The organism is Pseudomonas asplenii (assembly GCF_900105475.1).
Taxonomy (GTDB): Bacteria; Pseudomonadota; Gammaproteobacteria; order Pseudomonadales; family Pseudomonadaceae; genus Aquipseudomonas; species Aquipseudomonas asplenii.
Genome location: NZ_LT629777.1, coordinates 3,671,746 through 3,786,089, shown reverse-complemented (window position 1 = coordinate 3,786,089; position 114,344 = coordinate 3,671,746). Strand labels below are relative to the sequence as shown.

At 61.8% G+C, this 114,344-nt stretch carries 102 protein-coding genes and 3 tRNA genes (2 of these 105 only partly in view); 47 read left to right on the top strand and 58 right to left on the bottom strand.

Going from position 1 to position 114,344, the window contains the following annotated elements:
* Positions 1–225, bottom strand: partial view of a diaminopimelate epimerase gene (locus tag BLU37_RS17405; protein ID WP_090206972.1) — the 5' portion only. 768 nt of this gene lie to the left of the window's left edge; 225 of the gene's 993 nt are visible here — the first part of the coding sequence; its start codon is at positions 223–225; its stop codon lies off the left edge, out of view.
* A gap of 166 nt (positions 226–391) precedes the next feature.
* Between BLU37_RS17405 and BLU37_RS17400 the strand changes: the two genes are divergently transcribed.
* Positions 392–1,039 (top strand): carboxymuconolactone decarboxylase family protein, encoded by a 648-nt coding sequence (locus BLU37_RS17400; protein WP_090206969.1) that lies wholly within the window; start codon positions 392–394, stop codon positions 1,037–1,039.
* 35 nt (positions 1,040–1,074) lie between these two features.
* On the opposite strand, the gene gudD is transcribed toward BLU37_RS17400, so the two are convergent.
* Together gudD and BLU37_RS17390 are read right to left on the bottom strand one after the other, a co-directional pair.
* Positions 1,075–2,427 (bottom strand): glucarate dehydratase, encoded by a 1,353-nt coding sequence (gene gudD, locus BLU37_RS17395; RefSeq protein WP_090206966.1) that lies wholly within the window; start codon positions 2,425–2,427, stop codon positions 1,075–1,077.
* Positions 2,428–2,472: 45 nt separating this feature from the next.
* The gene (locus tag BLU37_RS17390; protein WP_090206964.1) at positions 2,473–3,828 is read right to left on the bottom strand and encodes an MFS transporter; all 1,356 of its coding nucleotides are present in this window, start codon (positions 3,826–3,828) and stop codon (positions 2,473–2,475) included.
* A gap of 350 nt (positions 3,829–4,178) precedes the next feature.
* On the opposite strand from BLU37_RS17390, the gene BLU37_RS17385 reads away from it, so the two are divergent.
* A complete protein-coding gene (locus BLU37_RS17385) occupies positions 4,179–4,898 on the top strand; it encodes a FadR/GntR family transcriptional regulator (RefSeq protein WP_019361711.1) in 720 nt (239 codons plus the stop codon).
* 4 nt (positions 4,899–4,902) lie between these two features.
* Here the strand turns inward: BLU37_RS17385 and BLU37_RS17380 are convergent, their stop codons facing one another.
* Positions 4,903–5,349, bottom strand: a complete 447-nt coding sequence (locus BLU37_RS17380) for a winged helix-turn-helix transcriptional regulator (RefSeq protein ID WP_090206961.1) — start codon at positions 5,347–5,349, stop codon at positions 4,903–4,905.
* Between the two features lie 159 nt (positions 5,350–5,508).
* On the opposite strand from BLU37_RS17380, the gene BLU37_RS17375 reads away from it, so the two are divergent.
* Positions 5,509–6,663: an MFS transporter gene (locus BLU37_RS17375; protein WP_090210960.1), complete on the top strand. Its 1,155-nt coding sequence runs from the start codon at positions 5,509–5,511 to the stop codon at positions 6,661–6,663.
* A gap of 61 nt (positions 6,664–6,724) precedes the next feature.
* Here the strand turns inward: BLU37_RS17375 and BLU37_RS17370 are convergent, their stop codons facing one another.
* Together BLU37_RS17370 and BLU37_RS17365 are read right to left on the bottom strand one after the other, a co-directional pair.
* Positions 6,725–7,264: a cytochrome b gene (locus tag BLU37_RS17370; protein ID WP_090206958.1), complete on the bottom strand. Its 540-nt coding sequence runs from the start codon at positions 7,262–7,264 to the stop codon at positions 6,725–6,727.
* Complete coding sequence (locus BLU37_RS17365; RefSeq protein ID WP_090206955.1) at positions 7,261–8,340, bottom strand: catalase family peroxidase; 1,080 nt, start codon at positions 8,338–8,340, stop codon at positions 7,261–7,263. The genes BLU37_RS17370 and BLU37_RS17365 overlap by 4 nt, the downstream gene beginning before the upstream one ends.
* A 200-nt stretch (positions 8,341–8,540) precedes the next feature.
* On the opposite strand from BLU37_RS17365, the gene BLU37_RS17360 reads away from it, so the two are divergent.
* Together BLU37_RS17360 and BLU37_RS17355 are read left to right on the top strand one after the other, a co-directional pair.
* Positions 8,541–9,047 carry an RNA polymerase sigma factor gene (locus tag BLU37_RS17360; protein WP_090206952.1) on the top strand — a complete coding sequence of 169 codons (507 nt, stop codon included), beginning with the start codon at positions 8,541–8,543 and terminating at the stop codon, positions 9,045–9,047.
* The gene (locus BLU37_RS17355; protein ID WP_090206950.1) at positions 9,044–9,793 is read left to right on the top strand and encodes an anti-sigma factor family protein; all 750 of its coding nucleotides are present in this window, start codon (positions 9,044–9,046) and stop codon (positions 9,791–9,793) included. The genes BLU37_RS17360 and BLU37_RS17355 overlap by 4 nt, the downstream gene beginning before the upstream one ends.
* A gap of 9 nt (positions 9,794–9,802) precedes the next feature.
* Here BLU37_RS17355 and BLU37_RS17350 read toward each other — a convergent pair whose 3' ends face one another.
* Entirely contained in the window at positions 9,803–10,633 is an 831-nt protein-coding gene (locus tag BLU37_RS17350) for an IclR family transcriptional regulator (protein ID WP_010445870.1), read from the bottom strand.
* 244 nt (positions 10,634–10,877) lie between these two features.
* Here BLU37_RS17350 and BLU37_RS17345 point away from each other — a divergent pair, with 244 nt between their 5' ends.
* The 7 genes from BLU37_RS17345 to BLU37_RS17315 are packed head-to-tail and all read left to right on the top strand — an operon-like array spanning position 10,878 to position 17,421.
* Positions 10,878–11,906 carry an ABC transporter ATP-binding protein gene (locus tag BLU37_RS17345; protein WP_019361705.1) on the top strand — a complete coding sequence of 343 codons (1,029 nt, stop codon included), beginning with the start codon at positions 10,878–10,880 and terminating at the stop codon, positions 11,904–11,906.
* Entirely contained in the window at positions 11,903–12,778 is an 876-nt protein-coding gene (locus BLU37_RS17340; protein ID WP_090206947.1) for an ABC transporter permease, read from the top strand. The genes BLU37_RS17345 and BLU37_RS17340 overlap by 4 nt, the downstream gene beginning before the upstream one ends.
* Positions 12,779–13,573 carry an ABC transporter permease gene (locus tag BLU37_RS17335; protein ID WP_090206944.1) on the top strand — a complete coding sequence of 265 codons (795 nt, stop codon included), beginning with the start codon at positions 12,779–12,781 and terminating at the stop codon, positions 13,571–13,573. It abuts the gene before it with no gap.
* A 7-nt stretch (positions 13,574–13,580) separates the two neighbouring features.
* Positions 13,581–13,871: a (2Fe-2S)-binding protein gene (locus BLU37_RS17330; protein ID WP_010445863.1), complete on the top strand. Its 291-nt coding sequence runs from the start codon at positions 13,581–13,583 to the stop codon at positions 13,869–13,871.
* Positions 13,868–15,223, top strand: coding sequence for an NAD(P)/FAD-dependent oxidoreductase (locus BLU37_RS17325; protein WP_090206940.1), 1,356 nt, complete (start codon positions 13,868–13,870; stop codon positions 15,221–15,223). The genes BLU37_RS17330 and BLU37_RS17325 overlap by 4 nt, the downstream gene beginning before the upstream one ends.
* Positions 15,220–16,335, top strand: a complete 1,116-nt coding sequence (locus BLU37_RS17320) for an NAD(P)/FAD-dependent oxidoreductase (RefSeq protein WP_090206937.1) — start codon at positions 15,220–15,222, stop codon at positions 16,333–16,335. The genes BLU37_RS17325 and BLU37_RS17320 overlap by 4 nt, the downstream gene beginning before the upstream one ends.
* Positions 16,336–16,368: 33 nt before the next feature.
* Positions 16,369–17,421: an ABC transporter substrate-binding protein gene (locus BLU37_RS17315; RefSeq protein ID WP_090206935.1), complete on the top strand. Its 1,053-nt coding sequence runs from the start codon at positions 16,369–16,371 to the stop codon at positions 17,419–17,421.
* 3 nt (positions 17,422–17,424) lie between these two features.
* Here BLU37_RS17315 and BLU37_RS17310 read toward each other — a convergent pair whose 3' ends face one another.
* From BLU37_RS17310 to BLU37_RS17275, 8 genes are all read right to left on the bottom strand, one after another.
* Positions 17,425–18,390, bottom strand: a complete 966-nt coding sequence (locus BLU37_RS17310) for a Csu type fimbrial protein (RefSeq protein ID WP_232000517.1) — start codon at positions 18,388–18,390, stop codon at positions 17,425–17,427.
* Between the two features lie 22 nt (positions 18,391–18,412).
* The gene (locus BLU37_RS17305; RefSeq protein ID WP_090206928.1) at positions 18,413–20,722 is read right to left on the bottom strand and encodes a fimbria/pilus outer membrane usher protein; all 2,310 of its coding nucleotides are present in this window, start codon (positions 20,720–20,722) and stop codon (positions 18,413–18,415) included.
* 58 nt (positions 20,723–20,780) lie between these two features.
* Complete coding sequence (locus BLU37_RS17300) at positions 20,781–21,575, bottom strand: fimbrial biogenesis chaperone (RefSeq protein ID WP_090206925.1); 795 nt, start codon at positions 21,573–21,575, stop codon at positions 20,781–20,783.
* A gap of 39 nt (positions 21,576–21,614) precedes the next feature.
* On the bottom strand, positions 21,615–22,112 hold the full coding sequence (locus tag BLU37_RS17295; protein WP_090206923.1) for a Csu type fimbrial protein: 498 nt from the start codon (positions 22,110–22,112) through the stop codon (positions 21,615–21,617).
* Positions 22,113–22,117: 5 nt separating this feature from the next.
* Complete coding sequence (locus tag BLU37_RS17290; protein WP_090206920.1) at positions 22,118–22,654, bottom strand: Csu type fimbrial protein; 537 nt, start codon at positions 22,652–22,654, stop codon at positions 22,118–22,120.
* 19 nt (positions 22,655–22,673) lie between these two features.
* Complete coding sequence (locus BLU37_RS17285) at positions 22,674–23,198, bottom strand: Csu type fimbrial protein (protein WP_090206919.1); 525 nt, start codon at positions 23,196–23,198, stop codon at positions 22,674–22,676.
* A gap of 105 nt (positions 23,199–23,303) precedes the next feature.
* The gene (locus BLU37_RS17280; protein ID WP_090206916.1) at positions 23,304–23,828 is read right to left on the bottom strand and encodes a Csu type fimbrial protein; all 525 of its coding nucleotides are present in this window, start codon (positions 23,826–23,828) and stop codon (positions 23,304–23,306) included.
* Positions 23,829–24,072: 244 nt separating this feature from the next.
* A complete protein-coding gene (locus BLU37_RS17275) occupies positions 24,073–24,612 on the bottom strand; it encodes a Csu type fimbrial protein (protein ID WP_090206914.1) in 540 nt (179 codons plus the stop codon).
* A gap of 314 nt (positions 24,613–24,926) precedes the next feature.
* On the opposite strand from BLU37_RS17275, the gene zapE reads away from it, so the two are divergent.
* Positions 24,927–26,051 (top strand): cell division protein ZapE, encoded by a 1,125-nt coding sequence (zapE, locus tag BLU37_RS17270; protein ID WP_090206911.1) that lies wholly within the window; start codon positions 24,927–24,929, stop codon positions 26,049–26,051.
* 81 nt (positions 26,052–26,132) lie between these two features.
* Positions 26,133–27,440 (top strand): leucine-rich repeat-containing protein kinase family protein, encoded by a 1,308-nt coding sequence (locus BLU37_RS17265; RefSeq protein ID WP_090206908.1) that lies wholly within the window; start codon positions 26,133–26,135, stop codon positions 27,438–27,440.
* Between the two features lie 52 nt (positions 27,441–27,492).
* On the opposite strand, the gene BLU37_RS17260 is transcribed toward BLU37_RS17265, so the two are convergent.
* Positions 27,493–28,197: a YebC/PmpR family DNA-binding transcriptional regulator gene (locus BLU37_RS17260; RefSeq protein ID WP_019362149.1), complete on the bottom strand. Its 705-nt coding sequence runs from the start codon at positions 28,195–28,197 to the stop codon at positions 27,493–27,495.
* 216 nt (positions 28,198–28,413) lie between these two features.
* Here BLU37_RS17260 and BLU37_RS17255 point away from each other — a divergent pair, with 216 nt between their 5' ends.
* Positions 28,414–30,279, top strand: coding sequence for a type VI secretion system Vgr family protein (locus BLU37_RS17255; RefSeq protein ID WP_090206905.1), 1,866 nt, complete (start codon positions 28,414–28,416; stop codon positions 30,277–30,279).
* Positions 30,280–30,282: 3 nt separating this feature from the next.
* On the opposite strand, the gene BLU37_RS17250 is transcribed toward BLU37_RS17255, so the two are convergent.
* Positions 30,283–31,140, bottom strand: a complete 858-nt coding sequence (locus BLU37_RS17250; RefSeq protein WP_010445847.1) for a LysR substrate-binding domain-containing protein — start codon at positions 31,138–31,140, stop codon at positions 30,283–30,285.
* Between the two features lie 114 nt (positions 31,141–31,254).
* Here BLU37_RS17250 and BLU37_RS17245 point away from each other — a divergent pair, with 114 nt between their 5' ends.
* Positions 31,255–32,412, top strand: a complete 1,158-nt coding sequence (locus BLU37_RS17245; RefSeq protein WP_090206902.1) for a 2-aminoethylphosphonate--pyruvate transaminase — start codon at positions 31,255–31,257, stop codon at positions 32,410–32,412.
* Positions 32,413–32,422: 10 nt separating this feature from the next.
* Positions 32,423–33,250, top strand: a complete 828-nt coding sequence (gene phnX, locus BLU37_RS17240; RefSeq protein WP_090206899.1) for a phosphonoacetaldehyde hydrolase — start codon at positions 32,423–32,425, stop codon at positions 33,248–33,250.
* 57 nt (positions 33,251–33,307) lie between these two features.
* Here the strand turns inward: phnX and BLU37_RS17235 are convergent, their stop codons facing one another.
* A complete protein-coding gene (locus tag BLU37_RS17235) occupies positions 33,308–33,865 on the bottom strand; it encodes an NADPH-dependent FMN reductase (RefSeq protein WP_010445833.1) in 558 nt (185 codons plus the stop codon).
* A gap of 218 nt (positions 33,866–34,083) precedes the next feature.
* On the opposite strand from BLU37_RS17235, the gene BLU37_RS17230 reads away from it, so the two are divergent.
* Complete coding sequence (locus tag BLU37_RS17230; protein ID WP_090206896.1) at positions 34,084–34,323, top strand: hypothetical protein; 240 nt, start codon at positions 34,084–34,086, stop codon at positions 34,321–34,323.
* Between the two features lie 96 nt (positions 34,324–34,419).
* Positions 34,420–35,316, top strand: coding sequence for a LysR family transcriptional regulator (locus BLU37_RS17225; protein WP_010445831.1), 897 nt, complete (start codon positions 34,420–34,422; stop codon positions 35,314–35,316).
* Positions 35,317–35,319: 3 nt separating this feature from the next.
* Here BLU37_RS17225 and BLU37_RS17220 read toward each other — a convergent pair whose 3' ends face one another.
* The 5 genes from BLU37_RS17220 to BLU37_RS17200 all read right to left on the bottom strand — a co-directional run bounded on the left by BLU37_RS17220 (position 35,320) and on the right by BLU37_RS17200 (position 40,264).
* Positions 35,320–35,880 (bottom strand): GNAT family N-acetyltransferase, encoded by a 561-nt coding sequence (locus tag BLU37_RS17220; RefSeq protein ID WP_172833031.1) that lies wholly within the window; start codon positions 35,878–35,880, stop codon positions 35,320–35,322.
* A 31-nt stretch (positions 35,881–35,911) separates the two neighbouring features.
* Entirely contained in the window at positions 35,912–38,167 is a 2,256-nt protein-coding gene (locus BLU37_RS17215) for an Orn/Lys/Arg family decarboxylase (protein WP_090206890.1), read from the bottom strand.
* A 117-nt stretch (positions 38,168–38,284) separates the two neighbouring features.
* Positions 38,285–39,028 (bottom strand): DNA polymerase III subunit epsilon, encoded by a 744-nt coding sequence (dnaQ, locus tag BLU37_RS17210; RefSeq protein WP_010445826.1) that lies wholly within the window; start codon positions 39,026–39,028, stop codon positions 38,285–38,287.
* Positions 39,021–39,473 (bottom strand): ribonuclease HI, encoded by a 453-nt coding sequence (gene rnhA, locus BLU37_RS17205; RefSeq protein WP_090206887.1) that lies wholly within the window; start codon positions 39,471–39,473, stop codon positions 39,021–39,023. Before rnhA ends, dnaQ begins: the two co-directional genes overlap by 8 nt.
* A 32-nt stretch (positions 39,474–39,505) precedes the next feature.
* On the bottom strand, positions 39,506–40,264 hold the full coding sequence (locus BLU37_RS17200) for a methyltransferase domain-containing protein (protein WP_019362158.1): 759 nt from the start codon (positions 40,262–40,264) through the stop codon (positions 39,506–39,508).
* 74 nt (positions 40,265–40,338) lie between these two features.
* Here BLU37_RS17200 and gloB point away from each other — a divergent pair, with 74 nt between their 5' ends.
* From gloB to tnpC, 10 genes are all read left to right on the top strand, one after another.
* Positions 40,339–41,118 (top strand): hydroxyacylglutathione hydrolase, encoded by a 780-nt coding sequence (gene gloB / locus BLU37_RS17195; protein WP_090206884.1) that lies wholly within the window; start codon positions 40,339–40,341, stop codon positions 41,116–41,118.
* Positions 41,119–41,217: 99 nt separating this feature from the next.
* On the top strand, positions 41,218–42,621 hold the full coding sequence (locus BLU37_RS17190; protein ID WP_090206881.1) for a transglycosylase SLT domain-containing protein: 1,404 nt from the start codon (positions 41,218–41,220) through the stop codon (positions 42,619–42,621).
* Between the two features lie 252 nt (positions 42,622–42,873).
* On the top strand, positions 42,874–44,703 hold the full coding sequence (locus BLU37_RS17185; RefSeq protein ID WP_090206878.1) for an extracellular solute-binding protein: 1,830 nt from the start codon (positions 42,874–42,876) through the stop codon (positions 44,701–44,703).
* On the top strand, positions 44,700–46,544 hold the full coding sequence (locus tag BLU37_RS17180) for an extracellular solute-binding protein (protein ID WP_090206875.1): 1,845 nt from the start codon (positions 44,700–44,702) through the stop codon (positions 46,542–46,544). The genes BLU37_RS17185 and BLU37_RS17180 overlap by 4 nt, the downstream gene beginning before the upstream one ends.
* Position 46,545: 1 nt before the next feature.
* Positions 46,546–47,619 (top strand): microcin C ABC transporter permease YejB, encoded by a 1,074-nt coding sequence (locus tag BLU37_RS17175; protein ID WP_090206872.1) that lies wholly within the window; start codon positions 46,546–46,548, stop codon positions 47,617–47,619.
* Position 47,620: 1 nt separating this feature from the next.
* Entirely contained in the window at positions 47,621–48,640 is a 1,020-nt protein-coding gene (locus BLU37_RS17170) for an ABC transporter permease (RefSeq protein ID WP_010445810.1), read from the top strand.
* A 1-nt stretch (position 48,641) separates the two neighbouring features.
* The gene (locus tag BLU37_RS17165; RefSeq protein WP_090206868.1) at positions 48,642–50,252 is read left to right on the top strand and encodes an ABC transporter ATP-binding protein; all 1,611 of its coding nucleotides are present in this window, start codon (positions 48,642–48,644) and stop codon (positions 50,250–50,252) included.
* Positions 50,253–50,462: 210 nt separating this feature from the next.
* Complete coding sequence (tnpA, locus tag BLU37_RS17160) at positions 50,463–50,783, top strand: IS66-like element accessory protein TnpA (protein WP_090206865.1); 321 nt, start codon at positions 50,463–50,465, stop codon at positions 50,781–50,783.
* On the top strand, positions 50,780–51,115 hold the full coding sequence (gene tnpB / locus BLU37_RS29490; protein ID WP_019360435.1) for an IS66 family insertion sequence element accessory protein TnpB: 336 nt from the start codon (positions 50,780–50,782) through the stop codon (positions 51,113–51,115). The genes tnpA and tnpB overlap by 4 nt, the downstream gene beginning before the upstream one ends.
* A 63-nt stretch (positions 51,116–51,178) precedes the next feature.
* Entirely contained in the window at positions 51,179–52,714 is a 1,536-nt protein-coding gene (gene tnpC / locus BLU37_RS17150) for an IS66 family transposase (protein WP_029530957.1), read from the top strand.
* A 143-nt stretch (positions 52,715–52,857) separates the two neighbouring features.
* On the opposite strand, the gene BLU37_RS17145 is transcribed toward tnpC, so the two are convergent.
* From BLU37_RS17145 to BLU37_RS17105, 9 genes are all read right to left on the bottom strand, one after another.
* On the bottom strand, positions 52,858–54,717 hold the full coding sequence (locus BLU37_RS17145; RefSeq protein ID WP_090206862.1) for a SurA N-terminal domain-containing protein: 1,860 nt from the start codon (positions 54,715–54,717) through the stop codon (positions 52,858–52,860).
* A 242-nt stretch (positions 54,718–54,959) separates the two neighbouring features.
* Positions 54,960–55,232 carry an HU family DNA-binding protein gene (locus tag BLU37_RS17140; protein ID WP_003183171.1) on the bottom strand — a complete coding sequence of 91 codons (273 nt, stop codon included), beginning with the start codon at positions 55,230–55,232 and terminating at the stop codon, positions 54,960–54,962.
* Positions 55,233–55,381: 149 nt separating this feature from the next.
* Positions 55,382–57,778, bottom strand: coding sequence for an endopeptidase La (gene lon, locus BLU37_RS17135; protein WP_010445792.1), 2,397 nt, complete (start codon positions 57,776–57,778; stop codon positions 55,382–55,384).
* 149 nt (positions 57,779–57,927) lie between these two features.
* A complete protein-coding gene (gene clpX, locus BLU37_RS17130) occupies positions 57,928–59,211 on the bottom strand; it encodes an ATP-dependent Clp protease ATP-binding subunit ClpX (protein ID WP_010445790.1) in 1,284 nt (427 codons plus the stop codon).
* Positions 59,212–59,323: 112 nt separating this feature from the next.
* Positions 59,324–59,959 (bottom strand): ATP-dependent Clp endopeptidase proteolytic subunit ClpP, encoded by a 636-nt coding sequence (gene clpP, locus BLU37_RS17125; protein ID WP_010445788.1) that lies wholly within the window; start codon positions 59,957–59,959, stop codon positions 59,324–59,326.
* Positions 59,960–60,046: 87 nt separating this feature from the next.
* Complete coding sequence (gene tig / locus BLU37_RS17120; protein WP_090206859.1) at positions 60,047–61,357, bottom strand: trigger factor; 1,311 nt, start codon at positions 61,355–61,357, stop codon at positions 60,047–60,049.
* Positions 61,358–61,765: 408 nt separating this feature from the next.
* Positions 61,766–61,850, bottom strand: a tRNA-Leu gene (locus BLU37_RS17115).
* Positions 61,851–61,908: 58 nt separating this feature from the next.
* Positions 61,909–61,984: transfer RNA gene (locus tag BLU37_RS17110), tRNA-His, on the bottom strand.
* 32 nt (positions 61,985–62,016) lie between these two features.
* Positions 62,017–62,093, bottom strand: a tRNA-Arg gene (locus BLU37_RS17105).
* A gap of 289 nt (positions 62,094–62,382) precedes the next feature.
* Here BLU37_RS17105 and folD point away from each other — a divergent pair.
* Positions 62,383–63,237 carry a bifunctional methylenetetrahydrofolate dehydrogenase/methenyltetrahydrofolate cyclohydrolase FolD gene (folD, locus tag BLU37_RS17100; RefSeq protein WP_010445786.1) on the top strand — a complete coding sequence of 285 codons (855 nt, stop codon included), beginning with the start codon at positions 62,383–62,385 and terminating at the stop codon, positions 63,235–63,237.
* Positions 63,238–63,346: 109 nt separating this feature from the next.
* Here folD and cysS read toward each other — a convergent pair whose 3' ends face one another.
* Together cysS and BLU37_RS17090 are read right to left on the bottom strand one after the other, a co-directional pair.
* Positions 63,347–64,729, bottom strand: a complete 1,383-nt coding sequence (cysS, locus tag BLU37_RS17095) for a cysteine--tRNA ligase (protein ID WP_090206856.1) — start codon at positions 64,727–64,729, stop codon at positions 63,347–63,349.
* Between the two features lie 18 nt (positions 64,730–64,747).
* Positions 64,748–66,445, bottom strand: coding sequence for a glutamine--tRNA ligase/YqeY domain fusion protein (locus tag BLU37_RS17090; RefSeq protein WP_090206853.1), 1,698 nt, complete (start codon positions 66,443–66,445; stop codon positions 64,748–64,750).
* Between the two features lie 229 nt (positions 66,446–66,674).
* Here BLU37_RS17090 and BLU37_RS17085 point away from each other — a divergent pair, with 229 nt between their 5' ends.
* Positions 66,675–67,178 carry a peptidylprolyl isomerase gene (locus tag BLU37_RS17085; protein ID WP_010445783.1) on the top strand — a complete coding sequence of 168 codons (504 nt, stop codon included), beginning with the start codon at positions 66,675–66,677 and terminating at the stop codon, positions 67,176–67,178.
* Positions 67,175–67,924 (top strand): UDP-2,3-diacylglucosamine diphosphatase, encoded by a 750-nt coding sequence (gene lpxH / locus BLU37_RS17080; protein WP_090206850.1) that lies wholly within the window; start codon positions 67,175–67,177, stop codon positions 67,922–67,924. Before BLU37_RS17085 ends, lpxH begins: the two co-directional genes overlap by 4 nt.
* A 113-nt stretch (positions 67,925–68,037) precedes the next feature.
* Here lpxH and BLU37_RS17075 read toward each other — a convergent pair whose 3' ends face one another.
* The 4 genes from BLU37_RS17075 to BLU37_RS17060 form a co-directional block, all read right to left on the bottom strand.
* Entirely contained in the window at positions 68,038–69,567 is a 1,530-nt protein-coding gene (locus BLU37_RS17075; RefSeq protein ID WP_010445781.1) for a DHA2 family efflux MFS transporter permease subunit, read from the bottom strand.
* Between the two features lie 63 nt (positions 69,568–69,630).
* Positions 69,631–70,833, bottom strand: coding sequence for an efflux RND transporter periplasmic adaptor subunit (locus tag BLU37_RS17070; RefSeq protein WP_090206848.1), 1,203 nt, complete (start codon positions 70,831–70,833; stop codon positions 69,631–69,633).
* 15 nt (positions 70,834–70,848) lie between these two features.
* A complete protein-coding gene (locus tag BLU37_RS17065; protein WP_090206846.1) occupies positions 70,849–72,318 on the bottom strand; it encodes an efflux transporter outer membrane subunit in 1,470 nt (489 codons plus the stop codon).
* Positions 72,308–72,790, bottom strand: a complete 483-nt coding sequence (locus BLU37_RS17060) for a MarR family winged helix-turn-helix transcriptional regulator (RefSeq protein ID WP_090206842.1) — start codon at positions 72,788–72,790, stop codon at positions 72,308–72,310. Before BLU37_RS17060 ends, BLU37_RS17065 begins: the two co-directional genes overlap by 11 nt.
* A gap of 308 nt (positions 72,791–73,098) precedes the next feature.
* Here BLU37_RS17060 and BLU37_RS17055 point away from each other — a divergent pair, with 308 nt between their 5' ends.
* The gene (locus tag BLU37_RS17055) at positions 73,099–73,281 is read left to right on the top strand and encodes a type II toxin-antitoxin system HicA family toxin (RefSeq protein ID WP_090206839.1); all 183 of its coding nucleotides are present in this window, start codon (positions 73,099–73,101) and stop codon (positions 73,279–73,281) included.
* 23 nt (positions 73,282–73,304) lie between these two features.
* Positions 73,305–73,709, top strand: coding sequence for a type II toxin-antitoxin system HicB family antitoxin (locus tag BLU37_RS17050; protein WP_029379372.1), 405 nt, complete (start codon positions 73,305–73,307; stop codon positions 73,707–73,709).
* Here the strand turns inward: BLU37_RS17050 and miaE are convergent.
* Positions 73,706–74,311 (bottom strand): tRNA-(ms[2]io[6]A)-hydroxylase, encoded by a 606-nt coding sequence (miaE, locus tag BLU37_RS17045; protein ID WP_090206836.1) that lies wholly within the window; start codon positions 74,309–74,311, stop codon positions 73,706–73,708. The genes BLU37_RS17050 and miaE overlap by 4 nt on opposite strands.
* A gap of 216 nt (positions 74,312–74,527) precedes the next feature.
* Here miaE and BLU37_RS17040 point away from each other — a divergent pair, with 216 nt between their 5' ends.
* Positions 74,528–75,388 carry a universal stress protein gene (locus BLU37_RS17040; protein WP_090206833.1) on the top strand — a complete coding sequence of 287 codons (861 nt, stop codon included), beginning with the start codon at positions 74,528–74,530 and terminating at the stop codon, positions 75,386–75,388.
* A gap of 4 nt (positions 75,389–75,392) precedes the next feature.
* Here the strand turns inward: BLU37_RS17040 and BLU37_RS17035 are convergent, their stop codons facing one another.
* Positions 75,393–75,860, bottom strand: coding sequence for a DUF1289 domain-containing protein (locus tag BLU37_RS17035; RefSeq protein WP_090206831.1), 468 nt, complete (start codon positions 75,858–75,860; stop codon positions 75,393–75,395).
* A gap of 454 nt (positions 75,861–76,314) precedes the next feature.
* On the opposite strand from BLU37_RS17035, the gene acnB reads away from it, so the two are divergent.
* Entirely contained in the window at positions 76,315–78,915 is a 2,601-nt protein-coding gene (acnB, locus tag BLU37_RS17030) for a bifunctional aconitate hydratase 2/2-methylisocitrate dehydratase (protein WP_090206828.1), read from the top strand.
* Positions 78,916–78,979: 64 nt separating this feature from the next.
* Here acnB and queF read toward each other — a convergent pair whose 3' ends face one another.
* The gene (gene queF, locus BLU37_RS17025; protein ID WP_090206826.1) at positions 78,980–79,810 is read right to left on the bottom strand and encodes an NADPH-dependent 7-cyano-7-deazaguanine reductase QueF; all 831 of its coding nucleotides are present in this window, start codon (positions 79,808–79,810) and stop codon (positions 78,980–78,982) included.
* An 81-nt stretch (positions 79,811–79,891) separates the two neighbouring features.
* Positions 79,892–80,422, bottom strand: a complete 531-nt coding sequence (gene copI / locus BLU37_RS17020) for a copper-resistant cuproprotein CopI (protein ID WP_090206822.1) — start codon at positions 80,420–80,422, stop codon at positions 79,892–79,894.
* 155 nt (positions 80,423–80,577) lie between these two features.
* Here copI and BLU37_RS17015 point away from each other — a divergent pair, with 155 nt between their 5' ends.
* Both BLU37_RS17015 and BLU37_RS17010 read left to right on the top strand, forming a co-directional pair.
* Positions 80,578–81,258 carry a heavy metal response regulator transcription factor gene (locus BLU37_RS17015; protein ID WP_010445770.1) on the top strand — a complete coding sequence of 227 codons (681 nt, stop codon included), beginning with the start codon at positions 80,578–80,580 and terminating at the stop codon, positions 81,256–81,258.
* Entirely contained in the window at positions 81,258–82,619 is a 1,362-nt protein-coding gene (locus BLU37_RS17010; protein ID WP_090206820.1) for a heavy metal sensor histidine kinase, read from the top strand. Before BLU37_RS17015 ends, BLU37_RS17010 begins: the two co-directional genes overlap by 1 nt.
* 58 nt (positions 82,620–82,677) lie before the next feature.
* Here the strand turns inward: BLU37_RS17010 and BLU37_RS17005 are convergent, their stop codons facing one another.
* From BLU37_RS17005 to BLU37_RS16995, 3 genes are all read right to left on the bottom strand, one after another.
* Positions 82,678–83,922, bottom strand: coding sequence for a lipoprotein-releasing ABC transporter permease subunit (locus tag BLU37_RS17005; protein ID WP_090210959.1), 1,245 nt, complete (start codon positions 83,920–83,922; stop codon positions 82,678–82,680).
* A 67-nt stretch (positions 83,923–83,989) separates the two neighbouring features.
* Positions 83,990–84,673 carry a lipoprotein-releasing ABC transporter ATP-binding protein LolD gene (gene lolD, locus BLU37_RS17000; protein ID WP_172833030.1) on the bottom strand — a complete coding sequence of 228 codons (684 nt, stop codon included), beginning with the start codon at positions 84,671–84,673 and terminating at the stop codon, positions 83,990–83,992.
* A gap of 7 nt (positions 84,674–84,680) precedes the next feature.
* Positions 84,681–85,931, bottom strand: a complete 1,251-nt coding sequence (locus BLU37_RS16995) for a lipoprotein-releasing ABC transporter permease subunit (protein WP_090206818.1) — start codon at positions 85,929–85,931, stop codon at positions 84,681–84,683.
* A gap of 95 nt (positions 85,932–86,026) precedes the next feature.
* On the opposite strand from BLU37_RS16995, the gene BLU37_RS16990 reads away from it, so the two are divergent.
* Complete coding sequence (locus BLU37_RS16990) at positions 86,027–86,614, top strand: PilZ domain-containing protein (RefSeq protein ID WP_081354618.1); 588 nt, start codon at positions 86,027–86,029, stop codon at positions 86,612–86,614.
* Positions 86,615–86,668: 54 nt separating this feature from the next.
* Positions 86,669–87,391, top strand: coding sequence for a glycerophosphodiester phosphodiesterase (locus BLU37_RS16985; RefSeq protein ID WP_010445764.1), 723 nt, complete (start codon positions 86,669–86,671; stop codon positions 87,389–87,391).
* Positions 87,392–87,433: 42 nt separating this feature from the next.
* On the opposite strand, the gene sthA is transcribed toward BLU37_RS16985, so the two are convergent.
* Together sthA and BLU37_RS16975 are read right to left on the bottom strand one after the other, a co-directional pair.
* Positions 87,434–88,828: a Si-specific NAD(P)(+) transhydrogenase gene (gene sthA / locus BLU37_RS16980; protein ID WP_010445763.1), complete on the bottom strand. Its 1,395-nt coding sequence runs from the start codon at positions 88,826–88,828 to the stop codon at positions 87,434–87,436.
* Positions 88,829–89,009: 181 nt separating this feature from the next.
* Positions 89,010–90,032: an FAD:protein FMN transferase gene (locus BLU37_RS16975; RefSeq protein ID WP_090210958.1), complete on the bottom strand. Its 1,023-nt coding sequence runs from the start codon at positions 90,030–90,032 to the stop codon at positions 89,010–89,012.
* A 311-nt stretch (positions 90,033–90,343) separates the two neighbouring features.
* Between BLU37_RS16975 and tcuC the strand changes: the two genes are divergently transcribed.
* Positions 90,344–91,630, top strand: a complete 1,287-nt coding sequence (tcuC, locus tag BLU37_RS16970) for an MFS transporter (protein ID WP_090206815.1) — start codon at positions 90,344–90,346, stop codon at positions 91,628–91,630.
* 176 nt (positions 91,631–91,806) lie between these two features.
* On the opposite strand, the gene BLU37_RS16965 is transcribed toward tcuC, so the two are convergent.
* Positions 91,807–93,270 (bottom strand): glyceraldehyde-3-phosphate dehydrogenase, encoded by a 1,464-nt coding sequence (locus BLU37_RS16965; protein WP_090206812.1) that lies wholly within the window; start codon positions 93,268–93,270, stop codon positions 91,807–91,809.
* A 351-nt stretch (positions 93,271–93,621) separates the two neighbouring features.
* Here BLU37_RS16965 and mfd point away from each other — a divergent pair, with 351 nt between their 5' ends.
* The 3 genes from mfd to BLU37_RS16950 are packed head-to-tail and all read left to right on the top strand — an operon-like array spanning position 93,622 to position 100,360.
* A complete protein-coding gene (gene mfd / locus BLU37_RS16960) occupies positions 93,622–97,071 on the top strand; it encodes a transcription-repair coupling factor (RefSeq protein ID WP_090206808.1) in 3,450 nt (1,149 codons plus the stop codon).
* 12 nt (positions 97,072–97,083) lie between these two features.
* Complete coding sequence (locus BLU37_RS16955; protein ID WP_010449598.1) at positions 97,084–97,650, top strand: CsiV family protein; 567 nt, start codon at positions 97,084–97,086, stop codon at positions 97,648–97,650.
* A gap of 31 nt (positions 97,651–97,681) precedes the next feature.
* Positions 97,682–100,360, top strand: a complete 2,679-nt coding sequence (locus tag BLU37_RS16950; RefSeq protein WP_408003601.1) for a DEAD/DEAH box helicase — start codon at positions 97,682–97,684, stop codon at positions 100,358–100,360.
* Positions 100,361–100,417: 57 nt separating this feature from the next.
* Here the strand turns inward: BLU37_RS16950 and nagZ are convergent, their stop codons facing one another.
* The gene (gene nagZ / locus BLU37_RS16945; RefSeq protein WP_172833117.1) at positions 100,418–101,416 is read right to left on the bottom strand and encodes a beta-N-acetylhexosaminidase; all 999 of its coding nucleotides are present in this window, start codon (positions 101,414–101,416) and stop codon (positions 100,418–100,420) included.
* A gap of 181 nt (positions 101,417–101,597) precedes the next feature.
* Positions 101,598–102,305 carry a TetR/AcrR family transcriptional regulator gene (locus BLU37_RS16940; protein ID WP_010449603.1) on the bottom strand — a complete coding sequence of 236 codons (708 nt, stop codon included), beginning with the start codon at positions 102,303–102,305 and terminating at the stop codon, positions 101,598–101,600.
* A 252-nt stretch (positions 102,306–102,557) separates the two neighbouring features.
* On the opposite strand from BLU37_RS16940, the gene lexA reads away from it, so the two are divergent.
* Positions 102,558–103,166 carry a transcriptional repressor LexA gene (gene lexA / locus BLU37_RS16935; RefSeq protein WP_010449606.1) on the top strand — a complete coding sequence of 203 codons (609 nt, stop codon included), beginning with the start codon at positions 102,558–102,560 and terminating at the stop codon, positions 103,164–103,166.
* A gap of 10 nt (positions 103,167–103,176) precedes the next feature.
* Complete coding sequence (gene sulA, locus BLU37_RS16930; protein WP_090206801.1) at positions 103,177–103,641, top strand: SOS-induced cell division inhibitor SulA; 465 nt, start codon at positions 103,177–103,179, stop codon at positions 103,639–103,641.
* 134 nt (positions 103,642–103,775) lie between these two features.
* Here the strand turns inward: sulA and BLU37_RS16925 are convergent, their stop codons facing one another.
* The 7 genes from BLU37_RS16925 to BLU37_RS16890 form a co-directional block, all read right to left on the bottom strand.
* On the bottom strand, positions 103,776–104,009 hold the full coding sequence (locus BLU37_RS16925) for a hypothetical protein (RefSeq protein ID WP_029534231.1): 234 nt from the start codon (positions 104,007–104,009) through the stop codon (positions 103,776–103,778).
* A gap of 185 nt (positions 104,010–104,194) precedes the next feature.
* Positions 104,195–104,716: a DUF6586 family protein gene (locus tag BLU37_RS16920; protein ID WP_090206798.1), complete on the bottom strand. Its 522-nt coding sequence runs from the start codon at positions 104,714–104,716 to the stop codon at positions 104,195–104,197.
* 202 nt (positions 104,717–104,918) lie between these two features.
* Positions 104,919–107,540, bottom strand: a complete 2,622-nt coding sequence (gene topA / locus BLU37_RS16915) for a type I DNA topoisomerase (protein ID WP_090206795.1) — start codon at positions 107,538–107,540, stop codon at positions 104,919–104,921.
* Between the two features lie 115 nt (positions 107,541–107,655).
* Positions 107,656–107,892: a DUF1653 domain-containing protein gene (locus tag BLU37_RS16910; RefSeq protein WP_010449615.1), complete on the bottom strand. Its 237-nt coding sequence runs from the start codon at positions 107,890–107,892 to the stop codon at positions 107,656–107,658.
* An 86-nt stretch (positions 107,893–107,978) separates the two neighbouring features.
* The gene (fadA, locus tag BLU37_RS16905) at positions 107,979–109,154 is read right to left on the bottom strand and encodes an acetyl-CoA C-acyltransferase FadA (protein ID WP_010449617.1); all 1,176 of its coding nucleotides are present in this window, start codon (positions 109,152–109,154) and stop codon (positions 107,979–107,981) included.
* A 29-nt stretch (positions 109,155–109,183) separates the two neighbouring features.
* On the bottom strand, positions 109,184–111,331 hold the full coding sequence (gene fadB, locus BLU37_RS16900; RefSeq protein ID WP_010449619.1) for a fatty acid oxidation complex subunit alpha FadB: 2,148 nt from the start codon (positions 111,329–111,331) through the stop codon (positions 109,184–109,186).
* A 453-nt stretch (positions 111,332–111,784) separates the two neighbouring features.
* On the bottom strand, positions 111,785–112,222 hold the full coding sequence (locus BLU37_RS16890; protein WP_010449621.1) for a hypothetical protein: 438 nt from the start codon (positions 112,220–112,222) through the stop codon (positions 111,785–111,787).
* 106 nt (positions 112,223–112,328) lie between these two features.
* Between BLU37_RS16890 and BLU37_RS16885 the strand changes: the two genes are divergently transcribed.
* Positions 112,329–112,769, top strand: coding sequence for a universal stress protein (locus BLU37_RS16885; RefSeq protein ID WP_090206792.1), 441 nt, complete (start codon positions 112,329–112,331; stop codon positions 112,767–112,769).
* Between the two features lie 167 nt (positions 112,770–112,936).
* On the opposite strand, the gene BLU37_RS16880 is transcribed toward BLU37_RS16885, so the two are convergent.
* On the bottom strand, positions 112,937–114,344 hold the 3' portion of the coding sequence (locus BLU37_RS16880) for an ATP-binding cassette domain-containing protein (RefSeq protein WP_090206789.1). Its footprint extends 512 nt past the window's final position; 1,408 of the gene's 1,920 nt are visible here — the last part of the coding sequence; its start codon lies off the right edge, out of view; the stop codon is at positions 112,937–112,939.

Below are 114,344 nucleotides of genomic sequence, written 5' to 3'. Positions count from 1 at the left end.
CTGGAACGGCCCGACCAGCAACCCATCGGAGCGGTGGTGCTTGCCGCCTCGCCCCGGCTCCTCCCCGGCCCAACCGCAAAGTGCCTCGACCGCCGCGAGGGACCAGTCGCGACGGCGCAACGCCGCCTGTGCGGCATCCGCCGGCACCTCAAGCCCGAGGCCACGCAGTTCGTCCGGGCTCGCCACCGCATAGATATTCCCGCGCGCATCATAAAACGTCGCCATGGTCCCGCTCCGATCCGTTCTGGCAAAGCCACCACTCTAGCCTCGATTCCTGCGGGGAAAAACACCTGCGCGGTAGCATTTTCCAGCGGATTGACTAGGCTGCCAGCTGTCGATGTCCTGCTGTCGTCGACGAGCGAAGTTTTCCTCGATCGCCCATGGAGACAGCATGAACAACAACGACCCGATGGCCGAGCTCTACCGCGAAGGCCGCAAGCAATTCATCGAATTAGTCCCCGACGGCGGCGCCCGCCTCGATGCGCTGTTTCACACCACACCCGCTCTGGGTGAACTGGCCGTCGGCGTGGTCTACGGCCATCTGCACCAGCGCCCCGGCCTCGATCCCCGATTGCGGGAAGCCGCGACCTTCGCCGCCATCGTTGCCGCCGGCATGGTCGGCCCGCCCCTGAGTGTGCATTTCAAGACCGGCCTGGCCTCGGGCCTGGCGCCCGGCGAGTACACCGAGCTGCTGTTGCAGGCCTCGGCCTTCACCGGCTTTCCGCGCGCCGTGACCACCGCCGACCGGCTCAACCAGTTGTTCGCCGATGCCGGGATGACTTCGCCACCAGCACCGGCGCCGCGTGCCGTGGTACTGGATTTCTGCGAGGCGGTTCGGGCCAACCGAGACCACTTTCCGGTCTCGCCCCAGGTGAGTGTGCTGCTGCGCCCGCCCCATCACCTGCAGGCCACCACCACGGCGGCGAATCAGGTGCTGGTGGAGAGTTACCAGAAAGGTCATCCGCTGCCACGGGGTGTACTGCTGGTGCGCGTCGACGGCGAGCAGATCGTCGCCGTGACGCTGTACAGTCCCGCCTAGAGGCCTGCGGAGAAATCCGTACAGGCCTCTGGCAATCAGCGCACCAGGCAGGGCCGCTTGTTATCGAACGACCAGCCCGGAATCAGGAATTGCATCGCCACGCTGTCGTCCCGGGCGCCGAGGCCCATGTTGCGGTAGCACTCATGGGCGCGGGCCACTGCGTCCATGTCCAGCTCGATCCCCAGTCCCGGCTTCTGCGGCACCTGGATGAAACCGTCGACGATCTGCAACGGCTCGCGGGTCAGACCCTGGCCGTCCTGCCAGATCCAGTGGGTGTCGATGGCGGTGATCTCGCCCGGTGCCGCCGCCGCAACATGGGTGAACATCGCCAGAGAGATGTCGAAGTGGTTGTTCGAATGCGATCCCCAGGTCAGGCCCCATTCATGGCACATCTGCGCCACCCGGACCGAGCCCTGCATGGTCCAGAAATGCGGGTCGGCCAGGGGAATATCGACCGCCTGCAACTGGATCGCATGGCCCATTTCCCGCCAGTCGGTGGCGATCATGTTGGTCGCCGTCGGCAGTCCCGTGGCACGGCGGAATTCGGCCATGACCTCACGCCCCGAATAACCGTTTTCGGCACCGCAAGGGTCCTCGGCATAGGCCAATACCTGATGCTGGTCACGGCACAGGGCAATCGCTTGCTTGAGCGACCAGGCGCCATTCGGATCAAGGGTAATGCGCGCCTGGGGAAACCGCTCTGCCAGAGCGGTCACCGCTTCTATCTCGCGCGCACCGTCGAGCACGCCGCCCTTGAGCTTGAAGTCATTGAAGCCATAACGCGCCTGGGCAGCCTCGGCCAGACGGACAATCGCCTGCGGCGTCATCGCCTCTTCGTGACGCAGGCGGAACCAGGCATCCTCGGCTTCGGCCTCATTGCGGTAGGCCAGGTTGGTCCGCTGCCGGTCGCCGATGTAGAACAGGTAGCCGAGCACCTTGACCGCATCGCGCTGCTGGCCTTCACCGAGCAATGCAGCCACCGGCACCCCGAGGAACTGGCCGAGCAGATCGAGCAATGCCGCCTCCAGCGCGGTCACCGCATGGATGGTGATACGCAGGTCGAAGGTCTGTTGCCCACGGCCGCCGGCATCGCGATCGGCAAAGGTCTGGCGGACCTGGTTGAGCAGTTTCTGGTAGTTACCGATGGACTGGCCCAGCAGCAGGCCACGGGCGTCCTCCAGCGTCGCGCGAATCCGCTCGCCGCCCGGCACTTCACCGACGCCGGTGCGGCCACTGCTGTCGGTGATGATGACGATGTTGCGGGTGAAGAACGGACCGTGGGCGCCACTCAGATTGAGCAGCATGCTGTCATGGCCGGCCACCGGGATGACCTGAAAGCCGCTGATGACCGGGGTTTGGCCGGCAGTGCCGAGCGTCTGTGCATTCATGTTGAGTACCTGTCTGGCAAAACGGTCGCTTGGAAAAAATGTCGTTCAACGGGATGAGTTCAGTGCCGGGTCGACGCTCTCCGGCAGGCGTTGCCCGGGGGCGGGCTGGGTGCGGGCATAGAACACCAGAATGGCCGCGATGACCGAGGTCGCCGCCAGGCCATAGAGGCCGCCCTGGATCGAGCCGGTCTTTTGTTCCAGCAGACCGAAGGTGGCCGGGGCGACGAAGCCACCGAGGTTGCCGATGGAGTTGATCAGGGCGATCACCGCCGCCGCAATGCGCGCATCCAGATAAGCCTGGGGAATCGGCCAGAACAGCGATGAGGCGGACTTGAACCCGATGGCCGCGAAACACACCGCGACGAAGGCAAACACCGGCCCGCCGGTGGTGGACATGAACATCCCGACCGCTGCCACCAGCAGCGCCGTGGCGACCCACGCCTGTTGGTATTTCCATTTGCCCGAGGCTGCCGCGAAGGCGTACATGGCGATGATCGAGATCAGCCAGGGAATGGAATTGAAGAAACCCACCTGCACGTCGCTCAGATCCCCCATCTTCTTGATGATGCTCGGCAGCCAGAAGGTCGCGGCATAGATCGTCAGTTGGATGCAGAAATACAGCAGGCAGAACAGCAGGATCTGCCGGTCCTTGAGCAGGCTCCAGATCGACGGCTTGACCGGCATCGAGGCCTCGCGGGCACGCTGCTCGTCGTCGATCGCCTGCACCAGCACATCCTGTTCGGCACGGTTCAGCCATTGAGCGTCGCGCGGCGTGGAATCGAGCCAGAACCAGGTGAAGCCGCAGAGCACCACCGACGCCAATCCCTCGATGATGAACATCCACTGCCAGCCGTGCCAGTCCAGTCCCTCGATCTGCAACAGGGCGCCGGACAGCGGCCCGGAAATCAGCGAGGCCAGTGCCGAACCACTGAGGAAGATCGCGATGGCCTTGCCCCGCTCCACCCCCGGCAACCAGCGCGTGAAGTAATAGATCACCCCCGGGAAAAACCCGGCCTCGGCGATCCCGAGCAGAAAACGCAGGATGTAGAAATGGGTTTCGTTCTGGACGAAGGCCATGGCCGTGGCGACCAGCCCCCAGGTGAACATGATACGGGTCAGCCAGAGCCGCGCCCCGACCTTCTGCAAGAGGATGTTGGAAGGCACCTCGAACAGGGCATAACCGATGAAGAACAACCCGGCACCAAACCCATAGGCGGCGGCGCCGATGCCCAAGTCGTGCTCCAGGTGCGTGCGGACGAAGCCGATGTTGACCCGGTCGATGTAATTGACGATGAACATGATGACGAACAGCGGCAGGACATGGCGCTTGACCTTCGCCACGGCAACGGCCAGCAATGAAGCGTGTTCCGCTGATGCGGACGGATCGGGGGTGTGGTTCACGACGGTCTCCCACGGATTATTTTTGTGTGCGGGGTGCTGGTCAAATCTAGCCAGTCGACAGTCATCATACGAGTAGAAAAATCTACTAACAAGCGCTATGGCGTGGGGCAATGCTTGAAAAAATCAAAAAACCTTTCGAAATATAATTATAAGTATTTGTTTTTTAATTGAATTATATGATTTATAAAAATATATCCACTGCGTGATTTTTCTCTTCACGCGCCCAAAATCAGCTCGATCTCATTGAGATATCGACTGAAAAAACAAACTCGTCATACATGATTGACGCCCGCTTACACCCCTTATCAGACGAGTGTTAAGCTCCCCACTCATTTCCGCACGATACGATCATGAGCATTGACCGCGACCTCTCCACGCCGTTACGCCGCAAGCGCACGCCCAACCTGGCCACCGACCTGGTCAATCACCTGACCCAGCGGATTCGTCTGGGCGAATTGAAACCGGGCGAAAAACTGCCGTCGGAAAGCGCCATCATCCGCGAGCACAAAGTCAGTCGTACGGTGGTTCGCGAAGCGATTTCCAAGTTGCAGGCCGCCGGCTGGGTCGAAACCCATCACGGCGTCGGCAGCTTCGTGCTGGAGCGCCAGGAAGGTCAGGGGCTGCGCCTGAGCGCCGACACGGCGTTGAGCGTGCGGGGCATTCTCGAACTGCGCCTGGGCCTGGAAACCCAGGCCGTCGCCCTGGCGGCCCGGCGGCGCACCGATGAACACCTGCGACAGATGCGCGAGACCCTGGACGAATACCAGAGCCTATTGGCCAACAACGACAGTTGCGTCGCTGCCGACCAGCGCTTTCACCTGTTGATCGCCGAGGCCACCGGCAACCCGTATTTCGTCGAGATCCTGTTGCACCTGGGCAATTCGATGATCCCGCGTACCCAGGTACAAGCCGCCGAACGTGGCGACACCGATCTGGCACCGTTGGGGCAGTTGGCCAATCAGGAGCATGAAGCGATTCTCGCAGCGATTCGCCGCCAGGATGCCGATGCGGCACGCGCAGCGATGTGGACGCACCTGAGCAACAGCCAGGAACGTTTCGCCAGCGAGTGAACGGTCAGCCGGCCGGAATCCGCCGGCAGTCATCCGGCCCCAGCAAACGGCCATCCTCGGCGCGCAACTCCAACGGCCGGAGCGTCAACCCCTGCTCGCGGTCGACCAGCACCGAGTGCGGCTCCTGCGGCCCATAGAAATGCGCCTCGCCCCACTGGCGCAGGGCAATGATCAGGTTGAACAGGCCCCGGCCCTTCTCCGTCAGCACATATTCCTGGTACGCACTGCCATCCGATGCCGGCGCAACGACGAGGACGCCGTGCTCGACCAGATTCTTCAGGCGCGTCGCAAGGATGTTCCTGGCCAGGCCCAGGTTGCGCTGGAACTCGCCAAAGCGGCGAATACCATCGAACGCGTCACGAATGATCAGCAACGACCAACCATCACCGATGGCACCCACCGAGCGGGCCACCGGGCATTCGGCGGTTTCCAGGCTGGAACGTTTGACCATGGCGCGGCCCTCCGACAGAAAATGTAGTTGCAATGTAAAACCACCCCTTCTAGGGTACAAGTAGTTTTAAATTGCAACCAGATGATCAAGGAGTTCTCCATGCCGCTTGAAATCCCGGCCACGACTGCCAGACCGGAGATCAGCAGCCGGCTTTCCAGCATGACGGTCCTGCTGTTCGCCATCGCCTGCGGGCTGTCGGTGGGTAATGTGTATTACGCCCAGCCGCTGCTGGATGCCATGGCCGAGACCTTCGCCATGGACCACGCCACCGTGGGCATCGTGGTCAGCTTGAGCCAGGTCGGTTATGGCCTGGGCCTGCTGTTGCTGGTGCCGCTCGGCGACCTGCTCAACCGTCGGCGGCTGATCGTCGGCCAGATGCTGCTGTCGGTGCTGGCCCTGCTGCTCGCCGCCCTGGCCCCCAGCAGCCACTGGTTGCTGCTGGGCATGAGCCTGATCGGCCTGTTGGCGGTGGTGACCCAGACTTTGGTGGCCTACGCGGCGCAACTGGCGACTCCAGGCGAACGTGGCCAGGTCGTCGGCAGTGTCACCAGTGGCATCGTCGTCGGCCTGCTGCTGGCGCGCACCGTCGCCGGGGGCATGGCCGACCTGGCCGGCTGGCGTTCGGTCTACCTGCTGTCGGCGGCGCTGACGCTGCTCATGGCAATGGCGCTCTGGCAGGTATTGCCCCGCCATGAGACGCCCAAGCCACGGCAGGGCTATGGCACGCTGATCGCCTCACTGTTCGGGTTGTTCCGAGAGGAAAAAATCCTGCGCGACCGGGCGGTGCTGACGATGCTGATCTTTGCCGCCGGGACCGTACTGTGGACGCCGTTGGTATTGCCATTGAGCGCCCCGCCGCTGTCGCTTTCGCATACCGGGATCGGCCTGTTCGGCCTGGCTGGAGCCGCCAGCGCACTGGGTGCGGCACGCGCCGGCCATTGGGCGGACCGGGGCCGTGCGCAATGGGTCAGCGGCCTGGCGCTGACGATGATGCTGCTGTCCTGGTTGCCGATTGCCTTTATCCAATCCTCGCTGTGGGCCCTGCTGCTTGGGGTGATCATCCTCGACCTGGGCCTGCAGGCGGTGCACGTGACCAGCCAGGCGCTGATCTACAGCGTCCGGCCCCAGGCGCAGAGCCGCTTGGCGGCGGGCTACATGCTGTTCTATTCGGTGGGGAGTGCCAGTGGCGCCTTGGGTGCCACGGCGATGTATGCGTGGGCCGGGTGGACGGGGGTCTGCCTGCTGGGGGCGGGGATCAGCGCCACGGCCCTGGTGTACTGGGGGTGGTCGCTGAAAGTGGTGAAACCGCGTTGATTCAGGGAGGGCGCTTTCGCGGCGGTTCGCCGCGAAGAGGCCCGAATGACTGACACCAACCTCAGCCCTTGCCCCGCACCATGCTCTCCAGTACCCCATCGCGGCGAATCAAGCCATGGAACAAGGCTGCCGCCAGGTGCATCAGCACCGTCAGGAACAGCAGGTAGGCCAGGTAGCCATGGGCCTTGCGCAAGAAGGCAAAGGTCGCGGCATCGGCCGACAGCAAGGCCGGCAAGCGGATCGAGCTACCGAGCATCACCGGATCACCCGCAGCCGAAATCATCGCCCAACCCAGCAGCGGTAAAATCAGCATCAACGCGTACAGCAACACATGGGAGAGCTTCGCCGCCAGCACCTGCCAACCCGGCAGGTCGGTCGGCAAGGCTGGCTGGCGGGTGCTGAAGCGTACGCCCAGCCGAACGATCGCCAACGCCAGGATCGCGATCCCCAGCGGTTTGTGCAGGTTGATCAACCACTCATGTCGCGCCGACACCGACGCCACCATTCCGGCGCCGATGAACAGCATCGCCAGGATCATCAGCGCCATCAGCCAGTGCAGCAGGCGCGCCAGGGGAACGAAATGCTTCAATGGGGCGCTCATGGGCGGGACTCCTGTTGGGCGTGAGCGGTGGGCAATTGGCCAACCTCACTGGTGCGACGCAGGTAGGAACTGGCATACGCCGCCGAACGCGCCGCCAGCAACGGGTCGGCCGAAGCCTCGATGCCACTGGGCAGAACCAGTGGATCGTAGTTGATGTCACGGCAATCGCCGCTGTCCTGCGGTTGCGTGCTCTCCAGCACCAGGGTGCCGGCGTTGAGCACCTTGTGCTCGCCGGTCCAGGCCTTGCTCGCGTCGTCGATCGGATCGCCAGGATTGGCCAGGGTCATACGCAACTGCCATTTCAGCGGCCCGGCCGCCAGGCGCTGCACCAAGTCCTTTTCCAGGAAATCGGCACCGGCCGGCGCCACGGCCCCCGGTTCATCCTGGCTCACCGGGACGAAGCCCCAGCGTACCGCCTGGCGCTGGCCCGCAGCATTGACCAGGTAGAAGGCATTCAGTGCGTTGTAGCTTTCGGTGGCGTAGCTGGCCGATGGCTTGGCGGTCTTGACCCACTGCAGGAACGGGCCGGTTTCCGGATGCGCGGCAAAGAATGCGGCCATCGCCGCCGGGTTCGGCTTGCCGGTTGCCGGGTCCGGGGCGGCAGCCTTGAGCTGCTCGTAGAATGCTTGCGGCGTGCTCACCGGGAACACCGGCATGCTGTTCATCCCGGTTCGCCATTGCTGGCCGTTGGCGAGGATGAAACGCAGCCCCAGACTGCGGATCGGCACACTGCTGTCCGGTGCATAGGGATTGCCGCCCGGCAGGGCAAATCGCCCTTCCACCGGCACGCTGCCTTCCGAGAAAACCTTGGCGATGGAGTATGGACGAGCCTCATTGCTGCTCTCGAAATAACCGGCGACGCAGACACCCTTGGCATGGTTGCGCCTGAGCCCCGGATAATGGCCGCTGTTGTGCTCCAGCGTATCGACGATACGTCCGGGCGTCAGGCGCTGCGGATCGAGCCGGCCACTGACATAACCGAAAGCACCGGCCAGTGCCGCGACCACCACGGCGATAGCGGACAGGCGCAAGACCTTGCTGGTACCGCTCAGAGGCGGTGGGGTGTGATCTACCATGAAAAACTCCAGGGCCCTGGGCGGCCACACGGTTAGGGAGCCAGTAGGACGCAGGCCGTCATGGGTTATTCCCGACCACCGATGATTTTTTTCGATGAGTCATTTTTCGATGATTATTTTTCTGCTGACTGGAATAACCTTCAGCCACGGACGTCTTTCTGCACCCAGTGTAGTGACTGGCCAAGACCCTGCAGGCTGCCATGAACGATCTCGACGAACAGCTACGTGAACTGATTCCCCGCATGCGGCGCTTCGCCGTGTCGCTGACCCGCAACCCGAGCAGCGCCGACGACCTGGTCCAGGCCAGCCTGGAGCGGGCGTTGTCCAGTTGGGGCAAGAAACGTCCCGACGGCGACCTGCGCGCCTGGCTGTTCTCGATCATCTACCGGCAGTTCCTCGATGCCCACCGGCGCCAACGTCGGTACGCACGGATGCTGGAATTCTTCACCGGCCGCGACGACAGCGAACCATCGGTGGAACGCACGGTGGTAGCACAATCGACACTGGAATCTTTCGAGCGCCTGTCGGTAGAACAGCGGGCGCTGCTGCTCTGGGTCTCGGTGGAGGGTTTGAGCTACAAGGAGGTCGCCGAGATCCTCGACGTGCCCATCGGCACCGTCATGTCGCGCCTGTCTCGCGCCCGCCAGGCCCTGCGTCAACTCAGCGACGGCGAAATCACCAGCCCTTCCCTGCGGATACTGAAATGATCACCCTGCCTCCCAGCGAACGCGATCTGCATGCCTACGTCGACCATCGGCTCAGCGAGGCCGACCGGCAATTGATGGACACCTACCTCGCCAGCCACCCCGAAGTGGCCCGCCAGGTCCGCGACTGGCAACAGGACGCCCAGCACCTGCGCGCGGCCCTCGGCGGCGCGCTGCAAATGCCGGCCAATCCCGCGCTGGACCCGGCGGCCATCCGTAAGCGTCGAGGTGAACGGTCACGACGCTATCTGGCCAGCGCGGCGGTGCTGCTGATCGCGGTGAGTGTCGGCGGCGTGAGCGGCTGGCAGGCCCGCCAACTGACCCTGCCGACTCAACTACCCATGGCCGACGCAGTGCAGGCCTACCGCCTGTTCGCCAGCCAGGACATCCTGCCGGCGGACTTCAAGGTTGAGCAGAACGGCGACCTGCAGGGCTGGCTGGATCGTTATTTCACGCAAGCCAATCGCCTGCCGAACCTGGCCAACGCCGGCTTCAAGCCGGTCAGCGCACGCCTGCTGAGCACCGAGCAGGGCGCGGCGGCGATGGTCCTGTACGAAGACCCGCAAGGACGCAAGATCACCTACTACATCCGCCCGCCGGGACCGCAGAACCACCTGCTCAAGCGTGGCCACCGACGGGACGGTGAATTACAGGCCGAGTACTGGTCCGGCCCCGGCTACAACTACGCCATGGTCGCGCCAGCTGATACACCGGCGGCGCAGGTGCTGCAGCAGACCACGCCGTTCTAGCCGTAGCCGCTATTCGCCAAAGATCTGCGAAGGCCGCCGCAGCAGCGGATCGAACGGATTGATCCGTGGGCCGATTGCCGCAGCTTCGCGCTTGAGCAACTCCACCACCGTGGGCAAACGGTCCGGACCGAGGCGATCGGTGATGGTCGCCACGCTCAACGCCGCGACCGCTCGACCATCGCGGTCGAGGATCGGCACCGCCAACCCCGCCATGCCCTGCAACACCCCGGTGTTGCGCCCGGCATAACCGAGCTGACGCACGTTCTCGACTTCCGAGCGCAGGAACACCTCGTCGTACAGGTGAAAGTCCCGCAGCCGTGGCAGGTTGTAGCGAATCACCGTTTCCCGCTCGTCTTCCGGCAGGAACGCCAGGATCGCCAGACTCCCCTGCCCCACGCCCAAAGCCACGCGGCCACCGATATCACCGGTGAAAGTACGGATCGGGAACGGCCCCTCGCTGCGATCCAGGCAGATCGCATCAAAACCGCTGCGCGCCAGCAGGAACAGCGAATCGCCAAGCGAAGCCGACAGCCGCAACAACGCCGGGCGCACCAGCTCGCGCAGATTACCGCTGCGCCCGGCCCGGGCCGCCAGGGCGAAGAACTCCAGACTCAGGCGATAACGCTTGCTGCGCGCATCCTGTTCGACCATGCCCTCGTCCATCAGGCTGCGCAGCAGCCGATGGGTGGTCGGCTGGGACAGGCCGATGCGTTCGGCCAGTTGCGTGACCCGCTCGCCCGCCTCTGGCGAATCGCCCAGGCTGCGCAACACGGCAAACAGCCGGGAGACCGCACTGACACCGACTTCATTCGACTTTTCATTCCGCTCAGTGGAATTCATATTGATATTTCTCACTCAAGAATCTGCTGAATGAATGAAAGTGAAAATAGTCATTCTTTCAGTGAAATTCACTCTTTCGCACATCCTAGGCTTCGTCCTACTCTGCGTCCACAAGGGGCGATTCGAACAACATCGGTAGCCGACATCTGTCGAGCACCACGCACCCCGCAATGCCCTTTCGTCTCTGCCCATGACAAGAAACGTGTGCCTCACCGCGCACAACAACCCAAGGTGGAACGCAGTTATGGCCTTTCTACGACTTGAAGGCGTGTGCAAGCGCTATGGCACCCTCGAAGCGGTCGTCGCCACCAACCTGGCGGTGGACAAGGGCGAGTTCGTCTCGCTGCTCGGTCCCTCCGGTTGCGGCAAGACCACGACCTTGCAGATGGTCGCCGGCTTCGTCGAGGTCAGCGCCGGGCGGATCCTGCTCGACGACCGCGATATCACCCATGCCAAACCCAGCAGTCGCGGCCTGGGCGTGGTATTCCAGAGCTATGCACTGTTTCCCCACATGACCGTCCAGGACAACGTCGCCTTCGGTCTGCGCATGCGCAAGGTGCCGACCGCCGAGGTGCAACGGCGCGTGGCGACGGTGCTGCAACTGGTACGCCTGGAGCGGCATGCCGAGCGCTATCCCCGCGAGCTGTCTGGTGGTCAGCGTCAACGGGTGGCCCTGGCCCGTGCGCTGGTGATCGAGCCGCCGGTGCTGCTGCTCGATGAACCCCTGTCGAACCTCGACGCCAACCTGCGCGAGGAGATGCAGTTCGAGATTCGCCGGATCCAGCGCGAGGTCGGCATCACCACGCTGATGGTCACCCACGACCAGGCCGAAGCGCTGTCCATCAGCGACCGCGTGGTCGTGATGCAGGCCGGGCGCATCACCCAGGTCGACGAGCCCTACCGCCTCTACGAACACCCCCGTACCCGCTTCATCTCCGGCTTCGTCGGCAAGGCCAACCTGCTGCCGGGCGACCACGATGCCAGCGGCTGTCCGCAGGTCCGCCAGTCGCCGGGCGAAGGTGCGCTGACCCTGAGCCTGCGCCCGGAAAAGATCGACCTGCTGGCCGCCGGCTGCGGGCGCTTGCAGGGGCGCATCGTCACGCGCTTTTTCCTCGGCAGCCAGTGGCTGTACCGCATCGACACCACCCTCGGCGAACTCAGCGTAGTGCGTCGTAACGACGGCTCACCACCGCTGGAGGAAGGTAGCGCGGTTGGCCTGGACTGGCCCGCCGACTTGCTACGGGTGCTGGAGCCCGGCGAGGTGTCGGCATGAGCCTGCTGGCGCGGATGCGTCAGGGGCGACATGGCTACCTGCTGTCGGCACCTGCGCTGGCCCTGTATGTCAGCCTGCTGGTGCTGCCGCTGGGGCTGACTGCGGTGCTGTCGCTGAACGTCTTCGACTACCAGAGCGGCGTCCAGGACGGTGCCTACACCTTGCAGCACTACGGCGCGCTGTTCAGCGACCCTTACTTCTACGAGATCTTCCTGCGCACCTTCTGGATCAGCGGCCTGACCACCCTGCTCTGTGTACTGATCGGCGTGCCCGAGGCCTACATCCTCAGTCGCATGGGCCGCCCCTGGCGCTCGATCTTCCTGATCCTGATCCTCACTCCGCTGCTGATCTCGGTAGTGGTGCGGGCCTTCGGCTGGAGCTTGTTGCTGGGTGCCGACGGCCTGGTCAACCAGAGCCTGCAAGCCATCGGTCTGGCACCGATGAAGCTGCTCTATACACCGTTCGCGGTGGTGATCGCGCTGGTCCATGTGATGTTGCCGTTCATGATCATCCCGGTCTGGACCTCATTGCAGAAACTCGACCCGGCCGCCGAACAGGCCGCGCTGTCCCTCGGTGCCAGTCAGGCCAAGGTCATGCGCCTGGTGGTCCTGCCGCAGGTCATGCCCGGCGTGCTGTCCGGCACGCTGATCGTGTTCGGCCTGTCCGCCAGCTCCTTCGCCATACCCGGCCTGCTGGGCGGACGCCGACTGAAGATGGTCGCGACCCTGGTCTACGACCAGTACCTGTCGGAACTCAACTGGCCGATGGGCGCGGCGATCGCGGTGACGCTGCTGCTGCTCAACCTGCTGATCATGCTGTCGTGGAACCGGATGATCGAACGTCGCTACAAGAAATCCCTGGGGGCTGCGTAAATGTCCAGAAACGGCCCGTTGGCCCTGCTGTTCCATAGCCTGATCGTGGTGTTCATGCTCGCGCCGCTGGTGGTGGTCTGCCTGGTGGCGTTCACCCCGGAAAACACCCTGGGCCTGCCGACCAGCCACTTTTCCCTGCGCTGGTTCCAGGCGGTGTTCGAGCGCGCAGACTTCGTCCAGGCGTTCTACAACAGCCTGCTGCTGGCCTTCAGTGCCGCCAGCCTGGCGACCCTGATCGCGGTGCCGGCCGCACTGGCGATGACCCGCCATCAGTTCCCTGGGCGGGACTTTCTCAATGGCCTGTTTCTCTCACCGATCATCATTCCGCACCTGGTGCTCGGCGTGGCGCTGCTGCGGCTGTTCGCCCTGATGGGGGTCAATGGCAGCTTCGGCTGGCTGATCCTGGCCCACGTGCTGGTGATCACCCCCTACGTGCTGCGCCTGGTGCTGGCGGCCGCCATCGGCCTCGACCGCAGCGCCGAGCAGGCCGCCGAATCCCTCGGTGCCGGGCGCTTCACGCTGTTTCGCCAGATCACCCTGCCGATGATCCTGCCCGGCGTCGCCGGCGGCTGGCTGCTGGCGTTCATCAACAGTTTCGACGAAGTGACCCTGTCGATCTTCGTCACCTCCCCGGCGACCCAGACCCTGCCGGTGCGCATGTACGTGTACGCCACCGAATCCATCGATCCGATGATGGCGGCGGTGTCGGCGCTGGTGATTGCGCTCACGGCCCTGACGATGATTCTGCTCGACCGGGTCTACGGCCTCGATCGGGTCCTGGTAGGCAAACAATGAGGCCGCTATGGCGCTGCTGAAACGACTGGCCGAAGCGCAACGCCCGGCTCTGGACTTCACCCTCGACGGCCAGCCGGCCAGCGGCCTGCAGGGCGACACCCTGCTGACCGCCTTGCTCACCGCCGGCGAGCACCTGCGCCACAGCGATTTCAGCGGCGAACCGCGCGCGGGCTTCTGCCTGATGGGCGCCTGCCAGGACTGCTGGGTGCGGCTGGCCGACGGGCGCCGGGTGCGCGCCTGCTCGACGATGCTCGAAGCCGGTCAACAGGTGAGCCGTGAAGGGAGGCCGAAACCATGAAGCCGATACTGATCGTCGGTGCCGGGCCGGCCGGGATTCGCGCGGCCCAGACGTTGCTCGAACATGGCCTGCGGCCGATCCTGCTGGATGAATCGCTGCGTGGTGGTGGACAGATCTATCGGCGCCAGCCGGAGAACTTCCGCCGCTCGCACAGGCAGTTGTATGGTTTCGAGGCCGGCAAGGCCAGCGCGATCCACCAGACCCTCGATGAACTGCACAGCCAGCTCGACTATCGCCCCGAAACCCTGGTGTGGAACGCCGAACACGGCGCCCTCGATACGCTCCGACAGGGCCGCGCCGAGCACCTCGAATATTCGTCGGTGATCGTCGCCACCGGCGCCACCGACCGCGTGCTGCCGGTGCCCGGCTGGACCCTGCCGGGGGTCTACAGCCTCGGCGCGGCGCAGATCGCCCTGAAGTTCCAGGGTTGCGCCATCGGCGAGCGGGTCGTGTTCGCCGGCAGCGGCCCGTTGCTCTACCTGGTCGCCTATCAGTACGCCAAGGCCGGGGCAAAGGTTGTCGCGGTGCTCGACAGCTCATCCTTCACCGCGCAATGCAAGGCCTTGCCGGGACTGCTCAAGCAACCGCTGACCCTCGCCAAGGGCCTCTACTACCGGGGCTGGTTGAGTGCTCACGGCGTTGCCGTACACCAGGCCGCGCAGTTGGAGCGGATCGAGGGTGAACAACGGGTAGCCGCAGCGCACTGGAGCCAGGCTGGCCGAGCGCAATCGCTGGAGTGCGATGCCGTGGCATTCGCCCACGGCCTGCGCAGCGAAACCCAACTGGCCGACCTGCTCGGCTGCCAGTTCAGTTGGGACCCGTTGAACCGCAGTTGGCTACCGGACCAAGACCGTGCCGGGCGCAGCAGCGTCGCGGGCATTTACCTGGCCGGCGACGGTGCCGGCATCATGGGTGCCGATGCCGCAGAGATGGCTGGCGAACGCGCCGCCCTGGCACTGCTGGAGGACCAGGGCTACAGCGTCGACCCCGACCGTAACGTCGACCTGGAAAACCGCCTGGCGCGCATCGGCCAGTTCCGTCAGGGCCTGGAGAATGCCTTCCCCTTCCCCGCGCACTGGGCGCGAAACGCCACGGACGAACTGATGCTCTGCCGCTGTGAGGAAGTACGGGTCGGCGAGGTGCGTCAGGGGGTTCGCGAGGGGCATTGGGAGATCAATCGGGTCAAGGCCCATTGCCGGGTCGGCATGGGCCGTTGCCAGGGACGGATCTGCGGCGCCGCGGCGGCGGAGATCATTGCCTGCGAAAGTGGCCTGGCCCTTGAGGCCATCGGCCGCTTGCGTGCCCAGGCACCGATCAAACCGCTGCCGTTCGGGCTGGAGGTCACGCCATGATCGAAGTCGAGGTGGCAATCCTTGGCGGTGGCATCGTCGGCACCTCCGCAGCACTGGCCTTGAGCCGCCAAGGCCGCAGCGTGGTACTGCTGGAGCGGGATTTCTGTGGCAGCCACTCCAGCGGGGTTAACTATGGCGGGGTGCGGCGCCAGGGCCGGCCATTGTCGCAGTTGCCACTGTCCCAGCGGGCCCATGGTATCTGGAGCCGCCTGCCCGAATTGATCGGCATCGACGGCGAATACCAGCGCTCCGGGCATCTCAAGCTGGCCCGCAGCATCGAGGACCTGGCCGCGCTGCAAGTCTATGCCGATAGTAGCCAGGGGTTCGGGCTTGACCTGCAGATATTCGATCGCAAGCAACTGCATCAGCGGTTTCCATGGGTCGGGCGGATTGCCGAAGGCGCCTCGTTCTGCCCCGACGACGGTCACGCCAACCCGCGCCTGGTGTCGCCGGCCTTTGCCCGCGCCGCGCGCCAGCTCGGAGCCAACGTGCTGGAACAGAGCGAGGTGAGCCGGGTCGAGCACGATGGCCAACGCTTTATCCTGCAGACCGCCAATGGCCTGGAGATCCGCTCAGCCTGGCTACTCAATTGCGCGGGGGCCTGGGCCGGCAACCTCGCCGCGCAGTTTGGCGAGGCGGTGCCGATCCACTCCGGCCATCCGGCCATGCTGGTCACCGAACCCTTGCCGCTGGTGATGGACGCCAGTACCGGCGTCGAAGGCGGCGGCATCTATGCCCGCCAGGTCAGCCGCGGCAACTGCGTGCTGGGCGGCGGCCAGGGCTTTGCCCTCGACAGCGCCCGTGCGCGGCCGGGACAGAGCGCCGTGCTGGAGATTCTCCGCCAGGCCGTCGAGCTCTACCCGTTTCTCGAAGGCGCCCAGGCGATCCGTACCTGGAGCGGCACCGAAGGCTACCTGCCCGATCGCCAGCCGGTGATCGGCCCGAGTGCGACCCAACCCGGCCTGCTGCACGCCTTCGGCTTTGCCGGGGCGGGTTTCCAGATCGGTCCGGCGGTGGGCGAGGTGCTCGCCGAACTGGTCTGCCAGGGCCAGTCGCCGACGCCGATCGAAGCCTTTTCCATCCAACGTTTCCAAGCCACTCCCGCCGCCTGAGCGGGCCGTCAGAACCCAGAGGAAGATCGCGCCATGAACCATGCCCCACGCAATGCCCTGATCGGTTTGTCCTGCCTGCCTCTCGCTGCCCTGCTCCTGGCCACTCCGGCCCAGGCCGAGCCGACGCTGTACCTGGGCATGAACGGCGGGACCATGGAGCGGCTGTATGCCGACAAGGTGCTGCCACCCTTCGAAAAAGCCAACAAGGTCAAGGTGGTGATCGTCCCGGGCACCTCTGCCGACATCCTCGCCAAGGTCCAGGCGAGCAAGGACAACCCGCAACTGCACGTGATCTTCCTCGATGACGGAATCATGTACCGGGCGATCTCCATGGGCCTGTGCAGCAAGCTGCAGGACAACCCGACCCTGGCGCAGATCCCGGCCAGGGGCCGGATCAAGGACGAAGCGGTGGCGGTCAGCCTCGGGGTCACAGGGCTGGCCTACAACACCCGCCTGTTCAAGGAAAAGGGCTGGGCCGCGCCGACTTCGTGGCTGGACATGGCGGACAGCAAGTACAAGGACAAGCTGGTGTTCCAGTCGATGTCATCGTCGACGTTCGGCCTGCACGGCTTCCTGATGTTCAACCGGCTCAAGGGCGGCGACGAGACTAATGTCGACCCCGGCTTCAAGGCCTGGCCAGACAGCGTGGGACGCAACGTGCTGGAATACATCCCAAGCTCGGCCAAGCTCTCGGAGATGGTCCAGACCGACGAGGCGGCGCTGTTCCCGCTGACGCCGACCCAGGTCACCGCGCTCAAGCTCAAGGGCATCCCGGTGGAGTACGCGCAACCCAAGGAAGGCGCGGTGGTACTCAACGTCGCCGAATGTGCGATCGCCAATAACAACCAGCCGGAGCTGGCCCAGAAACTGGCCGAATTCCTGCTGACACCCGAGGCCCAGGCAGCGGCGCTGGAGGATGGCGACCAGATCCCGTCTAACCCCAACACCCCGACCACCGACCGCACCCGTGGCCAGGTAGAGGCGATGAAGAAATACCTGGAAACCGCCGTGGCCATCGACTGGGACCAGGTCAACCGGCTGCGTCCGGAGTGGAACGCCCGCTGGAACCGCAGCATCGAGCGCTAGGGTTCAGAACCCGACGTCAAGGATGACGTTATCCAGGTAGCTGCCGGCGGCCGGTGTAGCCTGGTCGGTATAGACCTTGGCGTTATAGTTGAACACCTGGCTGCCAACACCAAGGCCGTTGCCCGGATTGACCTCGGCATCGCTGCTCGAACGCCGGGCCGAGCCCACGCTGCCCCAGACCGTGGTCCCGGCACTCTTGAAGATGTCATAGGCAAGAAAGTTGCTCCCCGACACCATGCGCCGGCGCCCGCCACTGGCGTTCTGCCCGGCATCCAGGCCCACGGTATAAGGGCTGCCCTTGGTGCAGGAGACATTGATACTCTGGTTGACCGTGCTGAAAGCGCTGACCACCGGCGCGCCTCCGAAACTGATGCTCGGCGCCGTCACCGTGCAGTCGTTGTTGACGGTCATGCTCACCGTGAGGGTCACGGTGCCGGTATTGATGTCTCGCCCCAGGCAGGCACCCAGCGCACCGATACCGGAGCAGTAGTTCCAGTCCCAGAAGATGCTCAGGGTTTCGGTATAGACCCCCGCGGCGACGTTGTTGCCGGTGATCGTGCCGAAGTAGATCGGCACCGTCTTGGGCGTGACGCTGCCCAGCACCCCCAACAGGTCGAGAATGCTGTTGCGGGCAAAGTCGTATTGGGTACCCCGGTTCACCACATAGGCAGCGCCGGTGTTGTTGGTGGCGTAGACGTTGTAGGTGATGACGTCACCCGTGGGGCCGACCAGGCCGCTCGTGGTCGAAGTGACCGTGGCATAGACGTGATCGGTGAGCGACAGCAAGCTCAGCAGCGAACCGCTGCAGCGTAATCCGGCATTGGCGGTCGAGGTCGACTGCACCGCAGTCCGGGCCTGAATCGAACTGACCGAGCCGAACCCTGCCGCAGTCGTGGTGACCGTCGTACACAGGGCATGCGCCTGGACCGCCAGGCCGCTCGCCAATACTGCCAACAGCAGACTACGCATTCTCACCCGATACCCTCCCATGTCAGCGACAGACCAGCGGGCCGATCAGCGGCACCTGCTCGGCGGATTCCGGCAGGGCAAACTGCACCTGACAGAGACGGCCATCCGGCAGGCTCACCTTCAGCGAGTTCTGCTTCGCCAGGTTTTCCAGATACACCAATCCATCCCAGCCAACCACTGCCGTCGCACCGCTCTGCTCATGAATCACCTGTCCCCCCAGCGGCAACGGCTGGTGCTGGTCATCGACCAACTCGACGCTGGCGGCGGCGATACGCGTCAGCGGGAAATGCAGCAGGTAGCCGCTGCCGCGACGGACCGCAACCCGTTGTTCGACCTTGGGGCTGCGCACGTCGGCAGGCAGGTTCAACGGATCGATCTCGTACTTGCCGCTGTAGTAGCCACTGCTCCAGGGCACCAGCAATCGCCCGGAGCTGTCGGTCTCGCCCACCAACTGGTTTTCGTAGCGCACCGGGACCTTCGGATAACCCTCGGTGCTGACCACCACGAAGGCGTCGTTGATGCGATTGGCGGCAAACACCTGCCGGTCCATCCATACCAGCGAACCACTGGCATCGGCCCAACGGGTCTCGGCATCGCTGCTGCCATAGACGCCGGCTTGCAGTTGCACCGACTGCAGACGCCAAGTCAGATCGGCCTGGCGATAGTCCGGCCCCTGACCGTGGGCATAACCGAGGTTGTAGCCAAAACCACCCTGGGTCGGTACGGCACGACTGAAGTTGACCCGCTCGCGGGTCTGGCCGCTGGTACTGCGCTCGACGCTCATGCTCAGGCTGCCGCTGAGGTCGAAGGGAATCACCACTTGGGCCTGCACCGCCCATTGACTGTCGCCGATCTCACGGTTGGCCGACAGGTAGAAACTGCTGCCGCCCCAAAGCGCCCGGCTCCAGGTCAGGTTCAGCAGACGGGTACGGGAGTCGTCGGCGGCGCGGATGTCGAAATAGCCGGCACCCAGGCTGCCCCAATCGTCGAGACTGACACTCGCCGTGACCTGCTCGCTACGCTTGCTCAGGCTGACATAGGGGCTGTCGATCACCGACAGGTCGGCATACTGGTCATGTCGCTCCAGCCGCTGGTACGACACGCTGTAGCGCCGGCTGCTGTACTGGTAGCCCAGGCTCAATTGCTGGCCCTGGCGACCATCGAAACGGCTCTGGCTGATCGCACTGTTGAGCACGCCGAAATTGCCCAGGCGCAGATTGCCGCCGATACCGCCAAGGGTCAGATCGCTGGCAGCTTCGGCATGACTTTCCAGGGTAAAGCTGTCGCTGATGCCATAGCGCAGGCTGCCGGAAGTCACTCCCGGACCATAACCGAAATCCCGCCGCCCATAATCGCGACGCAGGGTCCCTGCGGCCACCGAGAAGTCCGTCAGACCCTTTTGCAGCAGGGTGCTGGTGACATAGAACGGCACGGTGGTGGAAACCTGCCGCCCGAGGGCGTCGGTGGTCACCACCACCGCCTCGCCCGCGCCGTTGATGAACGGAATGTTGGTCAGGGTATACGGCCCCGGCTGCACCTTGTCGCTGGACGATTTGAAACCGTTGATGAACAGATCCACCGAGGACGGCACCGCCGCTTCCCCGACGAACTGTGGCAATGGATAGGTCACCAGGTCCGGACGCACGCCGAAGTCGCGCGCAAACTGCACCCCGCCCAGGCGCACCGAACTGCTCCAGGGCAAAGCCCCGCTGACCACGTCGCCGGCCTCGTAGGTGAGCATTCGCTCATCGTCGGAGAAGCGCCAGGAGGTGTCGTAGCGCAGGTAACGGTTGCTCAGCCCATTGCCGGATTCGGCGCCGAAACTGCGTCGGTATTGTCCGGTGTTGGACAGCGTGCCCCAGGTGTCGAAGACCCGCAGCTCGTTCCAGGCGGCCAGGTAGGTGCCAGCATCGTCAGTGTCGTTGAGGTACAGGTCGTAGTTGAGCATCGCACCGAAACTGGTCAACGCCTGGCTGCGCGGATAGGCCTGGCGATTACCGAGGAACTGCGCCGGCAGCCAGTCCGGTGGCACGCTCAACAACAGGCGCTGGCCCTGGCTGTCGTAGTCGCTGTGCAAGCCTGGCACCTGGTCGAGCGCCACTTCGGCGTCCACCTGTGTCGGCAGTTTCATGCCGAGCGCCTGCAGATCAGCGGCGGACAGGAACAACCGTCCCGCCCGCTGCTCAACGATGATGACCTTGCCGGTATCCATCTGGTTGACCAGCAGCTCGAGATACAGCTGCGCATCGGGCATTGCCTCCAGACTGGTAGGCGGTGGTGGCAATTCACCGGCCTCGGTCGCCGAGGTCAGCACCAGCCAGCAATAGCCCATGGCACACCAGGGCAGACGGGGGGTGCGACGAGCCGACACTCAGCTCACTCCCTACCCGTCACCGTTCACCTCTGATGCTCTGGGCCTGCGGCGCACCGTTGACCCGCAGCAGCAGTTCCTGGCCGCTGGCCAGCGGCTCGGACACCGGCCAGCGCATGGTCGCGCCCGGCAGCACATAGCCCAGCAACCCTTCGGCCACCGGCCGGACCTGACCACCCTGCTTGACTGTCACATCGGTCAGGCGGGCATGCACGGCACCACGATTGCGGATCTCGATATAGGACCGCCCTCCTTCGGCCACCTTGCGCCAGCTCAATTCCGGCACTCCGGCACTCTTCGGATCACGGGGACGATTGGCGTCTTCCTTGCTCCATAGCCCCACACCATAGGCGAACAGCGGCACCGAGTAGCGCATCTGGAACTGGATCGCCGCCGACGTCTTGCTGTCATCCGCCGAACCGCCCGCTGGTTTCGCCGCCGGAATCTCGTCGATGATGATGCGATAGGCCTTCTCGGTCCCTGGCGGCAGTTGCCCGGTGCGGGTCAGCCGCACCAGTTGCTTCTGACCCGGCTCGATGCGCGCTACCGGTGGGCTGCCGACCACCTCGCGCTGGTTCTGATACTGGTCGTCGTATGCGTTCTGAACCCAGCCGAAGACACGGATCTGCAGATTCGCCGTTTCAGTGCCACGGTTTTCCAGCCACAGCGCACTGGCCTGTTGGTCGGCCTCCAGCACCGGATCGATCGGCCAGATCAGTACCGAACTCGCCGCCTGGGCCCCGCTCGCGCCCAACAGGAGCGTGGCCAGTAAACCGGAACGAACGACCTGCCGACACCGGGAGGGTGAATACATACGAAAGCTCCTTGTCCCATCCATTGAATAAAACGTCCCCTACCAGGTCAGCTGTACCTGCAGCACATCGCTGTAGATCCCCGCCGGCTGAATGCCTGGTAACACCACCCGGCCGTAGATCGGCAGACGGATATTGTTCGCATCGCTGTAGGCTACGTTGACGCTCTGGCCAATCCCCAATGCCTGGCTCAAACCGATATCGCTATAAAGCTGGTAGGCCAGTTGCGCGCTGCCACCGCCCAGCTTGAGGTTGCGCCCCCCGCTGTTGTTCTGCCCGCCATCGACGCTCATCGTCAGGGTCACCCCTGGCGTGCACTGCAATTGCACGCCGCTGGCCAACGAGGCCGACACCGGAGCGATCGTCGACGCCGCGTGACTGCCATAATTCAGGTTGCCATAGAGGGAGCCCCCGCCCACCACCAGGCAACCGGAGAGAATGCTGGCCGTGACCTGAAACGTCGTGCCGGGGGCTGCCGCCAGCGGCAAGCTGCTCGCCAGGGCCAGCAGCAGGGCCACGACGCTTCCCGGTCGCCTCATCGCGCTCAGAAACTCAGTTGCACGGAAATGGTGTCGGTGTAGGTGCCAGCCGGCAGCCCGGGCTTGCCTACCGCCTTGCCCCAGAGGTTGAGGGACTGCAACGCGCCGGTACTGGTCGCCATGTTGATGATGCCAGTGTTGGACAGCAGGTTGTTGAGCCCCGAATCGGTGTAGAGGTCATAGGCCACGAAGTTGCCCGCACCGTCGGAGAGCGCGCGGGTACCACCGCTGCTCGCTCCATCATGCAGACCGCCCTGGACCGTCACTATGGGTGTGGTCCCGGCCGAGCACAGCACCGCCACCGCCCCGCCGCCGGAAGCTTGCAACTGAATGCCGGCCTGGTTGAACAGACTGGTGGCGGTACCGAAGTTCAAGGTACCGAAGTTCAGGTTGGACGCACCAGCAGCGCCGTTGATCAGACAACTGCTGGTGAGGGTCAGGGTGGATGTGATCTGTCCGGTGACAGTGGTCGCGGCATGGGCGCCGACCACCAGGGTCAGGCCCAACACGGACAAAGCGAGACGCGAAGCAAGTTTCGGCATGATGCTCTCCTCCATTGAGTTACCAGTCCAACGTGACCGTCAGCGTGTCGCGGTAAACACCGGCCGGCAGTGCGTTGGTATTTGCCACCACGACACCAAACACCGGAATCGGATTCCGGATATCGGAACTGACAGCAAAATTGCGTTGTTCACCGACCCCGTAGCTGTCCTTGCCTTCGGCATCGACGGTGAGTCGGTAGGCGATGCTTCGGTTGCCGTTGCTCAGGCGTCGGGTACTGCCGTCGCCGTTGACGCCACCATCGATGGTCACGGTGAAACCGTTGACCGAGGCATTGCAGGTGACATGCACGGTCGAGCCGCTGTTCTGGATGTTGGCATTGATGGGACCGGTCCAGGTCGGGCCCTGGTTGCCGAAATGCAACTGCCCCAGGCTGCCGGACATGGCTGCGCCAGCGGAGCTGACTTCACAGGCTGGGGAGATGACCATCTGGACGTCGATGGTCCCGGTCATGACCGCTGCGGCTCTATCGGCCAGAAAAAGCAGTGAGCCAAAGGCCAACACTGCGCGGTTGCGGTGTTTCATATGCCAATCCTACTTCCATCAGGAGACAACCGATTGGCCGCCCGAACAGGGACGACATTCCTTTTCCTGCCCGGCTCCGCCCGGCAGACAACTGCATGAACTCACCTACCAGGTGACGGTCACCTTCAACACATCGCTGTAACGACTGACACGCGGTACCCAGTCCTGTGGCTCGATCCGCGCGTACAACGGTAATTCCACCGAACCACTGTCCGGCACAACACCGGTCATGGGCTCATTGACCGGCAGCGCGATACGCCGCGCGGCATCTCGGTAGAGTCGATAGGGAATCGGGGTTGTGCGCTCATCCCCTGCCAGATAACGCACCGCGCCCACGCCACCGTGCAGGCCGCCATCAATGCTCAACTGATAGGGCGTATCAGGGTTACATTCCAACCGTGGCAACCGGGCATTGACCAGAGAGGCACCCAACGGCCCCGACCGGTCGTCGAGACGCGCGGTATTGCCGAAGTCGAGCATGCCCAGTTGATCGATGCCCGCCTCCCGCGGCACACCGACCAACTGACAACCGCGCATGACATTGACCTGCACCTCCACCTGGAGCTGCGCGGCGGACACCTGAGCGCTGCATAAGACACTCAAGGCCGCCACAACCAGAGATCCCTTCACAACCTCGATCCTTCTTGGGGCATGGCTTGTTGCTACCAGCCTAGCAGCGGAGGAAAAAGCTGCAAATCAAGTAGGAAATGTTGCAGCATTTTGTAATGCTTTTCTTAGGAGATCTCGCTATATCCCCGTGTTTATTAACAGGAAAAGGCATTTCCGGGATCGGATCCAATCGACAAAAAGCGCGAATCAAACAACGAACTGGACGCTTTCGGCTCAACTCGGAAAGCGGACAGGCGCGCGGCGCTCACCAGTTCAGCGTGATGATGACTCGGTCACGGTAGGTGCCGGCGGGTAATGCCTGGTTATTGGCGAGAAGCGCGCCATGAATCGGGATCGGCGTCCAGGCGCCCGTGCCCACGGAGAAGGTACGCTGCTGGCCGATGGGATAATGATCGTTACCGGCTTCATCGACGGACAGGTGATAGGGGATGCGCTGACTGCCGTTACTCAGGTAACGGTTACTGCCATCGCCCTGGGTGCCACCGTCAATGGTGACGGTGAACTGTGTGGGATTGGTGGTCGGAGCACTGCAGGACACTGCCAGATTGCCGTTACCGTTGTCCAGACGGCTACCCAGCGGCGTGCTCCAGGTCGGCCCCAGGCTGCCGAAGTCCAGGCTTGCGGTGGTCCCGGCCGTTTTCCCCGGCGCGCTAGCCTGGGTCACTTCGCAGCCGGCCATTATCACCAGCCGCGCTTCGATCTGCCCACTGATCGCCGCCATGGCGTCATCGGCCAACAAAGCGAAGGCGCCCAGGCCCAACAGAAGTCGATGGATAAAGTGCATTCGGCCAATCCCGTAGATCGTTCGCACGGGCTCCGCTCAATGGCTCAATCCATTTGAGCGGCAGGGGCCTTGACGAAAAAGTTGAGAGGTGAAGAGACAACTCCAGAATAGAGGAGATGGCTATATGCCTGCATTCTTTTTCCGAACCTGTCGACGTATGGCGTGCGCCACTCGTATTACCCTCCCATTTGAGCTGGCTAGCCAATGCTCTATTGGTAGAATTGCTGCGGCCCCAGCCCCCTTCAGACTGAAGCGCTGACTGATGCACCAGGGGGCCCAAGGCCCGGACTTTTCACCCAAGGGGATTCTCTCCGTTGACCGCCACCCCTCCTCACCGCCCAGGCGGCAAATTCCGCTGGTCGACACTGCGCCGCCTGTTCGGCAAAGCGCCAGCCGACAAGACCGGTATCACCACGCCGGGCCACCCCGTGCAGGAGTATTTCCGGCACAAGGCCAACCATCAGGGCTACACCCTCAGCCATAGCCAGCAGCGGGTCATCGAGCGCATGGCGCAACAGGCCACCACCCTGCTGCACGGCTCGCCCACCCAACTGCGCAGCCTGTACCTGCACGGCGCCGTGGGTCGGGGCAAGAGCTGGTTGCTGGACGGCTTTTTCCAGGCCGTGCCGATGGCCGAGAAGCAGCGGTTGCACTTCCATGATTTCTTCGCCCGGCTGCACCAGGGCATGTTCAGTCATCGCGAGAACCCGGACGCCCTCGGCGCCACCCTGGATGAACTGCTCGCCGGCTGTCGGCTGCTGTGCTTCGATGAATTCCATGTGCATGACATCGGCGATGCGATGTTGATCACCCGGCTGTTCAAGGCGCTGTTCCAGCGACAGGTACTGCTGGTGGTGACCTCCAACTATCCGCCCGAGGGCCTGCTGCCCAATCCGCTCTATCACGCGCGGTTCAAACCGGTAATCGACCTGATCAATGCCCGAATGGAAATCATGGAGGTCGGCGGCCCCCACGACTACCGTAGCCTGGCGCCCAGCCATGCGCAGCAGCAGTTCACCCACGGGCAGTACATCTGGCCGGGCAGCGCCGAACAGCGCCAGGCCCTGCAGTTGCCGGAACGCGGTGCAGCGGCCAGCACGCTGATGGTGGGTACCCGATACCTCAAGGTGCGTCAGAACCATGATCGCTGCGTACGTTTCGAATTTGCCGATCTGTGCGACGAGCCCACCGCGGTGATGGACTACCTGGAACTGTGCCGACGTTTCGACACCTGGATCATCGACGAACTGCCCAATCTGGAAGACTGTCCGATCGCCAGCCAGCAGCGGTTCATCAACCTGATCGACGTCCTCTACGACCAGGACAAACACCTGCAACTGATCGGCGAACGGCCCCTGCGCGAGAGCCTCGGCGGCCATGCCATCGACCTGGCACGCACCCGTAGCCGCCTGGGACAGCTGGTCGAAGTCGGTCCCTGAGCGCATCGGCAAGCAAGGTCCCGTCGAGGCGGCTATGATGGCGGCCTTTCGATGATCGCGACCCGAACGGAATGCCCGCTCATGCACACCCTTGAACAACTGCGCAGCGGCCAATTGGCCGGTATCATGCGACTCGACCTGGCCTGCGGGCTGACCGAGGTTCCCCAGGAAATCTTCCAGTTGGCCGACTCCCTGGAAATCCTCAACCTGAGCGGCAACCGCCTCAGCCGCCTGCCGGACGATCTGCATCGGCTGCCGCACCTGCGCATCCTGTTCTGTTCCGACAACCTGTTCACCGAGTTGCCCGGCTGCCTGGGCCAATGCGCCCAACTGAGCATGGTCGCGTTCAAGGCCAACCAGATCGAACACGTGCCGGCGGCGGCGTTGCCACCGTTGCTGCGTTGGCTGATCCTGACCGACAACCGCATCGCCGAACTGCCCGACGAGTTGGGCCGGCGGCCCTTGCTGCAGAAACTCATGCTCGCCGGCAATCGCCTGCAACAGCTGCCGGCCACCCTCGCCGACTGCCACAACCTGGAACTGATCCGCATCGCCGCCAACCAGTTGGACGAGCTGCCGCAATGGCTGCTGACCCTGCCCAGCCTGGCCTGGATCGCCTATGCCGGCAATCCGCGACTCGATCACACCGGCGAGGTGCTGGCCGGCGATACCACGCCGAACATCGACTGGGCGCAATTGCAACTCGAACAGCGGCTGGGCGAAGGCGCCTCCGGGGTGATCAGCCAGGCCGTGTGGAACCGTCCTTCGGCGGCGGCCAAGGCGGTGGCGGTCAAGCTGTACAAGGGCAGCATGACCAGCGACGGCTCGCCGCTGAACGAGATGAACGCCTGTATCGCCGCCGGCCTGCACCCGAACCTGATCCGGGTCGAGGGTCGTATCAGCGGCCATCCCGATGATCAGGCCGGGTTGGTGATGGAACTGATCGACCCACGGTTCGCCAACCTCGCCGCCCTGCCCAGCCTCGACTCGTGCAGCCGCGACGTGTATCGCGACGAGACCCGCTTCAGCCCTGCACAGGCCCTGCGCATGGCGCGCGGCATTGCCTCGGTGGGCGCGCACCTGCACCGCCTGGGGCTGTGCCATGGCGACCTGTATGGACACAACATCCTCTACAACACCGAGGGCGATTGCCTGTTGGGGGATTTTGGCGCGGCGTCGTTCCATTCGCCGACGGATAGCCTGGAAACCCGTGCATTGCAACGGATCGAGGTGCGGGCATTCGGGATTCTGCTGGGGGAGTTGCTGGAGCGGATCGACGGGGATTTCGAGCCTGGAGTGTTGGAATCACTGCGGAGTCTGCAAGAGCGCTGCATTCAGCCGGATGTCTTGGCGCGGCCGGGTTTCGAAGAGATTTGCGCGCAGCTTTGAGTATTGTGGAGCCCTGTTCGCGGATGAGTCCGCGAACAGGTCGCTACAGGAATCAGCCCGCCAGGCCGACGAACATATCCTGCACGTCGTCATGGTTGTCCAGGCCTTCGAGGAAGGCTTCGACTTCCGCCATCTGCTCGTCGCTCAGGCCACTGACCGGGTTCTTCGACTGGTAGCCGAGCTTGGCCGACAGTACGGTGAAACCCTGCTCCGGCAAGGCTTTCTGCACGGCATCCAGGTCGGTGGTCTCGGTGATGAACAGGGTCGCGCCCTCTTCGGCCGGTTCGAAATCCTGTGCGCCGGCCTCGATGGCCGCCATTTCCGGATCGGCATCCGGGCTGTCCGGCGAAGCTTCGATCAGGCCGACGTGGTTGAAGTCCCAGGACACCGAACCGGAAGCGCCGAGTTGGCCCTTGCGGAAGGCCACGCGGATTTCCGCCACGGTGCGGTTGATGTTGTCGGTGACGCACTCGACAATCAGCGGTACCTGGTGGGGAGCAAAACCTTCATAGGTCACACGGTGGTACTGCACGGTTTCGCCCAATTGGCCGGAACCTTTCTTGATGGCGCGCTCCAGGGTATCGCGAGGCATCGAGGCCTTTTTCGCCTGCTCGACCACCAGACGCAGGTGTGCGTTGGTGGAGATGTCCGCACCATTGCGCGCAGCGATGGTGATTTCCTTGACCAGCTTGCCGAACAGCTTGCCCTTGGCGTTGGCTGCCGCCTCTTTGTGTTTAACCTTCCACTGTGCGCCCATTACTCACTCTCTCGATCAGTGGCGTCGTGACATCTATTGGCCGACGCTTTGCGCGCAGTTTATACGGCAAAAACTCGCTGATCGACCAAAACCTGATAATCGCTAAGACTCTGCGCAGAACATCGTAGGCGATTTCCCAAAAGCTGTTTTGCTGTGTCCAGATATCTCCAGCATTTCGTACCCTCTGCCCTAACGTCCCCGATAAAAAGAGATGAAATGACTCAGGACAAGGCACGACAGCTCTCATTGACCCTCGCTTCCCTCTCCGCGCCCCTGCACGTCATTCGCTTCAGTGGGCGCGAGGCCCTGAACCAGTCCTACCGCTTCGAAGTCGAGCTGCTGGGCGAAGATCCCGGACTGGACCTGCAGTCGCTGCTGGAACAGCCGGCGTTTCTCGGTTTCGGGCCAGCGACGGAAGGGGTTCATGGACTCATCCATGAAATCAGCAGCAGTTACCTCACACCGAACCTGTGTCACTACCAGGTGGTGCTGGGCCCCCGCCTGACACTGCTCGAACGCAGCGCCAGGCGTCGGGCGTTCTACGACCTGAGCGTCCCGGAAATCCTCGAACGACTGCTCGCCAGCCATGGTCTGGGCCCCGCCGACTACCGCTTCGAACTCGACCAGGGCACCTACCCGCCCCGCCCGCATTGTCAGCAGCATGAGCAGAATGATCTGCAATGGTTGAACCGGCTCTGCGAAGAAGAAGGCATCCACTATCACTTCGAGCACAGCCCCCGGCAGCACGTTCTGGTGTTCGCCGAAGACCCCCAGGCCTTCCCTGAACACCCGGGCCTGCTGCGCTATTGCGACACCCCGCGAAGCGGACAGCCGGCCATCGACCAACTGCACGAACGGCACGCCATGCCGAGCCACGTCGACCACCCGCCACCGACCCGCACGGGCTGCCCGCCCTGGCCGGTACAGGCTCGCAACGCCTCTGCCGAAAACGATGGCGCGGCCAATCAGGCCGGACTCTACGGGTTGCACTCAACGAGCATCGACCACCGGCAACGCCACGAACTGCAATGCAGCCGACGGGCACTGGAGCGCCTGCGCTGCGAAAGCCGGCAGATCCAGGGGCGCAGCAATCTCGGCGAACTGCACTGTGCCGACGTGCGCTTTCTGAGCGACCATCCGCGTCAGGCGCTCAATGACCAATGGTTGATCACCGAAGTCCAGCACTGGGGCGAACAACGCGCACAGGGCGAGCGGCTGGACGAGTTGCCCCATGACCGGCAACAGGACGCCAGCCTCGGGTCCCGGGGCTATTACAATCACTTCAAGGCGATTCCCTGGGCCACACCGTTTCGCCCGGCCTTGCGCCAGGCTCGGCCCAGGCAAACCGGCTATCAATTGGGTACGGTCCTCGGTCCTCCCGGACAATCGGCTCGGCCCGATGCCCAGGGGCGGCTGCCGATCCAACTGCAAGGGGCCCTGCACTCGGCAGACACAGCTCCCGGCTGCTGGATTCCACTGGGTGTGGCCGAGGGCAAGGCGCCCCAGGTCGGCAGCCAGGTGTTGATCGAGTGTGTCGACCACGACCCCGAACAGTTGGTGATCTGCGGCTTCCTCGACAACCGGAACGTCGACGTTCCGCCCACACTCCAGGCGCAAGTCGAGCAGCCAGCGGCGCTCCAGCCCGCCAGCGAGTGCGCGATGCCTGATGCAGAGGAAATCCCCGGGGAACTCTATCTATACGAACAACCGCAGAAGTCCACCCATTGTCTGGGCAACAGCGTCTGGTACATCGTGCGCATGCCCCGCCCGGGACTCAAGGAACTGGCCCGGCTGGGGCGCGACGACATCCTGCTCGAAGGTCGCAGCAACGCACGGGGCATGGCCGTGCTGAGTCCCTATCAACGACATCGCCTGGCGCTGGAACTCGCCGACACCCCCGAGCAGCTCTGGTTGCTCTACCCCGGCCAATGCCTGGCCGTGCATGAATACATCCGCCAGCGCTGGAGCCCCGCACAGCGCCGGGCCTTTCTCCAGGCGAGCCTCAATAACAGCGCCGACGGCTGCCCCGGCGAATTGAACAGCGTCTACGAATGGCTGATCAAACCTTCGGCCCCCCGCTGAAGGTCACGCCAGCAACCCTAGGAATGCCTGGATCAGGCGCAACTCGGCACGCCGCTCCAGACAACCGACCATATGCCGGTTGTGCAATCCGTTGCCGATCAGCGGTACGGCACGAACGCGTGGATCAGGGCTGACCTCCTCGGATGAAACGATGCCCAACCCCAGGTCGGCAGCCACCGCTTCGGTCACCGCTTCGCGACTGTCCAGTTCCAGCAATACCCGCGGATTGACCCCAGCCAGACCGCAGGCCTGATCGAACGTCCGGCGGGTGACCGACGACGGCTCGCGCAACACCATGATTCTCTGATCCAGGCGTTGCAGTGCGATGCCCTCGGGCTCGTCCTGCCAGGGATGACCCGCCGGCACCAGAACGCAGATCCGCGACTCGCTCAAGGCGTGCAGATGCAGGCCCTTGCGCGGCTCGACCTCGGTCAGCACGGCGACATCGGCATGCTCGGCCAGCAGCGCCGCGAGGGTTTCCTGAGCATTGCCGAGCCGCAGGTTGACCGTGACCCCAGGATAACGCTCGCGCAGCCGGGCGAGCATCGGCATGACCCGATGCGGCCCGTCCGCTGCGACCTCCAGGCGTCCGGTCAGTAACTGGCGGTTGGCCTCGAGCATGACCCGCGCCTCTTCGGCCAGCCCGAACATGGCCCGGGTGATCGCCGCCAGCCGGGTGCCCTGCTCCGTCAACTCCACCCGCCGCGCGGTACGGCGCAACAACGTGACCTGATAATGCTCCTCGAGGGCCTTGATATGCCCGGTCACCGCCGGCTGGCTGATGAACAGGCGAGCGGCAGCGCGGGTAAAACTGCCCTCGCGGGCCACGGCGTCGAATGCGCGGAGTTGGAACAGGTTCATTGGCTATCGGCCTCACTTATAGCTCGCATAACAACAAACAATTTGATTGATAACAAGGCAAACCGCAACTTATGCCCTGTATCCCGTCAATGATCAGCGCCACAGGAAATGCCCATGAGTACCGCCGCTCCCATCCTGCTCACCCCCGGTCCGCTCACCACCTCGGCCCGCACCCGCCAGGCGTTGCTGCAGGACTGGGGCTCATGGGACGAGCGTTTCAACCGACTCACCGCCAGCGTCTGCGAGCGCTTGCTGACCATCGTCAACGGCGCCGAGAGCCATCATTGCGTGCCCTTGCAAGGCAGCGGGACCTTTGCCGTAGAGGCGGCCATCGGCACGCTGGTGCCTCGCGACGGCAAGGTTCTGGTGCTGATCAATGGCGCCTATGGCAAGCGCCTGGCGGCCATCTGCGCGGTGCTCGGCCGAACTTTCTGCACCCTGGAAACCGCCGAGGATCAGCCGTGCGATGCGGCCGAAGTCGAACAGCGGCTGCTCGCCGATCCGGCGATCAGTCATGTCGCGCTGATCCATTGCGAAACCGGCACCGGCCTCCTCAACCCGCTGGAGCCGATCGCCGAGGTCGTCGCCCGCCACGGCAAACGCCTGATCATCGACGCCATGAGTTCCTTCGGCGCCCTGCCCATCGACGCGCGACGGGTGCCGTTCGAGGCACTGATCGCCGCTTCGGGCAAATGCCTGGAAGGCGTGCCGGGCATGGGTTTCGTATTAGCCCACAAAGCCAGCCTGGCAGCGGCCGCGGGCAATTCGCATTCACTGGCGATGGACTTGCATGACCAGCAGGCCTACCTGGCCCGGACCGGCCAGTGGCGCTTCACGCCACCGACCCATGTGGTCGCCGCCCTGCATGAAGCGCTGCTGCAATATCAGGAGCAAGGCGGCCAGCCGGCCCGTCATCGACGTTACACCGACAACTGCCAGGTGCTACTCGATGAGTTGGCCAGGCTCGGCCTGCGCAGCTTTCTGCCAGCGGCCATCCAGGCGCCGATCATCGTCACAGTACATGCGCCGCAAGACCCGCGCTACGACTTCAAGACGCTCTATGAGCGGGTCAAGGCCAAGGGTTTTATTCTCTATCCGGGCAAGTTGACCGAGGTCGACACCTTCCGTGTCGGCTGCATTGGCGACGTCAGCCGCCACGACCTGCAAGCCGCAGCCCGGGCAATCGGCGAGGCGCTGAATGAAATGGACGTAACGCCCCTGCAAATTCCGGGCGTTGCCACGCCCACCATGAACACCCACTTGCGTGCCTGAGGTAACTGCCATGAACTACACCCCACCGACCCGACTGCAAGCAGCCATCCTCGACTGGGCCGGCACCGTCGTCGACTTCGGCTCGTTCGCGCCGACCCAGATCTTCGTCGAGGCCTTCGCCGAGTTCGCCGTGCACGTCTCCATCGAAGAAGCGCGGGGGCCGATGGGCATGGGCAAGTGGGATCACATCCGCAGTCTGTGCAACCAGCCGCCGATCGCCGAACGTTATCGCCAGGTGTTCGGACGCACGCCCAGCGATGCGGATGTGACCGCAATCTACCAGCGCTTCATGCCGTTGCAGATCGAAAAGATCGCCGAACATTCGGCGCTGATTCCTGGCGCCCTCGACACCATCGCCGAACTGCGGCGCCTGGGCCTGAAGATCGGCTCGTGTTCCGGCTACCCGGCCCAGGTGATGACCAAGGTCGTCGAGTTGGCCGCCAGCAACGGCTACATCGCGGACCATGTGGTCGCCACCGACGAGGTGCCCAATGGCCGCCCGTGGCCGGCCCAGGCGCTGGCGAACGTGATCGCCCTGGGCATCGACGATGTCGCGGCGTGCGTGAAGGTCGACGATACGGTACCGGGGATTCTCGAAGGTCGCCGGGCCGGGATGTGGACGGTGGCCCTGGTCTGCTCCGGCAATGCCCTGGGACTCGATTATGCAACCTACCAGGCACTGGACAGCGCCCGCCTGACGAGCGAGCGCCAACGCATCCACGCCCTGTTCGAAGGCTCGCGCCCACATTACCTGATCGATACCCTCAACGAGTTGCCGCAGGTGATTGCGGCGATCAATCAGCGCCTGGCGAACGGGGAAATGCCACAGGGCTGTTGAGCGTTGTAACGGTGTAGGTCATGGCCATGACCTACACCGTCAGTTCCCGCAAAAACCTCAGGCCTTCTTGTGCTGCTCCACCCACTGCCCATAGGCGTTGATAAAGCCCTGCAGGAACGGTTTGCTCTGCTCCGACAGCTTGCCCGCCTCATCGAATGCACTGCCCGCCCCACCGAAATAGGCCTCCGGCTGCTGCATGCAGGGTACATTCAGAAACACCAGCGACTGACGCAAATGGTGGTTGGCACCAAAACCACCGATGGGGCTCGGCGAAACGCTGATCACCGCGCCCGGCTTGCCGCTCCAGGCACTCTTGCCGTAGGGCCGCGAACCGACATCGATGGCGTTTTTCAACGCGGCAGGGACCGAGCGGTTGTACTCCGGGGTCACGAACAACACTGCATCGGCCGCCGCGATCTGCTCGCGAAAAGTGCTGTAGGCCGCAGGGGGCGTGCCGTCGATATCCTCGTTATACAGCGGCAGGTCACCGATCTCGACAATCTTCAGCTTGAGGTTCGCCGGTGCCAGGTCAGCCAGGGCCAGCGCCACCTTGCGGTTGATCGACTCTTTTCTCAGGCTGCCTACCAGCACGGCGACGGTATGGAGATTACTCATGGACACTCCTGATACGTGGGACAAGGGATCTTTAGTTATAGATGATCATCCCAGGCTATTGTCAGATTTTTCCCCAAACAGCACAGGATATGGCCCCTTGCCAACGACATAAGCGGCAGGATCGCCTGACTATTTTTTTCCCGGGACAAAACTTCCCCAAGCCGGGCACGGTCTACAGACCCGCACATCGGTAGTTAATTTCCAGAGGTTCTAAACAGATGGCCGCAGTACTCGTCGGACAATTTCATGCCAGGGATGCGGAAGGTCGCGTCTATTCCGTGCATGAGTTTCAGGAATCCATGCCTTCAGCCGAAGGCCTGGCCAGCACGGAGCCTGTCACCACCTATAAACTGGCCATTGGCGATCGCGTCAATAAACTCGACAATAACGAGTTCATGCTGGTCCAGTCGGGGATCACCCTGACGCGCGAACCGGAAACCGCCCCGACCGATTCATGACGCAGCGCTGAACGCACGGCGACCTGCAGTCTTGCAGGCCAACTTGGGTTAGGATCAGTCCACTGACCTCCTCCGTGCGGGACATGGACTTCAAGCATGCGTCTACGCCATATCGAAGTAATCCAGGCCATCCTGCAGACCGGCAACCTCGGCGCCGCCGCCGAGTTGCTGCAACTGCCGGCGGCCACGCTCAGTGCCACCCTGCAGGATGCCGAGCAACAACTGGGCTTCCTGCTGTTCGCCACGGTACGCGGACGGATGCAGGCCACGCGCGAAACCCGCGAGTTGCAGCCACAGATCAGCCACCTGTATCGGGAACTTGAGCCGCTGCGGCGGCTGGCCAGTGAACTGCGCCAGCACCAGGCTCCTCCCCTGCGGGTGACCTGCACCCCGACACTCGCCCAGCACCTGCTGCCACAAGGCATCGCCGCCCTGCGCCGGCGCTTTCGGGAAACCCCGTGCACCCTCGCCAGCCAGCACACCCGCGAGATCGTCCGCAACCTGCTGTTGCACGAAATCGAACTGGGCCTGAGCCTGAACGACCCCGAGCATCCACAGATCGACTGCCAAGCCCTGGCCCAGGGCAAGCTGCAATTGCTCGCACCCCATGGCTGGTTGCAACCGAAACAGAAATATATCTCCCTGCAAGACCTGGCCGGGCAATCGATGATCGGCCTGGAACAACAGGACACCCTCAGCCTGCTGCTCGACAGCAAGCTGCAGGGCCTGCGCCCGCCACCGCAGGTGCAGACACGGGTCCAGACCTATCAGATGATGCGCAGCATGGTCGAGGCCGGTGAGGGCCTGGCGATCGTCGATCCGTTCACGGCCGTGGGCGCCAGGGCTGGCGGGCTGGATGTCTGCCCGCTGTCGCCGGCCGTCCCCATCACCCTGTACGCCCTGACCTTGAAGGAGCAACAACCGTCGGCGGCGCAGAAGGCCTTGCTGGAAATCATCGGCGAAAAGGCCGCGGCCATGCTGGCACCGACCTGACCCTCAGGCCGGCGGCGCGAACAACAGGTACCAGAACAACGCCACTTCCCGAGTATGTACGTCGATCCCGCGATAACGCAGATGATCCATGCCACCCAGTACATACCCGCAACGCTCGTACAGGCGACAGGCGCCCAGGTTGTTGTTCTGGGTTTCCAGCATGACCCCCGGCAGGTTCTTCTTCTCGCTCCAGAATCGCACCTCTTCCAGCAGGGCCCTGGCCACGCCGTGACGCCGCGCACGGGTATCCACCGCCAGTTCGTCGACATGGGCAAAACCGTTCCAGTTGGTACTGACCACCACATGACCGGCAGGCCGGCCATCGAGGTAGGCCATGAAGATCGCGCTGTCGGCCTTGCCGCGAAAGCTGGCGAACTCCTCGGGGTCGATACCATAACACTTGCGGTAGGGGCCCACCGAGGACAGCGACCACTGCTCGACCTTGCGGCCTATCTCGGCCCGGCCATAGGCCTTGACCTGAAAACTGAAATCGCTGCCCCAGATGTACTCGGAGAAGCCCTCGTCGGCCACCCGGACCGAGACTTCAGGGTCTTTCGGGTTCATGACTAAATGCATAGGGGGAACTGTCCCATCCTCATTCCTTGATGCAATCGACGGTATAGCATCGGCCATGACCGTTGTCTTCATGTTGCAGGCCGTGCACGTCGGCGACAAAACCGGGGAAACCGCTGTCGAAGGCGCGGGCGAAGGCCAGGTAGTCGATAATCGAGCGGGTCGTCTCGGTGAAACGCTCACCCGGCATGATCAGGGGAATCCCCGGCGGGTAAGGTACCAGCATGACCGCCGCGACCCGCCCCTGCAATGCATCGATCGGTACCGCTTCGACCTCACCGCGGACCAAAAGATCGTAGGCATCGGCAGGTTTCATGGCGACTTCCGGCAAGGCCGTATACATGCGTTTGAGATGTTTGGCCGTGGCATTGCTGTGATAACAGCCATGCAGTTGATCGCACAGGTCGCGCAACCCCATACCCTGGTAACGCTGCGGCCCCTGCCGGGCCACCGATGGCAGGCAACTGGCCAGGCTGGTGTTGGCGTCATAGTTGCGTTTGAAGTCCAGCAACTCCGTCAGCAGGGTGCTCCATTTGCCCTTGGTGATGCCCATCGAGAACAGCACCAGGAAGGAGTAGAGGCCGGTCTTCTCGACCACCAGGCCACGTTCCCAGAGAAACTTGCTGACCACCGCCGCCGGAATACCCCGCTCGCTCAGGGCGCCACCGGCGGTCAGGCCCGGCATCACCAGAGTGACCTTGATCGGATCGAGCAGCACATAGTCCTCGGCAACCTCACCGAAGCCATGCCAATCGGCTTGCGGTTCAAGCAACCAGTCAGCGGTCTCGACCCGGTCGATGCCCTCTACCCGTGGCGCCTGCCAGATGCTGAACCACCAGTCATCGGCGGCGATATGCTGCCGGAGATTGGCCAGGGCCCGGCGAAAGCTCAGCGCCTCATCGAACATTTCCTGGAGCAGCGAACGCCCCGCCGGCCCTTCCATCATCGCCGAGGCCACGTCCAGCGAGGCGATGATGCTGTACTGCGGCGAGGTCGAGATATGCATCATGAACGCTTCGTTGAAGCGATCGCGGTCCAGTTGGCGTGCCCCACCATCCTGCACATGGATCATCGAGGCCTGGCTGAAGGCCGCGAGCAGCTTGTGCGTCGAGTGCGTGGTGAACACCAGCGGACTGTCCGGAGTACGCGAGGTGCCCATGCCGTAGCGCCCGGCAAAGAACTCATGGAAGGCCGCATAGGCGTACCAGGCTTCGTCAAAGTGCAAGACCTCGACACTGTTGCCAAGGCCCTGCTTGATCAGTTCGGCGTTGTAGCACAGACCGTCGTAGGTCGAGTTGGTGACCACCGCCAGCTTCACCCTCGGCTCGCGGCCACGGGTCAGCGGGCTGGCGTCGATCTTTGCCTGGATCGACTCGCGACTGAACTCGCTCAGCGGAATCGGACCGATGATCCCCAGTTCGTTGCGCTCCGGGCACAGGTACAGCGGGATGGCACCGGTCATGATGATCGAGTGCAGCACCGACTTGTGGCAGTTGCGATCGACCAGCACCAGGTCATCGCGACCGACCATCGAGTGCCAGACGATCTTGTTCGCGGTTGACGTGCCATTGATCACGAAGAACGTGTGATCGGCGCCAAAATTGCGCGCCGCCCGAGCCTCGGCCTCGGCCAGCGGGCCGGTGTGATCGAGCAACGAACCGAGTTCCGGTACCGAGACAGACAGGTCGGAACGCAGGGTATTTTCGCCAAAAAACTGATGAAACGCCTGCCCCACCGGGCTCTTGCGGTAAGCCACGCCGCCGCCGTGCCCAGGCGTGTGCCAGGAGTAGTTGGAATCGGCGGTGTGCTGCACCAGCGCGCGGAAAAAGGGCGGCAGCAGGCCATCCAGGTAATTGCGCGCTGCCCGGGCGACCTGCCGGGACAGGAACGGTACCGTGTCCTCGAACAGGTAGAGGATGCCGCGCAGCTGATTGAGCTCGCTCATGGCGTCGGCCGGCGCATTTTCCAGAGTGACCTGCTCGCCCAGGGCAAAGATCGGCAGATCGGGAGCACGGACCCGCGCCAAGCGGATCAACTCGACCATGTTCTGCAGCAGGTGAGTGTTTTCCCCGGCGCCCTCGGCCGCGATCAGCAGGCAGGCCAGACCATGGTGGGTCGAGGCGACCAGGCGGCCTTCGGCATAGTCGACCGCACAGAAGACGCTGAAACCGTCCTGCTCGAGCTCCCGCGCGATTCCCCGTACCCGATCACCGGCAACCGTGTCGGCCTTGATGTCGCGGTGCACGATCAGGATCGGAAACTTCAAATCCTTGTACATGAGCCTGTCAGTCCTGAAGCGACGGGACACCGTCCGTCTGTTCCTTCAGGGTAGAAGCTGTTTGTCCTACATGTGAAGCTGAAACAAGAGAAAGGAGAACTCTTGTAACAAACAACCCTATTGCGCGGCGGCTTCGGCCAGTTGCGTCCACAGCGCAGGTCCACCGGCGGACTTGGCAATGATTTCCAGGCGCGCCTGATGCTCGGCCAGCTCGCTCTCGCTGGCCCGGATGATCCGGCCCGGCTTGCGATCGGCCGACAGCCGGCGGATTTCGCTGGCCTGCCCGGCCCCACCTTCACCGGCACCGTCGCTGGTATTGCCAGCGAGGGAGAGGCTGGTCTGGCCGCCGGTCATGGTCAGGTAGACGTCGGCCAGAATCTCCGAGTCGAGCAAGGCGCCGTGCAGTTCACGGCCGGAGTTGTCGACCCCATAACGCTTGCACAATGCGTCGAGGCTGTTGCGCTGCCCCGGGTGGCGTTCCCGGGCCATCAGCAGGGTATCGAGAATGCTGCAGTGCTGGCTGATATCGGCGCGGTCGTGCAGCCCCGCCAGGGCGAACTCGTTGTTGATGAAGCCAACGTCGAACGCCGCGTTGTGGATGATCAGTTGCGAGCCCTTGATGAACTCGAAAAACTCGTCGGCCACCTCGCCGAAGCGCGGCTTGCCGATCAGGAACTGGTCAGTGATACCGTGGACGCCGATCGCGCCCTCATCGCTTTCGCGATCCGGTTGCAGATAGACGTGGAAATGCCGCCCGGTGAGGCGCCGACCGATGATTTCGACGCAACCGATCTCGATGATCCGGTGGCCGTCGGTGACCGGCATACCGGTGGTTTCGGTATCGAGTACCACACTACGCATGCTTGATTCCTCGCACTTCATCCACACCACGGTTGGCCAACTGGTCGGCGCGTTCGTTACCGGGATGGCCGATGTGCCCGCGTACCCATTTCCATTTCACGGTGTGGCGGCTGACCTGTTCGTCGAGCAACTGCCAGAGGTCGGCATTTTTCACCGGTTCCTTGGCCGCCGTCTTCCAGCCGCGTTTTTTCCAGTTGACCATCCACTCGGTGATGCCTTTCATCACGTACTGGGAGTCGGTCACCAGCAGCACTTCACAGGGCCGCTTGAGTTCTTCCAGGCCACGAATCGCGCCCATCAGTTCCATACGGTTGTTGGTGGTGTTGGCCTCGCCACCCCAGAGTTCTTTCTCGACGCCCTTGCACACCAGCAACGCTCCCCAGCCGCCAGGACCGGGGTTGCCCTTGCAGGCGCCATCAGTGAAGAGTTCAACGCTATCGCTCATTACAACCTTTCCATCGAAAAAAAGTACCCGTTTCAGGGTTCGCTGGGGCGCCGGTTGACCTTGGCCAGCGGCAGCGGCACCAGTTTGCCGACCGGCTCGCGGCGTATCTGCTGGACCGGCCGCAAGCCAACCATGATCTTGCGTGCAACCAATAGATAGAAGCCGCCGCCCACCAGTTGCCAGTCACCGGCCAAGCGCTCCCAGCCCGCCAGCCGCGCTTGCCAGGCTGGCGAGGCCAGCGGTGGACGATAGCACCCGAAGCGGCGTTTCTCCAGCGCAAAGCCCAGCAGGTTGAGCCAGTCGGCCACCCGCGAGGGCGAAATGCAGCGGGCCTGGCGCAAGGCATCGCGGGCGAACACGTGCCGCAGGCCCCAGGAACTCCAGGGATTGATCCCGACGATCAACAGGTGCCCACCGGGCCGCACGCTGGCCGCGGCTTCGCGCAGCAGACCATGGGGCGACAGGCTGAAATCCAGGCCATGCTGCAACACCACGACATCGGCCGCGTGCTCGCTCAGCGGCCAGGCCCGTTCCTCGCAGACGATTTCGACGCCGGGCAATGGCGCGCCCAGTCGCACGTTGCGCCGCACCTGCTGCGCCTGCGGCGGGGTCTCGGCGCAAGGCCCGTAATGGACCAGATAGCCGCCGAAGTAACGCCCGAGTTCATCGTCGAGCATGCGCCGTTCTTCATCGAGCAACAGTTGCCCCAACGGGCCGGACAACCAGTCTCGGGCCGCGCTGATCAGTGCCAACCAGTCGGGATCGGCTTGAGCGAACGCTTTATCGGTCATTGCTTGCTCCAACTCGCCATGAGCCATACCAGCCTCTAAGATGCGCCAATGTTTTCCGCTTGGCGACTTCCAACATGATACAGATCGATGCACTGCCCGCGTTCACCGACAACTATATCTGGCTGCTGCGCGATAACGCCCGGCGTCGCTGCGCGGTGGTCGACCCGGGCGACGCGGTGCCGGTACTGGCCTGGCTGGAACGGCATCCGGGCTGGCAACTGGACGATATCCTGATCACCCACCACCATCACGACCACGTCGGTGGCGTCGAACGCCTGAAACAGGCGACTGGCGCCCGGGTACTCGGGCCCGCCGCGGAAAACATCCCGGCTCGGGACGTGGCGCTGCACGACAACGACCGGATCAGCATACTCGACCTGCCGTTCCAGGTATTCGCCGTGCCCGGCCATACCCTGGGACATATCGCCTTCTACCAGGCAAACGACACGACGCCGCTGCTGTTCTGTGGCGACACGCTGTTCGCCGGCGGCTGCGGCCGCCTGTTCGAAGGCACGCCTGAACAGATGCATGCCTCTCTCAGCCGACTGGCGGCGTTGCCCGCCCATACCGCCGTACACTGCACCCACGAATACACCCTGAGCAACCTGCGCTTTGCCCAGGCGGTCGAGCCGCACAATCCGGATATCGCCGCACGATTGGAAGAAGTTGGCCAGTGGCGCGCGCAGGGACGGATCAGCCTGCCCTCGAACCTGGCACTGGAACGGCGGACCAACCCGTTCCTGAGGGTCGACGAAACATCTGTTAAAGAAAAAGCGGACGAACGGAACGGCCGCGACAACGCGTCGCCAAGTGAGGTTTTTGCTGCCCTGCGGGCCTGGAAGGACACGTTCTGAAACCAGCGGGTGGGGTCACCGAAATGCTCAATGGTTGACCGCACCCTGAGCGCTTTCTAGAATCGCCCGACATTTTTGCCCGGAACTACCTTCCAGCCAATGCTGTCACCTAACCGAAAAACCATCAATTCAGGCACATTGACGCGATTGGCTCAGGCAGTCGCCGTGGCTGTGTCCGCCACTCTGGCGGGTTGCCAAGGCTTGCACCACCCCTCGGACAACGGCACCGAAACGGCGTCGAACCTCAACGTCCGGATCAAGCAAAAGCCGATCTGGGTCGGCGAAAAAACCAACCCGACGCCGCCACAGGATGTCTGGGAGCGCATGCGCCAGGGCTTCAAGCTGCAGGATGGCCTGGGCGTCAACCCACGCATCGAGCAGCAACGCCTGTGGTTCGCCAGCAACCCGTCGTTCCTCGAAAACGCCAGCGAGCGCGGCACACTTTATATTCATTACATCGTCGAACGTCTCGAAGAACGCAACATGCCGCTGGAACTGGCGCTGTTGCCGGTCATCGAGAGTGCCTACAACCCGATGGCCTACTCGCGTGCCGATGCGGTCGGTCTCTGGCAGTTCATTCCCTCCACCGGGCGCAACTTCAACCTGCGCCAGGACCGTTTCTATGATGGACGTCGCGATATCACTGCCTCGACCATCGCGGCGCTGAACTACCTGACCCGCCTGCACGACATGTTCAATGGCGACTGGCTGCTGGCCATGGCCGCCTACAACGCCGGCGAAGGTACGGTCAGCCGGGCGATCGAGCGTAACGAGAAGCTCGGCCTGCCCACCGACTACTGGAACCTGCCGCTGCCCCAGGAAACCCGTGACTACGTGCCCAAGCTGCTGGCCTTGTCGCAGGTGGTGATGTCGCCGGAAGCCTATGGCGTGAACCTCAACCCGATCGCCAACGAACCCTACTTCGCCAGTATCGAAGTCAACCAGCCGATGGACCTTTCGCGGGTGGCGGCCCTGGCCGAGATCGACGAAGACGAAATGATCCAGCTGAACCCGGCCTACAAGCAGAAAGCGACCCTCGACGGTCCGCAGCACCTGCTGGTACCGAGTTCCAAGGCACAGTTGCTGACCGCCAGCCTGTCGAACCTCAAGCCTGAAGAACTGGTGAGCCTACGGCCGAAAAAGCCGGTCTTCGAAAGCGTTGCCAGCAACGGTCCGGTCCGCCGTTACAAGGTCAGGAACGGCGACAGCCTGTCGTCGATCGCCAAGGCCAACAAGATCGACATCAAAGAACTGCAACGCTTGAACAAGCTGTCCGGGCATAAGTTGAAGGTCGGTCAGACCCTGGTCATGCAGGGGAATGTCCGTGCACCGATCAGCAAGAAGTCGGCTGCCCCCACGACCTACAAGGTGCAGAAAGGCGACTCCCTTTATATTGTTGCCAAGCGTTTCAATGTCGAAATGCAGCATCTCAAGCGCCTCAACCCGCGCACCGGCCAGGCACTCAAGCCAGGTCAGATCCTCACGGTTTCCCAGCCACATTGATCCTGCCTGCACCAGACACCTTCAGACTGTCGTGGATGCAGGATTTATCCGCGAATGGGCCCTTGACCATTCGCCGCCCGACGGGACGCCTTCGCGGATAAATCCGGCTCCTGCAGGGATTTATCAACAGTCCGGCATAGCGAATCGCCAGCAAGCAAACTCCCACAAAGACAGCGGCCTTTTTCCTGCTGATACAAGCTGTTAAGGTAAGATCCATAAAGCCCAAGCAGCCTGGATCGGATCCCTGAGTTGATGCGTCCCCTCCTCCCGTTCTTCATCAGCCTGGCCTTGAGCTTTCCCGCCAACGCGACGATCAGCGAAAGCCATGGTTATGCGCAGTTCGGCACGCTCAAGTACCCCGCCAACTTTACCCACTTCGACTGGGTAACCGCTGATGCGCCCAAGGGCGGCACCTTGCGGGTGATGGCTTTCGGCACCTTCGACACGCTCAACCCCTATACCTTCAAGGGCACCAGCCCGGTGTCGACGCCAAACTTCCTGCAATACGGCGTCAACGAGCTGAACGAAACCCTGATGGTCGGAACCGGCCAGTACGCGCCCTCCGGTGACGAACCGACCTCCAGCTACGGCTTGATCGCACAATCGCTGGAGTACAGCGAAGATCGCAGCTGGGTCGTGTTCAATCTGCGGCCCGAAGCGCGCTTTCACGATGGCACACCGATTACCGCCTATGACGTGGCGTTTTCCTATCGCCTGCTGCTCAAGGAGGGACATCCGCAGTACCGGACCAATCTGCAAGAGGTTTCCAGAGTCGACGTGCTCGGGCCACAGCGAATTCGCTTCGTCTTCAAGCGCTCGGGCAACCCGTTGCTGATCCTGCGCCTCGGCGAGCTGCCGGTCTTGTCGCAACACTACTGGCAAGGTCGGGATTTCAAGGCCACGACCTTCGAGCCGCCATTGGGCAGCGGCCCGTATCGCATCACTCAGGTCCAGCCCGGCCGGCAACTGGTGTTCGAGCGGGTCAAGAACTGGTGGGGCGAAAACCTGCCGGTCAATCGCGGCAAGTACAACTTCGACCGGGTCGAGGTCGAGTTCTACCGCGACAGCGATGTCGCCTTCGAGGCTTTCAAGGCGGGCGAATTCGATATCTATATAGAACACCAGGCGAAGAACTGGGGCAATGGCTACAACTTTCCCGCCGTCCTGCGTGGCGATGTGATCAAGGCACAGATCGCCCACCAGATCCCGACGCAGACCCAGGGCCTGTTCATGAACACCCGTCGCAGTACCTTTGCCCAGGACAAGGTGCGCGAAGCCCTGGGCCTGATGTTCGATTTCGAGTGGACCAATCGCACGCTGTTCAACGATGCCTACCGGCGCACCCTGAGCTACTACCCCAACAGCGAATTCTCCGCCAGCGGGTTGCCGGTCGGACAGGAATGGCTGCTGCTCTCGCCATACCGCGACCAGTTGCCAGCCGCCCTGTTCACCCAACCCTACAGCCTGCCACGCACCGAAGGCCGCGGCATTCCCCGCGAAACCCTGCGCCGGGCCCTCGGCCTGCTCGCCGAGGCGGGCTGGAAACTGGACGGCCAGCGCCTGCTGAACAGCGCCGGTCAGCCGTTGCGCTTCGAAATCCTGCTGGTCAATCCGAACCTCGAACGGATCCTCCAGCCCTATGTCGAAAACCTCGCCAGCATCGGCGTGGACGCCCACTTGAGAACGGTGGATCGCGCCCAGTACAAACAGCGTCTCGACCAGTTCGACTTCGACATGATCCTGATGACCCTCGACCAGACGCTCAGCCCCGGTCTGGAACAATGGCAGTACTTTCACTCCAGCCAGGCCACGGTCAAGGGCAGCAAGAATTACGCCGGTGTCGCCAACCCGATCGTCGACCGCCTGCTCGAAGCACTGCTGAACGCCCAATCGCGGGACGAGCAACTGGCCGCCGGCCGCGCCCTTGACCGGGTGCTGCTATGGCAGCACTACATGATCCCCAACTGGTACCTCAACTATCACCGCCTGGCCTACCGCAACCGGTTCGCCTTCGTCACCACGCCGCCATACACCCTGGGCCTGAGCGCCTGGTGGATGAAAGCTTCGGAGAAAGCCCAATGATGCCTTTGCGTGCCCTGCTGCTGTGCGCCGGTGGCCTGCTGTCGAGCGCGATAGCCGGTTTCGCCCTCGCCGCCCCGCAACATGCCCTGACCCTCTATGACGAGCCGCCGAAATACCCCGCCGACTTCAAGCACGTCGACTTCGTCAATCCCGATGCGCCCAAGGGCGGTACGTTTCGCCAGTCGGCCTCCGGTGGTTTCGACAGCCTCAACCCGTTCATCAGCAAAGGCGTCCCGGCCGACGACATCGGCCTGATCTACGACACTCTGGCCCGCCAGGGCATGGACGAGCCCTTTACCGAGTACGGCTTGGTCGCCGCCAAGATCGAAAAAGCCCCGGACAACAGCTGGGTGCGCTTCTACCTGCGCCCGGAGGCGCGCTTCCACGATGGCCATCCGATGCGCGCCGAAGACGTGGTGTTCAGTTTCCAGACCCTGATCAAGGACGGCGCCCCGCTCTACCGCGCCTACTACGCCGATGTCGCCGAGGTGGTCGCCGAAGATCCGCTACGGGTGCTGTTCAAGTTCAAGCACACCAACAACCGTGAACTGCCGCTGATCCTCGGCCAACTGCCGGTGCTGCCCAAACACTGGTGGGCCAACCGCGACTTCACCAAGGGCAATCTGGAATTCCCCCTCGGCAGCGGGCCTTACAAGCTGGCCGAGGTCAAGGCCGGCCGCTCGGTGCGCTATGAGCGGGTAAAGGATTACTGGGCCAAGGACCTGCCGATCAACCGCGGGTTCTACAACTTCGACGTGATGACCACCGATTATTACCGCGACAACAGCGTCGCCCTCGAAGCGCTCAAGGCCGGACAGTTCGACTACTGGTTGGAAATGAGCGCGAAAAACTGGGCCAATGCCTACAACACCCCGGCCGTGGCCGAGGGGCGGTTGATCAAGGAACAGATCCCCAACGGCAACCCGACCGGCATGCAGGGCTTTGTCTACAACCTGCGCAAACCGATGTTCCAGGACATTCGCGTACGTGAGGCGTTGAGCCTGCTGTTCGATTTCGAATGGAGCAACAAACAGCTGTTCAACGGTGCCTACACCCGCACCCGCAGCTATTTCGAGAATTCCGAGATGGCCGCTACCGGCCTGCCGGACAAGGCGCAACTGGCGATTCTCGAACCGCTGCGCGGCAAGATTCCCGAGCACGTGTTCGACCAGGCCTACCAGCCACCGGTCTGCGATGGCAGCGGCATGATCCGCAACCAGCAACGCCGCGCCTACCAACTGCTGCTCGAAGCCGGCTGGCATATCGTCGACGACAAGATGGTCGACACCGAAGGCAAGCCGGTGCGCATTGAATTCCTGCTGGCCCAGACCGAATTCGAGCGAGTGCTGCTGCCATTCAAACGCAACCTGAGCGACTTGGGGATCGACCTGGTGATCCGTCGCGTCGACGTCTCCCAGTACGTCAACCGCCTACGCTCGCGGGACTTCGACATGGTCGTAGGCAGCTTCCCGCAATCGAGTTCGCCGGGTAACGAACAACGCGAATTCTGGATGTCCGCCAGCGCCGACAAGCCCGGCAGTCGCAACACCATGGGGCTCAAGGACCCGGCCGTCGACATTCTGGTGGAACAACTGATCAACGCCGACTCCCGGCAAAGCCTGGTCGATCACGCACGGGCGCTGGACCGCGTGCTGCAGTGGGGTTTCTACGTGATCCCGAACTGGCATATCAAGACTTGGCGCATCGCCTACTGGGATAAGGTCGCCCACCCGAAAATCTCGCCGACCTACGATGTCGGCACCTCCACCTGGTGGATCAAGCCGGACGCGAAGCCGGTGGTTTCGCCGCAAAACACCCACGGCACAGGCGCGGAGCAATAAGATGCTGGCTTACATTCTGCGGCGACTGCTGCTGATCATTCCGACCCTGTTCGGCATCCTGCTGATCAACTTCGTCATCATCCAGGCGGCCCCGGGTGGTCCGGTGGAGCAGATGATCGCCAAGCTCGAAGGCTTCGAAGGGGCCACCAGCCGGATCGCCGGCGGCGGCTCGGAAGTCTCGGTAGCCGGTTCCAGCTACCGTGGTGCCCAGGGCCTGGACCCGGCACTGATCAAGGAAATCGAGCACATGTACGGCTTCGACAAGTCGGCGCCGGAACGCTTGTGGATCATGGTCAAGAACTACGCGAGCCTGGATTTCGGCAACAGCTTCTTTCGCGACGCCAAGGTCATCGACCTGATCAAGGAGAAGATGCCGGTGTCGATCTCCCTCGGCTTGTGGAGCACATTGATCATGTACCTGGTGTCGATCCCGCTGGGGATTGCCAAGGCGACCCGGCATGGCAGTCATTTCGATGTCTGGACCAGTTCGGCAATCATCGTCGGTTATGCGATTCCGGCGTTCCTGTTCGCCATCCTATTGATCGTGGTCTTCGCCGGCGGCAGCTACCTGGACTGGTTCCCGTTGCGCGGTCTGACCTCGAACAACTTTGACCAACTGAGCCTGCTCGGCAAGGTCCGCGACTACTTCTGGCACCTGGCCCTGCCCGTGACCGCCCTGGTGATCGGCAACTTCGCGACCATGACACTGCTGACCAAGAACAGCTTCCTCGATGAAATCAACAAGCAGTACGTGGTCACCGCCAAGGCCAAGGGCCTGACCCAACGCCGCGTGCTCTACGGCCATGTGTTTCGCAACGCGATGTTGCTGGTGATTGCCGGATTTCCCTCGGCCTTCATCGGTATCTTTTTCACCGGATCGCTGCTGGTGGAAGTGATCTTTTCCCTCGACGGTCTTGGCCTGATGAGTTTCGAAGCAGCCATCAACCGCGACTACCCGGTGGTATTCGGCACGCTGTTCATCTTCACCCTGCTGGGCCTGGTGGTGAAATTGATCGGCGACCTGACGTATACCCTGGTCGACCCACGTATCGACTTCGAACATCGGGAGCATTGAGATGCAGCTTTCCCCCCTCAATCGCCGGCGCTTCGAGCGTTTCAAGGCCAACAAGCGCGGCTGGTGGTCCCTGTGGCTGTTCCTCGGGCTGTTCATCATCAGTCTCGGTGCCGAACTGATCGCCAACGACAAGCCGCTGGTGGTGCACTACGACGGCGGCTGGTATTTCCCTGCCCTCAAACGCTATCCGGAAACCACCTTCGGCGGCGAATTCCCACTGGAGGCCAACTACAAAAGCCCCTACATCCGCGAACTGCTGAAGGCCAAGGACGCCTGGGTACTGTGGGCACCGATTCCCTTCAGCTACCAGAGCATCAACTACGACCTCAAGGTCCCGGCACCCGCCCCGCCCTCGGCAGACAACCTGCTGGGGACCGACGATCAGGGCCGTGACGTGCTCGCACGGGTGATCTATGGCTTTCGCATCTCGGTGCTGTTCGCCCTGACCCTGACCGTACTGAGTTCAATTATCGGGGTAGTCGCCGGCGCCCTGCAGGGTTTCTACGGCGGTTGGGTCGACCTGGCCGGCCAGCGCTTCCTGGAAATCTGGTCCGGCCTGCCGGTGCTCTACCTGCTGATCATCCTCGCCAGCTTCGTCCAACCGAACTTCTGGTGGTTGCTGGGGATCATGCTGCTGTTTTCCTGGATGAGCCTGGTGGATGTGGTACGTGCCGAGTTCCTCCGTGGCCGCAACCTGGAATACGTGCGCGCAGCACGGGCGCTGGGCATGCAGAATGGCGCGATCATGTTCCGGCACATCCTGCCCAATGCCATGGTTTCGACCATGACTTTCATGCCGTTCATTCTCACTGGCGCGATCGGCACCCTCACCGCCCTGGATTTCCTCGGTTTCGGCCTGCCGCCAGGCGCACCGTCGCTCGGCGAACTGGTCGCTCAGGGCAAATCCAACCTGCAGGCACCATGGCTGGGGATCAGTGCCTTCGCCGTGCTGGCGATCATGCTCAGCCTGCTGGTGTTCATCGGCGAGTCCGCCCGCGATGCCTTCGATCCGAGGAAATGACATGAATCAGGACAATCTGATCGAAATACGCGACCTTGCCGTGGAGTTCGTCGTCGGCGAACACCGCCAGCGGGTGGTCGAGAGCGTCAGCTTCGATATCCGGCGCGGCGAGACCCTGGCCCTGGTCGGTGAAAGCGGCTCAGGCAAGTCGGTAACCGCCCATTCGATCCTGCGCCTGCTGCCCTACCCGCTGGCGCACCACCCCAGCGGCAGTATTCAGTACGCCGGGCAGGATCTGCTGACCCTGAAGGAAAAGACCCTGCGGCACATTCGCGGCAACCGCATCGCGATGATCTTCCAGGAGCCGATGACCTCCTTGAACCCGCTGCACTCGATCGAGAAGCAGATCAACGAGATCCTCGCCATCCACAAGGGCCTGACCGGCAAGGTCGCCACCCGGCGCACTCTGGAGCTGTTGGAGCTGGTGGGCATACCCGAGCCGCACAAACGCCTCAAGGCGCTGCCCCATGAGCTCTCCGGCGGCCAGCGGCAGCGGGTGATGATCGCCATGGCCCTGGCCAACGAGCCGGAACTGCTGATCGCCGACGAACCGACCACGGCACTCGATGTGACCGTGCAACTGAAAATCCTCGATCTGCTCAAGGAACTGCAGGCACGCCTGGGCATGGCCCTGCTGCTGATCAGCCATGACCTCAACCTGGTGCGGCGCATCGCCAACCGGGTCTGTGTGATGCAACAGGGGCGCATCGTCGAACAGGCCGACTGCGAACAGTTGTTCTGCCAACCTCAGCATCCCTACACCTGCGAACTGCTGAGTGCCGAACCCCGCGGCGAGCCGGCGACCAACCCGGCTGGCGCACCGCTGCTGGAAGTCGAGGACCTGAAGGTCTGGTTTCCGATCAGGAAGGGCCTGCTGCGCCGCACCGTGGACCACGTCAAGGCGGTGGACGGCATCAACTTCAGCCTGCCTCAGGGCCAGACCCTGGGTATCGTCGGCGAGAGCGGCTCGGGCAAATCGACCCTGGGCCTGGCGATCCTGCGGCTGATCGGCAGCCAGGGTGAGATCCGTTTCGAAGGCCAGTCCCTGAACTGCCTGTCACAGCAGCAGGTACGCCCCCTGCGCCGGGAAATGCAGGTGGTGTTTCAGGACCCGTTCGGCAGCCTCAGCCCGCGCATGTGTGTCAGCGAAATCGTTGGCGAGGGTCTGCGTATCCACAAGATCGGCACGCCTGCGGAACAGGAGCAGGCGATCATTGCCGCGCTGAAGGAAGTTGGCCTCGATCCACAGACCCGACACCGTTATCCCCACGAGTTCTCCGGTGGACAACGGCAGCGAATCGCCATCGCTCGGGCCCTTGTGCTCAAACCGGCGCTGATCCTGCTCGACGAGCCGACCTCGGCCCTAGACCGCACCGTACAACGCCAGGTGGTTGAGCTGCTGCGCTCGCTGCAGATCAAGTACAACCTGACCTATCTGTTCATCAGCCATGACCTGGCAGTGGTCAAGGCGCTGAGCCACCAGTTGATGGTGGTCAAGCACGGCCAGGTGGTCGAGCAAGGGGACGCACGGCAGATCTTCGAGGCGCCGCAGCATCCCTATACGCGGCAGTTGCTGAAAGCTGCGTTCCTGACACCCGAGAAGGCCTTGTAGGCCCTCTTCGCGGGCAAGTCGGACGCCCCGCTCCTACAGATTTTGCCGTTTATCAATATCGCAAACGGCACCCGCCTTGTAGGAGCAGGCGGTGCAGCGTGCGACTTGCCGTAAGCGTACGGCGAACTCACCTTCCGAACTCCAGCATTAAGGGCGATGGTGTCCGCGTATTTTTAAGCGGACGCAATCACCCTTATCGCCAGGATTTTCATGCGCCAACGAAGCTCTTATCCGAAACCGTTCAAAGCCCAGGTCGTTCAGGAATGCCTGCAACCTGGGGCAACCGTGTCGAGTGTTGCCATCAGCCACGGCATCAATGCCAATGTCATCCGCAAATGGATGCCGCTCTATCGAGACCAGCCTGCAGCGACTTCACTACCGGCATTCGTTCCGCTAAAAGCCGCACCTAAACGGCCAGCCGAAGCGTCAGTGATCATCGAGTTGCCCATGGCCGGCCAAGTGATCACAGTGAAATGGCCAACCTCAGATCCCGAGGGCTGCGCGCAATTTATACAGGCTGTGGCCCAATGATCCGCATCAATGCGATCTGGCTGGCCACCGAGCCGATGGATATGCGCGCCGGTACCGAAACCGCATTAGCCCGGGTGATAGCGGTGTTCGGTGCGGCGAAGCCGCACTGCGCTTATCTGTTCGCCAATCGCCGGGCTAACCGGATGAAGGTGCTGGTGCATGATGGTGTGGGCGTCTGGCTTGCCGCGCGGCGCCTGAATCAAGGCAAGTTTCACTGGCCCGGCATTCGCCACGGCTGCGAGGTCGAACTCGACAGCGAACAACTCCAGGCGTTGGTACTGGGTTTGCCGTGGCAGCGAGTCGGCGCGGGTGGCGTGATCAGCATGCTGTAATCGCCGGCCATTTGACCGGTCTGCTTATCGTCGTTTCGGGCCTGCTCTGGCACAATCGGTGGCATGACTTTCTCGCCCAACCTCGACCAGATGACCCCGGAACAGCTTCGTGCCTTGGCGGCACAGGCGTTGCAGTTGCAGTCCCAAGTCGAGGCGATGAGCAGAAAGATCCAGAACGATGAAACCATCATCGAGCAGCTCACTTACGAAATTGCCCTGCTCAAACGCCACAAGTTTGCCAAGCGCAGCGAGCAAATCAGTCCGGCGCAAGGCAGCTTGCTGGATGACCTGCTCGATACAGACCTTGAAGCTATCGAGGCAGAGCTGAAACAGCTCCTCCCAGCTTCGTCACAGGCCGAGCCACGGCAATCCCCCAAACGTGCGCCATTGCCACCGCAGTTTCCACGCACGGTGATTCGTCACGAACCGGAAAACACTCAGTGCGCTTGTGGCTGCCAACTTCAACGCATCGGCGAAGACGTTAGCGAGAAGCTGGATTACACGCCAGGCGTGTTTACCGTCGAGCAGCATGTACGTGGTAAATGGGCCTGCCGTCAGTGCGAAACACTGATCCAAGCGCCGGTGCCAGCGCAGGTTATCGACAAAGGTATCCCGACCGCAGGCTTGCTGGCCCACGTAATGGTGGCCAAGTTTGCCGATCACTTGCCGCTGTACCGGCAGGAGAAAATTTTTGGCCGCGCCGGGCTGGCAATCGCTCGCTCGACCTTGGCCCAGTGGGTCGGACAAACCGGTGTGCGGCTCCAGCCGCTTGTCGATGCACTGCGTGAAGCCGTGCTGAACCAAGGTGTGATTCACGCTGATGAAACACCGGTGCAAATGCTTGCGCCGGGTGAGAAGAAAACCCACCGAGCCTATGTCTGGGCCTACAGCACGACGCCGTTTTCGGCGCTCAAAGCTGTGGTTTACGATTTCAGCCCAAGCCGTGCAGGCGAACATGCGCGCAACTTCCTGGGCGACTGGAACGGCAAGTTGGTCTGCGATGACTTCGCTGGCTACAAAGCAGGTTTTGAGCAAGGCATCACTGAAATCGGCTGCATGGCCCACGCCCGTCGCAAGTTTTTCGACCTGCATGTTGCGAACAAAAGTCAGTTGGCCGAACAAGCGCTGCACTCGATCAGCGGCTTGTACGAAGTCGAGCGCCAAGCGCGGGACATGAGTGATGAAGATCGTTGGCGAATACGTCAGGAAATGGCGGTACCGATCTTCAAAAAACTGCATGACTGGATGTTGGCCCAGCGCGACTTGGTGCCCAACGGATCAGCCACGGCCAAAGCCCTCGACTACAGCCTGAAACGCTGGGTAGCGCTGACGCGCTACCTGGACGATGGAGCTGTGCCGATCGATAACAATCAGGTCGAGAACCAGATACGGCCATGGGCACTCGGGCGCTCGAACTGGCTGTTTGCCGGGTCGCTGCGCAGTGGTAAACGGGCGGCTGCAATCATGAGCCTGATCCAGTCGGCACGCATGAATGGGCATGATCCGTATGCCTATCTCAAAGATGTGCTGGCGCGGCTGCCGACACAGCGGGCCAGTGAGATCGGGCAGTTGCTGCCGCATCAGTGGGTGCCTGCCTAACTTACGCAAGGTGAGTTGGGCGGACGCTTACGACTTGCCCGCGAAGAGGCCGATCGTTTCACCACAAAGCCTGGACCGACAGAAACAAAAAGGCCGCTCGATTGAGCGGCCTTCCTGTTTACAGCAGAGCGGTATCAGCGGCTTCAGAAGCGCTTGATCTGCGCTTCGCTTTCCAGTTGCTTGCGGTACGCGGCGAAGTCCTGCTGACCGATACGCGAAGCGAGGAAGCGACGGTAGGACGCCTTCTCCTGATCGGTCGGCGCAGCGCCTTCGTTGACGCCATTGAGGCTGATGATGACGAGGTTGCCATCGGCCAGCGTCACGGTATCAAAGGTCGGCTTGCCCTTGGCAACAGGCTTGGGCATGCGGAACAGTGCCTGCAGCACCGCCGGATCAACACCTTCCTGACCACGGGTAACGGCTTCCTGCACCTTCCAGGACTGACCCGCTGGCAACGCCTTGCCTTCACGCAGACTGGCGATCAGTTCGTCAGCCTTGACCTTGGCGGCCGCCGTGGCGTGCTCCTTGGTCAATTGCTTGCGAATGCTCGCATCCACGCTCTCCAGCGGCAGTTGCTCCGGCTTGTGGTGCTCCTTGGCACGCAAGACGACGACAGTGTCCGGGTCCAGGTCGATGGCGCTGCTGTTGGCACCTTCATTCAGCACTTCCGGGCTGAACGCGGCCGTCACCACGGCGCGATTGGCCGCAATGCCTTCACCACCTTCACGACCGAATGGCGCACTGGTCTGCACCTTCAGGTTCAGATCCTGAGCTGGCTGGGCCAGATCGGAAGCCTCGAACGAGGAGTCTTCGAGCTGCTTGGTCGCCTCGACGAAACGCTGCTCGACCTGCTGGGCCTTCAGCTCGCGAGTCAACTTGTCCTTGAGGCTGGCGAAGGTCGGCACTTCAGGTGATTCGACGCCCAGCAACTTGATCAGGTGGTAGCCGAACTCGCTGCGCACCGGGCCCGATACCTGACCCTTGTTCAAGGCATACAGCGCTTTTTCGAAGGCTGGATCGTAGACGTCAGGACCGGCGAAACCGAGGTCACCACCGTTGTTGGCCGAACCCGGGTCCTGCGAAAACTGCTTGGCCAGGGCCGCGAAGTCCTCACCCTTGGCCAGACGCTGCTGGATCTCTTCGATCTTCGCCTTCGCCTGGGCATCGGTGACCTTGTCGTTCACTTCGATCAGGATGTGCGCCGCGCGACGTTGCTCAGCCAGGTTCGAGGTTTCTTTCTTGTACAGCGCCTGCAGATCTTCATCCTTGACGCTGACCTGGTCGAAGAAAGAGGACTTCTTCAACTCCAGATAGTCGATGACGACCTGGTCCGGGGTCATGAACTCCTGGGCATGCTTGTCGTAGTAGGCCTTGACTTCGTCATCGGTCAGCTTGACGGCAGCCGGGTCACTCTTGACGATCAACGAAGAGAAATCGCGGGTCTGCTTCTCCAGGCGGGCAAAGGCCAGCACCTGGGTATCGGTCACGAAACCACTGCCTGCCAGACCGGCGCGCACTTGGCCGATGAGCATTTCCTGAGCCAGCATCTGGCGGAACTGCATACGGCTGTAGCCCAGTTGACGAATCACCTGGTCGAAACGATCGGAATTGAACTTGCCATCCACCTGAAATTCAGGCGTCAGCAGGATAACCTGGTCCAGGGCCGCGTCGGAGAAGGCGAATTTCGACTTTTCGGCGCCCTGCAGCAGCAGTTTGCGATCGATCAGCCCCTTGAGGGCCGATTCGCGAAGCATTTTTTCATCCAGCAGCGCTGGATCGAAATCCTTGCCCAGTTGCTGCATCAGTTGGCGACGTTGCATGTCGACCGCCTGACTCAGCTCGTTCTGGGTGATTTCTTCACCGTTGACCTTGGCCGCATCCTGACTGGTGGAGGTGGCCCGGAAAATGGCATCAAAGCCGGTCAGTGCCATCAATAGAACGATGGCCCCGATGATGGTCTTGGCAATCCAGCCTTGTGAATTGTCCCTGATATTTTGCAGCATGCGTCCCCCAGAAACGGTTGAACTTCAAGAATGGACAACCGTGGAGCGTGGGTAGAGTCCGGATAGAAGAAAGGCGCATCCGAGGATGCGCCTTCTCGTAACTGGCGGAGCGGACGAGGATCGATCATTCAACCCCCGGGGTGACAGGTCAGCAGCCCTTGCAGGCCCGGCTGACCGCTTTACCGCTCCGCTACCAGGTCAGGAGCAAGCCCGACCTGACTAGACAAAGGCGTTGAAGAAACTCAGTTGACCGCTTCTTTCAGTGCTTTGCCAGCCTTGAAACCTGGCTTTTTGGCAGCAGGAATTTCCAGCGTCTTACCGGTCTGTGGGTTGCGACCAGTGCGAGCAGGACGATCAGTCACGGAGAAAGTACCGAAGCCAACCAGTACAACGGAGTCGCCAGCCTTCAGAGCGCCAGTGACGGATTCGATTACTGCGTCCAGCGCACGGCCAGCAGCAGCTTTCGGGATATCAGCAGATGCAGCGATAGCATCAATCAGTTCCGACTTGTTCACTCTAAGTCCCCTTATATCTATTGAGTATATTTCTAAGTTTTGGGTGAAAGCTAAAACAGGTGCTGAGTGGCCTACAGGCACTTATAAGAGCCGCTTTATAACAAGGGCTCTAAAAAGCTGTCAAGGAAGCCCCCCAGGCAAGATCTCTACTAATGGGTACTGATTCTTTCCTTGGAATCCGCATCGCGTTTCTCGTCCTTCGCGACGATCTCCGGAACCACATCTGGCAAGGGCTCCGGGGCGTATTGCAGCGCAATTTGCAGGACTTCGTCAATCCATTTAACCGGTTTAATCTGAAGATCCTGCTTAATATTGTCAGGAATTTCCTTCAGATCACGCACATTCTCTTCTGGAATGATCACGGTCTTGATCCCGCCACGATGAGCGGCCAACAATTTTTCCTTCAGGCCGCCAATCGCCAACACCTGGCCCCGCAGGGTAATCTCACCCGTCATGGCGACATCTGCGCGTACAGGAATACCGGTCAGCGCCGACACCAGAGCGGTACACATTCCTACACCAGCACTAGGGCCGTCCTTCGGCGTAGCGCCCTCCGGCATGTGGATATGAGTATCGCGTTTCTCGTGGAAATCCAGCGGAATGCCCAGGCTCTTGGCCCGGCTGCGCACCACGGTCTGGGCAGCCGTGATCGACTCGACCATCACATCGCCCAGGGAACCGGTCTTGATCAGTTGCCCCTTGCCCGGTACCACGGCGGCTTCGATGGTCAGCAGTTCACCACCGACCTGGGTCCAGGCCAGACCCGTCACCTGCCCTACCTGATCCTGCTGCTCGGCCAGGCCGTAGCGGAATTTACGCACACCCAGGAAGTGCTCCAGCAGATCGGAAGTGATCTTCACCGAGAAGCGTTTTTCCACTGCATGCTCTTTCACCGCCTTGCGGCAAACCTTGGCAATCTGCCGCTCCAGGCCACGCACACCGGCTTCGCGGGTGTAGTAACGGATGATGTCGCGGATCGCCTCGTCCTCGAACTCCAGCTCGCCCTTCTTCAGGCCGTTGGCCTCGATCTGCTTGGGCGACAGGTACTTGGTCGCGATGTTGATCTTCTCGTCCTCGGTGTAACCCGGCAGGCGGATCACTTCCATCCGGTCCAGCAGCGCTGGCGGGATGTTCATCGAGTTGGAGGTGCACAGGAACATCACGTCGGACAGGTCGTAGTCGACTTCCAGGTAATGGTCGTTGAAGTTGTGGTTCTGCTCGGGGTCCAGGACCTCCAGCAACGCCGAGGCCGGGTCGCCACGCATGTCGCTGCCCATCTTGTCGATTTCATCGAGCAGGAACAGCGGGTTGCGCACACCCACCTTTGTCATTTTTTGTATCAATCTTCCTGGCATCGAACCGATGTAGGTCCGGCGATGACCACGGATTTCCGCTTCATCACGCACACCACCGAGGGCCATGCGCACGAATTTGCGATTGGTCGCGTTGGCAATCGACTCCGCCAGGGAAGTTTTGCCGACCCCCGGAGGACCGACCAGGCACAGCACAGGGCCACGGATCTTCTTCACGCGTTTCTGTACGGCGAGATACTCGAGAATCCGTTCCTTGACCTCATCCAGACCATAGTGGTCGGCATCGAGGATGTCTTCGGCGCGCTTGAGATCCAGGCGAACCTTGCTCTGGGCCTTCCACGGTACCTGCACCAGCCAGTCGAGGTAGGAACGCACCACAGTGGCCTCGGCGGACATCGGCGACATCTGCTTGAGCTTGTTCAGCTCGGCCTGGGCCTTGGTCAGGGCATCCTTGGGCAGGCCGGCGTCATCGATGCGTTTTTTCAACTCTTCGATTTCGTTATGGCCTTCGTCGCCATCGCCCAGCTCTTTCTGAATGGCCTTCATCTGCTCATTCAGGTAGTACTCGCGCTGGCTGCGCTCCATTTGTTTCTTGACGCGACCACGGATGCGCTTTTCAACCTGCAGCAGGTCGATTTCGGCATCCAGCAGCGCCAGCACGTGCTCGACACGGGCAGGCAGCTCGATGATTTCGAGAATGTCCTGTTTCTGCTCGATTTTCAGGGCCATGTGCGCGGCCATGGTGTCGACCAGGCGGCTCGGCTCATCAATGCTGTTGAGCGAGGACAGGACTTCGGCGGGAACCTTCTTGCCCAGCTGTACGTATTGCTCGAACTGCGACAACAGACTGCGCACGAACACTTCGGATTCGCGATCCGGCGCCTCGGTTTCCTCGATCAGCGTCACTTGCGCGCGGCAATGGCCATCGACTTCGCTAAAATGCTCGACCGTACCGCGTTGCTCACCTTCCACCAGCACCTTGACGGTGCCATCAGGCAGCTTGAGCAGTTGCAGGACGGTCGCTACGGTACCGACCCGATACAGGGCATCTTCGCCCGGATCATCATCGGCAGGATTACGCTGAGCCAGCAGCAGGATCTGCTTGTCGCCCGTCATCGCGGCCTCGAGGGCTTCGATAGACTTCTCGCGCCCCACGAACAGCGGGATAACCATGTGCGGATACACCACGACATCACGCAATGGCAGGAGAGGCAATTCGATGGTCGTCTTCATGATTTCGCCTCTACGGCGGCCCTGAGGCCGGGAACAGATAGAAAGTAAGCTTAGGATCAAGATGGGGGTTGCTTGGGAAAAAAACAAGCGCCCTGTCAGGAAAAGCAAAAGGGGCCAGAAGGCCCCTTTTAGGTCACATGCTCCGACGCTTACGCGTCAGGTGCGGCCTTGGCGGTCGGCTCACTGTTCTCATAGATGTACAGCGGCTGGGACTTGCCTTCTATGACGCTTTCGTCGATCACCACTTTACTCACGTCCGATTGCGACGGGATTTCGTACATGGTGTCGAGCAGGATGCCTTCCAGGATCGAACGCAGACCACGGGCACCGGTCTTACGCTCCAGGGCACGCTTGGCCACGGATTTCAGCGCATCGGCACGGAACTCGAGGTCAACGCCTTCCATTTCGAACAACTTGGCATACTGCTTGGTCAAGGCGTTCTTCGGCTCGGTGAGGATCTGCATCAATGCAGCCTCATCCAGCTCGTCCAGAGTCGCCAGAACCGGCAAACGACCGACGAACTCGGGGATCAGACCGAACTTGACCAGATCGTCAGGTTCGACTTCACGCAGGGATTCGCCAACCTTCTTACCCTCTTCCTTGCTGCGGACCTCGGCCGTGAAACCGATACCACCCTTGGTCGAACGGTTCTGGATGACCTTCTCCAGGCCGGAGAACGCACCACCACAGATGAACAGGATGTTACGGGTGTCGACCTGCAGGAACTCCTGCTGCGGGTGCTTGCGGCCGCCTTGTGGCGGAACGGAAGCGACCGTACCTTCGATCAACTTCAGCAAGGCCTGCTGCACGCCCTCGCCGGAAACGTCGCGGGTAATCGAAGGGTTGTCGGACTTGCGGGAAATCTTGTCGATTTCGTCGATGTAGACAATGCCCATCTGGGCCTTCTCCACATCGTAATCGCACTTCTGCAGCAACTTCTGAATGATGTTTTCCACGTCCTCGCCCACATAACCAGCCTCGGTGAGGGTGGTTGCGTCAGCGATGGTGAACGGTACATTCAGCAGGCGCGCCAATGTCTCGGCCAGCAGGGTCTTGCCCGAGCCGGTCGGGCCGATCAGCAGGATGTTGCTCTTGCCGAGTTCGACGTCGTCGCTTTTCTTGTCGCGCTGGTTCAAGCGCTTGTAGTGGTTGTATACCGCTACGGCCAGAACCTTCTTGGCACGCTCCTGACCAATGACGTACTGATCAAGGATGCCGCTGATTTCTTTAGGCGAAGGCAGTTTATGCGCGCTGCTCTCGGCCTGTGCTTCCTGCACCTCCTCACGGATGATGTCATTGCACAGGTCGACGCACTCGTCGCAGATAAAGACCGAGGGGCCGGCAATCAATTTGCGTACTTCATGCTGGCTTTTGCCACAGAAGGAGCAATAAAGCAGCTTGCCGTTGTCCTCGCCGTTGCGGGTGTCAGTCATTCGTTCGATCCAAATCCGATAGGCTTGCAACACAAGATGAAGGCTATTGCAGGCTTTTTCAAGCCCGCAGGTGATCGGACCGGCCGACCACCCCTATTTTGTGCGGCTTATTTCACGCAGGGCGCTTTTCGATCACTTCGTCGATCAGGCCATACTCACGTGCAGCGGTTGCGCTCATGAAGTTGTCGCGATTGGTATCGCGCTCGATTTCTTCAAGGGTACGCCCGCTGTGCTTGGCCATCAGCGTGTTGAGGCGCTCGCGAATGAACAGGATTTCCTTGGCATGGATTTCGATATCCGAAGCCTGGCCCTGGAAACCGCCCAGAGGCTGGTGAATCATCACGCGCGAGTTCGGCAGGCAGAAACGCTTGCCTTCGGCACCGGCGGTCAGCAGGAACGCACCCATGCTGCAGGCTTGGCCGATACAGGTGGTCGAAACGTTCGGCTTGATGAACTGCATGGTGTCGTAGATCGACATACCCGCCGTTACCGAACCGCCCGGGGAGTTGATGTAGAGATGGATGTCCTTGTCCGGATTTTCCGCTTCAAGGAACAGCAACTGCGCACAGATCAGGTTGGCCATGTAGTCCTCTACCGGGCCCACCAGAAAGATCACTCGCTCCTTGAGAAGACGCGAGTAGATGTCATAGGCGCGCTCGCCACGAGCGGACTGCTCGACAACCATCGGGACCAGGCCGCCAGCGGCCTGGATATCAGAGTTCTGCTGAATATAAGAATTACGGAACATGCTCTGCACCCAAATAGTCATGTCTTGAATACGCATAAGCCAGCGCGAGGCTGGCTTATGGTGTGTATTTTCCAACGAGTCAGAAAATCATTCGGCCTGTGGAGCTTCCGCAGGCTTGACTGCTTCTTCGTAGGAGACCGATTTATCGGTCACTTTCGCCTTCTGCAGAACAGTATCCACAACTTGTTCTTCGAGCACAACCGAACGAACTTCGTTCAGTTGCTGTTCGTTCTTGTAGTACCAGGACACAACTTGCTCTGGCTCCTGGTAGGCCGAGGCCATTTCCTGGATCAGTTCGCGAACGCGGTCTTCGTCAGGCTTGAGGTCAAATTGCTTGACCACTTCAGCGACGATCAGGCCCAGCACGACGCGGCGCTTGGCTTGTTCTTCGAACAGTTCAGCCGGCAGTTGGTCAGGCTTGATGTTGCCGCCGAACTGCTGAACAGCCTGCACGCGCAGACGGTTCACTTCGTTCTCCAGCAGCGCTTTCGGCACTTCGATCGGGTTGGCAGCCAGCAGGCCGTCCATTACCTGGTTCTTGACCTTGGACTTGATCGCCTGACGCAGTTCGCGCTCCATGTTCTTGCGAACTTCGGTGCGGAAGCCGTCCAGGCCGCTTTCCTTGATACCGAACTGGGCGAAGAAGGCTTCGTTCAGCTCAGGCAGGGTCGGCGCGGAAACGGTGTTCACGGTCACGGTGAACTCGGCGGCTTTGCCAGCCAGGTCGAGGTTCTGGTAATCCTCTGGGAAGGTCAGGTTCAGAACACGTTCTTCACCGGCCTTTGCACCCACCAGACCCTCTTCGAAGCCCGGGATCATGCGGTTGGAACCCAGAACCAGTTGGGTGCCCTTGGCGGAGCCGCCAGCGAATACTTCGCCGTCGACCTTGCCCACGAAATCGATGTTCAACTGGTCTTCGTTCTGGGCAGCACGCTCGGCCACTTCGAAACGGGTGTTCTGCTTGCGCAGGATTTCCAGCATGTTGTCCAGATCGGCATCAGCCACATCGGCGCTCAGGCGCTCGACGGCGATGGAATCGAAACCGGCAACGGTGAACTCGGGGAACACTTCGAAGGTAGCGATGTATTCCAGGTCCTTGCCTTTCTCCAGCACTTTCGGCTCGACCGAAGGCTGACCGGCAGGGTTCAGCTTCTGCTCGACCACTGCTTCATAGAAGGAAGCCTGGATCACGTCACCTACCGCTTCCTGACGGGCATCAGCTTCGTAACGCTGACGGATCACGCTCATTGGCACCTTGCCAGGACGGAAGCCTGCAATCTTGGCCTTTTGGGCAGTCTGCTGCAGACGCTTGTTGACCTGGGTCTCGATGCGCTCAGCTGGCACGGTGATGCTCATGCGGCGCTCAAGAGCCGATGTATTTTCAACAGAAACTTGCATGGATATTCCTCGTTGCACAGACGTTAGCCGGCCGTTTCCGACCTCAGAAGCAAGGGCATGCATTCTAGTGGGTCATACTCAAGAAGTCACCCCGCTGAAAACGAGCAGGAAACAGCCGGTAATTATTCGTCGGAACAGGCTGTTGGCGTCCTTTTCCGACAACACGCAATCACTTGTGCCAGAGCCCTCGCCGCCCTCTTTCAAGACAGAAGAGGCCACCGACCGGAACCCCGGCAATCGGCCCGCCAAACAGACCGAACGCAGAACCGGCAGCATCCAGCAACAACAAGACCGCAACCAGGCACAGGCACCTGGAGAGACCGCATCGCAGAATCCGCCGGAACCTTAAACAAAAAAGGCGCAGCCCTTATTCAGGTGCTGCGCCGTCTTTTGTATGTGAAGCCAATATGGTGCGGACGAAGAGACTCGAACTCTTACGCCTCGCGGCGCTGGAACCTAAATCCAGTGTGTCTACCAATTCCACCACGTCCGCGGGTAAAACCGTTAAAGCAAAGACGCCAGATTATTAATCTGGCGTCTTTATTCGAATATGGGGTGGACGATGGGGATCGAACCCACGACAACAGGAGTCACAATCCTGTGCTCTACCAACTGAGCTACGCCCACCATATTGCGCTACTTGTGCCAAAGCTGCCTAATGGCGCACCCGGCAGGACTCGAACCTGCGACCATCCGCTTAGAAGGCGGATGCTCTATCCAGCTGAGCTACGGGCGCCTTATTAATTTGTACTCTACTATGACTACAAACTAAGAGCTTCAATCTTGCTGAGCTAGACTCTAACATCCGCCTATTCAGCTCGACCTTCTCAACCAGTGCTAGGCTGTGCCCGACAAGTGCGACGAATGTTATAGACGAGCCGGAAAGTCGTCAACTCTTTTTTGAAAAAAATTTAGAAATATAAAGGAGTTAGGGGAATATCCAGACCAAGCGCCTTTGCCCTCGCGCCTTGGCGTGCGAGAATGTGCGCTCTTTTTCCACCCCTTTCGATGGTTAATCACGCGTCATGACAGCACAACTAATCGACGGCAAGGCGATCGCCGCTCGTCTGCGCCAGCAGATCGCTCAACGTGTCGCCGAGCGTCGCCAGCAGGGTCTGCGTACGCCAGGCCTCGCGGTGATCCTGGTCGGCAGCGATCCTGCCTCCCAGGTTTATGTCTCGCACAAACGCAAGGACTGCGAAGAGGTCGGCTTCATTTCGCAAGCCTATGACCTGCCTAGCGAAACCACGCAACAGGCGCTGACCGACTTGATCGACCGCCTGAATGACGACCCGAGCATCGACGGCATTCTGCTTCAGTTGCCCCTGCCCGAGCACCTCGATGCCTCCAAACTGCTGGAACGCATTCGTCCGGACAAGGATGTGGACGGTTTCCATCCTTATAACGTCGGACGCCTGGCCCAGCGTATACCGCTGCTGCGCCCCTGCACCCCGAAAGGCATCATGACCCTGCTGGAAAGCACCGGTGCCGACCTGTACGGCATGAATGCGGTGATCGTCGGCGCGTCCAATATCGTTGGCCGGCCCATGGCGATGGAACTGCTGCTGGCGGGCTGCACCGTGACCGTGACCCACCGCTTCACCAAGGACCTGGCCGGCCATGTCGGTCGTGCCGACCTGCTGGTGGTAGCCGCCGGCAAGCCGGGCCTGGTCAAGGGCGAGTGGGTCAAGGAAGGTGCCATCGTCATCGACGTCGGCATCAACCGTCAGGAAGACGGCAAGCTGGTGGGCGATGTGGTCTACGAGACCGCCCTGCCCCGCGCCGGCTGGATCACGCCGGTCCCGGGCGGCGTCGGCCCGATGACCCGCGCCTGCCTGCTGGAAAACACCTTGTATGCGGCTGAGTCGCTGCACGCCTGATCGGTGACAGCAGTAAAAAACAAAGGCACCTTCGGGTGCCTTTGTTGTTTCTCGCACCCCATAAACAAAAACCCGCACAAGGCGGGTTTCTGTTTATTCAGCACACGGCTCAGTCAGCCAGACGCCAGGTGGTACCGCCCTTGCCGTCTTCCAGCACCACGCCCATGGCGGTGATCTGGTCGCGGATACGGTCGGATTCGGCCCAGTCCTTGTTGGCTCGCGCCGCCAGGCGCGCCTGGATCAACGCCTCGACCTGCGCCGCATCGACACGCCCTGCGGCACCCGCCTGCAGGAACTCGTCGGCCTCCAACTGCAACACGCCGAGCACATCAGCCAACTGCTTGAGACGTGCCGCCAGCCCTGCCGCCGCTTCGACATCGATGTCGCGCAGACGGTTGATCTCGCGCACCATCTCGAACAGCACCGCGCAGGCTTCGGGCGTGCCGAAGTCGTCGTTCATTGCCTGGGTGAAACGCTCGACGAACGCCTCGCCACCAGCCGCCGGCACGTTCGGCAGACCTTTCAACGCATGGTAGAAACGCTCCAGGGCGCCCTTGGCGTCCTTGAGGTTGTCTTCCGAATAGTTGATCGCGCTGCGGTAGTGGCTCGACACCAACAGGTAACGCACGACTTCCGGATGGTACTTGTCGAGCACGTCGCGAATGGTGAAGAAGTTGTTCAAGGACTTGGACATCTTCTCGCCATTGATGCGGATCATGCCGCAGTGCATCCAGGCATTGGCGTAGGTCTTGCCGGTGGCCGCCTCGCTCTGGGCGATCTCGTTCTCGTGGTGCGGGAACTCCAGATCGCTGCCACCACCATGAATGTCGAACGTCTCGCCCAGGCAGCAGGTCGACATCACCGAGCATTCGATATGCCAACCCGGACGGCCGGCGCCCCACGGCGACTCCCAACTCGGCTCACCCGGCTTGGCGGCTTTCCACAGGACGAAGTCCAGCGGATCCTGCTTGGACTCGTCGACCTCGATCCGCGCACCGATACGCAGGTCTTCGATCTTTTTGCGCGACAGCTTGCCGTAACCCATGAACTTGCCAACGCGGTAGTACACGTCGCCATTGCCCGGTGCGTAGGCGTAACCCTTGTCGATCAGGGTCTGGATCATCGCGTGCATGCCAGCGATATGGTCGGTGGCACGCGGCTCCATGTCCGGCTTCTGGATGTTCAGCCGTGCTTCATCCTCGTGCATCGCGGCGATCATGCGTTCGGTCAACGCCTCGAACGACTCGCCGTTCTCGTTGGCCCGATTGATGATCTTGTCGTCGATGTCGGTGATGTTGCGCACATAGGTCAGGTCATAACCACTGAAACGCAGCCAGCGGGTCACCAGGTCGAAGGCAACCATGCTGCGGCCGTGGCCCAGGTGGCAGAAGTCGTACACGGTCATCCCGCAGACGTACATGCGCACCTTGTTGCCATCCAGCGGCTTGAAGACTTCTTTGCTCTTGGTGAGCGTGTTGTAGATCGTAAGCACGTTAATTCCTTGACTGAATCACTGACCCCAGGAGTCGCGCAGGGTCACGGTACGGTTGAATACCGGGGCGCCTGGTTTCGAGTCCTTGATATCCGCGCAGAAGTAGCCTTCGCGCTCGAACTGGAAACGGTCTTCCGGCTGTGCGTTGCCCAACGAAGGTTCGGCACGACAACCGGTGAGGACCTGCAGGGAGTCAGGGTTGATGTTGTCCAGGAAACTGGCGCCGTCTTCGGCCTTCTCCGGGTTCGGCGAGCGGAACAGACGATCGTACAGGCGCACTTCGCACTCGACGCTGGCCGCCGCCGGCACCCAGTGGATCACGCCCTTGACCTTGCGACCCTCGGGGTTCTTGCCCAGGGTGTCCGGGTCGTAGGAGCAACGCAGTTCGACGATATTGCCCTCGGCGTCCTTGATCGCTTCGTCGGCACGGATCACGTAGCTGCCGCGCAGGCGTACTTCGCCGGCCGGCTCAAGGCGCTTGTAGCCCTTGGGCGGCTCTTCCATGAAGTCGTCACGATCGATGTAGATCTCGCGGGCGAACGGCAAGTGGCGAACCCCCATGTCTTCCTTCGGATGGCAAGGCAGCTCGAGGTTCTCGACCTGACCTTCCGGGTAGTTGGTAATCACCACCTTCAACGGACGCAGCACGCACATGGCGCGCGGCGCACTCTGATCGAGGTCGTCACGGATGCTGAATTCGAGCATGCCGAAGTCCACCACGCCGTCGGAACGGTTGGTGCCGACCATCTCGCAGAAGTTGCGGATGGATTTGGGCGTATAGCCGCGACGACGGAAGCCCGACAGGGTCGACATGCGCGGATCGTCCCAACCGTTGACGTGCTTCTCATCCACCAGTTGCTTGAGCTTGCGCTTGCTGGTGATGGTGTAGTTCAGGTTCAGCCGCGAGAATTCGTACTGGCGCGGCTTGCACGGCACCGACAGATTGTCCAGGAACCACTCGTACAGCGGGCGATGGCTTTCGAACTCCAACGTGCAGATGGAGTGGGTGATGCCTTCGATGGCATCCGACTGGCCGTGAGTGAAGTCGTAGATCGGGTAGATGCACCACTTGTCACCGGTCTGGTGATGGTGAGCATGGCGAATACGATAGAGGATCGGGTCGCGCAGGTTCATGTTCGGCGAAGCCATGTCGATCTTGGCCCGCAGCACGCGCTCGCCATCCTTGAACTCGCCGGCTTTCATGCGGGCGAACCAGTCGAGGTTTTCCTCGACCGAACGATCGCGGAACGGGCTGTTCTTGCCAGGCTCGGTCAGGCTGCCACGGTATTCCTTGGCCTGCTCGGGAGTCAGGTCATCGACATAGGCCTTGCCGGCCTTGATCAGCTCGACGGCCCAGTCGTGCAACTGGTCGAAATACTGCGAGGCGTAGCGCACTTCGCCGGCCCACTGGAAGCCCAGCCACTTGACGTCGCTTTCGATCGCGTCGATGTATTCCTGATCTTCCTTGGCCGGGTTGGTGTCATCGAAACGCAGGTGCGTGACGCCACCGAACTCCTGGGCCAGGCCGAAGTTCACACAGATCGACTTGGCATGGCCGATGTGCAGATAACCGTTGGGCTCAGGCGGAAAACGCGTGACGATCTGGGTGTGCTTGCCCGAATCCAGGTCGGCCTGAATGATCGGGCGCAGGAAGTTGACCGGGACAGCGGGGCCGGTCTTGGCGTTCGAAGTAGGGTCGACAGTGGGCTTGCTCATAAGATCCTTGGACGTAACAAGTGCGGGGCCCGGATAGGCCGTGTCAATCAAAACCCCTATCATAGCCGAACCCGTCAAGCCCCTGACAGGGCCATCTTTTAATACCGGCGGTATAAAAACCCTCGAAATGCCCGGCAAGCACGTTAAACTCCCCGCCCAGGTTGTGACGCGGCCCTTCGACGGGCCCGGCCACCGTTCCACGAATTCCCTGAATAGAGCGATAGCTACCATGACTCAAGTCAAACTGACCACCAACCACGGCGAGATCGTCCTCGAACTGAACGCCGAGAAAGCTCCGCTGACCGTTGCCAACTTCGTTGAGTACGTCAAGGCTGGCCACTACGAGAACACCGTATTCCACCGCGTCATCGGCAACTTCATGATCCAGGGCGGCGGTTTCGAGCCTGGCATGAAGGAAAAGAAAGACAAGCGCCCAAGCATCCAGAACGAAGCTGACAACGGCCTGCCGAACGAGAAATACAGCATCGCCATGGCCCGCACCATGGAGCCGCATTCGGCTTCCGCGCAGTTTTTCATCAACGTCACCGACAACAGCTTCCTCAACCACAGCGCCAAGACCGTGCAAGGCTGGGGTTACGCGGTATTCGGCAAAGTGATCGCCGGTACCGAAGTGGTCGACAGCATCAAGGGCGTTGCGACCACCATGAAAGCAGGCCATCAGGACGTACCGGCAGAAGACGTGATCATCGAGAAAGCCGAGATCATTGAGTGATACTGCTGATTTCAGACTTGCATCTGGAAGAGGAGCGCCCGGACATCACCCGGGCGTTTCTGGATTTCCTCGCTGGACGCGCCCGTTCGGCACAAGCGTTGTACATCCTTGGCGACTTCTTCGAAGCCTGGATCGGCGACGATGCCATGACCCCCTTCCAACGTTCGATCTGCGCGGCACTGCGCGAGGTCAGCGATGGCGGCACCCCGATTTTCCTGATGCACGGCAATCGCGATTTCCTGCTCGGCAACGCCTTCTGCAAGGCGGCCGGAGCCACCTTGTTGAAAGATCCAAGCGTGGTGCAGATCAATGGCGAGCCCGTGCTGTTGATGCATGGCGACAGTCTGTGCACCCGCGACGAGGCCTACATGCGCCTACGGCGCTATCTGCGCAACCCCATCACGCTATTCATTCTGCGGCATCTGCCACTGAGCACCCGGCACAAACTGGCGCGCAAGCTGCGCAGTGAAAGTCGGGCCCAGACCCGCATGAAAGCCAACGACATCGTTGACGTGACCCCCGAGGAAATCCCGCGGATCATGCAGCAATATGGCGTACACACCCTGATCCACGGCCACACCCACAGGCCGGCGATTCACAAGCTGCAACTGGGCACCCAGGCGGCGAAACGCATCGTGCTGGGCGATTGGGATCACCAGGGTTGGGCCTTGCAGGTGGATGAGCAGGGATTCCAGTTGGCCCATTTCGACTTCCCACCACCGCCGGCACTCCCTCTGCTGGATTGACTGAGCCGCTAAAAGCTTCGCGGGCAAGCCCTGCTCCTACAGGACGGCACCGTTATTGAATACGATGCCACCTTGCAGAAGCAGGGCTTGCCCGCGAATAGACCTGACGGGACTTAATGCCCGGCAGCCTCCGGCCCGGCCTTGGCAGCGAACGGTGGCTTGGCCAGCCACACCAACAGCATCAAGGCCATGAACATCCAACCCAGCAAGGTGAAATAGTCCACCGTCGACAGCATGTACGCCTGACTGCTGAGGATCTGGTCCAATTGACTGTAGGCCTGGCTCCCTGCGCCCCCGAGATTGTTCAACGCCTCACGCGTCGCCGGATCGAACGGGGTAATGCTTTCACTCAGGTAAGCATGATGCTGATCCGCCCGGCGAATCCAGATCCAGGTGGTCAGCGACGCGGCAAAACTACCGCCGAGCGTACGCAGGAAGGTCGCGAGGCCAGCACCGTCGGCAATCTGCTGCGGCGGCAGGTCGGACATCAGGATACTCAAGGTCGGCATGAAGAACAGCGCCACGCCGATCCCCATGAACAGTTGCACCAGCGCCACATGTTCGAAGTCCACCTCATTGGTGAACCCGGCGCGCATGAAGCAGCTCAGGCCAATCGCCAGGAATGCCAGCCCGGCCAGCAGACGCAGATCGACCCGGTTGGCGTATTTCCCGACGAAGGGTGACATCAGCACCGGCAGAATACCGATCGGCGCCACAGCCAACCCCGCCCAGGTCGCGGTGTAGCCCATCTGGGTCTGCAGCCACTGCGGCAGGATCAGGTTGATCCCGAAGAACCCGGAATAACCGAGCACCAGCACGAGGGTGCCGATGCGGAAGTTGCGATAGGCGAACAGGCGCAGGTTGACCACTGGATGCTCGTCGGTCATTTCCCAGATCACGAACGCCGCCAGCGCGACCACCGAGATCACCGCACCGATAATGATGAAGTTCGATTCGAACCAGTCCAGGTCATTGCCCTTGTCGAGGATCACCTGCAGCGCGCCGACACCGATAATCAGGGTCAGCAGACCGACATAATCCATCGGCTGGCGGCTGATCTCCACCGGCCGCGCCTTGAGCTGCTGACGGACCACCATGGCGGCAAAGATGCCGATCGGCACGTTGATGAAGAAGATCCACGGCCAACTGTAGCTGTCGGTGATCCAGCCACCGAGGATCGGTCCGGCAATCGGCGCGACCACCGTGACCATCGCCAGCAACGCCAGGGCCATGCCTCGTCGCGCCGGCGGATAGACCGCGATCAGCAGCGTCTGGGTCATCGGGTACAGCGGTCCGGCCACCAGCCCCTGAATCACCCGGAAGCCCACCAGCTCGGGCATCGAAGTGGAAATCCCACAGAGAAACGAGGCCAGCACGAACAACAGGGTGGCCCAGATGAACAGTTTCACCTCACCGAAGCGCCGGCTCAGCCAGCCAGTCAGCGGCAGAGCGATGGCGTTGCTCACGGCAAACGAGGTGATGACCCAGGTGCCCTGCTCCGAACTCACGCCCAGGTTGCCGGAAATGGTCGGCAATGCCACGTTGGCGATGGTGGTGTCGAGCACCTGCATGAAGGTCGCCAGCGACAGGCCGATGGTACTGAGCAACAGGCTGGGCGGGGAAAATGATGCGTTCGAACTCATCGCGAATCCTTGGGTACGAGGCAGGCGCTGCGACCGCCAGGGTCGCAGCCGGGGATTGGCGACTCAGCGCTGTGCGGTCTTGGTCGGCATAGCGCTGTTTTCATGGATCAGGCGACTGATTACCGCATCGGCGGCGGCCAGTTGCTGCTGATAGACATTGGTGGTGAACGAAGCTTTCTGCGGCGGTTGCTGAGCCAGTACCGGGCCGCTCTGGTCATGCAGATCGACCTCGACCTGGGTCGACAAACCGACCCGCAGCGGATGCCTGACCAGCTCTTCGGCATTGATGTGGATGCGTACCGGCACCCGCTGGACAATCTTGATCCAGTTGCCGGTGGCGTTCTGCGCCGGCAACAGGGCAAAGGCGCTGCCGGTACCGGCGCCCAGGCTGTCGATGGTGCCGCTGTACTTCACGTCGCTGCCATACAGATCAGCCTCGATATCCACCGCCTGACCGATACGCATCTGGCGCAATTGGGTTTCCTTGAAGTTGGCATCGATCCACAGTTGATCCAGCGGAATCACCGCCATCAACGCCGCGCCCGGCTGCACGCGCTGGCCGAGCTGCACGGTGCGCTTGGCGACATAACCGGTCACTGGCGCCACCAGCGTACTCCGGGCGTGCGCCAGATAGGCCTGACGCAGTTGCGCAGCGGCGGCCTTCACATCGGGATGGTTGGAGACCACGGTGTCGTCGACCAATGCGTTGCTGCTGTTGAGTTGCTGCTGGGCGTTGCTCAAGGCGCTCTGGGCCGAGGTCAGGTCGTCACGGGCATGGGACAGCTCCTCCTGGGAGATGGCCCCGCTGGCGGCGAGATTCTTGCGGCGGGTGAAGTTTTCCTGGGCCTTCTGCACGGCCGTCTTCTGCGCGACGACCTGAGCCTTCATGCCATCGACATTGCTGTACAGACCCCGCACCTGGCGCACGGTCTTGGCCAGATTGGCCTCGGCGCTCTGCAGGCCGACCTGGGCGTCGCTCGGATCGAAGTTCACCAGCACCTGACCCTCATGGACCAGGTCGCCGTCATCGGCGCCAATACTGACCACCGTGCCGGTCACCTGCGGCGTGATCTCCACCACGTTGCCATTGACATAGGCGTCGTCGGTGCTTTCGCTCCAGCGGCCGTACAGTTCATGCCAACCCCAGACCGCCAGGCCGCTGAGCACGACCACCAGGGCGAGCACGAGCAACATGACCTTGCGTTTACGGGAGTTGGTCGCGCCAGAATTGTTTTCAACTGCATTTTCTTGGGCAGGGGTAGCCATGACAAGTACCTTGAATTAATGAGTCTGTGCGGCCGGGCTCGACGCACCGAGGGCAATGTTCTCGGCGTGGAATCCGCCGCCGAGGGCCTGCATCAGCTGAATGGAAAGGTCGATCTGCTGGGCATTCAATTGCGCCAGTTGGCGCTGGGCCTGCAGCAGGGTCTGCTCGATAGTCAGCACATCCACGTAGTTGCCGATGCCAGCGCCATAACGCTGAACCACGGTGTCGTAAGACTGCTGGGCGATATCGGCGGCATGCTGCTGGACGGCGATCTGCCGGGCGATCTCGCGTGACTGCTGGATCGTGTCGCTGACATCCCCCAGCGCCTTGACCAGGCTCTGGTTGTACTGCGCCACCGCCAGGTCGTAGTCGGCGTCCTTGGCATCGAGCCCGGCGCGCAGACGACCGCCATCAAAGATCGGCAGCGAAAGGCTCGGCCCGACGTTGAAGAAACGGCTGGCCGAGCCGAATAGCGCATCACCCAACACAGCCTCGGTCCCGGCTGCAGCGCTCAGGTTGAGGTTCGGATAGAAGCGCGTCTTGCCGGCAGCGATGTCCTTGCCCGCGGCCTCGACCCGCCAGCGCGCAGCCACCAGATCGGGACGCCGCCCCAGCAGTTCCGCAGGCAAGCTCGAAGGCAGCGCAATCACTGCAGGCTGGAGAATGTGCGGCCGGGCCAGCTCATTGCCACGGTCCGGGCCTTTGCCCAGCAGCACCGCCAAGGCGACCTTGGCACTCTGCAGTTGCTTGCGCGCATCAATCACCTGCGCCTCGGAGCTGGCAGCCAGACTTTCGGTCTGCTGATACTGGTAATGGCTGTCGATCCCGGCACTCAGCCGGCGCTGACCCAGTTCGAGCATCTGCCGGGTGCGCTTGAGGTCATCGTTGGCCAGGTCATGGATGATATAGGCCTCACCCAGGTTGCTGTAGGCCCTCGCCACATCGCCGGCCAGGGTCAGGCGCGCGGCCTGCTGGTCGACCTCGGCGGCTCGCGCCTGGCCGAGTGCGGCTTCCCAGGCGTCACGCTGACCGCCCCAGAGGTCGAAGGTGTAATTGAAATTCATGCCCAGCGTGCGCACGGTGCCGTAAGCGTCGCCCTGCCCTCTCGGGTCCTGGTCCCGTGACAGGCGGGAGCGGGTCACCCCGGCGCTGGCATCGAGGGTCGGCATCCGCTCAGCATCGGCGGCATAGGCTGCGGCGCTGGCCTGATGGGTCCGAGCACTGGCGACCTGCATGTCCGGGCTGTCATGCAGGGCCTCCTGGATCAGCCCGTCAAGCTGTGGATCACCGAGACTTTTCCACCAGTCGCTTGAAGGCCAGGCCGCCGCTGACAGCGTGATGCCCTTGAGCGACTGCTCGGCCTTGAGATTCTTTGCATCTAGGCTAACGCCAGAAGTCGTCAGGCCCTCATAACTGGCACAGCCCGCCAGGGCCATCGCCAGAAACACCAGACTGAAACCGCTGCGCAAGGTCTTACCGTTCATTTTGTTCACCCAGCCGCTGCAGGGTGATCGAGTCACCGGCTGCCAGCAAAATCTTCTTGAGAATGTTCTCCAGGGTCTGCAACTCGTCCCGGGTGATCGCGCCGGTCAATTCGTTCATGGCCTCGGCACCGATCTCCGGCAGCCGATCCGTCAGCGCCTGGCCCTGCGTTGTCAGCACCAGGCGCACCTGGCGCCGATCACCCTCGGAGCGCTGACGAACGAGCAATTCCTTCTGCTCCAGGCGGTCGAGCATTCGCGTCATGGAACCGCTGTCGATCGACAGGTAGCGGCACAACTCGGCCGGCGAGTCGACGGCCAGTTGGGCCATGATGATCAACACCTTGAACTGCGCCGCAGTGATGCCGTACGGCACCATGTGGGTGTCGATGATCCGGTCCTTGAGCAGCGCCGTACGCCCCAGGAGCAGGCCGAGATGGCAACTGAGAAAGTCTTTGGGCAGAAAATGTTTCATAGAATCACCAAAAAGCTGCCTAGGCAGATAGTTGGCTGAATATTACTGCCTAGGCAGCCAATGTCAAAGAAAATTGTTAGCAAGCTTTTCAATAAATCGATGGAAGGAACGGGCAAATAGCCCATAGCAATAAAAAGCAACGGGATTAGATGAAAACGAGCTGAACGACGACCCCGCCGCCTCATCTCGACTGAGCGCAAGACGAGCGGCAGCATCCTCACAAAGATAACTCTAGACACACCTTTAAAATCGCTGTCTGATAGAGCGACAGCTAGGCTTCCTTGACAGACCTGATCAAGGAGTCAAGGGTGAAAAGCAGGGATTTGATCGCCGAACTGGAGGCCGCGGGCTGGATGCTGCAACGAATAAGAGGCAGTCATCATGTTTTCGTACACGAGAAAAGCCCTCACTCGATTCCCGTACCGCATCCCAAAAAGGATCTGCCACTCGGGACCATCAGAAGCATAAAGAAACGGGCGGGCCTGCTATGAACCTGCTCGCACAGGAGAACATCATGCAATATCCCATCGCCATCGAATGGGGTGATGAAAGCACCGCAATCGGCATACAGGTTCCAGACATTCCGGGTGCCGTGACCGCCGGCGACACCTTTGAGGAAGCCTACAACGCTGCCATCGAGGTCGCCCATATCATGCTCGAAGAAATCGCATCCAACGGTGAGCCGGTACCGATGCCGTCATCATCCTTTGCCCACAGAAAGAACCCCGATTTCGCCGAAATGGGCTGGGGCATGCTGGAAATCGATATCTCGCCCTACCTGGGCAAGACCGAGAAGGTCAATGTCACCCTTCCCGGCTTCGTGATCCAGCGCATCGACCGTTATGTGCGAGACCACCGGATCAAGAGTCGCTCGTCCTTCCTGGCCGATGCGGCACTGGAAAAGCTGGTCCGCGCTTAAGCGGCAGGGACACCGCTGTGGAAACGGAACTCGACGTCCGGTGACTCGATCAGTTCCTGCTCGACCGCCCGGACCTTCTCGATAACCCGGGCGATGTCCCCGGCTTCACCATACTGGTAGGCCAATTTCAGATAACCCTGGAAATGCCGGGCTTCGCTCTTGAGCAGGCCGAAATAGAACTTGCCCAGATCCTCATCCAAATGCGGCACCAGCGCCTCGAAACGCTCGCAACTGCGGGCTTCGATAAAGGCCCCGACCACCAGCGTATCCACCAGCTTCACCGGCTCGTGGTTACGCACGACCTTGCGCAGGCCCGACGCGTAGCGACCGGCAGAGAGCTGCCGCAAGTCGATCCGGCGACGCTTCATCAAGCGCATCACCTGCTCATGGTGCACCAGTTCTTCGCGCGCCAACCGCGACATCATGTTGATCAGGTCGACATGGGAGTGGTATTTGGCGATCAGGCTCAGGGCCGTGCTCGCCGCCTTGAACTCGCAGTTCTTGTGATCGATCAGCAGGGTTTCCTGGTCGGCCAACGCTGCCTGCACCCAGGCATCCGGTGTCCGGCAGCCGAGAAAATCATGAATTTCCGGCAGGTTCACAGAAACGCTCCCGACAGTGCGCAGCGAATGGGGTCGAACAACGAAAGAATCGGCAACATGGGGCTCACAGGGGATCAGGCAACTCAAGGTCGCCGATTATACGGGTCCCGGGGCGGACCACCAGCCATCTGCCTTGATATGCATCAAGTCCGTGGCGAGCGCTGTGCAACTATAGTTAGGTCATGCCACCTTCGAACCTCTGGGAGCACGCTGACCATGCAAGCCATCCGCAGCATTCTGGTGATACTCGACCCCGATCACGCCCACAGCCTGGCACTCAACCGCGCCAAACTGATCGCCAAGGTCACGGATGCCCACCTGCATCTGCTGATGTGCGATCCCCGGCATGATCACAGCGCCCTGCTTTCACTGCTCAAGAGCCAACTGCATGACGATGGCTACAGCGCCACTGCGGAGCAGGCCTGGGACAAGACCCCGCACGACACCATCATCGGCGTGCAACAGGCAGAAGGCTGCGGCCTGGTGATCAAGCAGCATCGACCCGACAGTGCGCTGAAAAAGGCGCTGCTGACACCTTCGGACTGGAAGCTGTTGCGCTTCTGCCCCTGCGCGGTACTGATGGTCAAGACCGAAACGCCCTGGACCGACGGCGTGATTCTCGCGGCGGTAGACGTCGGCAATTCGGACGAAGGGCATCGGCATCTGCACGCCAATATCATCGACCATGGCTATGACATCGCCAGTTTGGCCAAGGGCCACCTGCACGTGATCAGCGCCCACCCCTCGCCCATGCTCTCGGCCGCCGACCCGATCTACCAACTGCGGGAAACCATCGAGGGGCGTTATCGCGAACAGTGCCGGGCATTCCAGGCGGAATTCGATGTCGATGACGAGCGCCTGCATATCGCTGAAGGCCCGGCGGATGTGCTGATCCCGCACATGGCCCACAAGCTGGGCGCGGTGGTCACCGTGATCGGCACGGTGGCCCGTACCGGGATCGCGGGGGCGCTGATCGGCAATACCGCCGAAGTGGTCCTGGATTCACTGGAGAGCGACGTACTGGTACTCAAGACCCAGGAGATCACCGATCACCTGGAGGAACTGGCCAGAGGCTGAGGGCTTAACCCAACGCTTCCTTGAGAAAGCCCGGGGCGATGTAGCGCTCGTAGTGCGCCTCGGACAAGAGGAAAAATTCCCGATCGATGGCATCGCGCAGTTCCGGTAGTGCCCAGTCGCGAAACTCCGGCAACAACACCATCCCATAGGCCTCCAGCTGGTTGATCACCCGCGCGCCACGCGCAATCAACTGATAGGCCCAGCAATATTCCGACTGGTGGGGCACGAAGCGGATCTTGCGGCTTTCCAGTTGCTGGCGCAGCTTCTGCGGGTCGAACACTTCCAGCTTGGCCACCATCACCTGCACCAGCAACTGCTCCAGGCGCAACCACACCGCACGCTTCTGCGCTTCGTCGTAGCCGTTCCAGTGGATCACTTCATGGTGGAAGCGCTTGCAGCCGCGACACACCAGGTCACCGTAAACAGTGGAGCAGAGGCCGACGCAAGGGGTCTTGATAGTCTGATTGGGCATGGGCTGGGGAAACGCGCAGAAGCAAAACAGGTCCGCATGTTAGCCCTTTGTCTAACAAGGGTCACCCCCGAACCTGTAGGGCTTAACTTACCTTTCTTCGGAATATGCCGTAGAATCAGTCTGCCTTTTTAGGCGCCAATGTCCGTTGGAAGCTGTTTTCAAAGCGTCACGAGCACAGTTTAGGGTGGAGTCAGTCGCAAGACGCTTCATCCGCCGGGTGTCTATCACCCGCACCCTGAAGAACGACGTTGGCACGGGAATTTCCGCCCGGAAGTTCTCGCGCCGACCCTCATCTGCTCCGTTCCGAAGGCGTAAAACTTTGAAAACAGCTTCTGTTGGAAATCGCGGAAACTCTGGCTAAGCGGCCCAAAAAGCCCCACAGCGCATGAGCACCGTGCATTTCTGGATGAGCGTCCCGGACACCCATTTGGGACCACTGATGAGGGTAATAACTGTGCTTGAAGCCTACCGCAAACATATCGAAGAGCGCGCAGCCCTGGGTATCGTGCCCCAGCCGCTTAACGCCGAACAAACCGCAGGCCTGGTCGAGCTGCTGAAAAATCCCCCGGCTGGCGAAGAAGCTTTCCTCGTTGACTTGATCACCAACCGTGTTCCGCCTGGAGTGGACGAAGCTGCCTACGTGAAGGCCGGCTTTCTCTCCGCAGTCGCCAAGGGCGAAGCCCAGTCGCCACTGATCGACCGCAAGCACGCGACCGAGCTGCTCGGCACCATGCAGGGCGGCTACAACATCGAGACCCTGGTTGCCCTGCTCGATGACGCCGCACTGGCGCCGGTTGCCGCCGAGCAACTCAAGCACACCCTGCTGATGTTCGACGCCTTCCACGACGTGGCTGAAAAAGCCAAGGCCGGTAACGCACACGCCAAGGCCGTCCTGGAATCCTGGGCCGCTGGTGAATGGTTCACCGCCCGTCCAGCCATCGCCGAAAAATACACCCTGACCGTGTTCAAGGTACCTGGCGAAACCAACACCGACGACCTGTCCCCTGCCCCGGACGCCTGGTCGCGCCCTGACATCCCGCTGCACGCCCTGGCCATGCTGAAAATGGCCCGTGACGGTATCGAGCCAGAACAGCAAGGTGCCATCGGTCCGCTCAAGCAGATCGAAGCCGTCAAGGCCAAGGGCTTCCCGGTTGCCTACGTCGGTGACGTGGTCGGCACCGGTTCCTCGCGTAAATCCGCCACCAACTCGGTGCTGTGGTTCTTCGGCGACGACATCCCCTACGTGCCGAACAAGCGCGCTGGCGGTTTCTGCTTCGGCACCAAGATCGCCCCGATCTTCTACAACACCATGGAAGACGCCGGCGCTCTGCCGATCGAATTCGATTGCAACAACCTGGCCATGGGCGACGTCATCGACGTCTACCCGTTCAAGGGCGAAGTACGCCGCCACGACAGCAACGAACTGGTCACCACCTTCGAACTGAAAACCGAAGTGCTGCTGGACGAAGTCCGCGCCGGCGGCCGTATTCCGCTGATCGTCGGCCGTGGCCTGACCAGCAAGGCGCGTACCGAGCTGGGTCTGGCGCCATCGGACCTGTTCAAGACCCCGGAAGCTCCGGCTGCCAGCACCAAGGGCTTCACCCTGGCGCAGAAGATGGTCGGCAAGGCTTGCGGCGTCGAGGGCGTCCGTCCTGGCACCTACTGCGAACCGAAGATGACCACCGTCGGCTCCCAGGACACCACCGGTCCAATGACCCGTGACGAACTGAAAGACCTGGCGTGCCTGGGCTTCTCCGCCGACCTGGTGATGCAGTCCTTCTGCCACACCGCGGCCTATCCGAAGCCGATCGACGTCAAGACCCACCACACCCTGCCCGACTTCATCATGACCCGTGGCGGCGTGTCCCTGCGTCCAGGCGACGGCATCATCCACAGCTGGCTGAACCGCATGCTGCTGCCTGACACCGTCGGCACCGGTGGCGACTCCCACACCCGCTTCCCGATCGGTATCTCCTTCCCGGCCGGTTCCGGTCTGGTTGCCTTCGCTGCGGCCACCGGCGTCATGCCGCTGGACATGCCTGAGTCGGTACTGGTTCGCTTCAAGGGCAAGCTGCAGCCTGGCATCACCCTGCGCGACCTGGTTCACGCCATCCCTTACTACGCGATCCAGCAGGGTCTGCTGACTGTCGAGAAGAAAGGCAAGAAGAACATCTTCTCCGGCCGTATCCTGGAGATCGAAGGCCTGAACGAGCTGACCGTCGAACAAGCTTTCGAACTGTCCGACGCCTCGGCCGAGCGTTCCGCTGCCGGTTGCACCATCAAGCTGCCGGAAGAAGCGATCGCCGAATACCTGAAGTCGAACATCACCCTGCTGCGCTGGATGATCGGCGAAGGCTACGGCGACGCCCGCACCATGGAGCGTCGCGCTCAAGCGATGGAAGCCTGGCTGGCCAAGCCGGACCTGCTGGAAGCGGACAAGGACGCCGAGTACGCCGCGATCATCGAAATCGACCTGGCCGACGTCAAGGAGCCTGTGCTCTGCGCGCCGAACGACCCGGACGACGCCCGTCTGCTGTCCACCGTTGCCGGTGACAAGATCGACGAAGTGTTCATCGGTTCGTGCATGACCAACATCGGTCACTTCCGCGCTGCCGGCAAGCTGCTGGACAAGGTCAAAGGGGGTATCCCTACCCGTCTGTGGCTGGCTCCGCCAACCAAGATGGACGCCCACCAACTGACCGAGGAAGGCTACTACGGCATCTACGGCAAGGCCGGTGCACGCATGGAAATGCCAGGCTGCTCGCTGTGCATGGGTAACCAGGCACGTGTGCAGACCGGTTCGACCGTGGTGTCCACTTCGACCCGTAACTTCCCGAACCGTCTGGGTGACTCCACCAACGTCTACCTGGCTTCGGCCGAGCTGGCGGCGGTCTCGTCGATTCTCGGCAAGCTGCCGACTGTCGAGGAGTACATGGAGTACGCGAAGAACATCGACAGCATGGCTGCCGACATCTATCGCTACCTGAGCTTCGACCAGATCGCCGAGTTCCGCGACGCCGCGGCCAACGCGAAGATCCCGGTCGTTCAAGCCTAAGCGATAACGCAATAGAAAAAGCCCCGACTAGTCGGGGCTTTTTCATTTCTGGGCGGGGGCTTGCCTACTGGCGAACCAGTCGCTGGTTCTGGAACGCCACCGACTCGGTACTGCGGTACGGGTTGATATCCAGCCCGCCACGGCGCACATAACGCGCATACACCGTCAATTTCTCCGGCTTTAGCAACCGCTGCAGGTCGAGAAATATCCGCTCCACACACTGCTCATGGAAGTCCGAGTGCTGGCGAAAGCTCACCAGATACGCCAACAGGCTGGCATGATCCAGAGCCGCGCCACGGTACTCGACCACCACGCTGCCCCAATCCGGCTGACTGGTCACCGGGCAGTTGGACTTGAGCAGATGGCTGTGCACGCTCTCCTCAACCACTCGCGACGAATCGCAGCGCAACAACTCGGGCCGCGGATGGGCATAGTCGCTGACACTGATATCCAGCTCATCGATGCACACGCCAGGCAAGGCCACCACGCCCTCGGCCTGCACCTCGCTCAGGGGGCGGATACGCACGCCCACCGGCTTGCCCGCCGCCGCCGACAGATCGGCGCGCAACACCGCCTCCAGACTCGGGATATCGGCGAACGGCGTCTGGTTCAGCGAGTTGAGGTAAAGCTTGAACGACTTGGACTCGATGATATTCGGCGAGTCGGCTGGAATGCTGAACTCACCAATGGCCACCACCGGCTTGCCGGACGGCAGCAGCCAGGACAGCTCGAAGCAGTTCCAGAAATCCACGCCCTGGTAGGGCAAGGTATCGGCGCTCAGCCCCAGCTCGGCCCATTTCGCGGCGCGCGGAATCGGGAACAGCAAGGAGGGCGTGTAAGTGGCGATGTATTCACTGGACTTGCCCAGCGGCGAATGTTCGGCTGCGGGATGCATAACGAAAACCTGAAAGAATGAACCCGCCAAGTCTATCGGGTTTACGCCCGGCTTTCAGCGTGCAGAAGCCAGCGACCTGCCTCAAGGGTCAATTTTCAGCTGACCGACCATGCCCGCCTGATAGTGACCGGGAATATTGCAGGCAAACTCGAGCGTGCCGGCCTTGCCGAAGGTCCAGGTCAGCTCGGCGGTCTTGCCCGGCTCCACCAGCACGCTGTTGGGATCGTCGTGCTTCATCATACCGTGATCCATGCCGCCACCCGCCATATTGGAATGATCCATCGCCGGCATCTGCATACCGGTCGGCGTCAACATGCCGCTTTGCTGCATCTTGAGCATTTCCTGCTGGTGCTCGGCATGCGTCGAGGCCTCGCCCAGATTGAACTCATGCAGCAACTGACCCTTGTTGACCAGCACGAAACGCACCGTCTCGCCGGCCTTGACCTCCAGCGCCTTGGCATCGAAGGCGATATCGGTCATGGTCACTTCGATCGTGCGGGTCGCCTTCGAGGCCGGAGCCGGCTGGCCGAAGTCATAATGCCCGGCTGGCGAGGCCCAGGCCACGGAACTCAACAGCAGACCGGCCAGCGCCAAGCCATTACGTGCAAACATGGTCACACTCCAACGGAATAGGATTCACTCTGTGCCAGACTGTAAAGCCGCGCCGCTGCCGCCAGGCTGACGGACAGATTACAACTTTGTCAGCTTGGGCCGGAACAGCCGGGCTGGCGGTATAACGTTACCGTTCCATTTGCCACGAGCCCTCCATGAAACTGCTGATCGTCGAAGACCAAGCGAAAACCGGCCAATACCTGCGCCAGGGCCTCAACGAGGCCGGCTTCAACTGCGAACTGGTGGCGGACGGCAGCAGCGGTCAGCATCTGGCGTTGACCGGCGATTACGACCTGCTGATTCTCGACGTCATGCTGCCCGGTCGCAACGGCTGGCAGATTCTCCAGGCGGTGCGTGCTGCCGGCCTGGAGATCCCGGTCCTGTTTCTCACCGCCCGCGACTCGGTCGAGGACCGGGTCCATGGCCTGGAGCTGGGCGCCGACGATTATCTGGTCAAACCCTTCGCCTTCTCCGAACTGCTGGCACGGGTCCGCAGCCTGTTGCGGCGCGGCGGCGGTACGGCCCAGGATACCAGCCTGCAGGTCGCCGACCTGCGCCTGGACCTGATTCGCCGCCGGGTCGAACGGGCCGGTCAACGCATCGACCTGACCGCCAAGGAATTCGCCCTGCTGGAAATGCTGCTGCGACGCCAGGGTGAAGTGTTGCCCAAATCGCTGATCGCCTCCCAGGTCTGGGACATGAATTTCGACAGCGACACCAACGTCATCGAAGTCGCCATCCGCCGCCTGCGGCTTAAGATCGACGATGCCCACCCGGACAAGCTGATCCATACGGTACGCGGCATGGGCTACGTCCTGGAGGAGCGGGCGTCGTGATGCGCCGCCTGTCCCTGGCCGGTCGCCTGGCCCTGCTGTTCGCCGCCTGCACCGCCACCGTCTCACTGGTGGCCGGCGTGCTGTTCAACCGTGCCAGCGAATCGCACTTCGTCGAACTTGACCAGCAGTTGCTCGATGGCCGCCTGGCCGAGTTGCGTAGCATCCTGGGCCAGGTGAACAGCCTCGCCGACTTCCAGACATTGCGCGAGCGTCTGCAGAACGAAATCAACCTGCGTCCCGACCTGGCCCTGAAAATCCAGGGCGCCGACGGCCAGCCGTGGTTCGACAGCGCCAATACTCTGCCAGGGAAACTGCCCACCCAAGCCGGACTGATCAGCCTGCAAAATGGCGCAACCGCCTACCGGCTCTTCAATGCACCGCTGAACCCCGGCCAGGCTGGATCTCCCGAACTGACCCTGATCCTCGACATCACCCACCACCAGCATTTCCTGCAGCGCATGCAGCAATTGATCTGGCTGACGGTCGGCCTCTCGGCGCTGGCCACCGCGCTGCTCGGTGCCTGGGCCGCTCGCAACGGCCTGCGCCCGCTCAGGCGCATGAGCGAAGTCGCGGGCAGCATCTCCGCCCACTCCCTGACGCCACGCCTCGACACCGCGCAAATGCCGACAGAGCTGGCCGAACTGGGCCAAGCCTTCAATGCCATGCTTGCACGCCTGGAAGACTCGTTTCAGCGGCTCTCAGCATTTTCCGCCGATATCGCCCATGAACTGCGTACACCGCTGTCGAACCTGCTGACCCACACCCAGGTCACCCTGACCCGCCCTCGTCCGCTCGAAGACTATCGCGAGGCGCTGCACAGCAATCTCGAAGAACTGCAATGGATGGCGCAACTGGTCAATGACATGCTGTACCTGGCCAAGGCCGACCATGGCCTGCTCAGCCCCAGGTTCGAAGCGTTGGAACTGGCCGACGAGGCCGATGTGCTGCTGGAGTTCTTTGCCCCGCTGGCGGAAGACAATCAGGTGCGCTTGACCCGTAGCGGCACAGCCAGCCTGCGCGGCGACCGGAGCATGCTGCGCCGGGCGTTGTCCAATCTGCTGGACAATGCGCTGCGCTTTACCCCGGCCGGGGGCGAGATTCTGGTGATCCTGGAGACGCTGGAGTCAGGGTTGCGCGTCAGCGTGCAGAACAGTGGCGAGGGGATTGCCGCCCAGTTGTTGCCGCGATTGTTCGATCGCTTCTATCGGGCGGATCCGGCACGCCACGAAGGGAGCAGCGAGCATGCCGGACTGGGACTGGCGATTACCCAGTCGATCGTACGGGCCCATGGCGGGCGGATTCATTGTGAATCGGAGGAAGGCTGGACGCGGTTCGTGATCGAGTTGCCGCGGCAGGTTTGAGGGCCTCTTCGCGGCGGCTTGTCGGGCCGCCGAACCGCCGCGAAAGCGGTACCCCGAATCACGAATAGCGCAGGGCCTGCGCCGGCTCGGTCTTCGCCGCACGATACGCCGGATAAAGCGTCGCCAGGAAGCTCATGATGAACCCGGCCGAACAGATCAGCAGCACATCGCCGCCCTGCAACTGCGAAGGCAGGTTGCTGACGAAGTACACGTCGGAACTGAAGATGTGCTGTCCGCTGACCCGCTCGATCCAGCCCACCAGCTCACTGACATTCAGCGCCGCAATCACCCCGAGTACGCCACCGATCAGGGTTCCGACAATACCGATCACCGTGCCCTGGACCATGAAAATTGCCATGATCTGCCGTGGCGTGGCGCCGATGGTGCGCAGGATCGCGATGTCAGCGCCCTTGTCGTTCACCACCATGATCAACGTGGCAATGATGTTGAACGCCGCCACCGCGACGATCATCAACAGCAACAGGCCGATCATGGTCTTTTCCATCTTCATGGCACTGAACAGGCTGCCTTGGGTATGGGTCCAGTCATCGGCCTTGTACCCGGCACCCAGCTCACCCGCGATGGCAGCGGATACCTGCGGCGCTGTATACAGGTCCTTGACCGCCAGGCGGACGCTCTGCACCTGATTCGGCTGCCAATGCTGGATCTGCGCCGCGTCGGCCATGTGGATCAACGCCATGGAACCATCCAGCTCGGCGCCGACCTTGAAGACACCGACCACGTTCAAGCGCTGCATGCGCGGGGTGATGCCGCCCGGATCGCTACTCACTTCCGGGACGATCAGGGTCAGCTTGTCGCCGACGTTCAGGCGGAAACGCCGCGCGGTGATGTCACCGATCACCACGCCGAACTCACCCGGTTTCAGGTCTTCCAGCTTGCCCTGGACGATATGCTGGGCAACGATCGACACCTTGCCTTCCTGGGCCGGATCGACACCGCTGATCTGGATCGGTTGCATCGACCCCTTGTATGACAGCATGCCGTCCATTTCAGTGAAAGGCACCGCCGCGGTGACCTCCGGGTTTTTCATCGCTGCGGCGGCCACCGGCTGCCAGTCATCGATGGGCTTGACCCCGACGATGGTCGCGTGAGGCACCATGCCGAGGATGCGCGATTGCATTTCCCGCTGGAAACCGTTCATCACCGACAACACCACAATCATCGCCAGCACGCCCAGGGCGAGACCGATCATCGAGGTCATCGAGATAAAGGAGACAAAACGGTTGCGGCGTTTGGCGCGGGTGTAACGCGCGCCGATGAAAATCGATAACGGTCTGAACATTCGCAGGCCACCGTAGAAAATATTCGAACCGACACCCGCGTGTTCCACGGGTGCCGGCCAGGGCGAATCAGATAGCGACCAGCTTGCCGTCTGTCAGGTGCAGTACACGGTCCATCTGGCGCGCCAGGTTCATGTCATGGGTCACCACCAGGAAGGCGGTCTGCATCGACGTGCTCAGTTCCAGCATCAGGTCCTGGATGCCCTGGGCAGTATGGTGGTCGAGGTTGCCAGTCGGCTCGTCGAGCATCACCAGGCCTGGCCTGTTCACCAAGGCCCGGGCGATCGCCACACGCTGGCGCTCACCGCCGGACAACTCCGCCGGCTTGTGCTCCAGACGATGCCCCAACCCGACCCGTTCCAGCAGCGCCGTGGCGCGCTGACGCGCCTCGGGAATCGCCGTGCGGCCGATCAGCAGCGGCATGCAGACGTTCTCCAGCGCGGTGAATTCCGGCAACAGGTGATGGAACTGGTAAACGAAACCGAGGGCGCGGTTACGCAGCAGACCACGGGCCTTTTCGCCCAGCGCCGACAACTCCTCACCGGCCAGCCAGACACTGCCCTTGGACGGCGTATCGAGCCCGCCCAGCAGGTTGAGCAAGGTACTCTTGCCCGAACCGGAACTGCCGACGATCGCCACCCGCTCGCCCGCGTGCAGCTCAAGCTGCAGGCCGGACAGCACCACCACCGACTCCGGGCCTTCCTCGTAGGACTTGCCCAGGTTGCGGCAACTCAGCACTGCTTTATCACTCATGCCCAACTCACTCATAACGTAGCGCCTCCGCAGGCTGGGTGCGCGCCGCACGCCAGGCTGGATACAGGGTGGCGAGGAAACTCAGGACCAACGCCGCACCGCAGACCATCAGCACATCCTCGGCCATCAACTGGGACGGCAGGTAGTCGATGAAATACACGTCGGCATTGAGGAACTTGTGGCCGATCAGGCCTTCGAGGGCGGAGATCGCGGCACTGACATTCAGTGCGGCGAAGATCCCCACGGCCGCGCCGATCAGCGTACCCACCACGCCGATCACGCTGCCCTGAACCATGAAGATCGCCATGATCTGCCCAGGCGTGGCGCCCAGGGTACGCAGGATCGCGATATCGCCCTTCTTGTCGTTCACCACCATCACCAGCGTCGAGATGATGTTGAACGCGGCAACGGCGACGATCAGCAGCAACAGCAGACCGATCATGGCTTTTTCCATCTTGATCGCCTGGTACAGATTGCCGTGGGTGCGGGTCCAGTCCCGGGCATAGTAATGGCTATCGCCCAACTGCTGGGCAATCTCCCAGGCAGTGCGTGGCGCCTGGAACAAATCGTCGAACTTCAGCCGCAGACCCTGGACCTGGTCCGGTTTCCAGCGGTGCAGGCGGGCCAGGTCATCAATATTGGTCAGGCCCAGGTAACCGTCCAGCTCACCGGCACCGACATGAAAGATACCGACCACGGTGAAACGCTTCATGCGCGGGAACATACCTGCCGGCGTCACCGATACCTCTGGAGCAACGAAGGTCAGCTTGTCGCCAAGGCCGACACCGAGCTTGGTCGCGGCCTTGTCGCCGATGACGATGCCGAAGCTGCCGGGCGCCAGCGCATCGAGCTGGCCCTGCTGCATGAAGCGATCGATGATCGAGACCTTGCGCTCCTGCTCCGGATCAATGCCATTGAGCAGTACCTTCTGCACCTGACCGTTGTTGGTCAACAGCCCCTGCATCTGAGTGAAGGGAGCAACGGCGGCCACCTGCGGGTTCTGCCGGACCTTGTCCGCCAGAGCCTGCCAGTCGCTGATCGGCTCGCCCGATTCGATGGTTGCATGGGGCACCATGCCCAACACCCGGTCGCGCATCTCACGATCGAAACCGTTCATGACCGAGAGCACCACGATCATCACCACCACGCCCAGGGCGAGGCCGATGATCGACGTCAGGGAAATGAAGGAGACAAAATGGTTGCGACGCTTTGCGCGGGTGTAACGCGTACCGATAAATACGAAGAGTGGTCTGAACATGTCGGGGGCTGGTTTGGAGGAAAAGAGGACGTCCATGTGGCGAGGTAAGGTCAGCAGCTTTACACTCAGACCATTGCCTCTGCCTTGGGTTCGCCATGTCGACATTAGATGAAGAAGATCGCCGCGAATACTACCGTATCGAGGACACGATCGCACTGGAAATCCGCCCCCTGTCTGCCGCCGATGCCGCAGGCAAGGATGTGTTGCAGGATGCTTCCCCACTCTTCAACCTGTTGAGCGAACTGCACCTGAGCGAATTCGAATCGCAGCACCTGCTGCGCCAGGTCAGCGAGCGCGACCGCGCCCTCTCCGCCTATCTGAAATCCCAGAACAAGCGCATCGACCTGCTGAGCCAGGTGATGGCTATCAACCTGCTCGGCGAGATCGGTGAACTGCAGTCGGTGATCCTCTCCGAAGGCGGCATCGAGTTCAGCCACAACATGGCCTACCCGACCGGCACGCACCTGGCGATCAAGCTGGTGCTGATGCCACAGGCTCTTGGCCTGCTGCTGCGGGCCAAGGTGACCCACTGCGAACCACAGAGCTTCGGCTCCTTCGAAATCGGCACCGAATTCGAAACATTGACCGACGCCCAGCGCCAACTGCTGGCGCGCTATATCCTGCAAAAACAGGCGCAGCAACGGCGCCTGGCCCGCGAGCAGACCGATCCCGAGGCCAGTTGAGCCCCGGGTTCATCACTCGACCCGACCGAATCACTTTCCCTTGAAGGAGCAGTCGTGACTCTGATTTATGGCCATCGTGGCGCCAAAGGCGAGGCGCCGGAAAACACCCTGACCAGTTTCCAGGAGTGCCTCAAACACGGCGTACGCCGCTGCGAGCTGGACCTGCACCTGTCCATGGACGGTGAGCTGATGGTCATCCATGATCCGACGCTCAAGCGCACCACCGACCGGCGCGGCAAGGTGGTCGAGCATACGGCCGCCGAGTTGGTGACCTACGATGCGCGCAAGGGCGGCCCCGGCTGGGTCAGCCCCTGCCCGATCCCACGCCTGGAAGAACTGTTCGAACAGTGCGATTTCGAGCACTGGCAACTGGAGGTCAAGAGCGCCTCGCGCACTCGGGCGGCAACCACGGTGCTGGCGATTCGCGAACTGGCCCAGCGCTTCGGCCTGCTGGACAAGGTCACCGTCACCTCAAGCTCCCGTGAAGTGCTCAAGGCTGCCCTGGAACTGACCCCGGATCTGTCACGCGGACTGGTAGCCGAATACGCCTGGCTCGACCCACTGAAGGTCGCCCAGAGTTATGGCTGCAAGATGCTGGCACTGAACTGGACACTCTGCACCCCGGAACGCCTGCTCAAGGCCCAGCGTCAGGGTTTGCATGTGTCGGTGTGGACAGTCAACGAGCCGGCGCTGATGCGCAGGCTCGCCGACTTCGGCGTCGATAGCCTGATTACAGACTTTCCCGGTTTGGCCACGGCCACACTTGGGAAAGGCTGAAATCGGTCTCCCCGGCCGGCTCAGGCCACCGGCCGGAGCCGCTCAAAAAAGCCGGTTCAGACCATCGTAGGCGGCTACCCGATAGGCTTCGGCCATGGTCGGGTAGTTGAAGGTGGTGTTGACGAAGTACTTCAGGGTGTTGTTCTCGCCCGGCTGGTTCATGATCGCCTGGCCGATGTGGACGATCTCCGAGGCCTGGTAGCCGAAGCAGTGCACACCGAGGACTTCCAGGGTTTCGCGGTGGAACAGGATCTTCAGCATGCCTTGCGGCTCGCCGGCGATCTGCGCGCGGGCCATGCTCTTGAAGAACGCCTTGCCCACTTCGTAAGGCACCTTGGCCTTGGTCAGTTCGTGCTCGTTCTTGCCGATCGAACTGATCTCCGGAATGGTATAGATCCCGGTCGGTACGTCGTTGACATAGCGCCAACTGCCGTTGTCGACGATGCTGCCTGCCGCCGAGCGGCCCTGGTCGTGGGCGGCACTGGCCAGGCTCGGCCAGCCGATCACGTCGCCAGCACCGTAGATGTTCGGCACACAGGTACGATAATTCTCGTCAACCTCGATCTGGCCGCGGCTGTTGACCTTGACGCCGATGTTCTCCATGCCCAGCCGGTCGGTGTTGCCGGTACGGCCGTTACACCAGAGCAAGGCGTCGGCCTTGATCTTCTTGCCCGACTTCAGGTGCAGGATCACCCCGTTGTCCAGGCCTTCAACACGATCGTACTCCTCGTTGTGGCGCACGGTGATGTTGTTGTTGCTGAAGTGGTAGCTCAACGCCTGGGAAATCTCGGAGTCGAGGAAGCTCAACAACTGGTCGCGGTTGTCCACCAGCTCGACCAGCACGCCAAGACCACTGAAAATCGACGCGTATTCGCAACCGATCACCCCGGCACCATAGATGATCAGCTTGCGCGGGGTATGGCCGAGGCTGAGGATGGTGTCGCTATCGTAGATACGCGGGTGGTGGAAATCGATATCGGCCGGGCGATAGGGACGCGAGCCGGTGGCGATGATGATGTGCTTGGCCACCAGCTTCTCGACCACGCCGGTGGCGCAGACCACTTCGACGGTCTGCTCGTCGGCGAAGCTGCCAGTGCCGAAGAACAGGTCCACGCGGTTGCGGGCATAGTGCCCGGTGCGCGAGGCGACCTGCTTGGAGATCACCTTCTCGGCGCTCTTGAGCACGTCCGGGAAGGAGAACCAGCGCGGCTCGCCAATGGCCCGGAACATCGGGTTGGTGTTGAACTGCATGATCTGCCGCACCGAGTGACGCAGGGCCTTGGACGGAATGGTCCCCAGATGGGTGCAGTTACCGCCTACCTGCCGGCGGCTGTCGACCATCGCCACCTTGCGACCAGCCTTGGCGGCGTTCATTGCCGCACCTTCTCCAGCGGGGCCGGAACCCAGTACCACTACGTCGTAGTTGTAGACAGCCATGCGTACTCCTCAGAACAGGCCGAGGCACCCCTCTGGCACCTGCGGCTAAATCACGTCGCGCCAGCGACATGAAGGATCAAATCTCGGTGTGCAGTCTATAGATGCGTGAACGCCGCGCACATTAACCCTTGGTCGCGTCGTAAGCCAGCTTTGCCTGCACTACATGTTAATGCGTGGGATGTTAAGGCGTTGTCGCCTTCAACAACCTGTCGAATGCCGGATTCGTTCGTGTGACGAAAGCTTTATCGGCACGAATCACAAAAAATGCGGCGATATCGTGTTTTTTTGCGTAATCCCATCCCTGCTCCGGCCCGAGGATCAGCAACAGCGTCGACAAGCCATCGGCCATCAGCGTCGATGGATGAATCACCGTGACCGCTGCCAGCTCATGGCTGACGGGCGCACCGACGCGGGCATCGAAGGTGTGGGAGTAACGTTTGCCCTCCTGCTCGAAATAATTGCGGTAGTCACCTGAAGTGGAAACCCCATAGCCGTCGATATCGACGATCCGTTGCGCGACCTGCCGATCGTCCCGCGGCTCCTCCAGGGCGACGCGCCAGGGGCTGCCATCGGGCTTGCGCCCTACCGCCTTGAGCTCGCCGGTGACTTCGGCCAGAAAACTGTCGATACCCAGCGCCGCCAACCGCGCGGCAATCAGATCCACAGTGTAGCCTGCGGCGATACTGTCGAAGTCGACCTCCACCGGCGCATCCTTGCACAGTCGATCGCCCTCGATACGCAAGTGGGCATGGCCGACGCGCTGGCGAACCGTTGCCAGTTGCGCGGCGTCCGGCACCTTTTCCTCACGCCCCTGCGGGCCGAAGCCCCAGAGATTCATCAGCGGTTCGACCGTCAGATCGTAGGCACCCTCGCTGGCTTGTGAAAGCGCTTCACCCGTGCGGACCAGATCCAGAATAGACAGCGGCATGAGCTGGCACCGGTTGGCCGGCAAATCGTTGAACCGGGCGATATCCGAATCAGCCCGATAGGTCGACATCTGCTGGTCGACGCGCCTGAGAATTGCCTCCACTTCAGCCTTGATGTCAGCCGATGACGGACCACCGGCACGGCGCACGTACTGAATCGAATAGGTGCTGCCCATGGTCGGGCCGCCAAAGCGCTCGAGCGAATCCCGCCCATCGCAGCCGGATAACAGCGCCAGAATCACACCCGCCAGCCATGGGCCGGGGCGGCGCCAGGCCATCCTGAAATGCTGAAGAAATGACATAGGCTCGCACAAGTACGGTTCGAAGCCGCGCATTATGCGCCCGATCCTCGCGGGCTCATTATCCCTTGTGACATCAATGACTTGTACTCGCCTCAAATGCGCAGCCAAGCGCTCTAATCCGTGGCTTGTGCCATTTGGCCAGTAAGCTCGTTTTTTTGTTGCCCAGTCACGGTAATACACATATCGTTACAATACTGTTCTGCCAGCGTGTGCATGCCTGAAAGAGTCAGTAAGGACGAGCAAAACGCAGGATTGCTTAATAAGACAGCCAAAGTGAGTAAATAAAAATGGCCTCGAATACAGGCAAGGGCAAGGCGATCTTTCGCGTTGTCAGTGGCAACTTCCTTGAGATGTTCGACTTCATGGTTTATGGCTTCTACGCCACGGCCATCGCTAAAACCTTCTTTCCGACCGACAGCGCATTCGCTTCGCTGATGCTCTCGCTGGCGACCTTCGGTGCCGGCTTCCTGATGCGTCCGCTGGGGGCGATTTTCCTCGGCGCCTACATCGACCGCCACGGTCGCCGCCAGGGCCTGATCATCACCCTGGCGCTGATGGCCGCCGGTACCGTGCTGATTGCCTGCGTGCCGGGTTATTCGACCCTGGGCGTCGCCGCCCCCCTGCTGGTGCTGCTGGGCCGACTGCTGCAGGGCTTCTCCGCCGGCGTGGAACTGGGCGGTGTTTCGGTCTATCTGGCCGAGATCTCGACACCGGGCCGCAAGGGCTTCTTCGTCAGTTGGCAGTCTGCCAGCCAACAGGCCGCGGTGGTGTTCGCCGGTTTGCTGGGCGTAGGCCTGAACCACTGGCTGAGCCCAGAGCAAATGGGTGAATGGGGCTGGCGCGTACCGTTCCTGGTCGGCTGCATGATCGTTCCGGCGATCTTCATCATCCGTCGTTCGCTAGAGGAAACGCCAGAGTTCCAGGCGCGTAAACATCGCCCGACCCTGCGGGAAGTGATGCGCTCGATCGGCCAGAACTTCGGCCTGGTACTGGCCGGCATGGCGCTGGTGGTCATGACCACGGTGTCCTTCTACCTGATCACGGCCTATACCCCGACCTTCGGCAAGGCCGAACTGCACCTGTCGGACTTCGATGCGCTGCTGGTGACCGTCTGCATCGGCCTGTCGAACTTCTTCTGGCTGCCAGTGATGGGTGCCGTTTCCGACAAGATCGGCCGCAAGCCACTGCTGCTGGCTGCGACCATTCTGGCCATCCTCACCGCCTATCCGGTACTGTCCTGGCTGGTCGCCGACCCGAGCTTCAGCCACCTGCTGATCGCCGAACTGTGGCTGTCGTTCCTTTACGGCTCGTATAACGGTGCGATGGTGGTGGCGCTCACCGAAATCATGCCGGTCGAGGTGCGCACCACCGGTTTCTCCCTGGCCTACAGCCTGGCAACCGCAACGTTCGGTGGTTTCACTCCGGCGGTCTGCACCTACCTGATCCATGTGCTGGACAACAAGGCGGCACCGGGCATCTGGCTCACTGGCGCGGCGGTGCTGGGGCTGATTGCCACCCTGGTGTTGTTCCATGGCAACAAGCATGAACTGCGCACGGCGCAGGCTGCGGCCTGAGGTAAAGCTTCGCAGGCAAGCCCTGCTCCTGCAGGTTGGCTGCGCATGAGGTACCGGTGTGCGACGCCCTCACCTTGTAGGAGCAGGGCTTGCCCGCGAACAGAGCCACCCGCAAAGCCACTGCAAGGCACAAAAAAAACGCCCCGACAAGTCGGGGCGTTTTCATTTCCAGTCGCTTAGCGCGGGAACGCTGGCGGGTTGACCCCGGCCATGTCTTCCATCACGCGCACTACCTGGCAGCTGTAACCGAATTCGTTGTCGTACCAGACGTACAGAACAACACGGTTGTCGTTGCAGATGGTCGCCTCGGCATCAACCACACCGGCGTGGCGCGAACCGACGAAGTCGGTTGAAACCACTTCCTGCGAATTGACGAAGTCGATCTGCTTGTGCAGATCCGAGTGCAGCGCCATGTAGCGCAGGTACTCGTTCATCTCTTCACGGGTGCTGGCGGTGCCCAGGTTCAGGTTCAGGATCGCCATCGACACGTTCGGCGTTGGAACGCGGATCGCGTTACCGGTCAGCTTGCCGGCCAGCTCAGGCAATGCCTTGGCAGCAGCGGTGGCAGCACCGGTTTCGGTGATGACCATGTTCAGCGCGGCGCTGCGGCCACGGCGATCGCCCTTGTGGAAGTTATCGATCAGGTTCTGGTCGTTGGTGTACGAGTGAACGGTTTCAACGTGACCGTTGATGATACCGAACTTGTCGTTGACCGCCTTCAGCACAGGAACGATGGCGTTGGTGGTGCAGGACGCCGCCGAAACGATCTTGTCCTCGGACGTGATCTCGCCATGGTTGATACCGTGCACGATGTTCTTCAGCTTGCCCTTGCCCGGCGCGGTCAGGACCACGCGGTCGATACCCGGGCAGGCCAGGTGCTGGCCCAGGCCTTCGGCATCACGCCAGACACCGGTGTTGTCCACCAGCAGGGCGTCCTTGATACCGTACTGGGTGTAGTCCACCTCGGTCGGGTTCTTCGCGTAGATCACCTGGATCAGGTTACCGTTGGCGGTGATGGTGTTGTTTTCTTCGTCGATGGTGATGGTGCCATTGAACGAACCATGCACCGAGTCACGACGCAGCAGGCTGGCGCGCTTGGTCAGGTCGTTGGTGGCACCCTTGCGCACGACGATGGCGCGCAGACGCAGGCCGTCGCCACCACCGGTCTTCTCGATCAGGATACGGGCCAACAGGCGACCGATACGACCGAAGCCGTACAGCACCACATCGGTACCCTTGCGAGCAGTGGCGTTCTGCTGACCTACAACATCAGCCAGCTCTTCGCGCACGAACTGCTCGGCAGTACGGCCGTTGCCTTGCTGCTTGAACTTCACGGCCAGCTTGCCCAGATCCACCGAAGCGGCACCCAGTTTGAGCTCGCTCATCGCCTTGAGCAGCGGGAAAGTCTCGTGGACGGACAGTTCGGCATCATCGCTCTGACGATGGCGAGCAAAGCGGTGCGCCTTGAGAATCGCGATGACAGACTGGTTGATCAGGCTGCGGCCGTAGATCGAGCTCACCACATTGTTATTGCGGTAGAGCTGACCGATCAGTGGAATCATCGCTTCTGCAAGTGCTTCACGATCAATCCACTCACCAAGACACTGGTCGGGCTTCTGAGTCACGGGAACCTTCCACATGTAGGGGCTTAAAAAAGGGGCTACATTATGCAGCCGAGTCGCGCTGCGAGCAATGCGCGACTGTCATCCTTCATCACACAAAATCGCCCCTGAAAAATCCATACCTCGACGCAGACCAGTAAATACGCGGGCTCCAGGGCGCCTTATTTTGGTGCAAACTCCATCAGTTGTCCGTAACCCTCCGAAACACCCGTACACTTGAGCACTACATAATCCCGAAAAAACCGCTATTTCTTGTCATAGCCACCACATTTACCTCTTCCTGCAATAGAGACAGTCTGCAACTGACAGGTGGCACTCCGGACCGTTACACTTGACGACTTTCGTCGCAACGCTGGAGCTCAACCTTCCGTGCCCGTTCTGCGCCTACCGCTACTGCCTGCTGCAACAGGCAAACAACACTGGGGCAACCTGCCCGGTGCCGCCCTGAGCCTGGCCATTGCCGAGGCTGCCAGCGCCGCCAGGCGCTTCACCCTGCTACTGACCGCCGACAGCCAGAGTGCCGAACGGCTGGAACAGGAGCTGAGTTTCTTCGCCCCCGATTTGCCGGTGCTGCATTTCCCGGACTGGGAAACCCTGCCCTACGATCTGTTCTCGCCGCACCAGGACATCATCTCCCAGCGCATCGCCAGCCTCTATCGGCTGCCGGAACTGGAACATGGTGTGCTGGTGGTGCCGATCACTACCGCCCTGCACCGCCTGGCGCCCACCCAATTCCTGCTCGGCAGCAGCCTGGTGCTGGATGTCGGCCAGAAACTCGACGTGGAGCAGATGCGTACCCGCCTGGAAGCAGCCGGCTATCGCTGCGTCGATACGGTGTACGAACACGGTGAATTCGCCGTGCGCGGTGCCCTGGTCGACCTGTTCCCGATGGGCAGCAAGCTGCCGTATCGCATCGACCTGTTCGATGACGAGATCGAGACGCTGCGCACCTTCGACCCGGAAAACCAGCGCTCCATCGACAAGGTCGACTCGGTGCGCCTGTTGCCGGCCAAGGAATTTCCGCTGCAGAAAGAAGCGCTGATCCGCTTCAAGGCGCGTTTTCGCGAGCGTTTCGACGTCGACTTCCGGCGCTGCTCGATCTTCCAGGACCTCAACAGCGGAATTACGCCCGCCGGTATCGAGTACTACCTGCCGCTGTTCTTCGAGGAGACCTCGACGCTGTTCGACTATCTGCCCCAGGACACCCAGGTGTTCTCGCTGCCGGGTATCGAACAGGCTGCGGAAAACTTCTGGAACGACGTGCGCAATCGCTACGAAGAACGTCGCATCGACCCGACCCGGCCACTGCTGCCGCCAGCCGAGCTGTTTCTGCCGGTGGAAGAGTGCTTCGCCCGCCTGAAAAGCTGGCCCCGGATCATCGCCAGCCAACAGGATGTCGAAACCGGCGTCGGCCGCGAACGCTTCGCCGCCCGCGAACTGCCGAACCTGGCGATCGAGGCCAAGGCCAACCAGCCACTCGCGGCGCTTTCCGGGTTCCTCGACCAGTTCCCAGGGCGCGTGCTGTTCACCGCCGAATCGGCCGGTCGCCGGGAAGTCCTGCTGGAGTTGCTCGAACGTCTCAAGCTGCGCCCGAAGACCGTCGACAGCTGGCCGGAGTTCGCCGCCGGCAAGGAACGCCTGGCGATCACCATCGCGCCGCTGGACGACGGCCTGGTCCTCGACGACCCGGCACTGGCGCTGATCGCCGAAAGCCCGCTGTTCGGTCAGCGCGTGATGCAGCGCCGGCGCCGGGAAAAACGTGCCGACGCCAACAACGACGCGGTGATCAAGAACCTCACCGAACTGCGCGAAGGCGCGCCGGTGGTCCACATCGATCACGGCGTCGGGCGCTACCTGGGCCTGGCGACCCTGGAAATCGAAAACCAGGCCGCCGAGTTCCTCACCCTCGAATATGCCGAGGGCGCCAAACTCTACGTGCCGGTGGCCAACCTGCACCTGATCGCCCGCTACACCGGCAGCGATGATGCCCTCGCGCCGTTGCACCGACTGGGTTCGGAAACCTGGCAGAAGGCCAAGCGCAAGGCCGCCGAACAGGTCCGCGACGTTGCCGCCGAGTTGCTCGACATCTATGCCCGGCGCGCCGCCCGCGAGGGTTATGCGTTCAACGACCCGAAAGCCGACTACGCCACCTTCAGTGCCGGCTTCGCCTTCGAGGAAACCCCGGACCAGCAGACCGCCATCGAGGCCGTGCGCGCCGACATGCTCGCGGCCAAACCGATGGACCGCCTGGTTTGCGGCGACGTCGGTTTCGGCAAGACCGAAGTGGCCATGCGCGCCGCCTTCATCGCGGTGCACGGCGGTCGGCAAGTGGCGATCCTGGTCCCCACGACCCTGCTCGCCCAGCAGCACTACAACAGCTTCCGCGACCGTTTCGCCGACTGGCCGGTGACTGTCGAGGTGATGAGCCGCTTCAAGTCCGCCAAGGAAGTCAGCGCCGCCGTGGCCGACCTCGCCGAAGGCAAGATCGATATCGTCATCGGCACCCACAAGCTGCTGCAGGACGACGTGAAGATCAAGAACCTGGGCCTGGTGATCATCGACGAGGAACACCGCTTCGGTGTGCGCCAGAAAGAACAGCTCAAGGCCCTGCGCAGTGAAGTCGACATCCTCACCCTGACCGCCACGCCGATTCCGCGCACGCTGAACATGGCCGTGTCGGGCATGCGCGATCTGTCGATCATCGCCACCCCGCCGGCACGCCGGCTGTCGGTCCGCACCTTCGTCATGGAGCAGAACAAGAGCACGGTCAAGGAAGCGCTGCTGCGTGAGCTGCTGCGTGGCGGCCAGGTCTATTACCTGCACAACGACGTGAAAACCATCGAGAAGTGCGCCGCCGACCTCGCCGAACTGGTGCCGGAAGCACGTATCGGTATCGGCCACGGGCAGATGCGCGAGCGCGAACTCGAACAGGTGATGAGCGACTTCTACCACAAGCGCTTCAACGTGCTGATCGCCTCGACCATCATCGAGACGGGCATCGACGTACCGAGCGCCAATACCATCATCATCGAACGCGCCGACAAGTTCGGCCTGGCCCAGTTGCACCAGTTGCGCGGCCGGGTCGGACGCAGTCACCACCAGGCCTATGCCTATCTGTTGACGCCGGGTCGCCAGCAGATCACCGCAGACGCGGAAAAGCGCCTGGAAGCGATCGCCAACACCCAGGACCTGGGCGCCGGCTTCGTCCTCGCCACCAACGACCTGGAAATCCGCGGTGCCGGCGAACTGCTGGGCGACGGCCAGAGCGGGCAGATCCAGGCCGTGGGCTTCACGCTGTACATGGAAATGCTCGAACGCGCGGTCAAGGCCATCCGCAAGGGCGAACAGCCGAACCTCGACCAGCCGCTCGGTGGCGGGCCGGAAATCAACCTGCGTCTGCCGGCACTGATTCCCGAAGACTACCTGCCGGATGTGCACGCGCGCCTCATCCTCTATAAACGCATCGCTTCGGCGACCGATGAAGAGGGTCTCAAGGATCTGCAGGTGGAAATGATCGACCGCTTCGGCCTGCTGCCCGAGCCGACCAAGAACCTGGTACGCCTGACGCTGCTCAAGCTGCAGGCCGAGCAATTGGGGATCAAGAAGATCGATGGCGGCCCGCAGGGTGGACGCATCGAGTTCACCGCAGACACGCCGGTCGATCCGCTGGTGCTGATCAAGCTGATCCAGGGGCAACCCAACCGCTATAAATTCGAAGGTGCCACGTTGTTCAAGTTCATGGTGCCGATGGAACGCGCGGAAGAACGCTTTAATACACTGGAGGCGCTATTGGAGCGCCTCACCCCGAAATCTGCCTGATAAGGACGCCGTATGCGCCTGATCCCATCGCTGGCCGTGTTGTTGGCCCTGCTTGCTCCGACCGCCTTTGCCGATGAGCCGTACCAGGTCGAAATGATCCTGGTGCGACAGAACCTCGAACAACCCTTCCAGAGCCAGCCGGCTCCGGAAGACTGGGCCAAGGGCGCGAAAGCGGTTACCGCCGCAGACGAGCGCACGCCCAGCCTGAACGACATGGTTGCCAAGCTCGAGGCCAGCGGCAACTACGAGGTGCTGCTGCACAAAGCCTGGCAACAGAATCTCAGCGACCAACCGAGCATCGTCTCGATCACTGCAGGCAATGAGCAGTTCGGCCAGTTCCCGGTGGAGGGCACCTTGAGCCTGACCCTCAAGCGCTTCACAGAAGTGCAGGCACAGTTCTGGGTCAACCGCTTCGATGGCAACGGCGTGGTCAATGACAGCGAACGCCTGAATCAGACCAGCCAGACCAAGAACGGCCAGCTCAACTTCCTCGACAGCGGCCATCTCGCCCTGTTGCTCAAGGTGACCTCGCTGAACGCCTCGAAACGCGAAGCCCCGTCGCAGAACCTGGACCAGTGAAAACGCAATGCCCTCGTCCCTGACGCCCGTCATGACGAAGCCGCTTGCACCCTCATGGGTCAGCCGCTTCAAGGAACAGAGTCTGGAACGCGGTCGACGCTATGCGATCGAGAACCGGGTGCGGATCGTCGAAGCCGGCGACAGCACCATTACCGCCAGTTGCGAGGGCTCTGGCGGGAATGTCTACCGCCAGACCATCCATCTTCGCGAGTCAGCCAAGGGCACCCTGCTGATCGTCGATGCCGCTTGCACCTGCCCGGTCCGCCACAACTGCAAACACACCGCTGCGGTACTGCTGAAAGTCGAGGAAACCCTCGCCTACCCGGCCGCCGAGAAGGACGCCGCACTGCTCGAAAAGCTCCAGGCGGTGCTCAACTCGCGACCGCCACCGCCGCCCCAGCAACGGCTCGACGACGTCACTCCGGTACCAAGACTGTGGCTGGCGAGTGTCGAGTTCAGCGCCTTCGAACCCCGCAACGGACGCATGCAACGCTATATCCAGCACCGTGCGGCGCTGTCCTTCAACTACTTGGGTGAATACGTCAGCGGCCAGAAAAACGCCGATATCATCCAGCGCCAGGAGCACCAGAGCCTGCGCATCAAGCGCCAGACCGAAGCGGAAAAGGCCTGTCGCGAACACCTGCGCCGGCTCGGCTTCAAAATCGCCACCCGGCAAAGCAAGGCCCTGCCGGAAAGCGCCGGCGAACTGTACGAGATGGTCAACGACAGCGCCTGGCTGAACTTCACCCTCAACGAACTGCCGAGCCTGCGCGAGCTGGGCTGGGAACTGCAGATCGACGAGGATTTCGGCTTCGACCTGAGCACCGTCGACGACTGGTACGCCACCGTCGATGAAGCCCCCGAGCGCGACTGGTTCGACCTTGAGCTGGGCATCATCGTCAATGGCGAGCGCCTGAGCCTGCTGCCGATCCTGCTCAACCTGATGCGTTCGCATACCGAACTGCTCAACCCCGAGCGACTGGCCCGGCGCCGCGACGACGAACTGATCCTGGTGAACATCCCCGCCTCGCCCAGCGGCAGCCACGGCCCACTCCAGGTCGCGCTGCCCTATGGACGGCTCAAGCCGGTACTGACCACCCTCGGCGAGTTCTACCTGGAAGAACCCGGCAGCACCACGCTGCGCCTGAGCAAGGCCGACGCCACCCGGCTCAATCCCCTCGACGGGCTGCCGCTGCGGTGGGAAGGCGGTGCACAGATCCGCAGCCTGGCGCAACGGTTGCGCGATATCCGCGAATACAGTGCCAGCCCTCCCGCTGGTCTGAACGCCACGTTGCGGCCCTATCAGCAGGAGGGCCTGAGCTGGATGCAATCACTGCGGCAGCTGGAGGTCGGTGGCATCCTCGCCGACGACATGGGCCTGGGCAAGACCCTGCAAACCCTGGCGCACATCCTCAGCGAAAAAAACGCCGGACGCCTGGACCGCCCGTGCATGGTGGTGATGCCCACCAGCCTGATCCCCAACTGGCTCGACGAAGCCGCGCATTTCACCCCGCAGCTCAAGGTCGTGGCGCTGTATGGCACGGCGCGCAAAAAGCATTTCGAGCAACTGGGCGACTACGATTTGCTCCTCACCACCTACGCCCTGCTGCCCAAGGACATCGAAAAGTTCAAGGCCCAGCCGCTGCACGTGCTGGTGCTCGATGAAGCGCAATACATCAAGAACCCCGGCAGCAAGGCCGCCCAGGCGACCCGCGAACTCGATGCACGCCAGCGCCTGTGCCTGAGCGGAACGCCGCTGGAAAATCACCTGGGCGAACTCTGGTCGCTGTTCCACTTCCTGCTGCCGGGCTGGCTGGGCGATGCCAAGAGCTTCAACCGCGACTACCGCGTGCCCATCGAGAAACACGCCAGCGAAGTCCGCCTGCAGCATCTGAACGGTCGCATCAAACCCTTCCTGCTGCGCCGGACCAAGGAACAGGTGGCCACCGAACTGCCGCCCAAGACCGAAATCATCCACTGGGTCGAACTCAACGAGGCGCAGCGTGACGTCTACGAGACCATGCGCCTGGCCATGGACAAGAAGGTCCGCGACGAAATCACCCGCAAGGGCGTGGCCCGCAGCCAGATCATCATTCTCGAGGCGCTGCTCAAACTGCGCCAGGTCTGCTGCGACCTGCGCCTGGTCAATGGCGCCACCCTGCCAACCCGCGGCAGCGCCTCCGGCAAGCTCGACAGCCTGATGGACATGCTTGAGGAACTGTTCGCCGAGGGTCGGCGCATCCTGCTGTTCTCGCAATTCACCTCGATGCTGTCGCTGATCGAGGCAGAACTGCAAAAGCGCCATGTCGCCTATGGCTTGCTGACCGGCCAGACCCGCGATCGACGCACGCCCGTGAAAGACTTCCAGAGCGGCAAGCTGCCGATCTTCCTCATCAGCCTCAAGGCCGGCGGGGTCGGCCTGAACCTGACAGAAGCCGACACGGTGATCCACTACGACCCGTGGTGGAACCCGGCGGCGGAAAACCAGGCAACGGACCGAGCCTACCGGATCGGCCAGGAAAAGCCGGTATTCGTCTACAAGATGATTGCCCGAGGCACGGTCGAGGAAAAGATCCAGCACCTGCAACAGGAGAAATCCGACCTGGCCGCCGGCGTGCTCGACGGGCGCCAGGCCGGAGATTGGCAGTTACAGAACGAGGACATCGAAGCGCTGTTCGCGCCGCTGCCGGACAAGAAAGCCGGGCGCTGAGCGTCCCTGAAAGCTTCGCGGGCAAGCCCGCGAATAGACCCTCAACCGCACCACAACTCAATCGATGAGCTGAGCGTCCCGCAGCGCCCCCAGCGCCTCCAGCCAACGCGGCTCCTGGCGATAATCGGTCCGCGCAAAACCCTGCCCGCGCATCCGCGCAATCCGCGGCGACGGCGTCACCTTGAGCCGCTGCGCCGCACTCAGGGCCAGCTCCGCCGCAGCACGATCATTGCACACCAGCCCCATGTCGCAACCGGCCGACAACGCCGCCTCGATACGGCTGGCGGCATCCCCAACCACATGGGCACCGGCCATGGACAGGTCATCACTGAAAATCACCCCGTCAAACTGCAGCTCGCCCCGCAGAATCTCCTGCAACCAGCGCCGCGAGAAGCCGGCAGGTTGCGCATCGACCTGTGGATAAATCACATGGGCCGGCATCACCGCAGCCAACTGTTGGCTCAGCCGGGCGAACGGCACCAGGTCATGGGCTCGAATGGTTTCCAGGCTGCGCTCATCGACAGGGATCGCCACATGGGAATCCGCCTCGGCCCAACCATGGCCTGGGAAATGCTTGCCGGTAGCCGCCATGCCAGCCGCCTGCATGCCGCGAATGAACGCCCCGGCCAGCAAGGCCGCGCGCTCGGGATCGCCCTCGAAGGAACGACTGCCGACCACCGCGCTGCGCTGATAATCGAGGTCGAGCACCGGGGCAAAACTCAGGTCGAGCCCAACCGCCAGAACTTCCGTCGCCATCAGCCAGCCGCACTGTTCGGCCAGATACTCGGCATTCGGGTTGTCGGCAATCGCCCGCATCGCCGGCAACCGCACGAAACCTTGGCGCAGCCGCTGTACCCGGCCCCCTTCCTGGTCGACCGCCAGCAACAGATCGGGACGAATCGCGCGAATCGACGCGCTCAGTTCGCGAACCTGGCGCGGACTCTCGATATTGCGCGCAAAGATGATCAATCCGCCCACTTGCGGCTGGCGCAACAATTGGCGATCTTCAGCCGTCAGCCAGGTGCCGGCGATATCGACCATCAGGGAGCCTTGCAGGGCAGTAGTCATAAGGAGTCCTTGGAAAAAAGAGTCGTCGGAAAAACCGCCAGGCGCACACACGCGCTGCCGTGGAGCGCATCCGGCAGACGAACAGAAAAAAGGAAAGAGTGAAACGCAAAGGCATCGGGCATGGGCGGCAAGCTTAGCGGATCAAGGCCTGCGCGCCCACCCGAATGCGTTACGCCTTGACGACAGGCGCCGCCGATTTGTTGCGTGGGCGCAGTTGCGCGGCGGCCATGGTCTCGTCGGTCACACCGCTGTCGGCACGCATGCCGGCGGCGAGGAACGGCACCATCAGGCGCATCACGGTTTCGATCGAGGTGTTGACGCCAAAGTCGGTCTCGGCAATCGCCCGCAACGCCTTGATCCCGGACATGCTGAACGCCGCCGCACCGAGCATGAAGTGCACGCGCCAGAACAGCTCGATCGGCGGGATACGCGGGGCAGCGTCATTGACCAGCAGCATGTAGCGACGGAACACCTTGCCGTACATGTCTTCCAGGTAACGCCGCAGGTGACCCTGGCTCTGGCTGAAGGCCAGGCCGAGCAGACGCATGAAGATCGACAGGTCGTTGCCGCTGCGCGGCTGTACCACCAAGGCCTGTTCGACGAGGATTTCCAGCAGTTCTTCCAGGCTCGGCTTGACCTCCGGCCTGGCCTGGCGCCGCTCCAGTTCGCGATCAAGGCTGGCGCAGAACGGTCCGAGGAAACGCGAGAACACCGCCTGGATCAGGGCTTTTTTCGAGCCGAAATGATAATTCACCGCCGCGAGGTTGACCCCCGCCTTGCTGGTGATCAATCGCAACGAGGTCTCGGCAAAACCTTTTTCCGCGAACAATTGCTCGGCAGCATCGAGAATACGTTCAACGGTTTCCGACTGGGCCATGGCTATTCCGTCTGACAAACACTTGTTTGAAACATACGTTTCAGGCCACGGAATGTCAAGTCTGCCGGTCCATTCCCGGCCAGCCAGTCAGGTATTAAATCATAGAACCCGCGACCTGTTGTCCACCGCTCATGGCGCCTATCGATACCGCCTCCCGCAACCGTCCGGCGGGCACCTTGAAAAGGAGGATTGCCAAGCGCCTCGTACTGTATATAATTCCAGTCACTGTATAAAAAGACAGAGCCCATCGATATGCTAAAACTGACGCCCCGCCAAGCTGAGATTCTGGCTTTTATCAAACGCTGCCTGGATGACAACGGCTATCCGCCCACCCGTGCGGAAATCGCCCTGGAGCTGGGCTTCAAGTCCCCGAACGCGGCCGAGGAACACCTCAAGGCCCTGGCACGCAAGGGGGCGATCGAAATGACGCCTGGCGCCTCGCGCGGCATTCGCATCCCCGGCTTCGAAGCCAAGGCCGACGAATCCACCCTGCCGATCATTGGCCGGGTCGCCGCTGGCGCCCCCATCCTCGCCGAGCAGCATGTCGAGGAATCCTGCAACATCAACCCGACCTTCTTCCACCCTCGCGCCGACTACCTGCTACGCGTTCACGGCATGAGCATGAAGGACGTCGGTATTTTCGACGGCGATCTACTGGCCGTGCACACCTGTCGCGAAGCGCGCAATGGCCAGATCGTGGTGGCACGCATCGGCGAGGAAGTCACCGTCAAACGTTTCAAGCGCGAAGGCAGCAAAGTCTGGCTACTGGCGGAGAACCCCGAGTTCGCCCCTATCGAAGTCAATTTGAAAGAGCAGGATTTCGTCATCGAAGGCTTGAGCGTCGGCGTCATTCGCCGCTGAAGGAGGCATCATGCAATTCCAGACTCCGCAACATGCACAGTTGTCCTTGTTCGAAGCCTTCCTGGCGCAGCCACTGGCTCCTGTCCTCAAGGAAGTGATTGAGGCCCCCTGGAGCCCACAGCCCGAGGTGTTCAGCGAATTATCGTTGCGTGGCGGGAATTGCCTGAGCCTGCTGGCCCCCATTCTGCGTGAACTGAGCCAGGATCAGGATGCCCGCTGGTTGACCCTGATCGCCCCGCCCGCCAGCGTCACCCAGAGCTGGTTGCGCGAGGCCGGCCTGAACCGCGAGCGGATCCTGCTACTGCAACCGAGCAGCGCCCAAAATGCTCAGCAATTGGCCTGCGAGGCCTTGCGCCTGGGACGTAGCCATACGGTAGTCAGCTGGTTGAATCCGCTGGGCAGCAGCGCTCGCCAGCAACTGATCAACGCCGCTCGCAAAGGCGAAGCACAGAGCCTGAACATTCGTTTGGGTTGAAGCTTGGGCTAAAGAAGAGTCGAGAGGCACGCCAAACAGGCTCTTTGCACAGACTCACGAGGCTTCTCCAGGACAGAGAAGCCGATCAGGACCAACGTTTCATCACGCAACCGCACCGGAATCAGGCACGTCTATCAGTGAAGAACCCGCGGACCGTCTTCTTTGTCGATTTCGCCTTCCACCAAACGTCCTGCCATCTGCACACCCACGCTCAACATGGCCTTGGCCACCTCGACGTGCTGGCCCTGCAGGAACGCCTTGGCATCCTCAGAGAAATTCAGGGTGACCAGAGAACCTTCGTCCTCGGCTCGGCGCAGCTCGATACGGCCGTCCGGCAGCTCGACAATTTCTAGAAAGGACGTAGGCATAAGAGTCTGTTCTCCACGAAAGGCTAGTGGCCTGTACGGTCAATTCGAATTTGAACAGGCGAATTCAGCGTACGGGCCTCTAGTATCATACCAGTCATTCATGGCTACCCGCTCAAGTTCTCAACAGCTTTCGTTACGGCTTGATGAACAACTGACAGGCGGAACCTACCGTCCCTCGAAAGCGCTCAACATTCGCTGAGTCCGTCACGAAAGCGGATCGCCAACGCCTTGAGGTTCTGCCGCCAGCTTTCCAGCTCTTCACGCCCCAGTTCCGGAGCGGCCTCTGCATCCAGGCTGACCGCCTCGATCAATGGCTGCAAGACATCGCCCTTGGGCTTTCTTGGCGCCTGGGGCGGCAGATACAACGCGCTGTGCGCAGAGATCAGCCGGGCCAGCCAGGTTTGCGGGCTGTGTGCCAGCTCCACCAGTTCGGCCATTTCCGGAATGGCGATGGCTTCCAGCACCTCCCGGGTCAGCAACAGCTCCGCACGCGGGGCGCTGGCCTGGGGCAGACGGTAGAAACCGGCGATTTCATGGCACAGCCCGAGCAAGGCGCCATAGAGATGAAAGACCGCGGCTTCACGCTCGGCCTGAGTCAGCGCCAGCGCGTTCATCGCCCGGCTCTCTTCGGCCTTGCCAAGGGCTTCCAGGGCCAGGCCAGCATAGAAGATCTTCTGGTTGGTACGGGTATAGAGTTCGTTGGCCATGAAGGCGCACTCCCAAAAAGAGACCACACGCAACCCCCTTGCAGGAGCAGGGCTTGCCCGCGAATGGGTCCTCAAGGACGCCAAAAGCTTCGCGGGCAAGCCCTGCTCCTACAGGGATTTGCATCACCAGGCACCTGCATCAAGTCCTGGGCTTGCATCAGGCCCTGGACCCGAGAAGACCAGAGCCCAAGGGGCAACCGAATCAGGCGCCCTGACGCTTGTCTTCCACCTTCCACTTGCCACTGTCGTAGAACGCCTTCCAGCCGGTCGGCTTGCCCTCGACCTCGGTCTGCACGTACTGCTCCTTGGTCTTGCGGCTGTAGCGGATGACCGCCGGACGACCGTCCGGGTCCTTCTGTGGTGCTTCACAGAGGAAGTGATACTTCGGATCGATTTCTGCCTTGTGCGGAACGATCTCGAGTACCAGCGGCGCACGGGTCTCGCGGTTTTTCGGGAACTGGCTCGCCGCCAGGAACAGGCCGGACGCGCCATCACGCAGGATGTAGGTGTCGTCGACCTTTTCGCACTTGAGCTCCGGCATCTTCACCGGATCCATTTTCGGCGGGGCCGCATCACCGCTTCTGAGCAGCTTGCGCGTGTTCTTGCAGGTCGGGTTGGTGCAGCCGAAGAACTTGCCGAAACGGCCAGTCTTGAGCTGCATCTCGCTACCGCACTTGTCACACTCCAGGCTCGGGCCTTCATAGCCCTTGATCCGGTAGTTGCCCTCTTCGATCTCGTAGCCAGCACAATCGGGGTTGTTGCCACAGATGTGCAGCTTGCGCTTCTCATCCAGCAGATACGCATCCATTGCCGTGCTGCAGATCGGGCAGCGATGCTTGCCGCGCAGCACCAGGGATTCGGACTCACCCTCGTCATCCGCAGCGATCTCGTCACCCGGGACCAGGTTCACGGTCGCCTTGCAACGCTCTTTCGGCGGCAGGCTGTAGCCCGAGCAACCGAGGAACACACCGGTCGAAGCGGTACGAATCTGCATCGGCCGACCACAGGTCTGGCACGGGATATCGGTCATCACCGGCTGGTTGGCACGCATGCCGTGTTCCGCACTCTCGGCCACTTCGAGCTTCTTCTTGAAGTCGCCATAGAACTCGTCGAGCACGTTCTTCCAGTCACGTTCGCCCTGGGCCACGTCATCGAGGTTTTCCTCCATGCCCGCGGTAAAACCGTAGTCCATCAGGTTCGCGAAGCTTTCGGCCAGGCGCTCGGTGACGATGTCGCCCATCTTCTCGGAGTAGAAGCGACGGTTGTGCAAGGCCACGTAACCACGGTCCTGGATGGTCGAAATGATCGCCGCATAGGTCGACGGGCGACCGATACCGCGTTTTTCCATTTCCTTGACCAGGCTGGCTTCGGAGTAACGCGCCGGCGGCTTGGTGAAGTGCTGGCTCGGATCGAGGGTGATCAGCTTCAACACTTCGCCCTGGGCCATGTCGGGCAGGACATCGTCGTCGCCCGGCTTGCTCAGTTGTGGCAGTACCCGGGTGTAACCGTCGAACTTGAGGATACGGCCCTTGGCACGCAGCTCGAAGTCCCCAGCGGCAACGCTGACGGTGGTCGACAGGTATTGCGCCGGCAGCATCTGGCAGGCCACGAACTGGCGCCAGATCAGCTCGTAAAGCCGCTCGGCATCGCGCTCCATGCCCGACAGCTTGCTCGGGTCGGCATTGACGTCCGAAGGCCGGATCGCTTCGTGCGCCTCCTGGGCGCCTTCCTTGCTGCTGTAGACGTTGGGAGCGGCCGGCAGGTATTTCGCGCCGAACTCGCCTTCGATGTAAGTGCGCGCCATCGCCACGGCATCAGCCGAGAGGTTGGTGGAGTCGGTACGCATATAGGTGATGTAGCCGGCTTCGTACAAACGCTGGGCCATCATCATGGTCTTCTTCACCCCGAAGCCCAGGCGGTTGCTCGCTGCCTGCTGCAGGGTGGAGGTGATGAACGGGGCCGACGGCTTGCTGCTGGTCGGTTTGTCCTCGCGCTTGGCGATGGTGTATGCCGACGCCTTGAGCTTCTCCAGCGCCGCCATGGCCTGGGCTTCGTTCAGCGGCTTGAAGGCCTCGCCGTTTTCCCGTGCCACGTCGAAACGTACCTTGGCGCCCTTGGCGGTGCCGAGGTCGGCATGTACTTCCCAGTACTCTTCCGGGTTGAACGCACGGATCTCGCGCTCACGCTCGACCACCAGCTTCACCGCTACCGACTGTACGCGACCGGCGGACAGGCCACGGGCGATCTTCGCCCACAACAGCGGCGAAACCATGTAGCCGACCACACGATCAAGGAAACGCCGCGCCTGCTGAGCGTTGACACGGTCGATATCCAGCTCGCCAGGCGCCGAGAAGGCTTCCTGGATCGCTTTCTTGGTGATTTCGTTGAACACCACGCGCTTGTAGCGGCTGTCATCACCACCGATGGCTTCGCGCAGGTGCCAGGCAATGGCTTCCCCCTCGCGATCCAAGTCGGTTGCGAGATAGATGGTGTCGGCATCCTTGGCGAGCCGGCGCAGCTCTTCGATCACCTTCTCCTTGCCGGGAAGGATCTCGTAGCGGGCTTTCCAGCCGTGATCGGGGTCGACCCCCATACGCGATACCAGCTGTTTGCGTGCCTTCTCTTTGGCCGAGAGCACAGGCGCCTCGCCAGCAGCGGCCTTGCCACGCTTGGCGGCAGGCTCCTTGGCGGCGCTCGCGGAACCGCTGGTGGGCAGGTCTCGGATATGGCCGATACTCGACTTCACCACGTACTGGGTTCCCAGATACTTGTTGATGGTCTTGGCCTTAGCCGGGGATTCCACAATGACCAGCGATTTGCCCATGGATCGGAAAATTCCTGAATGCTAGAAGTGAGAGCGCAGCCCGCGACTGGCGCGGCACCGCTATATATAGTGGCAACAAGGTGAGGTCAAGCACAGGGTGCTGCGCGACCTGCCCTCATGCCTTGGAAAAAACACTCGGCTCGGCCTGCACCAAAGCAAAGCGTGGGACCCGTTCGCCGTCAACCTCGACCGACTCCAGGAACATGCTCAAAGGGCGCACCCAGAAGCCGTATTCGCCATACAGCGCCTGGTAGAACACCACTTCCTCCTCGGTCTCGGAATGCCGTGCCACGCTGAAAACGCGGTACTGCGGCCCCTTGTAGTGCTGATAGAGCCCGGGTTGCAAAGTCATGTATCGGCCCTCTTACAAAATAAAATAAAAAATTTCAGAAAAACAAAAACCGGGGCACCTGGCCCCGGTTTCCGTCACCGAAACGCTTAGACGCGTTCGAAGACGGTGGCAATGCCCTGGCCGAGGCCGATACACATGGTGGAAACCCCGAAGGTACCGCCATTCTGCTTCATCACGTTGAGCAGAGTGCCGGAAATCCGCGCACCGGAGCAACCGAATGGGTGACCCAAAGCGATGGCGCCGCCGTGCAGGTTAACCTTCTCGTCCATCTTGTCGAGCACTTTCAGATCCTTCAGCACCGGCAGGGCCTGTGCGGCGAAGGCTTCGTTGAGCTCGAAGAAGTCGATATCGGAAATCGACAACCCGGCACGCTTGAGAGCTTTCTGGGTCGCAGGTACAGGACCATAACCCATGATCGCCGGATCGACACCCGCTACCGCCATCGAACGAATCACCGCCAGCGGCTGGATCCCGAGATCCTGGGCACGCTGCGCCGACATCACGATCATGCACGAGGCACCATCGGTGATCTGCGACGAAGTGCCCGCAGTCACGGTCCCGCCCTTGGGGTTGAACGCCGGCTTCAGTGCCGCCAGGCTTTCCAGGCTGGTTTCCGGACGAATGGTCTCGTCGTAGTCGAAAACCTTCAGGAAACCCGCCTCGTCATACCCCTGCATCGGGATGATCTCGTCCTTGAACTTGCCTTCCACGGTCGCCTTGTGGGCGAGCCGGTGGGAGCGCACGCCAAAGGCGTCCTGCTGCTCACGGGTGATGCCGTGCATCTTGCCGAGCATCTCGGCGGTCAGACCCATCATGCCCGAGGCTTTCGCCGCGTACAGCGACATGTGCGGGTTCGGGTCGACACCGTGCATCATCCCCACGTGTCCCATATGCTCGACGCCACCCACGACGAAAACGTCACCGTTGCCGGTCATGATCGCCTGGGCGGCGGTGTGCAATGCGCTCATCGACGAACCACACAGACGGCTGACGGTCTGGCCGGCGGCGGTGTGCGGGATCTGGGTCATCAGCGAAGCCATGCGGGCGATGTTCCAGCCCTGCTCCAGGGTCTGGTTGACACAGCCCCAGATCACGTCCTCGACTTCGTTCGGATCGACCTTCGCGTTACGCTCCAGCAGCTTGCTGATCAGGTGCGCCGACATGTCTTCGGCACGGGTGTTGCGGTGCATGCCGCCCTTGGAGCGGCCCATCGGAGTACGACCGAAGTCGACAATCACGACGTCTCTAGGATTCAAGCTCATATAGTTCACTCTCGCTCTAGTGTGGGCGCTTAACCGAAGAACCGCTGGCCGGTCTTGGCCATTTCACGCAGCTTCGCGGTCGGGTGGTACAACGCGCCCAGATCGGCGTACTGGTCAGCCAGGGCAACGAACTCGGCCACACCGATCGAGTCGATGTAACGCAGCGCACCACCACGGAAGGGAGGGAAACCGATACCGTAGACCAGGCCCATGTCCGCTTCGGCGGCAGTATCGACAATACCGTCTTCCAGGCAACGCACGGTTTCCAGGCACAGCGGGATCATCATCCAGTTGATGATGTCCTCGTCGGTCACTTCACGCTGCTCGTAGATGATCGGCTTGAGCACTTCCAGCACCGACGGGTCGGCCACCTTCTTCTGCTTGCCGCGCTTGTCGGTCTCGTAGGCGTAGAAGCCCTTGCCATTCTTCTGCCCCAGGCGCTTGGCCTCGTAGAGCGCATCGACAGCCGAACGACGGTCGTCCTTCATGCGATCCGGGAAGCCTTCGGCCATCACGTCACGACCATGGTGACCGGTGTCGATACCGACCACGTCCATCAGGTACGCAGGGCCCATCGGCCAGCCGAACTTCTCCATGATCTTGTCGATACGGACGAAGTCCACACCGGCACTGACCAGCTTGGCGAAACCGCCGAAGTACGGGAACAGGATGCGGTTGACCAGGAAGCCCGGGCAGTCGTTGACCACGATCGGGTTCTTGCCCATCTTCTTGGCGTAGGCCACGGTGGTGGCGACCGCCTGTTCGCTGGACTTCTCGCCACGGATCACTTCCACCAGCGGCATCATGTGCACCGGGTTGAAGAAGTGCATGCCGACGAAGTTTTCCGGACGCTTGAGGGCCTTGGCCAGCAGGCTGATGGAAATGGTCGAGGTGTTGGATGCCAGCACGGCATCTTCCTTGACCTGGCCTTCCACTTCAGCCAGTACCGCCTGCTTGACCTTCGGGTTCTCGACGACCGCCTCGACCACCAGGTCGACGTGACCGAAGTCACCGTAGGACAGCGTCGGACGAATGCCGTTGAGCACTTCGGCCATCTTCGCCGCGGTCATGCGGCCCTTGTCGACGCGGCCGACCAGCAGCTTGGCGGCTTCCGCCAGGCCCTGTTCGATACCGTGCTCGTTGATGTCCTTCATCAGGATCGGCGTGCCCTTGGATGCCGACTGATAGGCGATACCGCCACCCATGATGCCGGCACCGAGTACGGCGGCCTGCTTCACGTCCTTGGCGATTTCGTCGTAGGCCTTGGCCTTTTTCTTCAGTTCCTGATCGTTCAGGAACAGACCGATCAGACTCTGCGCGGCCGAGGTCTTGGCCAGTTTCACGAAACCTGCGGCTTCGATCTCCAGCGCCTTGTCACGACCGAAGTTGGCGGCTTTCTGGATGGTCTTGATGGCTTCGACCGGCGCCGGGTAGTTCGGACCGGCTTGACCTGCGACAAAACCCTTGGCGGTTTCGAAGGCCATCATTTGCTCGATGGCGTTGAGCTTGAGCTTGTCCAGCTTGGGCTGACGCTTGGCCTTGTAGTCGATCTCGCCAGAGATTGCGCGCTTGACCAGGTCCAGGGCAGCCTGCTGCAGTTGTTCAGGGGCAACCACGGCATCGACGGCGCCGACTTTCAGGGCGTCCTCGGCACGGTTTTCCTTGCCGGCGGCAATCCACTCGATGGCGTTATCCACACCGATCAGACGTGGCAGACGAACGGTACCGCCAAAGCCTGGGTAGATGCCCAGCTTGACTTCCGGCAGGCCGATCTTGGCGCTGGCGGACATGACCCGCAGATCCGCAGCCAGGCACATTTCCAGACCGCCACCCAGGGCGATGCCGTTGATCGCGGCAACGGTCGGAACGGCCAGGTCTTCGAAATCGCTGAAGATCCTGTTGGCTTCGAGGTTACCCGCCACGAGTTCAGCATCTGGCAACTTGAAGTTGTCGACAAATTCGGTGATGTCGGCGCCGACGATGAACACGTCCTTGCCACTGCTGACGATCACACCCTTGACCGAGGCATCGGCCTTGATGGTGTCCACCGCCTGACGCAGTTCGTTCAGGGTCAGACGGTTGAACTTGTTGACGGACTCACCCTTGAGGTCGAATTTCAATTCGACGATGCCACTTTCAAGAGCCTTAACCGTGATGGCTTTACCTTCGTAAATCATCAACTGATCTCCACGATATGGAAGCTGAACAGTACACGTCGGACGCTAACTTCTGGCCCGGCATTGACGTCACCGTCACTGCTACGCCAAGCCGCCAGGCACACCCGTCGACGCGATAATCGGGATTCTGTACGAGCCGTCTGTCAGACAAACGCTCAATTCATACGCCCGTTTGATTTGGGTGTGGACACCTTCACGGAATTCGAGGCAATTGTCAATTGCCGAAAACACCCCGAAAAATGCGACTTTCCAGTCACTTTCCAGGCGCGCAGGTGCCGCAGCAGCCGGCCTGATGGCGCTTCATTCACAAAATCAATAACAGGCGAAGCCACGTAATCAGGCACAAATTCGGGAACAGGCCTACCAGACCCCAAGAAACAGCCTAGTGGAAAATAGAAGCACTTTTTATGAAGGTCAGGCGCCAGAGCGTTTGCTCCGACGGAACGACCTGAGTCAGGCCAGCGCCTTGAGCACCGCGGCGATATCATGCAGCACCTGCACTTCGCCGCGCTCGGCCCAGTAGAGCGCGATCATCTGCGTATCCGCCTCGACCTTGAAGACATTGGCTGGCAACGTCCGAAAATGCACCAGCAAGGCTTCATCTTCGAGCACTTCGCGCCACTGGTTGACCCAGACGCCAGGCTCGCTTTGCCAATAGCTCCAGCATGCCGGCGCCTTGCCGCGCCGTGGACGATGATATTGTGCACACGGGCTTGGCGGCTCCTGAGACAGCCAATGCGGCCACTCCTGCGGCGCCAGTTGCATGCCCAGGCCAATGCGTCGCGCCTCCATGCGCAGGGCCATCCTATCGCCCTGGCGACGCGAGGGTCGCAGCCATGCCAGAGGACTGAGAACCACCGCCAGGATTGACACCACTATCCAGACCGTCATATCTCTACACCCCGAAGATTATTGATGAGCGATTGATTCAACGCAGAACCAATCCGCTTTAAACCAACCATACTTAAAACAATTGCGATCCTCAGGAGGTGCCTCCATGCCCTACAACCACATTCTGGTTGCCGTCGACCTGACGGAAGAATGCGACCCGGTCATTCAGCGGGCACGCGAACTGTCGGTCAGCAACAGTGCCAAGCTTTCGCTGGTACACATCGTCGAGCCCATGGCCATGGCCTTTGGCGGCGACGTACCGATGGATCTTTCCCAACTGCAGCAACAGCAGTTCGATCAGGCCAAGGAGCGCCTGCAACGGCTGATCAACAAGTACCCCGAACTGTCGAAAGACAACTGCCACCTGACCTACGGCCAGCCTCGCCAGGAGATTCACCACCTGGCCAAGGAACAGCACTGCGACCTGGTGGTGGTCGGCAGCCACGGGCGCCACGGTCTGGCGCTGCTGCTCGGCTCCACCGCCAACGACGTGCTGCACGGAGCCCCTTGCGACGTCCTCGCAGTACGCCTGCAAAGCAAGAGCTGACAAACACGGAACCTTTGCAGGAGCAGGGCTTGCCCGCGAATGGGCCCTCAAGAGCGCCAAAGCTTCGCGGGCAAGCCCTGCCCCTACAAGGGCACCGCCTCACAGCCATCCTGCAAAAAGCCCGGCCTCACAGAATGAAGCCGGGCTTTTTATTGCCGCGCGATCAATCAGGCATCCAGCTCGGCCCAGCGCTCCATCATTGCATCCAGCTCGGCCTGGAGCGTCTCCAGCCTGGCAAGCACGGCGGTCGTCTCGGCAGCCGGACGCTGATAGAAGCCCGCCTCGGCCATTTCGGCCTCTACCGCAGCGATCTGCTGCTCCTTGGCGTCGATGTCCCCCGGCAAGGCTTCCAGCTCGCGCTGCAGCTTGTAGCTGAGTTTCTTCTTCGCCGCAGGCACTTCGGCCACAGTTGCCGCTGCCACAGGGGGAGCACTGACGATCGCCGACTCAAGCCCGGCCTTGCCCGACTTGCTCTCGGTCACCCCGAGCAAGCGTGGCGAACCGCCCTGACGCAGCCAGTCCTGGTAGCCGCCAACGTATTCGCGAACCTTGCCCTCGCCTTCGAACACCAGGGTGCTGGTCACCACGTTGTCGAGGAATGCCCGGTCGTGGCTGACCATCAGCACGGTGCCCTGGAAGGTCAGCAGGACCTCTTCCAGCAACTCGAGGGTTTCCACATCGAGGTCGTTGGTCGGTTCGTCGAGTACCAGCAGGTTCGCCGGCTTACTGAACAGTTTGGCCAGCAGCAACCGCGCGCGCTCACCACCGGACAGCGCCTTGACCGGCGTACGCGCCCGCTGCGGGCTGAACAGGAAGTCACCGAGATAGCTGAGCACATGGCGGCTCTGGCCATCGATATCGATGAAATCGCGACCTTCAGCGACGTTGTCGACCACGGTCTTTTCCAGGTCGAGCTGATGGCGCAACTGATCGAAATAGGCCACCTCGATACGGGTGCCCTCCTCCACCTTGCCGCTGGTCGGCACCAGACCGCCGAGCATCAGTTTCAGCAGAGTGGTCTTGCCGGTACCGTTGGCCCCCAGCAAGCCGATCCGGTCGCCGCGCTGCAGGACCATGGAGAAGTCCTTGACCAGGAACGGACCGCCCGGGTGGGCAAAACTGACGTTCTCGAGGACCATCACCTGCTTGCCGGACTTGTCGGCGGTATCGAGCTGGATGTTCGCCTTGCCGGTGCGCTCGCGCCGTTCGCTGCGCTCGACCCGCAAGGCCTTCAGCGCACGGACACGGCCTTCGTTACGGGTACGCCGAGCCTTGATGCCCTGGCGAATCCACACTTCTTCCTGGGCCAGGCGCTTGTCGAACAGCGCGTTGGCGGTTTCCTCGGCTGCCAGTGCGGCCTCCTTGTGCACCAGGAAGCTGGCGTAGTCGCCGTTCCAGTCGATCAGCCCGCCGCGATCGAGCTCAAGAATGCGAGTGGCCAGGTTCTGCAGGAAGGAACGGTCGTGAGTGATGAACAACACCGCGCCCTGGAAGTCCTTGAGGGCTTCTTCCAGCCAGGCGATCGCGCCGATATCCAGGTGGTTGGTCGGTTCGTCGAGCAGCAGCAGGTCGGGC

What these genes read in the sequence shown, in the direction of transcription:
- BLU37_RS17400 (WP_090206969.1), top strand. Translation starts at nt 392, where the DNA reads ATGAACAACAACGACCCGATGGCCGAGCTCTACCGCGAAGGCCGCAAG.
- gudD (WP_090206966.1), bottom strand. Translation starts at nt 2,427, where the DNA reads ATGAATGCACAGACGCTCGGCACTGCCGGCCAAACCCCGGTCATCAGC.
- BLU37_RS17385 (WP_019361711.1), top strand. Translation starts at nt 4,179, where the DNA reads ATGAGCATTGACCGCGACCTCTCCACGCCGTTACGCCGCAAGCGCACG.
- BLU37_RS17380 (WP_090206961.1), bottom strand. Translation starts at nt 5,349, where the DNA reads ATGGTCAAACGTTCCAGCCTGGAAACCGCCGAATGCCCGGTGGCCCGC.
- BLU37_RS17375 (WP_090210960.1), top strand. Translation starts at nt 5,509, where the DNA reads ATGACGGTCCTGCTGTTCGCCATCGCCTGCGGGCTGTCGGTGGGTAAT.
- BLU37_RS17370 (WP_090206958.1), bottom strand. Translation starts at nt 7,264, where the DNA reads ATGAGCGCCCCATTGAAGCATTTCGTTCCCCTGGCGCGCCTGCTGCAC.
- BLU37_RS17365 (WP_090206955.1), bottom strand. Translation starts at nt 8,340, where the DNA reads ATGGTAGATCACACCCCACCGCCTCTGAGCGGTACCAGCAAGGTCTTG.
- BLU37_RS17360 (WP_090206952.1), top strand. Translation starts at nt 8,541, where the DNA reads ATGAACGATCTCGACGAACAGCTACGTGAACTGATTCCCCGCATGCGG.
- BLU37_RS17355 (WP_090206950.1), top strand. Translation starts at nt 9,044, where the DNA reads ATGATCACCCTGCCTCCCAGCGAACGCGATCTGCATGCCTACGTCGAC.
- BLU37_RS17350 (WP_010445870.1), bottom strand. Translation starts at nt 10,633, where the DNA reads ATGAATTCCACTGAGCGGAATGAAAAGTCGAATGAAGTCGGTGTCAGT.
- BLU37_RS17345 (WP_019361705.1), top strand. Translation starts at nt 10,878, where the DNA reads ATGGCCTTTCTACGACTTGAAGGCGTGTGCAAGCGCTATGGCACCCTC.
- BLU37_RS17340 (WP_090206947.1), top strand. Translation starts at nt 11,903, where the DNA reads ATGAGCCTGCTGGCGCGGATGCGTCAGGGGCGACATGGCTACCTGCTG.
- BLU37_RS17335 (WP_090206944.1), top strand. Translation starts at nt 12,779, where the DNA reads ATGTCCAGAAACGGCCCGTTGGCCCTGCTGTTCCATAGCCTGATCGTG.
- BLU37_RS17330 (WP_010445863.1), top strand. Translation starts at nt 13,581, where the DNA reads ATGGCGCTGCTGAAACGACTGGCCGAAGCGCAACGCCCGGCTCTGGAC.
- BLU37_RS17325 (WP_090206940.1), top strand. Translation starts at nt 13,868, where the DNA reads ATGAAGCCGATACTGATCGTCGGTGCCGGGCCGGCCGGGATTCGCGCG.
- BLU37_RS17320 (WP_090206937.1), top strand. Translation starts at nt 15,220, where the DNA reads ATGATCGAAGTCGAGGTGGCAATCCTTGGCGGTGGCATCGTCGGCACC.
- BLU37_RS17315 (WP_090206935.1), top strand. Translation starts at nt 16,369, where the DNA reads ATGAACCATGCCCCACGCAATGCCCTGATCGGTTTGTCCTGCCTGCCT.
- BLU37_RS17310 (WP_232000517.1), bottom strand. Translation starts at nt 18,390, where the DNA reads ATGCGTAGTCTGCTGTTGGCAGTATTGGCGAGCGGCCTGGCGGTCCAG.
- BLU37_RS17305 (WP_090206928.1), bottom strand. Translation starts at nt 20,722, where the DNA reads ATGGGCTATTGCTGGCTGGTGCTGACCTCGGCGACCGAGGCCGGTGAA.
- BLU37_RS17300 (WP_090206925.1), bottom strand. Translation starts at nt 21,575, where the DNA reads ATGTATTCACCCTCCCGGTGTCGGCAGGTCGTTCGTTCCGGTTTACTG.
- BLU37_RS17295 (WP_090206923.1), bottom strand. Translation starts at nt 22,112, where the DNA reads ATGAGGCGACCGGGAAGCGTCGTGGCCCTGCTGCTGGCCCTGGCGAGC.
- BLU37_RS17290 (WP_090206920.1), bottom strand. Translation starts at nt 22,654, where the DNA reads ATGCCGAAACTTGCTTCGCGTCTCGCTTTGTCCGTGTTGGGCCTGACC.
- BLU37_RS17285 (WP_090206919.1), bottom strand. Translation starts at nt 23,198, where the DNA reads ATGAAACACCGCAACCGCGCAGTGTTGGCCTTTGGCTCACTGCTTTTT.
- BLU37_RS17275 (WP_090206914.1), bottom strand. Translation starts at nt 24,612, where the DNA reads ATGCACTTTATCCATCGACTTCTGTTGGGCCTGGGCGCCTTCGCTTTG.
- BLU37_RS17265 (WP_090206908.1), top strand. Translation starts at nt 26,133, where the DNA reads ATGCACACCCTTGAACAACTGCGCAGCGGCCAATTGGCCGGTATCATG.
- BLU37_RS17260 (WP_019362149.1), bottom strand. Translation starts at nt 28,197, where the DNA reads ATGGGCGCACAGTGGAAGGTTAAACACAAAGAGGCGGCAGCCAACGCC.
- BLU37_RS17255 (WP_090206905.1), top strand. Translation starts at nt 28,414, where the DNA reads ATGACTCAGGACAAGGCACGACAGCTCTCATTGACCCTCGCTTCCCTC.
- BLU37_RS17250 (WP_010445847.1), bottom strand. Translation starts at nt 31,140, where the DNA reads ATGAACCTGTTCCAACTCCGCGCATTCGACGCCGTGGCCCGCGAGGGC.
- BLU37_RS17245 (WP_090206902.1), top strand. Translation starts at nt 31,255, where the DNA reads ATGAGTACCGCCGCTCCCATCCTGCTCACCCCCGGTCCGCTCACCACC.
- phnX (WP_090206899.1), top strand. Translation starts at nt 32,423, where the DNA reads ATGAACTACACCCCACCGACCCGACTGCAAGCAGCCATCCTCGACTGG.
- BLU37_RS17235 (WP_010445833.1), bottom strand. Translation starts at nt 33,865, where the DNA reads ATGAGTAATCTCCATACCGTCGCCGTGCTGGTAGGCAGCCTGAGAAAA.
- BLU37_RS17230 (WP_090206896.1), top strand. Translation starts at nt 34,084, where the DNA reads ATGGCCGCAGTACTCGTCGGACAATTTCATGCCAGGGATGCGGAAGGT.
- BLU37_RS17225 (WP_010445831.1), top strand. Translation starts at nt 34,420, where the DNA reads ATGCGTCTACGCCATATCGAAGTAATCCAGGCCATCCTGCAGACCGGC.
- BLU37_RS17220 (WP_172833031.1), bottom strand. Translation starts at nt 35,880, where the DNA reads ATGAACCCGAAAGACCCTGAAGTCTCGGTCCGGGTGGCCGACGAGGGC.
- BLU37_RS17215 (WP_090206890.1), bottom strand. Translation starts at nt 38,167, where the DNA reads ATGTACAAGGATTTGAAGTTTCCGATCCTGATCGTGCACCGCGACATC.
- dnaQ (WP_010445826.1), bottom strand. Translation starts at nt 39,028, where the DNA reads ATGCGTAGTGTGGTACTCGATACCGAAACCACCGGTATGCCGGTCACC.
- rnhA (WP_090206887.1), bottom strand. Translation starts at nt 39,473, where the DNA reads ATGAGCGATAGCGTTGAACTCTTCACTGATGGCGCCTGCAAGGGCAAC.
- BLU37_RS17200 (WP_019362158.1), bottom strand. Translation starts at nt 40,264, where the DNA reads ATGACCGATAAAGCGTTCGCTCAAGCCGATCCCGACTGGTTGGCACTG.
- gloB (WP_090206884.1), top strand. Translation starts at nt 40,339, where the DNA reads ATGATACAGATCGATGCACTGCCCGCGTTCACCGACAACTATATCTGG.
- BLU37_RS17190 (WP_090206881.1), top strand. Translation starts at nt 41,218, where the DNA reads ATGCTGTCACCTAACCGAAAAACCATCAATTCAGGCACATTGACGCGA.
- BLU37_RS17185 (WP_090206878.1), top strand. Translation starts at nt 42,874, where the DNA reads ATGCGTCCCCTCCTCCCGTTCTTCATCAGCCTGGCCTTGAGCTTTCCC.
- BLU37_RS17180 (WP_090206875.1), top strand. Translation starts at nt 44,700, where the DNA reads ATGATGCCTTTGCGTGCCCTGCTGCTGTGCGCCGGTGGCCTGCTGTCG.
- BLU37_RS17175 (WP_090206872.1), top strand. Translation starts at nt 46,546, where the DNA reads ATGCTGGCTTACATTCTGCGGCGACTGCTGCTGATCATTCCGACCCTG.
- BLU37_RS17170 (WP_010445810.1), top strand. Translation starts at nt 47,621, where the DNA reads ATGCAGCTTTCCCCCCTCAATCGCCGGCGCTTCGAGCGTTTCAAGGCC.
- BLU37_RS17165 (WP_090206868.1), top strand. Translation starts at nt 48,642, where the DNA reads ATGAATCAGGACAATCTGATCGAAATACGCGACCTTGCCGTGGAGTTC.
- tnpA (WP_090206865.1), top strand. Translation starts at nt 50,463, where the DNA reads ATGCGCCAACGAAGCTCTTATCCGAAACCGTTCAAAGCCCAGGTCGTT.
- tnpB (WP_019360435.1), top strand. Translation starts at nt 50,780, where the DNA reads ATGATCCGCATCAATGCGATCTGGCTGGCCACCGAGCCGATGGATATG.
- tnpC (WP_029530957.1), top strand. Translation starts at nt 51,179, where the DNA reads ATGACTTTCTCGCCCAACCTCGACCAGATGACCCCGGAACAGCTTCGT.
- BLU37_RS17145 (WP_090206862.1), bottom strand. Translation starts at nt 54,717, where the DNA reads ATGCTGCAAAATATCAGGGACAATTCACAAGGCTGGATTGCCAAGACC.
- lon (WP_010445792.1), bottom strand. Translation starts at nt 57,778, where the DNA reads ATGAAGACGACCATCGAATTGCCTCTCCTGCCATTGCGTGATGTCGTG.
- clpX (WP_010445790.1), bottom strand. Translation starts at nt 59,211, where the DNA reads ATGACTGACACCCGCAACGGCGAGGACAACGGCAAGCTGCTTTATTGC.
- clpP (WP_010445788.1), bottom strand. Translation starts at nt 59,959, where the DNA reads ATGTTCCGTAATTCTTATATTCAGCAGAACTCTGATATCCAGGCCGCT.
- tig (WP_090206859.1), bottom strand. Translation starts at nt 61,357, where the DNA reads ATGCAAGTTTCTGTTGAAAATACATCGGCTCTTGAGCGCCGCATGAGC.
- folD (WP_010445786.1), top strand. Translation starts at nt 62,383, where the DNA reads ATGACAGCACAACTAATCGACGGCAAGGCGATCGCCGCTCGTCTGCGC.
- BLU37_RS17090 (WP_090206853.1), bottom strand. Translation starts at nt 66,445, where the DNA reads ATGAGCAAGCCCACTGTCGACCCTACTTCGAACGCCAAGACCGGCCCC.
- BLU37_RS17085 (WP_010445783.1), top strand. Translation starts at nt 66,675, where the DNA reads ATGACTCAAGTCAAACTGACCACCAACCACGGCGAGATCGTCCTCGAA.
- BLU37_RS17075 (WP_010445781.1), bottom strand. Translation starts at nt 69,567, where the DNA reads ATGAGTTCGAACGCATCATTTTCCCCGCCCAGCCTGTTGCTCAGTACC.
- BLU37_RS17070 (WP_090206848.1), bottom strand. Translation starts at nt 70,833, where the DNA reads ATGGCTACCCCTGCCCAAGAAAATGCAGTTGAAAACAATTCTGGCGCG.
- BLU37_RS17065 (WP_090206846.1), bottom strand. Translation starts at nt 72,318, where the DNA reads ATGAACGGTAAGACCTTGCGCAGCGGTTTCAGTCTGGTGTTTCTGGCG.
- BLU37_RS17060 (WP_090206842.1), bottom strand. Translation starts at nt 72,790, where the DNA reads ATGAAACATTTTCTGCCCAAAGACTTTCTCAGTTGCCATCTCGGCCTG.
- BLU37_RS17050 (WP_029379372.1), top strand. Translation starts at nt 73,305, where the DNA reads ATGCAATATCCCATCGCCATCGAATGGGGTGATGAAAGCACCGCAATC.
- BLU37_RS17040 (WP_090206833.1), top strand. Translation starts at nt 74,528, where the DNA reads ATGCAAGCCATCCGCAGCATTCTGGTGATACTCGACCCCGATCACGCC.
- BLU37_RS17035 (WP_090206831.1), bottom strand. Translation starts at nt 75,860, where the DNA reads ATGCCCAATCAGACTATCAAGACCCCTTGCGTCGGCCTCTGCTCCACT.
- queF (WP_090206826.1), bottom strand. Translation starts at nt 79,810, where the DNA reads ATGCATCCCGCAGCCGAACATTCGCCGCTGGGCAAGTCCAGTGAATAC.
- copI (WP_090206822.1), bottom strand. Translation starts at nt 80,422, where the DNA reads ATGTTTGCACGTAATGGCTTGGCGCTGGCCGGTCTGCTGTTGAGTTCC.
- BLU37_RS17015 (WP_010445770.1), top strand. Translation starts at nt 80,578, where the DNA reads ATGAAACTGCTGATCGTCGAAGACCAAGCGAAAACCGGCCAATACCTG.
- BLU37_RS17010 (WP_090206820.1), top strand. Translation starts at nt 81,258, where the DNA reads ATGCGCCGCCTGTCCCTGGCCGGTCGCCTGGCCCTGCTGTTCGCCGCC.
- BLU37_RS17005 (WP_090210959.1), bottom strand. Translation starts at nt 83,922, where the DNA reads ATGTTCAGACCGTTATCGATTTTCATCGGCGCGCGTTACACCCGCGCC.
- lolD (WP_172833030.1), bottom strand. Translation starts at nt 84,673, where the DNA reads ATGAGTGATAAAGCAGTGCTGAGTTGCCGCAACCTGGGCAAGTCCTAC.
- BLU37_RS16995 (WP_090206818.1), bottom strand. Translation starts at nt 85,931, where the DNA reads ATGTTCAGACCACTCTTCGTATTTATCGGTACGCGTTACACCCGCGCA.
- BLU37_RS16990 (WP_081354618.1), top strand. Translation starts at nt 86,027, where the DNA reads ATGTCGACATTAGATGAAGAAGATCGCCGCGAATACTACCGTATCGAG.
- sthA (WP_010445763.1), bottom strand. Translation starts at nt 88,828, where the DNA reads ATGGCTGTCTACAACTACGACGTAGTGGTACTGGGTTCCGGCCCCGCT.
- BLU37_RS16975 (WP_090210958.1), bottom strand. Translation starts at nt 90,032, where the DNA reads ATGGCCTGGCGCCGCCCCGGCCCATGGCTGGCGGGTGTGATTCTGGCG.
- tcuC (WP_090206815.1), top strand. Translation starts at nt 90,344, where the DNA reads ATGGCCTCGAATACAGGCAAGGGCAAGGCGATCTTTCGCGTTGTCAGT.
- BLU37_RS16965 (WP_090206812.1), bottom strand. Translation starts at nt 93,270, where the DNA reads ATGTGGAAGGTTCCCGTGACTCAGAAGCCCGACCAGTGTCTTGGTGAG.
- BLU37_RS16955 (WP_010449598.1), top strand. Translation starts at nt 97,084, where the DNA reads ATGCGCCTGATCCCATCGCTGGCCGTGTTGTTGGCCCTGCTTGCTCCG.
- BLU37_RS16950 (WP_408003601.1), top strand. Translation starts at nt 97,682, where the DNA reads ATGACGAAGCCGCTTGCACCCTCATGGGTCAGCCGCTTCAAGGAACAG.
- BLU37_RS16940 (WP_010449603.1), bottom strand. Translation starts at nt 102,305, where the DNA reads ATGGCCCAGTCGGAAACCGTTGAACGTATTCTCGATGCTGCCGAGCAA.
- lexA (WP_010449606.1), top strand. Translation starts at nt 102,558, where the DNA reads ATGCTAAAACTGACGCCCCGCCAAGCTGAGATTCTGGCTTTTATCAAA.
- sulA (WP_090206801.1), top strand. Translation starts at nt 103,177, where the DNA reads ATGCAATTCCAGACTCCGCAACATGCACAGTTGTCCTTGTTCGAAGCC.
- BLU37_RS16925 (WP_029534231.1), bottom strand. Translation starts at nt 104,009, where the DNA reads ATGCCTACGTCCTTTCTAGAAATTGTCGAGCTGCCGGACGGCCGTATC.
- BLU37_RS16920 (WP_090206798.1), bottom strand. Translation starts at nt 104,716, where the DNA reads ATGGCCAACGAACTCTATACCCGTACCAACCAGAAGATCTTCTATGCT.
- topA (WP_090206795.1), bottom strand. Translation starts at nt 107,540, where the DNA reads ATGGGCAAATCGCTGGTCATTGTGGAATCCCCGGCTAAGGCCAAGACC.
- BLU37_RS16910 (WP_010449615.1), bottom strand. Translation starts at nt 107,892, where the DNA reads ATGACTTTGCAACCCGGGCTCTATCAGCACTACAAGGGGCCGCAGTAC.
- fadA (WP_010449617.1), bottom strand. Translation starts at nt 109,154, where the DNA reads ATGAGCTTGAATCCTAGAGACGTCGTGATTGTCGACTTCGGTCGTACT.
- fadB (WP_010449619.1), bottom strand. Translation starts at nt 111,331, where the DNA reads ATGATTTACGAAGGTAAAGCCATCACGGTTAAGGCTCTTGAAAGTGGC.
- BLU37_RS16890 (WP_010449621.1), bottom strand. Translation starts at nt 112,222, where the DNA reads ATGACGGTCTGGATAGTGGTGTCAATCCTGGCGGTGGTTCTCAGTCCT.
- BLU37_RS16885 (WP_090206792.1), top strand. Translation starts at nt 112,329, where the DNA reads ATGCCCTACAACCACATTCTGGTTGCCGTCGACCTGACGGAAGAATGC.